The 115,343-nt window shown below is 36.1% G+C and carries 104 protein-coding genes, 1 tRNA gene, 1 pseudogene and 1 riboswitch (2 of these 107 cut by a window edge); of the genes and pseudogenes, 48 read left to right on the top strand and 58 right to left on the bottom strand.

All coding sequences use genetic code 11. From position 1 onward, the window contains the following. Both LB452_RS06795 and LB452_RS06790 read right to left on the bottom strand, forming a co-directional pair. Nucleotides 1-81, bottom strand: partial view of a glutamine--tRNA ligase/YqeY domain fusion protein gene (locus LB452_RS06795; protein WP_224460976.1) — the start only. The gene continues 1,593 nt to the left of window position 1, outside the view; the window shows 81 of its 1,674 coding nt (coding positions 1-81); its start codon is at nt 79-81; the stop codon falls past the left edge of the window. 275 nt (nt 82-356) lie between these two features. Next, the gene (locus LB452_RS06790) at nt 357-1,073 is read right to left on the bottom strand and encodes a sulfite exporter TauE/SafE family protein (RefSeq protein WP_224460975.1); all 717 of its coding nucleotides are present in this window, start codon (nt 1,071-1,073) and stop codon (nt 357-359) included. Between the two features lie 123 nt (nt 1,074-1,196). Between LB452_RS06790 and LB452_RS06785 the strand changes: the two genes are divergently transcribed. Further along, the gene (locus LB452_RS06785; protein ID WP_224460974.1) at nt 1,197-1,643 is read left to right on the top strand and encodes an Lrp/AsnC family transcriptional regulator; all 447 of its coding nucleotides are present in this window, start codon (nt 1,197-1,199) and stop codon (nt 1,641-1,643) included. On the opposite strand, the gene LB452_RS06780 is transcribed toward LB452_RS06785, so the two are convergent. After that, on the bottom strand, nt 1,640-2,392 hold the full coding sequence (locus LB452_RS06780) for a DeoR/GlpR family DNA-binding transcription regulator (RefSeq protein WP_224460973.1): 753 nt from the start codon (nt 2,390-2,392) through the stop codon (nt 1,640-1,642). The two genes, LB452_RS06785 and LB452_RS06780, sit on opposite strands and share 4 nt — an antisense overlap. Nucleotides 2,393-2,561: 169 nt before the next feature. Between LB452_RS06780 and LB452_RS06775 the strand changes: the two genes are divergently transcribed. From LB452_RS06775 to LB452_RS06760, 4 genes are read left to right on the top strand one after another with little or no spacing between them, the layout of a single operon-like run. After that, a complete protein-coding gene (locus LB452_RS06775; RefSeq protein ID WP_224460972.1) occupies nt 2,562-4,139 on the top strand; it encodes a glycerol-3-phosphate dehydrogenase/oxidase in 1,578 nt (525 codons plus the stop codon). A gap of 52 nt (nt 4,140-4,191) precedes the next feature. Beyond that, nucleotides 4,192-5,694, top strand: coding sequence for a glycerol kinase GlpK (gene glpK / locus LB452_RS06770; RefSeq protein WP_224460971.1), 1,503 nt, complete (start codon nt 4,192-4,194; stop codon nt 5,692-5,694). A gap of 2 nt (nt 5,695-5,696) precedes the next feature. Next, the gene (locus LB452_RS06765) at nt 5,697-6,428 is read left to right on the top strand and encodes an MIP/aquaporin family protein (RefSeq protein WP_224460970.1); all 732 of its coding nucleotides are present in this window, start codon (nt 5,697-5,699) and stop codon (nt 6,426-6,428) included. 11 nt (nt 6,429-6,439) lie between these two features. After that, the gene (locus LB452_RS06760) at nt 6,440-7,231 is read left to right on the top strand and encodes a hypothetical protein (RefSeq protein ID WP_224460969.1); all 792 of its coding nucleotides are present in this window, start codon (nt 6,440-6,442) and stop codon (nt 7,229-7,231) included. A 25-nt stretch (nt 7,232-7,256) separates the two neighbouring features. On the opposite strand, the gene LB452_RS06755 is transcribed toward LB452_RS06760, so the two are convergent. From LB452_RS06755 to LB452_RS06720, 8 genes are all read right to left on the bottom strand, one after another. Further along, complete coding sequence (locus LB452_RS06755) at nt 7,257-9,191, bottom strand: trehalase family glycosidase (RefSeq protein WP_224460968.1); 1,935 nt, start codon at nt 9,189-9,191, stop codon at nt 7,257-7,259. 2 nt (nt 9,192-9,193) lie between these two features. Continuing rightward, nucleotides 9,194-10,099, bottom strand: coding sequence for a GyrI-like domain-containing protein (locus LB452_RS06750; protein WP_224460967.1), 906 nt, complete (start codon nt 10,097-10,099; stop codon nt 9,194-9,196). Then, nucleotides 10,092-11,432 (bottom strand): vanadium-dependent haloperoxidase, encoded by a 1,341-nt coding sequence (locus LB452_RS06745; protein ID WP_224460996.1) that lies wholly within the window; start codon nt 11,430-11,432, stop codon nt 10,092-10,094. The genes LB452_RS06750 and LB452_RS06745 overlap by 8 nt, the downstream gene beginning before the upstream one ends. 8 nt (nt 11,433-11,440) lie before the next feature. Next, nucleotides 11,441-14,686 (bottom strand): VCBS repeat-containing protein, encoded by a 3,246-nt coding sequence (locus LB452_RS06740; RefSeq protein ID WP_224460966.1) that lies wholly within the window; start codon nt 14,684-14,686, stop codon nt 11,441-11,443. After that, nucleotides 14,670-18,014: a VCBS repeat-containing protein gene (locus tag LB452_RS06735; protein ID WP_224460965.1), complete on the bottom strand. Its 3,345-nt coding sequence runs from the start codon at nt 18,012-18,014 to the stop codon at nt 14,670-14,672. Before LB452_RS06735 ends, LB452_RS06740 begins: the two co-directional genes overlap by 17 nt. A 124-nt stretch (nt 18,015-18,138) precedes the next feature. Continuing rightward, a complete protein-coding gene (locus LB452_RS06730) occupies nt 18,139-19,773 on the bottom strand; it encodes a RagB/SusD family nutrient uptake outer membrane protein (RefSeq protein WP_224460964.1) in 1,635 nt (544 codons plus the stop codon). Nucleotides 19,774-19,785: 12 nt separating this feature from the next. Next, nucleotides 19,786-22,851: a SusC/RagA family TonB-linked outer membrane protein gene (locus LB452_RS06725; protein ID WP_224460963.1), complete on the bottom strand. Its 3,066-nt coding sequence runs from the start codon at nt 22,849-22,851 to the stop codon at nt 19,786-19,788. A 23-nt stretch (nt 22,852-22,874) separates the two neighbouring features. Next, nucleotides 22,875-24,584: an alpha-glucosidase gene (locus LB452_RS06720; protein WP_224460962.1), complete on the bottom strand. Its 1,710-nt coding sequence runs from the start codon at nt 24,582-24,584 to the stop codon at nt 22,875-22,877. A 124-nt stretch (nt 24,585-24,708) separates the two neighbouring features. On the opposite strand from LB452_RS06720, the gene LB452_RS06715 reads away from it, so the two are divergent. Then, entirely contained in the window at nt 24,709-25,752 is a 1,044-nt protein-coding gene (locus tag LB452_RS06715) for a LacI family DNA-binding transcriptional regulator (protein ID WP_224460961.1), read from the top strand. 38 nt (nt 25,753-25,790) lie between these two features. Here the strand turns inward: LB452_RS06715 and LB452_RS06710 are convergent, their stop codons facing one another. The 3 genes from LB452_RS06710 to LB452_RS06700 all read right to left on the bottom strand — a co-directional run bounded on the left by LB452_RS06710 (nt 25,791) and on the right by LB452_RS06700 (nt 29,864). Then, nucleotides 25,791-27,443, bottom strand: a complete 1,653-nt coding sequence (locus LB452_RS06710) for a solute:sodium symporter family transporter (protein ID WP_224460960.1) — start codon at nt 27,441-27,443, stop codon at nt 25,791-25,793. 243 nt (nt 27,444-27,686) lie between these two features. Then, the gene (locus LB452_RS06705; RefSeq protein ID WP_224460959.1) at nt 27,687-28,826 is read right to left on the bottom strand and encodes a Gfo/Idh/MocA family protein; all 1,140 of its coding nucleotides are present in this window, start codon (nt 28,824-28,826) and stop codon (nt 27,687-27,689) included. Between the two features lie 60 nt (nt 28,827-28,886). Further along, nucleotides 28,887-29,864 (bottom strand): sugar phosphate isomerase/epimerase family protein, encoded by a 978-nt coding sequence (locus tag LB452_RS06700; protein WP_224460958.1) that lies wholly within the window; start codon nt 29,862-29,864, stop codon nt 28,887-28,889. A gap of 215 nt (nt 29,865-30,079) precedes the next feature. On the opposite strand from LB452_RS06700, the gene LB452_RS06695 reads away from it, so the two are divergent. From LB452_RS06695 to LB452_RS13530, 3 genes are all read left to right on the top strand, one after another. Beyond that, nucleotides 30,080-31,804 carry a GMC oxidoreductase gene (locus LB452_RS06695; RefSeq protein ID WP_224460957.1) on the top strand — a complete coding sequence of 575 codons (1,725 nt, stop codon included), beginning with the start codon at nt 30,080-30,082 and terminating at the stop codon, nt 31,802-31,804. Between the two features lie 10 nt (nt 31,805-31,814). Beyond that, nucleotides 31,815-32,417, top strand: a complete 603-nt coding sequence (locus LB452_RS06690) for a gluconate 2-dehydrogenase subunit 3 family protein (protein WP_224460956.1) — start codon at nt 31,815-31,817, stop codon at nt 32,415-32,417. A gap of 67 nt (nt 32,418-32,484) precedes the next feature. Further along, the gene (locus LB452_RS13530; RefSeq protein ID WP_262902979.1) at nt 32,485-32,613 is read left to right on the top strand and encodes a hypothetical protein; all 129 of its coding nucleotides are present in this window, start codon (nt 32,485-32,487) and stop codon (nt 32,611-32,613) included. 53 nt (nt 32,614-32,666) lie between these two features. Here LB452_RS13530 and LB452_RS06685 read toward each other — a convergent pair whose 3' ends face one another. Further along, nucleotides 32,667-36,119 carry a pyruvate carboxylase gene (locus tag LB452_RS06685; protein ID WP_224460955.1) on the bottom strand — a complete coding sequence of 1,151 codons (3,453 nt, stop codon included), beginning with the start codon at nt 36,117-36,119 and terminating at the stop codon, nt 32,667-32,669. A 170-nt stretch (nt 36,120-36,289) separates the two neighbouring features. On the opposite strand from LB452_RS06685, the gene LB452_RS06680 reads away from it, so the two are divergent. The 4 genes from LB452_RS06680 to LB452_RS06665 all read left to right on the top strand — a co-directional run bounded on the left by LB452_RS06680 (nt 36,290) and on the right by LB452_RS06665 (nt 41,863). Then, nucleotides 36,290-36,658, top strand: a complete 369-nt coding sequence (locus tag LB452_RS06680) for a TlpA family protein disulfide reductase (RefSeq protein ID WP_224460954.1) — start codon at nt 36,290-36,292, stop codon at nt 36,656-36,658. A gap of 417 nt (nt 36,659-37,075) precedes the next feature. After that, entirely contained in the window at nt 37,076-40,180 is a 3,105-nt protein-coding gene (locus LB452_RS06675) for a VCBS repeat-containing protein (RefSeq protein WP_224460953.1), read from the top strand. 12 nt (nt 40,181-40,192) lie between these two features. Next, nucleotides 40,193-41,533, top strand: coding sequence for a vanadium-dependent haloperoxidase (locus LB452_RS06670; protein WP_224460952.1), 1,341 nt, complete (start codon nt 40,193-40,195; stop codon nt 41,531-41,533). A gap of 69 nt (nt 41,534-41,602) precedes the next feature. After that, nucleotides 41,603-41,863: a hypothetical protein gene (locus LB452_RS06665; protein WP_224460951.1), complete on the top strand. Its 261-nt coding sequence runs from the start codon at nt 41,603-41,605 to the stop codon at nt 41,861-41,863. Between the two features lie 251 nt (nt 41,864-42,114). On the opposite strand, the gene LB452_RS13550 is transcribed toward LB452_RS06665, so the two are convergent. Continuing rightward, on the bottom strand, nt 42,115-42,462 hold the full coding sequence (locus LB452_RS13550; protein ID WP_322966116.1) for a DUF2914 domain-containing protein: 348 nt from the start codon (nt 42,460-42,462) through the stop codon (nt 42,115-42,117). A gap of 18 nt (nt 42,463-42,480) precedes the next feature. Continuing rightward, nucleotides 42,481-43,221, bottom strand: coding sequence for a hypothetical protein (locus tag LB452_RS06660; protein ID WP_322966114.1), 741 nt, complete (start codon nt 43,219-43,221; stop codon nt 42,481-42,483). Between the two features lie 55 nt (nt 43,222-43,276). Here LB452_RS06660 and LB452_RS06655 point away from each other — a divergent pair, with 55 nt between their 5' ends. Further along, nucleotides 43,277-43,651, top strand: a complete 375-nt coding sequence (locus tag LB452_RS06655) for a DUF3784 domain-containing protein (protein ID WP_224460950.1) — start codon at nt 43,277-43,279, stop codon at nt 43,649-43,651. Nucleotides 43,652-43,664: 13 nt separating this feature from the next. Next, on the top strand, nt 43,665-44,576 hold the full coding sequence (locus tag LB452_RS06650; RefSeq protein WP_224460949.1) for a hypothetical protein: 912 nt from the start codon (nt 43,665-43,667) through the stop codon (nt 44,574-44,576). A gap of 48 nt (nt 44,577-44,624) precedes the next feature. Here LB452_RS06650 and LB452_RS06645 read toward each other — a convergent pair. Further along, nucleotides 44,625-44,698, bottom strand: a tRNA-Ala gene (locus LB452_RS06645). Nucleotides 44,699-44,829: 131 nt separating this feature from the next. Between LB452_RS06645 and LB452_RS06640 the strand changes: the two genes are divergently transcribed. The 4 genes from LB452_RS06640 (at nt 44,830) to LB452_RS06625 (ending at nt 49,144) form a co-directional block, all read left to right on the top strand. Beyond that, nucleotides 44,830-45,414 carry a HupE/UreJ family protein gene (locus LB452_RS06640; RefSeq protein WP_224460948.1) on the top strand — a complete coding sequence of 195 codons (585 nt, stop codon included), beginning with the start codon at nt 44,830-44,832 and terminating at the stop codon, nt 45,412-45,414. A 98-nt stretch (nt 45,415-45,512) separates the two neighbouring features. After that, a complete protein-coding gene (locus LB452_RS06635; RefSeq protein WP_224460947.1) occupies nt 45,513-45,944 on the top strand; it encodes a deoxycytidylate deaminase in 432 nt (143 codons plus the stop codon). After that, a complete protein-coding gene (locus LB452_RS06630) occupies nt 45,941-47,542 on the top strand; it encodes a S41 family peptidase (RefSeq protein ID WP_224460946.1) in 1,602 nt (533 codons plus the stop codon). Before LB452_RS06635 ends, LB452_RS06630 begins: the two co-directional genes overlap by 4 nt. A gap of 6 nt (nt 47,543-47,548) precedes the next feature. Then, nucleotides 47,549-49,144 carry an ATP-dependent DNA ligase gene (locus LB452_RS06625; RefSeq protein ID WP_224460945.1) on the top strand — a complete coding sequence of 532 codons (1,596 nt, stop codon included), beginning with the start codon at nt 47,549-47,551 and terminating at the stop codon, nt 49,142-49,144. 167 nt (nt 49,145-49,311) lie between these two features. On the opposite strand, the gene LB452_RS06620 is transcribed toward LB452_RS06625, so the two are convergent. Further along, entirely contained in the window at nt 49,312-49,584 is a 273-nt protein-coding gene (locus LB452_RS06620) for a hypothetical protein (RefSeq protein WP_224460944.1), read from the bottom strand. A 6-nt stretch (nt 49,585-49,590) separates the two neighbouring features. Then, on the bottom strand, nt 49,591-50,127 hold the full coding sequence (locus LB452_RS06615) for a CIA30 family protein (protein WP_224460943.1): 537 nt from the start codon (nt 50,125-50,127) through the stop codon (nt 49,591-49,593). 55 nt (nt 50,128-50,182) lie between these two features. Here LB452_RS06615 and LB452_RS06610 point away from each other — a divergent pair, with 55 nt between their 5' ends. Next, on the top strand, nt 50,183-50,779 hold the full coding sequence (locus LB452_RS06610) for a DNA-3-methyladenine glycosylase (protein ID WP_224460942.1): 597 nt from the start codon (nt 50,183-50,185) through the stop codon (nt 50,777-50,779). A gap of 6 nt (nt 50,780-50,785) precedes the next feature. Beyond that, on the top strand, nt 50,786-51,448 hold the full coding sequence (locus tag LB452_RS06605) for a hypothetical protein (protein WP_224460941.1): 663 nt from the start codon (nt 50,786-50,788) through the stop codon (nt 51,446-51,448). A gap of 84 nt (nt 51,449-51,532) precedes the next feature. On the opposite strand, the gene LB452_RS06600 is transcribed toward LB452_RS06605, so the two are convergent. Further along, entirely contained in the window at nt 51,533-52,417 is an 885-nt protein-coding gene (locus tag LB452_RS06600) for an AraC family transcriptional regulator (RefSeq protein WP_224460940.1), read from the bottom strand. Between the two features lie 202 nt (nt 52,418-52,619). Here LB452_RS06600 and hemA point away from each other — a divergent pair, with 202 nt between their 5' ends. Genes hemA through LB452_RS06585 form a run of 3 tightly spaced genes read left to right on the top strand, consistent with a single transcriptional unit; the run spans nt 52,620 to nt 55,465 of the window. After that, nucleotides 52,620-53,876: a glutamyl-tRNA reductase gene (gene hemA / locus LB452_RS06595; protein WP_224460939.1), complete on the top strand. Its 1,257-nt coding sequence runs from the start codon at nt 52,620-52,622 to the stop codon at nt 53,874-53,876. A gap of 31 nt (nt 53,877-53,907) precedes the next feature. Continuing rightward, nucleotides 53,908-54,816 (top strand): hydroxymethylbilane synthase, encoded by a 909-nt coding sequence (hemC, locus tag LB452_RS06590; protein ID WP_224460938.1) that lies wholly within the window; start codon nt 53,908-53,910, stop codon nt 54,814-54,816. Between the two features lies 1 nt (nt 54,817). After that, nucleotides 54,818-55,465 carry a uroporphyrinogen-III synthase gene (locus LB452_RS06585; protein WP_224460937.1) on the top strand — a complete coding sequence of 216 codons (648 nt, stop codon included), beginning with the start codon at nt 54,818-54,820 and terminating at the stop codon, nt 55,463-55,465. Between the two features lie 47 nt (nt 55,466-55,512). Here LB452_RS06585 and LB452_RS06580 read toward each other — a convergent pair whose 3' ends face one another. Further along, entirely contained in the window at nt 55,513-57,579 is a 2,067-nt protein-coding gene (locus tag LB452_RS06580) for a M16 family metallopeptidase (protein WP_224460936.1), read from the bottom strand. Nucleotide 57,580: 1 nt separating this feature from the next. Continuing rightward, entirely contained in the window at nt 57,581-58,894 is a 1,314-nt protein-coding gene (locus tag LB452_RS06575; RefSeq protein ID WP_224460935.1) for a M16 family metallopeptidase, read from the bottom strand. Between the two features lie 162 nt (nt 58,895-59,056). On the opposite strand from LB452_RS06575, the gene LB452_RS06570 reads away from it, so the two are divergent. From LB452_RS06570 to rpmA, 3 genes are all read left to right on the top strand, one after another. After that, nucleotides 59,057-59,497, top strand: coding sequence for a DUF4199 domain-containing protein (locus tag LB452_RS06570; protein WP_224460934.1), 441 nt, complete (start codon nt 59,057-59,059; stop codon nt 59,495-59,497). Nucleotides 59,498-59,582: 85 nt separating this feature from the next. Further along, a complete protein-coding gene (gene rplU, locus LB452_RS06565; protein ID WP_224460933.1) occupies nt 59,583-60,095 on the top strand; it encodes a 50S ribosomal protein L21 in 513 nt (170 codons plus the stop codon). A gap of 22 nt (nt 60,096-60,117) precedes the next feature. Further along, the gene (gene rpmA / locus LB452_RS06560; protein WP_224460932.1) at nt 60,118-60,378 is read left to right on the top strand and encodes a 50S ribosomal protein L27; all 261 of its coding nucleotides are present in this window, start codon (nt 60,118-60,120) and stop codon (nt 60,376-60,378) included. A gap of 129 nt (nt 60,379-60,507) precedes the next feature. Here the strand turns inward: rpmA and LB452_RS06555 are convergent, their stop codons facing one another. From LB452_RS06555 to recA, 7 genes are all read right to left on the bottom strand, one after another. Beyond that, nucleotides 60,508-60,945 (bottom strand): hypothetical protein, encoded by a 438-nt coding sequence (locus LB452_RS06555; RefSeq protein ID WP_224460931.1) that lies wholly within the window; start codon nt 60,943-60,945, stop codon nt 60,508-60,510. Nucleotides 60,946-60,956: 11 nt separating this feature from the next. Then, on the bottom strand, nt 60,957-61,472 hold the full coding sequence (locus tag LB452_RS06550) for an acyl-CoA thioesterase (RefSeq protein ID WP_224460930.1): 516 nt from the start codon (nt 61,470-61,472) through the stop codon (nt 60,957-60,959). Between the two features lie 44 nt (nt 61,473-61,516). Then, nucleotides 61,517-62,464 carry an HU domain-containing protein gene (locus LB452_RS06545; RefSeq protein WP_224460929.1) on the bottom strand — a complete coding sequence of 316 codons (948 nt, stop codon included), beginning with the start codon at nt 62,462-62,464 and terminating at the stop codon, nt 61,517-61,519. Between the two features lie 64 nt (nt 62,465-62,528). Further along, entirely contained in the window at nt 62,529-63,920 is a 1,392-nt protein-coding gene (locus LB452_RS06540) for a hypothetical protein (RefSeq protein ID WP_224460928.1), read from the bottom strand. Continuing rightward, entirely contained in the window at nt 63,921-64,475 is a 555-nt protein-coding gene (locus LB452_RS06535) for an RNA polymerase sigma factor (RefSeq protein ID WP_224460927.1), read from the bottom strand. Next, nucleotides 64,476-64,904: a hypothetical protein gene (locus LB452_RS06530; RefSeq protein WP_224460926.1), complete on the bottom strand. Its 429-nt coding sequence runs from the start codon at nt 64,902-64,904 to the stop codon at nt 64,476-64,478. A gap of 119 nt (nt 64,905-65,023) precedes the next feature. Beyond that, on the bottom strand, nt 65,024-66,046 hold the full coding sequence (recA, locus tag LB452_RS06525) for a recombinase RecA (RefSeq protein WP_224460925.1): 1,023 nt from the start codon (nt 66,044-66,046) through the stop codon (nt 65,024-65,026). Nucleotides 66,047-66,477: 431 nt separating this feature from the next. Next, nucleotides 66,478-66,578, top strand: a riboswitch (SAM riboswitch). Between the two features lie 234 nt (nt 66,579-66,812). Between recA and LB452_RS06520 the strand changes: the two genes are divergently transcribed. The 11 genes and pseudogenes from LB452_RS06520 to LB452_RS06470 all read left to right on the top strand — a co-directional run bounded on the left by LB452_RS06520 (nt 66,813) and on the right by LB452_RS06470 (nt 78,052). Beyond that, a complete protein-coding gene (locus tag LB452_RS06520) occupies nt 66,813-68,117 on the top strand; it encodes an O-acetylhomoserine aminocarboxypropyltransferase/cysteine synthase family protein (protein ID WP_224460924.1) in 1,305 nt (434 codons plus the stop codon). A 13-nt stretch (nt 68,118-68,130) separates the two neighbouring features. Next, nucleotides 68,131-68,595, top strand: coding sequence for an OsmC family protein (locus LB452_RS06515; protein WP_224460923.1), 465 nt, complete (start codon nt 68,131-68,133; stop codon nt 68,593-68,595). Continuing rightward, nucleotides 68,588-69,598, top strand: coding sequence for a homoserine O-acetyltransferase MetX (gene metX, locus LB452_RS06510; protein ID WP_224460922.1), 1,011 nt, complete (start codon nt 68,588-68,590; stop codon nt 69,596-69,598). Before LB452_RS06515 ends, metX begins: the two co-directional genes overlap by 8 nt. Before the next feature lie 3 nt (nt 69,599-69,601). Then, nucleotides 69,602-70,780, top strand: a complete 1,179-nt coding sequence (locus tag LB452_RS06505) for a homoserine dehydrogenase (RefSeq protein ID WP_224460921.1) — start codon at nt 69,602-69,604, stop codon at nt 70,778-70,780. 130 nt (nt 70,781-70,910) lie between these two features. Next, entirely contained in the window at nt 70,911-71,939 is a 1,029-nt protein-coding gene (trhO, locus tag LB452_RS06500; RefSeq protein ID WP_224460920.1) for an oxygen-dependent tRNA uridine(34) hydroxylase TrhO, read from the top strand. 491 nt (nt 71,940-72,430) lie between these two features. Next, nucleotides 72,431-73,876, top strand: coding sequence for a hypothetical protein (locus LB452_RS06495; protein WP_224460919.1), 1,446 nt, complete (start codon nt 72,431-72,433; stop codon nt 73,874-73,876). Further along, complete coding sequence (locus LB452_RS06490; RefSeq protein WP_224460918.1) at nt 73,843-74,802, top strand: hypothetical protein; 960 nt, start codon at nt 73,843-73,845, stop codon at nt 74,800-74,802. The genes LB452_RS06495 and LB452_RS06490 overlap by 34 nt, the downstream gene beginning before the upstream one ends. Nucleotides 74,803-75,341: 539 nt before the next feature. Next, complete coding sequence (locus LB452_RS06485; RefSeq protein WP_224460917.1) at nt 75,342-75,620, top strand: cation-transporting P-type ATPase; 279 nt, start codon at nt 75,342-75,344, stop codon at nt 75,618-75,620. A gap of 20 nt (nt 75,621-75,640) precedes the next feature. Continuing rightward, nucleotides 75,641-76,630 carry an HAD-IC family P-type ATPase gene (locus LB452_RS06480; protein ID WP_262902978.1) on the top strand — a complete coding sequence of 330 codons (990 nt, stop codon included), beginning with the start codon at nt 75,641-75,643 and terminating at the stop codon, nt 76,628-76,630. 6 nt (nt 76,631-76,636) lie between these two features. After that, nucleotides 76,637-76,711 (top strand): annotated as a pseudogene (locus LB452_RS13625) (hypothetical protein); the annotation flags it as partial. Between the two features lie 63 nt (nt 76,712-76,774). After that, on the top strand, nt 76,775-78,052 hold the full coding sequence (locus LB452_RS06470) for a cation-translocating P-type ATPase (RefSeq protein WP_224460916.1): 1,278 nt from the start codon (nt 76,775-76,777) through the stop codon (nt 78,050-78,052). A gap of 126 nt (nt 78,053-78,178) precedes the next feature. On the opposite strand, the gene LB452_RS06465 is transcribed toward LB452_RS06470, so the two are convergent. The 8 genes from LB452_RS06465 to mutY form a co-directional block, all read right to left on the bottom strand. Next, nucleotides 78,179-79,090 (bottom strand): DMT family transporter, encoded by a 912-nt coding sequence (locus tag LB452_RS06465; protein ID WP_224460915.1) that lies wholly within the window; start codon nt 79,088-79,090, stop codon nt 78,179-78,181. Between the two features lie 120 nt (nt 79,091-79,210). Next, nucleotides 79,211-80,002: an MBL fold metallo-hydrolase gene (locus tag LB452_RS06460; protein ID WP_224460914.1), complete on the bottom strand. Its 792-nt coding sequence runs from the start codon at nt 80,000-80,002 to the stop codon at nt 79,211-79,213. 376 nt (nt 80,003-80,378) lie between these two features. Next, nucleotides 80,379-81,233, bottom strand: a complete 855-nt coding sequence (locus tag LB452_RS06455; protein ID WP_224460913.1) for a hypothetical protein — start codon at nt 81,231-81,233, stop codon at nt 80,379-80,381. A gap of 138 nt (nt 81,234-81,371) precedes the next feature. After that, entirely contained in the window at nt 81,372-81,917 is a 546-nt protein-coding gene (locus LB452_RS13680; RefSeq protein ID WP_407692604.1) for a carboxypeptidase-like regulatory domain-containing protein, read from the bottom strand. Between the two features lie 641 nt (nt 81,918-82,558). After that, complete coding sequence (gene gldD / locus LB452_RS06445) at nt 82,559-83,116, bottom strand: gliding motility lipoprotein GldD (RefSeq protein ID WP_224460912.1); 558 nt, start codon at nt 83,114-83,116, stop codon at nt 82,559-82,561. Beyond that, nucleotides 83,109-84,452, bottom strand: coding sequence for a gliding motility-associated protein GldE (locus LB452_RS06440; protein ID WP_224460911.1), 1,344 nt, complete (start codon nt 84,450-84,452; stop codon nt 83,109-83,111). Before LB452_RS06440 ends, gldD begins: the two co-directional genes overlap by 8 nt. A gap of 19 nt (nt 84,453-84,471) precedes the next feature. Then, a complete protein-coding gene (locus LB452_RS06435; RefSeq protein ID WP_224460910.1) occupies nt 84,472-84,924 on the bottom strand; it encodes a single-stranded DNA-binding protein in 453 nt (150 codons plus the stop codon). Between the two features lie 33 nt (nt 84,925-84,957). After that, nucleotides 84,958-86,028 carry an A/G-specific adenine glycosylase gene (gene mutY / locus LB452_RS06430; RefSeq protein WP_224460993.1) on the bottom strand — a complete coding sequence of 357 codons (1,071 nt, stop codon included), beginning with the start codon at nt 86,026-86,028 and terminating at the stop codon, nt 84,958-84,960. Nucleotides 86,029-86,162: 134 nt separating this feature from the next. On the opposite strand from mutY, the gene LB452_RS06425 reads away from it, so the two are divergent. The 3 genes from LB452_RS06425 (at nt 86,163) to LB452_RS06415 (ending at nt 88,860) form a co-directional block, all read left to right on the top strand. Beyond that, the gene (locus LB452_RS06425; RefSeq protein WP_224460909.1) at nt 86,163-86,453 is read left to right on the top strand and encodes an HU family DNA-binding protein; all 291 of its coding nucleotides are present in this window, start codon (nt 86,163-86,165) and stop codon (nt 86,451-86,453) included. A gap of 285 nt (nt 86,454-86,738) precedes the next feature. Beyond that, nucleotides 86,739-88,280, top strand: coding sequence for an Rne/Rng family ribonuclease (locus LB452_RS06420; protein WP_224460908.1), 1,542 nt, complete (start codon nt 86,739-86,741; stop codon nt 88,278-88,280). Nucleotides 88,281-88,368: 88 nt separating this feature from the next. After that, the gene (locus tag LB452_RS06415) at nt 88,369-88,860 is read left to right on the top strand and encodes a regulatory protein RecX (RefSeq protein WP_224460907.1); all 492 of its coding nucleotides are present in this window, start codon (nt 88,369-88,371) and stop codon (nt 88,858-88,860) included. On the opposite strand, the gene LB452_RS06410 is transcribed toward LB452_RS06415, so the two are convergent. From LB452_RS06410 to LB452_RS06400, 3 genes are all read right to left on the bottom strand, one after another. Beyond that, the gene (locus tag LB452_RS06410; RefSeq protein ID WP_224460906.1) at nt 88,861-89,739 is read right to left on the bottom strand and encodes a cupin-like domain-containing protein; all 879 of its coding nucleotides are present in this window, start codon (nt 89,737-89,739) and stop codon (nt 88,861-88,863) included. Nucleotides 89,740-89,816: 77 nt separating this feature from the next. Then, nucleotides 89,817-90,905 carry a biotin synthase BioB gene (gene bioB, locus LB452_RS06405; protein ID WP_224460905.1) on the bottom strand — a complete coding sequence of 363 codons (1,089 nt, stop codon included), beginning with the start codon at nt 90,903-90,905 and terminating at the stop codon, nt 89,817-89,819. A gap of 80 nt (nt 90,906-90,985) precedes the next feature. Next, the gene (locus LB452_RS06400; RefSeq protein ID WP_224460904.1) at nt 90,986-92,140 is read right to left on the bottom strand and encodes a beta-ketoacyl synthase N-terminal-like domain-containing protein; all 1,155 of its coding nucleotides are present in this window, start codon (nt 92,138-92,140) and stop codon (nt 90,986-90,988) included. Between the two features lie 179 nt (nt 92,141-92,319). Between LB452_RS06400 and LB452_RS06395 the strand changes: the two genes are divergently transcribed. The 3 genes from LB452_RS06395 to LB452_RS06385 are packed head-to-tail and all read left to right on the top strand — an operon-like array spanning nt 92,320 to nt 96,309. Further along, nucleotides 92,320-93,483: a PSP1 domain-containing protein gene (locus tag LB452_RS06395; protein WP_224460903.1), complete on the top strand. Its 1,164-nt coding sequence runs from the start codon at nt 92,320-92,322 to the stop codon at nt 93,481-93,483. Continuing rightward, the gene (locus LB452_RS06390; protein WP_224460902.1) at nt 93,470-93,967 is read left to right on the top strand and encodes a gliding motility lipoprotein GldH; all 498 of its coding nucleotides are present in this window, start codon (nt 93,470-93,472) and stop codon (nt 93,965-93,967) included. The genes LB452_RS06395 and LB452_RS06390 overlap by 14 nt, the downstream gene beginning before the upstream one ends. Before the next feature lie 17 nt (nt 93,968-93,984). Then, entirely contained in the window at nt 93,985-96,309 is a 2,325-nt protein-coding gene (locus LB452_RS06385) for a penicillin-binding protein 1A (RefSeq protein WP_224460901.1), read from the top strand. Here LB452_RS06385 and LB452_RS06380 read toward each other — a convergent pair. Next, nucleotides 96,306-96,758, bottom strand: coding sequence for a 6-pyruvoyl trahydropterin synthase family protein (locus tag LB452_RS06380; RefSeq protein WP_224460900.1), 453 nt, complete (start codon nt 96,756-96,758; stop codon nt 96,306-96,308). The two genes, LB452_RS06385 and LB452_RS06380, sit on opposite strands and share 4 nt — an antisense overlap. Nucleotides 96,759-97,133: 375 nt before the next feature. Between LB452_RS06380 and LB452_RS06375 the strand changes: the two genes are divergently transcribed. Then, the gene (locus LB452_RS06375; RefSeq protein ID WP_224460899.1) at nt 97,134-97,775 is read left to right on the top strand and encodes a 2OG-Fe(II) oxygenase; all 642 of its coding nucleotides are present in this window, start codon (nt 97,134-97,136) and stop codon (nt 97,773-97,775) included. A 23-nt stretch (nt 97,776-97,798) separates the two neighbouring features. Here LB452_RS06375 and serA read toward each other — a convergent pair whose 3' ends face one another. Continuing rightward, nucleotides 97,799-99,034 (bottom strand): phosphoglycerate dehydrogenase, encoded by a 1,236-nt coding sequence (gene serA, locus LB452_RS06370; RefSeq protein ID WP_224460898.1) that lies wholly within the window; start codon nt 99,032-99,034, stop codon nt 97,799-97,801. 141 nt (nt 99,035-99,175) lie between these two features. Next, nucleotides 99,176-100,954, bottom strand: coding sequence for an ABC transporter ATP-binding protein (locus tag LB452_RS06365; RefSeq protein WP_224460897.1), 1,779 nt, complete (start codon nt 100,952-100,954; stop codon nt 99,176-99,178). Between the two features lie 252 nt (nt 100,955-101,206). On the opposite strand from LB452_RS06365, the gene LB452_RS06360 reads away from it, so the two are divergent. Further along, the gene (locus tag LB452_RS06360) at nt 101,207-102,787 is read left to right on the top strand and encodes an amidohydrolase family protein (protein ID WP_224460896.1); all 1,581 of its coding nucleotides are present in this window, start codon (nt 101,207-101,209) and stop codon (nt 102,785-102,787) included. A gap of 153 nt (nt 102,788-102,940) precedes the next feature. Beyond that, nucleotides 102,941-103,411, top strand: coding sequence for a CBS domain-containing protein (locus LB452_RS06355; protein WP_224460895.1), 471 nt, complete (start codon nt 102,941-102,943; stop codon nt 103,409-103,411). A 107-nt stretch (nt 103,412-103,518) separates the two neighbouring features. Here LB452_RS06355 and LB452_RS06350 read toward each other — a convergent pair whose 3' ends face one another. The 10 genes from LB452_RS06350 to LB452_RS06305 all read right to left on the bottom strand — a co-directional run bounded on the left by LB452_RS06350 (nt 103,519) and on the right by LB452_RS06305 (nt 111,433). Next, nucleotides 103,519-104,427: a histone deacetylase family protein gene (locus tag LB452_RS06350; protein ID WP_224460894.1), complete on the bottom strand. Its 909-nt coding sequence runs from the start codon at nt 104,425-104,427 to the stop codon at nt 103,519-103,521. 267 nt (nt 104,428-104,694) lie between these two features. Next, nucleotides 104,695-105,873, bottom strand: coding sequence for an MFS transporter (locus LB452_RS06345; RefSeq protein ID WP_224460893.1), 1,179 nt, complete (start codon nt 105,871-105,873; stop codon nt 104,695-104,697). Nucleotides 105,874-105,903: 30 nt separating this feature from the next. Continuing rightward, nucleotides 105,904-106,071: a hypothetical protein gene (locus tag LB452_RS06340; RefSeq protein ID WP_224460892.1), complete on the bottom strand. Its 168-nt coding sequence runs from the start codon at nt 106,069-106,071 to the stop codon at nt 105,904-105,906. 121 nt (nt 106,072-106,192) lie between these two features. Then, nucleotides 106,193-106,606 (bottom strand): hypothetical protein, encoded by a 414-nt coding sequence (locus LB452_RS06335; protein WP_224460891.1) that lies wholly within the window; start codon nt 106,604-106,606, stop codon nt 106,193-106,195. Nucleotides 106,607-106,968: 362 nt separating this feature from the next. After that, complete coding sequence (locus LB452_RS06330) at nt 106,969-107,349, bottom strand: PH domain-containing protein (RefSeq protein WP_224460890.1); 381 nt, start codon at nt 107,347-107,349, stop codon at nt 106,969-106,971. A gap of 33 nt (nt 107,350-107,382) precedes the next feature. Then, entirely contained in the window at nt 107,383-107,811 is a 429-nt protein-coding gene (locus LB452_RS06325; protein WP_224460889.1) for a hypothetical protein, read from the bottom strand. 61 nt (nt 107,812-107,872) lie between these two features. Then, nucleotides 107,873-108,043, bottom strand: coding sequence for a hypothetical protein (locus LB452_RS06320; RefSeq protein WP_224460888.1), 171 nt, complete (start codon nt 108,041-108,043; stop codon nt 107,873-107,875). Between the two features lie 49 nt (nt 108,044-108,092). Further along, nucleotides 108,093-109,598 (bottom strand): S41 family peptidase, encoded by a 1,506-nt coding sequence (locus tag LB452_RS06315; protein ID WP_224460887.1) that lies wholly within the window; start codon nt 109,596-109,598, stop codon nt 108,093-108,095. Nucleotides 109,599-109,640: 42 nt separating this feature from the next. Next, a complete protein-coding gene (locus LB452_RS06310) occupies nt 109,641-110,210 on the bottom strand; it encodes a helix-turn-helix domain-containing protein (RefSeq protein ID WP_224460886.1) in 570 nt (189 codons plus the stop codon). A gap of 731 nt (nt 110,211-110,941) precedes the next feature. Then, the gene (locus tag LB452_RS06305) at nt 110,942-111,433 is read right to left on the bottom strand and encodes a hypothetical protein (RefSeq protein WP_224460885.1); all 492 of its coding nucleotides are present in this window, start codon (nt 111,431-111,433) and stop codon (nt 110,942-110,944) included. A 243-nt stretch (nt 111,434-111,676) separates the two neighbouring features. Between LB452_RS06305 and LB452_RS06300 the strand changes: the two genes are divergently transcribed. Next, nucleotides 111,677-112,126: a GreA/GreB family elongation factor gene (locus tag LB452_RS06300; RefSeq protein ID WP_224460884.1), complete on the top strand. Its 450-nt coding sequence runs from the start codon at nt 111,677-111,679 to the stop codon at nt 112,124-112,126. A gap of 121 nt (nt 112,127-112,247) precedes the next feature. On the opposite strand, the gene LB452_RS06295 is transcribed toward LB452_RS06300, so the two are convergent. The 4 genes from LB452_RS06295 to LB452_RS06280 form a co-directional block, all read right to left on the bottom strand. Beyond that, complete coding sequence (locus LB452_RS06295) at nt 112,248-112,424, bottom strand: hypothetical protein (RefSeq protein WP_224460883.1); 177 nt, start codon at nt 112,422-112,424, stop codon at nt 112,248-112,250. A 261-nt stretch (nt 112,425-112,685) separates the two neighbouring features. Then, a complete protein-coding gene (locus LB452_RS06290) occupies nt 112,686-113,810 on the bottom strand; it encodes a porin (RefSeq protein ID WP_224460882.1) in 1,125 nt (374 codons plus the stop codon). A gap of 135 nt (nt 113,811-113,945) precedes the next feature. Further along, nucleotides 113,946-114,449: a GNAT family N-acetyltransferase gene (locus LB452_RS06285; protein WP_224460881.1), complete on the bottom strand. Its 504-nt coding sequence runs from the start codon at nt 114,447-114,449 to the stop codon at nt 113,946-113,948. A 778-nt stretch (nt 114,450-115,227) separates the two neighbouring features. Continuing rightward, nucleotides 115,228-115,343, bottom strand: the end of a protein-coding gene (locus LB452_RS06280; RefSeq protein WP_224460880.1) for an ATP-binding protein. 1,807 nt of this gene lie beyond the right edge of the window; 116 of the gene's 1,923 nt are visible here — the last part of the coding sequence; its start codon lies off the right edge, out of view; the stop codon is at nt 115,228-115,230.

Genomic DNA, 115,343 nt, shown 5'->3' with positions numbered 1-115,343 from the left:
ATTGCTCACATTATAATCGGTCTTCAAGTCCTCTTCAATGATTTGCTCAATGAAATTCAGAGATTTTTTATCTTCAGACATAATTCAAATTTAAGTTGCAAATTTACTCAAATTCACCACTCTATAAAGAGTAGCGGGAATAAGATTTTTAAGGTTTCTTCTGATTTTGGATTTCGATAGATTATACGAATAGAACAAGTTAATTTTCAACTAGATTATCACTTAAATCCCCGTCTCGGTATTTAGTTTCAACTAAAGGTCTTGCGAAAAGATTTTGAGGTAATTAATGAAATAAAATTCATTTTATAAGACTTCACAAGTTTTTGAAACCTTTGAGGTCTATACCTTGAAACCTTTTAAAAAATCAATGCCAGCCCCGAAAGGGATAGAATTACCAATAAAATTCTTTTGAACTGAACTTCATTGATTTTAGGGAAAAATTTGATGCCTAAGAATTGAGCTAAAAAGAAAACAGGCAGAACAATTAAGCACATTTGTACATGCTGAAAGTTAAGAGCACCGCTGATGCTTAAAGCAGGAATCCTAATGAGGGTGATTAGAGCCAGCACGCCAATCATGGTAGCTCTAAAGGTTTTAGCTTCTTTCACGGTATTCTTGACGCTAATGACGTACAAAGGACCTCCAGTAGAAAACACTCCTGAAAAAAATCCACCCATCACTCCAAAAGTCCAGTTAGCTTTTTTACCTAAGGCCAATTCCTTCTTGCCTAGCAAGACATACCCTACGTACAATAGTATAAAAACACCAAGTCCGGTTTGTAAAATAACAGGCTTAGAATAGGTCAGCACTACAATTCCTAAAACGACTCCTATCAAGGAGGCCACTGTAAGTCTTACAATCGTGTTTTTATCTATGTTTCGCCATTCTTTATAAACCATATAGCTGCTAGAAAATAAATAAAAAATTGAGACATAAGCGATGGCATCCGGCAATTTGACGGCAAAAAGAAGAATTGGTAGAGCCACCAAAGATCCAGCAAAACCAACTAAAGATTGAACAAAAAAGCCACAAAAAATAGCAATAGCCAAAATGCTTAAAACGTATAATTCCACTCCTTCTCTTTTAAAACGAATGCGAATTTAAGTTTCAGGACCTTTTCTCTGAAATTGAATTAATGGCTTATTGTCATATTTTCAATAATAAAGAGTATATTTAATCATAAAACCCTCTTTTTAATGGTAGATGCTATTGATCACAAAATTATCGATATTCTAAAACTGAATTCACGTCAATCTTATGCTGAAATCGGCAAACAAGTTTTTCTCTCCCCATCCTCTGTAAGAGAACGAGTCAAGAAACTGGAAGATACAGGAGTCATTAAAGGTTATTCTATCAGATTAAACCAGAGTTTGCTGGGAAATAGCCTGGAAGTCTTTATCATGCTGAAGATGTTCAGTGGCAAACTAAAACCTGCCCTGGCGGAAATTGAAACCTATTCGGAAGTCAAAGAAGCTTATAGGATCACAGGACAACATAATTTATTTATTCGTGTGGCTTTGAAAGATCAGCTTCACTTGCAGCAGTTTATAGATAAGCTGGTGAATTTTGGAGAGCCAACAACGCATCTGATTCTTTCCAGAGTGGGAAAAGAAATGAATCAGGCAACTTTATTTAAGTTTTAAACCACCGTCAATTGTATTCCAATACTTTTAATTTCTTTAGCAACCGTATTGCTGATTCCAGAATCAGTAATGATATGGTGGATGTCTGAAATGGCACAAATTTTACCAAATCCTTTTCGATTAAACTTAGACGAGTCTGCCAAAACAATAATTTTTTGAGCTGACTCTATCATTTTTTTATTCAGCATAGCTTCTTCAAGGCTTGTAGTTGTACATCCGTGATCGACATCGATGCCGTCTACACCCAGAAACAGTAGATTACATGTAATATTCTTCAACAATGATTGTGAAAAATGCCCAGTTACCGAGGATGAGCTATGCCTTACGCTTCCTCCAAGTTGTAAAATATCATAATATGGTGATTTCGTTAATTCCAGAGCAACATTCAAAGACGAAGTTGTGATGTTAAGATGATCTTCTATTTGGATAGCTTTAGCAAGCATTTGCATCGTCGTTCCAGAAGCAATCATGATAGAATCGTTGGGTTTTATCAATTGGATTGCTGCTTCAGCAATTGCTTCTTTTTCTTTCACATTTAGCTTTTCCTTTTCGCTAACGTGTCTATCGTTGATATACGGATTTTGAATTGTAGCCCCACCATGTGTTCGAAATAGCAAACCTTTATCTTCAAGAAGTTTCAAATCCTTTCTTATAGTTACCGCGGAAACTTCAAACAAATCGCATAAGTGTGCAACACTGACGTAGCTTTCTTTTTCTAACAGTTCTAAAATGGCTTGATGGCGTTTCACTCTCCTTTGATTTTATTACAAATATAACGTATAAGTAACAAAGTACTAACCGTGGTTTAATAACAATCAATACTAGTTGACAAAACTTTCGTTTTATTATTATTTTAATCTTTTATCTTCGTTTTAATAATATTTTAATACATTTAAATTATATTCGAAATTAAACGTAATGAATTCAGAACAATTATTTAATAGAGATCATCTTATAATTAAAGCAGAGCAAGTTGAAGAATGGGACACCATCGTCATTGGCGGAGGCTCCACTGGTCTTGGTATTGCCGTTGACAGTGCTACCAGAGGTTATAAAACTCTTCTACTTGAACAATTGGATTATGCCAAAGGAACTTCAAGCCGAAGTACTAAGCTTGTGCACGGAGGCGTAAGGTATCTCGCTCAAGCTAATATATCACTGGTAAGGGAAGCTTTAAAAGAGCGCGGCTTATTAGAACAAAATGCGCCGCATCTGGTCAAAAATCAGACGTTTTTAATTCCAAACTATACCTGGTGGGAAGGTCCCTATTATACATTAGGTTTGAAAGCTTATGATTTTCTTGCTGGCAAATTAAGTTTAGGAAGTTCAAATCACGTCAGCAAAAACGAAACCATTCGTAAGCTACCAACAATCAAAAAAGATAAGCTAAGAGGTAGTGTCAGTTATCAGGATGGACAATTTGACGATTCTAGACTTGCAGTAAACATTGCACAAACCGCCATCGAGAAAGGAGGTACTTTACTGAATTACTTTAAAGTCAAAAATCTGACAAAAGATGCTGAAGACAAAGTTTCTGGAGTTATAGCTACCGACCAGGAAACGGGTAAGCAATTCACTTTTAAAAGTAAAGCAGTTATCAATGCAACTGGGGTATTTGCAGATGATATTCTACAGATGGACAAGCCTGGCGCCAAGAAAAGAATTCAGCCAAGTCAAGGGGTTCATTTGGTTTTTGATAAAGAATTTCTTCCAAGTGAAGATGCTATCATGATCCCAAAAACAGATGACGGCAGAGTGCTCTTTGCAGTGCCATGGCACGATAAAGTTATTGTAGGGACTACCGATGTTATGGTAGACAACCATACCGCTGAACCGAATGCGACCGAAAAGGAAGTGGATTTCATTTTAGAAACTTTTAATCGCTTCATAGAGAAAAAAGCAACCCGAGATGACATCAAAAGTATTTATGCCGGCTTAAGACCTCTAGCCGCTCCTGAAGATGAAACTGGAAAAACCAAAGAAATTTCCCGAGGCCATAAAATATTAGTGTCAGATAGCGGGTTGATCTCCATCACAGGTGGTAAGTGGACGACTTACCGAAAAATGGCAGAGGACACCTTAAATAAAGTTATAAAACTGAATAAGCTCCCCAAAAAAGAATGTGTGACAGAACATCTTTCCATACATGGTGCCATGAAAACTGAAGAAAGAGACAACCATCTTTATGTCTATGGCAGCGATCAACAATACCTTCAAAAATTAATAGAGGAAGATCCAAGTTTAGGCAAAAAAATACACCCAGATTTAGACTACCTCAAGGTCGAGGTTCTTTGGGCAGCACGTCATGAAATGGCAAGGACTGTAGAAGATGTTTTGGCAAGACGAGTTCGGGTGCTCTTTCTAGATGCAATGCGGTCTATCGAAATGGCTCCTAAAGTTGCCGAAATTTTAGCTAAAGAATTAAACAAAGACCAGAAGTGGATTGATAAACAAATTCAAGATTATACAACTTTAGCAAAAGGTTATATCATATAAATATCAGAAAATTCTCAGCCAACCTCAATCAATAATTTAAAATTTTAAGCCAATGGAAAAGTACATTTTGGCCTTAGATCAAGGCACAACAAGTTCAAGAGCTATTTTATTCAATCAGAAAGGAGAAATACACTCCATTGCTCAGCAAGAATTTGCACAGCATTATCCAAAACCAGGCTGGGTAGAACACGATCCTGCCGAGATCTGGTCTAAGCAAGCAGGTGTAGCCGCTGAAGCCACGACCAAAAAAGGGCTTAACGGTAAAAATATTGCCGCCATTGGTATCACCAACCAAAGAGAAACCGTTGTAGTTTGGGATAGACATACTGGTCAACCTGTTTACAATGCTATCGTATGGCAGGATAAAAGAACCTCAGATTACTGTGATCAATTGAAAGCCGAAGGAAAAGAAAAAATGATTCAGGAGAAAACAGGACTTGTCATCGATTCTTATTTTTCGGGCACCAAAGTCAAATGGATTTTGGACAATGTAGAAGGCGCGAGAGAAAAAGCTGAAGCGGGAGACCTTGTATTAGGAACCATCGACTCCTGGCTGATTTGGAATTTCACTAAAGGTGAGCTTCATGTCACCGACGTCTCCAATGCTTCACGAACCATGCTCTTCAACATCCATACTTTAGAATGGGATGAAGACTTGCTTGAATTATTTGGCATACCGAAAAGCATGTTGCCAGAAGTAAAAGATTCGAGCGAGGTTTACGGGCATACCAAAACCACCATATTTGCCTCCAAAGTGCCTATTGCAGGAATTGGCGGGGACCAGATGGCGGCTTTGTTTGGTCAAATGTGTACTAAAAAAGGAATGGTAAAAAGCACGTATGGCACGGGATGCTTTATGTTGATGAACATTGGCGAAAAGCCCATAATTTCCAACAATAAACTTTTAACAACTGTAGCCTGGCGCATCAATGGTAAAACCAATTACGCTTTGGAAGGCAGCATCTTTATAGGCGGAGCCGTGGTACAATGGCTAAGAGATGGTATTGGACTGATAAGGCGATCTAGCGATGTTGAATATGTGGCCAATTCTGTAGAATCTTCAGAAGGGGTCTATTTTATCCCTGCTTTTGCCGGACTTGGAGCACCCTACTGGGATCAAAACGCAAGAGGTAGCATATTTGGAATTACCCGAGGCACAACCGATGCGCATATTGCAAGAGCATCTTTAGATGCCATTGCCTACCAAACTATGGATATTTTGAAAGCTATGCAGACCGATTCCGAAATCGATATCGAAGAACTTCGAGTGGATGGTGGCGCTAGTGTTAACGATATGTTGATGCAGTTTCAATCGGACGTTCTAAATACAACAACTGTAAGACCGAAAACGATTGAGACGACTGCACTTGGCGCAGCTTATTTGGCAGGTTTAGCCGTTGGCTTTTGGAAAGATATTGAAGAGATTCAAGACATTTGGGAAGAAGATGTCAAATTTCATCCTACCGAAGATCAGGATAGTATAAAAGAAGGTATTGAAGGATGGTACCGGGCTATTGATGCTTTACAGTACTGGAGTAAATCCAAAAACCAATAACTATGAGTCCATTTGTAGCAGAAATTTTAGGGACTGCCTTGCTCATTCTTCTTGGAGGAGGAGTGGTGGCAAGCAGCGTTTTGAAGGACACCAAAAGCAGTGGTGCTGGCTGGATGGTCATCACTACGGGCTGGGCGATGGGAGTATTTATTGGAGTGTTTGTCGCTGCACCTTACAGCGGAGCACATATCAATCCCGCAGTCACTTTAGCTTTAGCTATAGAAGGAAGTTTTGCCTGGCAGGACGTACCAATGTATATAGTTGCTCAGGTCATTGGTGCCATGATTGGTTCTGGAACGGTTTACGTGTTGTTCAAAGACCACTTCGATGCGACAGACAATCCTGAAGGGAAACGGGCTATTTTTTGCACAGACCCTGCCATTCCGAATACTTTTAGGAATCTTATGAGCGAAATCGTAGGCACATTTGTGCTTATCATGGCGGTATTTTTTATCACAGGGGCAGAAATACAAGGTGAAGAAGGTGTTCCTGTAGGCCTTGGTGCCGTTGGTGCCATCCCAATTGCCTTTGTGGTTTGGAGCATTGGCTTGTCCTTGGGCGGACTTACTGGATACGCCATTAATCCTGCGCGGGACTTAGGCCCGCGTATTATGCACTTTCTTTTACCCATCAAAGGGAAAACACACAGTAATTGGTCGTACAGCTGGATTCCAATCCTCGGGCCATTAATAGGTGCAAGCCTTGCCACCTATCTCCATTTAATACTTAGCTAAAATTTATCTTTATGTTTAATAAAATCAGGATTTCGAGTCTGATTCTATTCCTATGCGCCTCGAATTTTATGTTTGGACAAGGAGATTATCAACCAATACCAGATCAATTACCAAAAGACAGTTTAGAAACTGAAAAATCTTACCGCCCTTTTGAATTCAACCTTACGATGAAAAATATGCACCTATGGCGTGGATACCGGGTCACCGACGAAGCAATGACCGCAGCAAATGTATATTACGTGACCAGCGATGGAAATTTTAAAGCTGGGCTTTGGGGTGGCGTTGGTTTTGCCGGCAATTATACAGAGTTTGACTATTATATAACATACGATTATAAAAACTGGAGTTTCGCCATTTGGGACATCAACAACTATACAGATTTCCCAGAGGCTGAAATCTTCAATTACGACAGGAGAGAAACCTCGCATTTTATTGATGTTTCCGCAACCTACAGAGTCGATGCTATCCCGCTACAACTGGGTTGGAGTACCATCGTTCAAGGTAGGGATACTTACATCACCTCCAGAGGAGATTTGAGGAATGCCTTTACCAATTATGTAGAAGCTTCTTATATTGTTGCGAGTGGAGGAGACTGGAATCTCGGAGTCTATGTTGGAGCTGCCTTTTCTTTCGAAAGTGAGACTCATTTTTATGGAGATAGACCTGGTTTTAATAATTATGGCGCTACTTACTCTAAAACAGTTAAGCTTTTTGACAGGCATACACTTCCTGTTTCTGCCACTGCTATGTGGAATAATCTGCAAGAGTATGGCGCCCTAGAGGTGGCAGTAAATTTATTTTAGGAAGATTTTTATTTTAATTGGTTTCCTAAAATAATTTATCGGGATCAACTAAGGCGTTTAAATTTTCTCGCAGTTCATCAGATAACAATGTTAAGCCGTATTGATAAGAAGCGTTCATCCAACCAAAACCTTCCGGAGTGATGTAATCAAACTCGGTTCCTACGTTGCCATACTCCGCATATACTTTGTGTGTTCGGTTCACTACATCGTACTTCTCTGGTATGGTTCCATTGTAATCTACAGCATTTTTGGTAATCATCCACATCCATCTGTAAGCTAGTTCTTCTGCTTCAGTGTTATAACCATAATTGAGTAATCCTTTCCAAATCAGCATTTGGTGAGGTGCCCAACCATTGGGATAATCCCATTGTCTTGATACCTCGCTTGAAGCAAATTGTTCTACCGAAGCTTTTGAAGACGATAAAATACCACCTTCTGCTTTCAAGGATTGAAGCAATTTATCTTTCATTTTATCAGCTTGTTCAGGAGAAGCTAAATTGGACCACAATGGATAAAAATTGGTTGCAGAATCGTAAATCAGTGGTTTTTGCGTTTTAAAATTATAATCATAATACGAGCCTTCTTCTTCATTCCATAAAAATTGATTGACGAGCAATTTACGTTCATCAGCGATTTGCATCCAGTAGTTTTCGTCAAGATTTTGGTCTTCAAACAAAAATGAATCGTCAAAATAGGTTTTGATAAGGTATGCAAAATCTGTTTCATATTTATAAAGCAAGGCATTGAGGGCAACAGAATTTAAGTCTGCACACCTGCCATCGAGTCGCCAGGTAGTGTCGTGGCCACTTTCGCGCAAGCTTCTGTCGTGTAAAAAGTATTCATCTACGGCTTCATCTTCAATAGCGCCCGTTTGATACCCTTCTATAAATTCATCTAAAGGCATTTGGTATTGTGAGGCTACCGTTTCTAAATACGTATCAAAATGTCCTTCTTCGGTTTCTGGCGGAATGCCAATTCCTTCAGCAAAATACCTATTCAAGCCCGTTGCAGTTAGTTTTTTTTCTTGCTTCATCCACACATTGAAGTATTCATCTAAGGCTGCATTAAGCATTTGGGTTAGCCATTCTTCATTTAGCCCTTCTTCACTTTCAAATGTTTCTCTTATAAATGAAGTCATAAATGGAGGTTGACTTCGCGTTAGGTAGTAGCTTCTATTGGCATTCAATATCTTCCCATAATGCTGTATTTGGTAAGCGAAATTTTCAATCATAGCGATGGATAAATCTTGTCTTCCGTCTACATTGAGTCCTACTCCTTCAAAATATGAATCCCATCCGTACATTTCATTGAACCTTCCGCCAGGCACTACAAATGGAGTACCCTCGCCATTTGTTATTTGTAAACTTAAAATACCAGGTTTATCGTTGATGGATTTCACATATTCAGGTGAAATATTTTCAGGTAAAACAACGACTTCAAAGTTTTTGAAATCACTTTCAATTGATTTAAAATAGCTTACACCTACAGAATCTGTAGATGGCACATACAGTCTTCTTATTAAACCATCTGAAGCTTTGGTATCGGTTAAGATGGTTTCTAGCCCAGATTGATCAACTCGGCGGGTAAGGTTATCCCAATACTTGGTTTTTATAAGTCGAGAAATTCGGTCGGCAGGTTGTTCTTTTATGCTTTTTAAAGAAATTTCCACATCAGTTTTACCTTCATTTTTCGCAGCAGCCAATTCTTGCAATAAATTTGATAAATGGTAGGTACCTTCAATAGTAACCTCACTTCCATCTTTTGCTTTCAGCACAAAAGATTTTTGGGCCGTATCATCTTCAGTTATTTTTTTGTCCTTATCCGTGTCTTGTTCTGCTTCTAGTCTCTGTAAAGTTTGATTTACATCTACCGCATAAAAATCTGCTGTTTCTTTATTATTTTGACATCCAATTGCAAATACTACAATTAGAACTAGGTAAATAATGTGGTTGTTTTTCATTATTATTTATCTTTTATAGGTAAGTAAACCTCAGTTTTCCACTTTGTATCATCGCCGCCTTGCATAGGGTTGTTGTGAAATACTTCTATGGGGGTATTTTCCAAGTCTATTGAATTATTTTCAGCATAACTCTGTAAGGCATACCATGCACGGTCTGAGGACATATAGTTACCATAATAGGTAGCTTTTAATGCGTTTTTGCTATCGATTTGTTTGTATTTTATGAGAGGATCTTCGGGTAGTGAATCTTTCATAATAATAGGAAAGCAAAAGTTATAATGAATGCTGTCCTTTTCCATTTCCCAATTATATACTTCTACCATGGGATTTCCATTTGTTTCAATACCATGCTTTAAAATAAAATCTGATATGAGGTTATAATGTAGCATCATGCCCTTGGCTTTTTGAGGTTGTATACCTTTTAATGGTACGTAAGCACAAAACACCGACGGGGAGGCAGTCTGTTCATCAATAACCACCTCATGGTCTTCTAAATGTTCATTTAATATTTCAAGTAAAGCTTTGACATTTTCTACGGAAGTTTTCTTTATTTTTTCCTTTTGAAAAACATTTGATAATCTAGCTAACAGATTATTTTGCGTACTATCGATAACCTCTACTCTCACTTTGGTTAAAGAATCACTTTTTTGAGTTAATTCCCAATTATAAAAATAAGTGGTGTTTTTTGTTTTTATACGTTGCTTAATTAAGTTGACCGAAGGACTTTCTTCTACATCAGAACCTTTTAAATTGATGGACCATACTTTTATAGTTTGGTTGATGACGCCAGGGAGTGTTTTAGATTGAAATTGAATAGCATAATGATAGGGTTTAAAAGCTACCCAAGCAAGGCTAGCTAAAAGTATTATGAAGACCCCCGCAAGCGTATATCTAATTTTCTTATTCATGGGTCATTTCTAGATTTTCAATAACAAATTTACCTACATTTTCTCCTTGCGTTTTACCTACTTCAATTGCAGAACGGTAGTGAATACCACCATATAGTCTACTGATGGTAGCTTCTGCTGCTGCCTCCTTAAACGAGGTATAGCTTCGTACAGGGAGCCCATATTTAATTTCGGTATCGTCATCATAAGCAAAGTCTTCTCCAAAAATTGCGGTTAAGCATTCCGCAGCAGCATTAGAAACTACCGAATGGCCGCTGGTGTATTCCGGAAAAGGCGGAGTTTGCAATATGGGTTTCCAATTATCATTGAAATACATATTGATTAAAGTTTCGGGTCTTACTAAATTACTACGGTATTTTTCATCCCAGCAGCTTATAAAAGCATCAAAGATAGTAATGGAAGTTTTTGTATAAACATAAACGCTTTTAGCAAAATCGAAATTGCTTTTTTTACTTGCTATTTTTGCAATGCCAATCCAATGCGCACCTGGCGTAATTTTTTTGGTAGCAAACATCAAGTGACCACGAGTTATGGATACGTAGGGGTTACAGTCCCAGAACTGAGCTATTTGGATTTCTTCTGAATCGTCTCCTTTTTCTGTTACCTCATTACTTATATCATAAACCTCTTTTAATTCTTTATAAAAATCGCTGTTTTCTTCCATCGAAAAATCTGGGGGAGCAACAGGTTTAAATTGACTTGGAGTATCTAAAACAAATGGGCGTATTTTGTCCCAATGCGGTTCTATTCCATCCATATAAGCTGGCGGTGTAGGTTGCCATTTTGAGAGGTCTTTACTATTGACAGAATACTTAGACATGGTACGTGTTTGTTTGTAGTTATCTTCATCCATCCATGCTTCAATATGATTAGACACCTCCAAGGCATAGGCTTTGGAGTTTTCAAATTCTTTTGCGTTTTGTTTCTCCCAGAGGGTGTAAAGGCTATCTCGGTAACTGGTAATGATTTCTTCTGTAAAAACCAATTTTCTATTCAAGTCTAAATGGGCAATCAAGGCTGCAAGCTCATAGTTAATGTCTTCAGGAGCTTTTGGTGCAGGGATTTTTGAAAAACCATTCAGTTGGCCATCTAAAGAGAGAAAATCGCTATCCTTTTGAGCCATTATCTCATAAGCTGCAATATTGGGATAGGCAAATACGCGACTTGCTACTGGAGGAGAAAAAATATCGTGCACCATAGCGTCCACGACTTTATCTACAGAATGATGAAAATGGTCTGCAGTAATCTCTATAGGTTGCTGTTCCTTACATGCTACTGTTGAAATGATAGCAGTAAGGCAAATCAATTTGAATAGTTGACTAAAATTTTTCATCATCTCTTTTAAAATTTATAAACTTCTACTTCATCGTTATTTATCGTTACCAATAAATAAGTTTCAGCATTGAAATGAATTATATCCAAACCTCTAATGTCTTTTTTGCTAAAATCAATTCCTAAGTCCGGACCTAAGCTAATGGTGTTTTCATCGGTTATCATGGCTCCAGAAAACGCATCTAACCTACCATGTAATGGAGAAAGTCCAAAAAAGTTCCCACCTGCCAACACTTGTTCTTTGGAGGTGTTGTTAAAACTATGCTTTAGAAATTTTGTTATTGGTGCTACTTGCATTTCATTGCCAAAGGGAACAAATTCAAATTTACCATTGTTGTTTTTCAGGTAACCTGATTTCAATTCGTTCACTTCCATAACTTCAGCAGACCTCAACATATCTCTTTCCAAAATACTTGTGATGGGCTCGCCAGCAAAAGAATCGTAGGTTGGAAACTTTTTCTTTAAAAACAACAACTGACTAGACAGCTGGTCCAGACCAAGTAATGGATAATAGTCTCCGCCTTTTTCAATACAAACTATAGTTTCTGTACTTCCATTTTTATCAAAATCTGAGTAGTACATTTTTAAAGGATACTTTTGGGAGGCTTTAAATTTGGTATTTGTTCCCCAATTTCCTAATAAATAATCCATATCACCATCATTATCAATATCAAAAGGCTGTATAGACTGCCAAAGCCCTTTTAAATTATTAGCAATATCTACCTCTTTAAAATTTTCACCCGTGTTTTTAAAGAATTTTGGCGACATCCATTCGCCTACCACGATTAAATCTGACTTACCATCGTTGTCAAAATCTTGCCAAACTGCATCGGTTATCATTCCTAAGTCTTCAAATGGGTTTGGTTCCAAAATTGAAAACTCCCCGCCATCATTAACGAGAAGGTGAGAGTGAGGTGCTTTTCCAAAATCATTTGTAATGGTATAATTACCTACAAAAATATCTAGATCGCCATCATTATCATAATCAAATGGTGTTACGACTGAAGCATTTTGAAAATACTCTGGCATATCTTTAGCTTCAAAACCATCAACTATTTGAGAGTAATAGCTATCTTGTAAAGCTTTAGACTTGCCGTAAAAATCTCCTCCAGCAACACCCACAAACAAGTCATTTTTTCCATTGGTATTGAAATCTCGAATAATTGCAGTCACTTCTTCTTTGATTGAATCTTTTGAAATACCAGGGAAATCTTGAAGTTGGAAAATGCTATCTTTTTGAAGATAAACTTGAGAAGGCTTAAACTTTGCCCCTCCAAAGAAGACATCCTCCTTCCCATCATTGTCTAAGTCTCCCACTGCTACAGCAGGACCTTTATTGGATACCCTGTAAGGAATGAGTTTTTGTCTAAGAAAATCTACATAATTGTCCTCTTCATGGGTGAAATTGATACCAAGATTGCCCTCTACTTTTCTAAATAGTTTTTCAACTTTTTTAGCTGAAATCTTTACAGGTTTTTCCAGGTTTGGTTCAATAGACAGAGTTTGGTTGGTTTTTACATTTTGAAGACTTTGCTGGGTATTGTTAGGCCATACAATCTTGAGGGAATCTACTGCCTCTACTTGACCAAATCCAAAATGAATGATAGGCTCCGATGATGATTGAAAACCTCTAGCGGTATAGTGTTCTTTATACTGAAACGCATTGTTATGGTAAGCATACACTTTAGCCCCAAGCGCATGAGAATTGGCTGTTTTGGAGCTCAACTCTATTTTAAGGTAATTGGCTTTAGCGTTGGTTTGGTTTTCAAGGATGCTCACCTCGTCATTGATGTTGTTGATTACCAAATCCAAATCGCCATCGTTATCTAAATCTACCATTGCCATTGCTGTAGAGGCGGTTGGTTTTACATCTTTAACCCAAGTTTTAGACGTGTTTTTGAACATTAAATTACCCTGTCCTTCAAAAATGGCGTTGGGCACCAAGCCATTGGGCATTTTGGACAATGCCTTTTGGTCTACCAAGTTGGTTTTATTAATTTTCTTTTGAATTTGATCACTAGACACAAAGTTGATGTAATCTAAATCATTGGGACGTCTCAAAATCCCGTTAGTAATGTAAATATCCTGCTTTCCATCTTGATTGTAATCTGCAATTAAGGCACTCCAGCTCCAGTCTGTAGCAGCTACACCACTTAAAAGTCCTACCTCTTTGAAGTTTCCATCTTCTTGATTAATCTGAAGCATATTTCTAGCATACTGATAGTAGTAACCGTAATTATCGACTCTTATTTTTTCTATTTGATAATCTTCATGATCTACAGATGATTTAAGGACATTTTCATCTTCTGGCAACATATCCAAAGTCAAAAGATCCACAAGGCCATCTTGGTTTATATCTGCAGCGTCTATACCCATGGTAAATCGAGAAGTATGCCCAAAATGTTCGGTTAGTCGATTAGTAAATGTGCCATCACAATTGTTCACATAATAATAATCGTCTTCATGAAAATCATTCCCCACATAAATATCTGGGTAGCCATCATTGTTGAAGTCGGATACCGATATTCCAAGGCCATAGCCATTCACGCCTCCAAATATGCCAGCTTCTTCGCTAACATCTACAAATTTTCCATTATCGTTTCTAAATAGTTTATCACCGGTTTGGTAATTTCGTTCGTTACGCACATTCACATTTCCAAAAGACTCTGATGTGTGCAAAGCATGATTGAGCAAATACATATCGAGGTCTCCGTCGAGGTCGTAGTCAAAAAAAACCGCAGAGGAGCTAAACGTGTCTAAGTCCAGACCATACTCTTTTGCAGACTCTGTAAAGCTGCCATCGCCATTGTTGATATACAATTCGTTATGACCTCTAAAACCATTTATACCCACAACCGCACACACATAGATATCTAGGAGTCCGTCACCATTCACGTCTGCCATAACAGCACCTGTATTCCAGGTGCTATTTCCTTCTACTTTTGCTTGTTCAGTTATATCCTCAAACTCAAGATTGCCTTTGTTGAGGTAAAGCTTATTTTTTACTTGATTTCCTGAAAGGAATATATCTGGCAAACCATCATTATTGATATCTCCAACTGCAACCCCACCACCATTGTAGAAATACATATAGTCTAGAATATTAGCGTCTTCAGTTTCTGTAATTTGATTTGAAAAAGAAACGCCTGTCTGCTCAGATGTAATAAGCTTAAATACTGCTTCATCTTCTTCTTTGCAAGCAGAGAAAATGAACAAACCGACTAGTATGAATAGTATATTAGTTTTTAACTTCAAAAATTTTGGGAGTATCGTCATTTCTTACAACAATTATATACGTCTTGCCGTCTTTGCTATTGGCGAGCTTAATATGTTTCACTTCGTTTCTTACAAAAAACCCTGATGTTGAATGCTCTTGCCACTCAAAATTAGTGTTTTCATCATTCAAAAGAACTTCTCCATAACTGGCATCTAGTCTAGAAAATTGTGGCTTGAATTCATGATTATTTCCACCCATTACGAGGTCTTTATAGCCATCTCCATTCAAATCTAAACACAGGATGCTATTCATAGAAGAAAATTGAACTCTGTTTGGTAATTTTTTAATGGTAAAGTCTCCATCACCATTATTTAAAGCAATTAAAGTTTCTGAGGTGTTGGCTTGTTTGAGTAAGGTGGTCTCTATAATATCTTCACTAAATAGCTCTTGAATAGTTTTTTTAGCATATTCAGAAGCTTTAATATTTTTCTTTTTTAAGGATACAATTTGACCCGTTAACTCTTTTTTCATGTGTAATGGGAAGTCTTTTCCATTGATATGTCTTGTAAAGATTTGCTCTATTGTGCCGTTATTATCAAAATCGTTTACCCACATTTTCATAGGCTCTTCTTGATTTGCTTTGTACAACGTATTCTTGCCTTGATTTCCTAAAATCAAATCCATTTTTCCATTGTTGTTGATATCTGCAACAGTTACAGTCTCCCACCAACCATGATAGTTATCTAGATTGGATTCTAATTTGGTAAGGTCTCTACCAGAGTTTCGATATATATTTGGCGTTCCCCAATCGGAAACGGTTATCAAGTCTTTCTTAGAATCGCCATCTATATCTTCCCAAACGGCATGGGTTATCATTCCTGCGTCTTTGAGGTCGTAGGCGTAGCGTTCGGTTGCATCTTTAAAGTCTCCATCTCCTGTATTTTCTAAAAATAAATGTTCAGGGTTTATACCGTAAGTACCCACTACACTTCTTGAGCCAATGAACACATCTACATCTCCATCTTCATCAAAATCGTAAGGAGCTATTACAGAGATATTATTGTTGGTGTAAGGAATTTTCTTTTCTGATAAAGAAAAATTGCCTTTTCCATCGTTGAGATATAGCCTTACAGCATACTTTTCTTTACGGTTGACTTCGTTACCACTATTGCCTACAATTAAGTCCAGGTTACCATCTCCGTTGGCATCAAAAAATGCTGCTGCTGTATCTTCTAGATGAGCTGTATTTTCAAACTGACCTGTGTTGTATACCTCCCAATTGCCATTACCTATGTTGATGTAAAGTTGACCTTCTTGATTTTTTCCACCACCAATAAAAATATCGTCTTGTCCATTATTATTAACATCTCCAACAGCAATGGCCGGACCTTCTTGAGATAATTTTTTTTGGATAAGACCTTCAAAATCAAAATCTGAGTAAGTGTTTTCTTGGTGAGCTACAAAATTATTTGGTACTTCCTTTAGTAAGGTATTGGTATTGAATTGTTTTTCGGGTTGGTATATATCACCAGCTTCAGCTTGCTTTAGGTCTAGAAGTTGATTGGTTTCTATATCTGTAAAAAGTTGTGTTTTGTTATTAGGCCAAATCACTTGTAAAGAATCGATGACATCTACTTCTCCAACGCCTATAGCCATAACATAATCCATAGAAGATTGGAATCCTCGAGATGGCATTTGGTCTTGAGTCAGCACCATGCCATCTATAAAAAGTTTCACTTTTGCTCCAATAGCAAATTTATTTTTTGGTCCTCCTTCAAGCTTAATTCTGATGTGGTTGTTATTAGTTTGAGTTTCTGAATTATTTCTGTAAATAAATGAAGGCATATTTACGTTGTTTACCACCAAGTCAAGATCACCATCATTATCTAAATCTGCATAAGCTGTCCCGTTAGAAAAGCTAGGTTTATATAAGCCCCATTCTTTGGTGCTATCTTCAAAAGTTAGGTCTTTACTATTGTGATACGCATAATTAGACTGTGGTCGTTGAGGCATCTTGTTAATGATAGAATCTATGGCTTGTTTCTTTCCGGTAAGTGCCATTTTTTGGATGATATCGTTTGCAAAAAAGTCTACAAAATCAAGGTCTGTCAAGTCATGATTAATACCATTGGTAACGTAGATATCTTTGTATCCGTCATTATCCATATCAAAAAGCAAACCTGCCCAGCTCCAATCTGTTTTGGAAACGCCGCTGAAATTTGCTATTTCTGAAAATGTATTATTACCATTATTTAGCTGTAAGGTGTTTTGTATATACTGTTGATGAAAGTCTTTGCTTTGCTTGAGTTTAAACACGTTATATCCTTCAAACTCCATAACAGATTTAATACGCTGGTCTCCATCTGGAAGCATGTCCGTAACGTACATATCTAGATGTCCGTCATTATTGATATCTGCAATATCTATTCCCATAGCAGACAAAGAAAGATGAGTCATTTGGTTATTAATATCTTCGGTAAACGTACCATCTCCATTGTTGATATATAAATAGTCACGCTCATAAAAATCGTTGGACACATAAATATCTGGATAAGTATCATTATTAATATCAGTAATCATTACCCCTAGACCAAAACCTATTAAACTACCGTAGATTCCAGCTTCCTCACTTACGTCAACAAATTTTCCATCATCATTTCTTAATAACATATCCCCTACGCCTCTAAAGATATGAGGAACATTTTCCCAATCTTGTGCACGTACATCTCTTTGGTGTGCATAACCTAAACTGCTTACAGGAATGTTACTGTTGTTAAGGATATATACATCCAGATCGCCGTCATTATCATAATCAAAGAAAGTAGCATGGGTAGAAAATCCTGTTTTTGCAAGGTTGTATTCTTCTGCCTTTTCTGTAAAGGTTCCATCGCCATTATTGATATACAAGTCGTTATCATGGTTATTTCCTTCCATGTTTCCAGCATTACTCACATAAATATCCAGCAAGCCATCATTGTTGATATCTACCATAGTCACCCCAGTAGACCAAGGCTTATCGCCCTCTACTCCTGCAGAAGTAGAAACATCTTCAAACTTCATATCGCCCTTATTGAGGTAAAGTTTGTTTGGCCCCATATTAGCAGTAAGATAAATGTCTGGTAAGCCGTCATTATTAATATCTCCAATAGCAACTCCGCCTCCATTATAGAAGTTTCTATACTTAAAAATATTGAAGTCTTTCTGGTTTGTAATCCTGTTGGTAAAATCTACCCCTGTACTGTCTGCATCTAGCAATGAAAACAGAGTAGGCTTAGCATTTTTATATGCAGATTTGTGTTCTTCATCCTTAGCGCATGAATACAACACTAAGTGAATAAGAAAGATAATTAAAGCTCTTTGAACCATTTGAAGTTAATGTAGATTTTGTTGACAATTACTAATATAACTTTCTAATGTTATTAAAAAAGAAAAAAGAGGGAATTAACATGCCCCCTTTTTCTTATAATAAATTTGTTTCGAATCTTGTTTCCTAGTATCCTGGATTTTGAACCAAATTAGGGTTTAAAATAACTTGAGTTGCTGGAATTGGAAATAGTTCTCGGTCTGGATTATTGACAGCGTTTGGATCTTTAAAGGGCCAGTCTCTAGTATATTGACCAAAACGAATTAAATCATTACGCCTCCAGAATTCAGTAAACAATTCTCTTCCTCTTTCATCCAATAAATCTTGTTCAGTAAGACCAGGTAAAGGTTGAGCTTTTCTCAACAGTCTAAGGTCATTTACCATACTTAAAGCTTGACCAGATTCACCGGACCTTAAAAGGGCTTCAGCCTTCATAAGGTAGGCATCAGAATATCTGAAGAAAATATGATGGTTTTTGAAACCTCCAAATCTAGGATTGTATTTGATAACCCGTATCCCAGTCACCTCATTATTATCAACTAAACTAGGTTGTCCTGTGGCAGAATTAAAAAAGTTTTTAGTGAATGAAAGCGGAGCACCACCTCTATCTTCTAGCGGTTCACCATTTGGAGCGTATTGCTGGCCAATTAAAAATCCACTACCAACATTAGATCCGTCTACAAAACCATCTTCGTTATCATCACCATTTAATAATGGATCATCAGCTTCAGCAATAGGAATACCCATTGGAGGAACACCACCTCTTCTTTCTTCTTGTCCATCTATCGGGTCACCATTTTCATCTAAACGGTTTTGTTCTGGGTCACCTTCAAACAGATCATAATATTCTGCAAGAGTGGAGAAACCGTTCCATCCACCGCCGCCAAGTTCTGTAGAATTATAGTGAAGAGTGTTGAAAATACGAGGTCCTACTTCTGTCGGTATATACCAAATAGTTTCAGAGTCTGTATCAGATTTGAAGATATCAAAATATCCTTCTTCTAAGCTGTATCCACTAGCAGAAATTTGATCTACTAGACTTACAACTTCATTCATATCCTGATTATCTACAGGAGATTTAGTAAAGACATGTTTATTAAGCATAAGCTTGGCTTTCAGGTATCTAGCAGCTGTTTTAGAAGCGCGATCATTATCACTTCCAGCAGGAGAATCGTCCATTTCTGAAATAGCAATATCTAGGTCACTTTCTATCAAATCTACTGCTTCAGCTCCTGTAAATACTTCAGGATCTAAAGTAGGCAAAGCTTCTGTGTCTCTAAAAGGAACCTGCCCATAGTTGTCTAGAATAACATACATAGATAGCGCTCTTAAAAAGTGGGCTTCAGCCTTTACTTGTGGGTCTGAGCTAGAACGAGGATCTATAATTTCACTTGCAGTAATTTGCAGTTGATTCCACTGGTTCCATGTGTTGGTAACAAATTGATGATCTGCTGTCCAAGAATGCTGATGTAGTTGTCTCCATAGACCATTATCTCCCCAGTCCGATCCCCTAGTAGGGATAAGCAAGGCATCTCCAGTCACCTCCGTCAATGAATATAAATTTTCTTGGGTTCCAACTGCACCTATTAAACTATTGTATGCATCATTTAAGGAACTAGCAGCTTCTTCACTCGACAAACCTTCAAAGTTTGACGTCAAGATAGAATCTGTTTCTTCTATTTCCAGGTCTGTACATGAAAATAGAACGGCACACATCATAGCTAAGTATGCTGATAATCTAATTTTGTGTTTAAAATTCATAATATTTTATTTTTAAAATGTTGCATTTAATCCTATCGTAATCGTTCTTGGTCTTGGGAAAGCGGTATAATCTATACCTGAACTTGGAATACCACTACCTAAATCTCCTGTATTTGAAGAAACTTCGGGATCTATACCACTATATCCTGTTAATAATAATAAATTTTGTCCGTTAAGAGAAACTCTTAATGATTTTAAGAAACTTTTATCTACTGACAAAGGCACATTATATCCTAAAGTTAAATTTTGCAATCTCACAAAATCACCTTTTTCAAGATATTGAGTAGAAACTTCTTGTGAAACTCTATCCAAAGCATCTGGGGTAACATTTCTAGAAGTTTGAAAAGTTTCTCTATTTAAGAAAGCATTTGCAGTATTGTTATAAACATAAAAACCAAATTGTCCTGTAAAGAAAGCTGAGGCGTCAAAATTCCCATAAGAATAATTAAAAGACAAACCCGAGGTAATGGTTGGTAGTGCAGATTTGCCTACAAAATCCTTATCGTCTGGAGAAAAGTTAGGCACGCCATTTTCATCTTCAGAATATTCTGCCATGTAATAAGAAAATAAGGGTCTACCTTCTCCTAATCTTTGTGCAAAGGCATTGGTCAAACCAGGTCCTCTTATGGCTCCAAAATCTGCTACAGTTCCTCTTAATCCTTCCACAGTGTTGTCGTTATAAGCAATGTTGAAATCTACAGAAAAGTTAGACTTAACCGTATTGATAAAATCATAACCAATATTGAATTCAACCCCTTGGTTAATCACTTTTCCATCTTGTAGATTTCTGAACACAAAAGGATCGAATGCTGGAGCCGCAGCTGCTTGTCTAAATAACAAGTCGCTAGTTTCTTTTCGGTAAAGGTCTACAGAACCTCTTATTCTATCTAAGTCAAATCCAAAATCCAACCCGACGTTAACATCTAAAGTAGACTCCCATCTTAAATCTTCGTTTTGCACAGCTACTGTAGCCAATCCTGGTCTATTAATGTTTCCAGAGTCTTCTATACCTGGGCCTCTAAATCGTTGTCTTTTTAAATAGTTGGCATAACCTAAACCATCTTGATTACCTGTAATACCAACACTAGTCCTTAGTTTTAAGGTTGAAAATGCATCTCCTGTAAAATCTTCTTCAGAAAGTTTCCATGCAAAAGCACCTGATGGAAATACACCGTATTTATTGTTTCCACCAAAACGAGAAGAACCATCTGCTCTTACTGTAGCAGTAAATAAGTATTTATCATTTAGAGAGTAATTTACTCTTGTGAAAAAGGATTGTAGCTCATCTGTATTATCAAATGTATCTAGCCATATGGATTCAAACGCATCGTCTGTAGTTCCTAATTCGTCGGACTCACTGAGAGGGAAAAGTCTGTTCACAAAACTACCTTGAGAACTGTATCCAAACTGTTGAAAACTTCCATCAATGTTAGACTGAATGTTGTTGATGCTTTGACTAAGGTTTGGATTTGCACCAAATCCCCAACCTTGAGAGTTGAAACCTTGTCGTCTGAAGTCTTGGAAAGAATAACCAGCAATGACGTCGATATTTGAATCTCCAAAGTCTTTTTTATAGTTTAAAGTAGCTTCCAAAAGTTTACTACTTGCTTCTAAATTATTAAAAGCAGCTTGACCATTTCCAGTAAGCCTACCATTATTTTCATAAGTAGGAAGAACAACAGAGTTGGCTTCTGCATCAGACTTATCGTATCCAAGATTCACTTTTGCAACCAGATTATCAGTAAGGTCATACTCCAAAGACCCATTTAAAAGAACTCTGTTAGTTTGGGTATTGGATTCGTAATTTGCTAGCATGTTAGCTGGGTTAAGTCTATTACCAGCGACAAAAAAATCTGGGTCATTTGGCCAAGTAGGAGGAGCAGAATAAGCAGCACCTATCAAGTTACCACTGGCTCCAGCTTGTCCACTTATAAGTGGAGCTTCATCATTTAACCTCGAGATAGAGGATTGAACTTTTAATCTTAATTTATCGTCTAAGAAACGATGTGTGAGATTAATTCTACCCACAATACGCTCTTGACTTGAGTTTTCTAGAATACCTTGTTGATCGGCATGAGAAAAACTTGCTCTTAAGTTACCATTATTATAGCTCCTAGAATAGGTTAAATTGTTATTGGTTGAAACAACTGTTCTGGTAATAACATCTTGCCAGTTGGTATCGGCTCCAGTATCATCAAATCCTGGTATCGCACCTCCAGTTACACTTAAGAAGTTATCCTTGTATTGCTGTGCATTGAACAAATCAAAATCGTTTTGAGGACTTGAAATACTCAAGTCTGAAGAAAATTGAAAGGTTCCTCCTTCGTTTCCTTTACCTGTTTTTGTAGTTACAATAACAACCCCATTAGCACCTCTAGAACCATAGATAGCTGTAGCTGATGCATCTTTTAAAACAGATATGCTTTCAATATCGTTAGGATTTATAAAACTTAGCGGGTTTCTAGATGAATCTGCCCCGTCTACAATACCACCTGCAGATGGAACTGTACTTTCATCAGACAACGGAATCCCATCGACAACAAATAAAGGGTTACTGTTGGATCTGATGGAATTGGCACCTCTAATCCTGATATTTGCACCTGCTCCAGGCTCACCACTTGATAAAGCAATTTGTACACCAGCAGTTTTACCTTGTATTAACTGTTCTGGGGATGAAATCACACCACCATTAAAATCTTTTGAACTCACAGAGGATACTGCACCCGTGGCATCTTTTACACTAGTCGTACCATAACCGATGACGACTACTTCATCCAGTCTAGCTGTATCCTCAATTAATGTTACATTGATTGTGCTCTGTCCATTTACAGCTACCTCTCTAGATTGAAATCCAACATACCTAAATACTAGTGTCGCTCCTTCAGACACTGTAATGGTATAATCACCATCAAATCCGGTTACAGTTCCATTGTTAGTTCCTTTTTCTACAATGTTTACACCAGGTATTGGTCCCATTTGTTCAGAGACTACACCAGACACGGTGATTTGTGCAAATATTGTTGAGCTAAACAGCATTACAATACCGAACAAAACATACTTAACAAGCATTTTTTTCATTATATTAATTTTAGATTAAACATTTAATTTGACATATAGACCAAGCTTTGAAATGGTTTTAATGTTATTTTATAGTTATCAATGTTAACAAAGTTATAATTATTTAGGAGTAATTTATAAGTTTTAAGTTTTTTTATTTTATAATCTATAACGATTTCGAGATTTGAAAAACTTAGTATGACAAGCATTTTTTGATCATTTAGCATTTTTTCATACATATAGATGTACTTATTTTGTTTTTCAAATTCTTCGTAGCTACCATAACTAAAAATGTCATAGTCTTTTTTAACAGAAAATAATTTTTTGTAATAATTTAATATAGAGTTCCGATCCTGTGATTGATTTAGAACATTTAAATCAGTAAAATTAGGGTTTAGCTGAAGCCAAGGCTTGATGATTGAAAAGCCTGCAAACTCTGAATTGTCCCACTGCATTGGAGTTCTTGCATTGTCTCTACCTTCATTATTTATCATTTGTAATGCAACTTCAGAAGTAAATTTTTTGGTTTCAAGATTTTCAACATAAAAATTTAAGGCCTGTATGTCATTTACTTTGTCAATATCGTCCAAATGAATGTTGGTCATGCCTATTTCGTCACCTTGATAAATATTGAGTGTCCCGTTTTGTGTAGCCATCATAGTAACTAGCATCTTTGCAGATTCAGTTCTATAGTTTTTATCGTTTCCAAAACGCGAAACCAAGCGAGCAAAATCGTGATTCCCTAATGCATTGGCTATCCACCCTTTATTTTCAAATACGGTTTGCCAATTCCTGAATACCTGCTTAAGCTGTAATAAGTCAAAACTTGTGACCTCTTCATACTTACCATCCAGGATATTATTTTCCAATATATCAAAGTGATAAATCATATCTAGCTCTTTTCTATCTGCACCAACATATAGGTGTGCATTTTCTGGAGTTATGCCTACACCTTCTCCCATAGAAAAAGCATCATAATGTTGCATAACCTGATCATTCATTTCTTTTAGATAATCATGAATTTTAGGGCCGTTGGCATAATGATCTTCAATAATTTTTCTAAATCCAATATTAAGGTCAACATCTTTAAAGCTTAAGTCTTTGGATAATAAGGTGACAACGTCCATTCTAAAACCATCCACTCCTTTGTCAAGCCAAAACCGCATTGCCTTGTATATTTCCTCTCTCACTTTTGGATTTTCCCAATTTAAATCGGGTTGGTATTTTGTAAAAAGGTGTAAATAATATTCACCTGAGGACTCATCTAAAGTCCATGCTGGACCTCCAAAAAAGGAAGGCCAGTTATTGGGCGGCCCGCCATCTGCTTTGGGTTTTTTCCAGATGTAATAATCTCTATACTTATTATCTACAGATGTTTTTGCATTTTTAAACCATTTATGTTCATTGGATGTATGGTTGGGCACCAAATCCAATACAATTTTCAAACCTTTACTGTGAGCTATATCTAATAATTCGTCAAAATCATCCATATTGCCAAACTCTGGCATGATAGCGCAGTAGTCGCTCACATCGTAGCCATTATCTTTATTTGGAGATTCAAAAATCGGACTTATCCAAATTATTTCAATATGCAATGATTTCAAATAATCAAGCTTTTCAATAATTCCCCGTAAATCTCCAATACCATTTCCTGAAGTATCCTTGAAGCTCCTAGGATAAATTTGATAAATTGTGTTTTTTTTATACCATTCTAAAACCATAAACGAGTCAGCTAAAACGATTGAGTTCTTCAAATTAATTATATTTATTTTTATTTTAACAAGTTTAATCAAATGTTTTTTGTTAAAATAACAATACAAACGTTTGTATTAATATATTATTAACATTATACTTGATCAATAATAACCTCATAATATTTTGAATAAAGAAAAACCGACCATTATAAAATTAGAAGACATTGCAAAAGCACTACGTGTTTCTATTTCTACTGTTTCAAGAAGTCTTTCTAACAGTTCACGCGTTAAAGAAGCTACAAGAAAGAAGGTTCGTGAAAAAGCGGATGAACTTGGTTACATCCCAAATCAAATTGCAAAAAGCTTGATTTCTGGAAAAACAGGTGTAATTGGGGTTATCATACCTAGATACGATGAAGCTTTCTTTATTGAAGTCTGCAGAGGAATAGATCACTATGCCAGAAAGCATAATTACCGTATACTAATCAGTTCTTCAAGGAACTCTTCTAGATTTGAAAAAGAAAATATAATGGTTTTTGAAAAGGGAATAGTAGATGGGTTGATTATAAGTTTAACTCATCAAACTAAATCTCAAACTCACTTGCAAAGCATGGCCAACAGAGGCACTCCTTTAGTAGTATTTGATAATATGAATGAAAAAATAGAAGGGGCTATGCATGTTCGCATTGATGATTATAGTGCTGCTTATGAAGCAGTGCAATTCCTTGCTCAAAAAAAATCTGTCCAGACCGTAGGGTTTATAGGAGGTACTATCCTAAAAAGTATTTTTAATAAACGCTACGAAGGCTATAAAGATTCGCTTCTAAGCTCGGACTTCAGTTTGAAAGAAGAGTTCGTGTTCAACTGCAAATCTATGCACCAAGTGCACGAATATCATGAAATCTACAACTTTCTATCAAAACTAAATCAATTCCCTAATGCGTTTTTCTGTTCAACAGATAGTTATGCTCTATTATGTATAAAAGCTTTGTCAAAGTTGGGTAAGAGAGTTCCAGAAGATATCCAAGTTGTTGGTTTTGGTAACTTACATTACAGCCGCCTATTCAATACTGAACTTACAAGTGTTTCTCAGCCTAGTTTTAAAATGGGTGAAAAAGCTGCGGAACTTTTACTTTCCAAAATCATCAAGGGAGCCTATTTGCCTTCAGAAAAGATTGACGAATTGATTCTTCCTACTAAATTAATAATAAGAAACACGACTTGCTAATTCTTCACACATTTAGCTTTAATTGGAAAAAAACACTTTCAATTAAAGATGATATAAGTAGACACAACTAGGACAACAATAGCTATTCCAACAACTGAAGCATACTTCCATTTTTGGATATCCACCGCACCACTCTCTCTCACTATATAAGCCTCCCTATTTGGATAAAGTTTACCTATAATAAGCATAAGTAACATATTTATGACAAACAAAATGGCCATCACATGTAGAAAATGTGGATAAGCTTCTGCCGCTATAACCGAGAGTTCTGCTCCAGAACTTATACCATTTAGTTTAGCTTGTTCAAGTGCATTCTCAGTTAAAATAGGTTTCATTACAAACTGGCTAATGCTATATAATACTACTCCAGAAATCAAGCCTACTTTTGCAGCTATGGCGGGTACTTTTTTGGTTGAGAACCCAATCACCACAATAGACAATATGGGAATTGTATAACAACCATTAGCTTCTTGTAACCAACTAAACAAACCATCGGGGGCGTATTGTATAAACGGAGCTATGCTCATACCCAATATGGCCAAAAACACACCAAATAGTTTTCCAGCCTTCACGGTCTGCTTTTCTGTAGCTTCTTTCTTGATATATTGCCTGTACAAGTCGAAACCGAAAAGTGTTGCAGCTGAGTTTAAGGCAGAATTGAATGAGCTTAAGATAGCTCCAAAAAGAACAGCAGCAAAAAAACCTACAAGGCTTGCCGGGAGGACTTTTTGAACCAAAGCAGGATAAGCCTCATCCGGCGAAGCTAAATTACCTTGAAAAAAATGAAAAGCTATAATGCCTGGAAGCACTACAATTAAGGGTCCTAGAATTTTTACAAAAGCAGCTAATAATAATCCCTTTTGGCCTTCCTTTAAATTTTTGGCGGCAAACACACGCTGAACAATTGCTTGATTGGTTCCCCAGTAAAAAAGTTGAACCAACATCATCCCTGTAAAAATTGTACCAAAAGGAATGCTGCTGTTTATATCTCCTTGAGCATCAAATTTTTCTGGATAGGAAGAGTATATAATCTTGATTCCTTCCAATACATCACTGTCTCCGATCATATACAATCCAAAGAAAGGAATCATAAGCCCACCGATAAATAAACCTATGGCGTTGATTAAGTCGGAAACGGCAACAGCCTTAAGACCTCCAAAAATGGCATAAATCATACCTATAATACCGATACTCCATATGGTAAGCCAGAGCGCGACGTTTTTAGTAATTCCAAGCATTTCCGGGATACCAAAAATGGTACTTAATGCTAAAGAACCAGAATACAAAATACTAGGGAGCAGAACAACTACATAGCCAGACAGGAATAAAATGGTTATGAGTGTTTTTGTGGTTTGGTCAAACCTATTTTCTATAAATTCAGTTATGGTAGTAAGTTCTTTTTTAAGGTACTTAGGCAGCAAAAAAAGAGCTGTGATCACCATCGCTATGGCCGCCAAGGTTTCCCAAGCCATAACCAAAATACCTTCAGTAAAAGCTTGACCGTTTAAGCCAACAATTTGTTCTGTAGATAAATTAGTGAGTAAAAGAGAGCCTGCAATTGTAATTGCAGTAAGGCTTCGCCCACCCAGATAAAAGCCATCTGCTGTGCTTTCATCTGTTTTTCTTGTGGCTAAATAGGCAATAACTGCAACAAGAGCAGTAAAGCCTATAAAAGACAAAAGATCAATCATAATCTTAGTAATAAAGCTAAAAAATGGTTTTATTTCTCAAATAAACATTATTTAATATAATTATTAGCAAAATAAAGAGATATTATTCATGAATACTTAAATTTCTAAATTAAGAAAGCTAATAACCCAACCTTGAACTAAGCTGCCTTTTTGCTTTATCAATATTGAAATTAAAAAAATTGAGATAAAAGTCAGGCTTTATTCTAAATTGACATTTAAGTTATAATTAAGGCTAATAAACAATCACTCGTCTAAGTCCACCCAAATGTTCCCTTTATGATGTGACTGTACGGCTTTTTCTATAAAACTCATTCCTCTTAAACCATCAGTCATACTTGGAAATTCTGATGCATTATAATCTTCTTTAAAAATAGCTTTGGCAACACCATTATAGATATTACCCATAGCGTCAAAAATTCCTTCGGGGTGACCTGGTGGTAACTTGGTACTGCTTAAAGAAAGTTTGCTGTTATAGTCATGGCCTGGCTTTAAAACCTGTAGAGGCTTACCTTCTTCCATAAAATAAAGGTAATTAGGATTTTCCTGTTCCCATTTCAGGCCAGCTTTATCACCATAGATTTTAACAATGAAGCTATTTTCTTCTCCTGTAGCAATTTGGCTTGTACAAACGACCCCCTTCACGCCCTCATTAAGCCGCAGTAAAATTGTAGCATCAACATCCATCTTATTATCATTATAAACAAAATTTAAATCAGACAAGACTGATTTAACTTGGTGACCAGAAACGTATTCCAGCATATTTAAGGCGTGAGTACCAATGTCTGCTACACAACAACTGATACCAGATTGATTGGGGTCCAGTCGCCAAACGGATGAACGTTGTTCTGAATCATGAATAACTGGATTGATCCATCCCTGATAATATTGAGCATCTACTTTTTGTATTTTACCTAACGCTCCACTTATTACCATTTCACGCATTTGCCTTACCATGGGGTACCCAGTGTAGGTGTATGTAACAGCAAATATACTTTTGGTTTTTTGAAGGCTACGGTTTAAGATTTTAGCCTCCTCATAGGTAGTAGTCATAGGCTTTTCGCAAATCACACTAAAACCACTATCTATAAGCAATTTAGCCATATGAAAATGTAAAAAATTGGGAGTTAAGACTGAAACTACCTGCATCCGCTCATTTTCAGGAAGTTTAAGCTCACTTATAATCAGGTCTTCTATGTTCTCATAGACACGCTGGCTAGACAAACCTATTGATTTTGCAAAACGAATACTATCTTCATGATTTGAGCTAAATACCCCACCTACTAGCTTGTATTGATCAAACATACTGGAAGCGATGCGATGAAGACCTCCTATTAAAGAGTTTTCACCACCTCCAAGAATACCAAATTTTATTTTATTGGACATGGATTTGAAATAATTTTCAGTTGATAGCTTTATTTAGATAATTACAAACTAAAGATTTTTCTATTTTAATTCTTCTGCAGATTTCAAAAGCAAGTTTTTAATCGCCTCTATTCCTTCTTTTTCAGATAACCTATCACCTTCATATTCAACTCCTATAAAGCTTGTATAACCAGATTCTTTTACCAATTTCATAATTCGAGGAAAATCTAATGTCGTTTCATTACCATCTTCATCAAAATCATAAGCTTTGGCACTTACAGCTTTAGCTTTTGTCAACATTAATTCCATGCCTTGGTATTTGTCTGGATACTCTTCAATACATTCTCCCCAAGTAGAGCCTTCCTTTCGTTTCACACACCAGTTGCCAAAATCTGGCAGCGTGCCACAGTTTTCCATATCTACCATATCTATAGCTTCCAACAGTAAAGGAGCATCAGAAGATAACCAACCATGATTTTCACAAAGCACATTGATGTTTTTGGTAGCAGCATATTCAGAAAGCTTACGTAATCCATCCACAACAGAAGGCAACCACTCATTTGGCTCATTGGAGCCGAAAGTATTTACACGTATGGAATGACAGCCTAACTTTTGTGCTGCATTTATCCATTTTTTATGATTTTCTACTGCGAGGTCCCGTTCTGCTTCGTCTGGGCTAGCAAGATCGCCTTCACCGTCCACCATGATGAGTACATTTTGCATATCATGCTTCTCACTTAAAGTTTTTAAAGAGTCTATGACGTTATCAAAGCCTAAATCTTCAATTTGTTGAGCATATATGTGGTTAACATATTCCAAACCTTCAAACCCCATATCTTTAGAAATTTGAGCAAACCTGAAGGGATCCTCCCCTTTATCATTAAAGGTTCTATGCAATGACCACTGTGCTAAAGATAATTTAAAAAAGGGGTCGCTTTCAATAACACCCTGAGTTGGTTCTGTATCGTTTTCAGCATTTTGCTTGGATTCTTTGCATGATATTAAACTAATGAAGAGAATCAATTGTAAAATGAATAAGGGTTTAAGTAATTTTTTCATTATTATTTATTTAAAAATAGTTAATTATTTAAATCTGAGTAATTGAATAATTCCAAAAATCGCAAATTATATTTATAAACTTACACTAATATCTAATTAATTAGAAGGAAGTCAAGAAATGCAGTATTTTGAGTAGTGTATTTAATTGAAAAGCGTAATTTTATTTCAAATTTTTAAAAAATTTATATCACATAAGATTTTTTACACGATGGTATATGCTTAACGAAAAAAACGATGTTTCAACTGAAAGTTACGATGCTATAGTTGTTGGAACTGGAATTTCTGGTGGATGGGCTGCTAAAGAGCTTTGCGAAAAAGGCTTAAGAACGTTGGTTCTTGAAAGAGGTCGAGATGTTAAACATGTAGTGGATTACCCTACAGCTCATATGGACGATTGGGATTTCCCAAACGGAATAGAGGCAACTCAACACACCAAAACGAGAAAATTTAAACAGCACCGCACTGGTTATACTACCAAAGAACCGCACCAACATTTTTTTGTAGATGACATCAAGCATCCTTATAACGAAAAGAGACGTTTCGATTGGATACGTGGATACCATGTAGGGGGGAGGTCTCTAATGTGGGGACGCCAAAGCTATAGGTTGAGCGATATCGACTTCGAGGCCAACTATAAAGAAGGTATAGGTGTAGACTGGCCTGTACGGTATAAAGATATTGCACCTTGGTACGATAAAGTAGAAGAGTTTATTGGAGTGAGTGGAGAGAATCTGGGTTTACCTCAACTGCCAGATCAAAAACTACTCAAACCGATGAATCTCAATTGTGTTGAAGAGCATTTGAAATTAAAACTGCAAGAACAATTTGATGATGGTCGCTTACTCACGATAGGAAGAACAGCTCATATTACTGAAGGGACTAAGCCGGGTTTGGGTCGTGTAGAATGCCAATACAGAGATAGATGTATGCGTGGTTGTCCTTATGGAGCTTATTTCAGCAGCAATTCATCTACACTTCCAACGGCTAGTGCTACAGGTCTTATGACGCTAAGACCACATTCAATTGTGTACGAAATTATTTATGATGAAGCTTTAGAAAAAGCCACAGGGGTTAGAATTATAGATGCGGAAACTAAAGAAAAGATTGAGTACAAAGCAAAGGTCATCTTCCTATGTGCTTCTGCCATGGCTTCAAACTCGATTTTACTTCAATCCAAATCCAAGCGTTTTCCTAATGGTCTTGGTAATGACTATGACCAAGTGGGCCGTCAATTGATGGATCACCACTTTTGGGTTGGGGCTACTGCGATTGCAGAAGGTTTTGAAGATAAGTACTACAAAGGTAGACGTGCCAACGGTTTATACATACCAAGATTTAGAAATTTAGGTGGAAATACAAATACTAAAGACTTTGTAAGAGGTTATGGTTACCAAGGTGGCGCTACTCGATCAAGCATTTCTGAAATGGTTGCAGAATTAAAGTATGGCCCAAAATTAAAAGAAGCTATTTTATCCCCTGGACAGTGGAACATAAATTTATTGGCATTTGGTGAAACCCTGCCTAATAGCAATAACCGTATGTATTTAAACTATGAGAAAACAGACGAATGGGGCTTACCTACGATTACCTTTGACGCCGACTTTGGAGAAAACGAACTAGCTATGAGGAAGGACATGAAACTACAGGCCATGAAGATGCTTAAAGCTGCTGGGTTTAAAAATGTAAAGGGCTACGACATAAAAGACAGAAGAGCTATGGGCTTAGGAATTCATGAGATGGGTGGTGCCAGAATGGGAAAAGACCCAAAAACATCTGTTTTAAATAAACATAATCAAGTACATGCTTGTAAAAACGTTTATGTAACAGATGGAGCTTTCATGGCTTCTTCTGGCTGCCAAAACCCTTCCTTAACTTATATGGCTTTTACAGCAAGAGCAGCTCATAATGCAGCAAAACAACTCGATAAAAAACTGATTTAAGAATTAAGCTATGAAACGAAGAACCGCTCTTAGGCAGATTGCTTACGCTACAGGATTTGTGGTAGCTACGCCTACAGTTTTGAGTCTACTAAATAGCTGTACAGCTTCTGAAAAACAATGGTTACCAAAGATATTATCTTCTCAAGAAAGTAAGCTGCTCAATAAATTAGTAGACGTCTATTTACCCAAAACAGAACAACTCCCATCAGCTATAGAGTTGAATGTGCCCCAGTTTATAGATAGTTATGTTGATAAAATCTACAACCCTGACGATCAAAAGCATTTCAAAAGTGCTTTTGCTACCATGCAAGAGCAACTTAAAGTGTACGCTGACCTGCAAGTGAATCAAATACATGAAAAACACATAGAAAAGTTTTTGGACCAATACCTCAAATTAAAAGGCGAAAAAGATCAAGAGCGCTTGGAAAACCCAGATTTTGAAGGCTTGACTACTTCTGAACTTTTGAATACATTAAAGTCGCTATCTATTAAAGCGTACTTGACTACTGAAAAAATAGGAGAGGAAGTTCTAGCTTATGATCCTATACCAGGGGCTTATTATTGCGGGGATTTAAACGAAATGACTGGCGGTAGATCATGGTCTTTGAGCTAAAGCTACTCGAATTGAAACATTTTAAAGCAGATTTTTGATATTATCTGATGATTAAAAAAATATCTCTATGATTTCGCTACTATACCCTAAAACAGTAAAGCTTTTTTACAGGTATACACTTCCTGTTTCTGCCACGGCTATGTGGAATAACCTTCAGGAATACGGAGCACTTCAAGTTGCTGTAAAGCTTTTTTAAAAGCAAAAAACCCTTTTAAATAAAAGGGCTTTTTGTGTCTATTGCTTTAAGGATTATTTCAGTTTAACCACTAAATCATCAGCATAAACCATGATTCCTGGTTTTAATACAACTTCACTTACTTCACCTTCTACATTAGCAGTAACGGTAGTTTCCATTTTCATAGCTTCAATGATAAATAAAGGTTGATTTTTCTTCACCTTATCGCCTTTTTTGACCAAAATATCTGTAAGAGAACCTTGTAGTGGAGCTCCTATTTGCTTATCTTCAGATTTGTCTGCTTTTACATGAGAAACTTTATCCACTTTTACACTTTCATTTCTCACCTGTATATTTCGCGTTTGACCATTTACCTTAAAGAAAACTGTAGCCATACCACTATCATCTGTTCTTCCTACAGACACTAGTGTAATGAGCAATGTCTTTCCTCTATCAAGTTCTACAACAATTTCCTCTCCAGGATCCATTCCGTAGAAAAAATTCTTAGTTGGAATGTTAAAAACACTTCCATATTTAAGGTGATGGTTATAGGCCTCTGTAAATACCTTGGGATAAAGTTTGTAAGACAAGAAATCTGTGAATTCCAATTCTCTATCCATATCATCAGAAAACATTGTTTGAAATTCCTTGAATTCCTTTTCAAAATCAACCGGCTCCAAGTGAGCGTTTGGTCTATCTGTATAAGGTTTTTCTCCTTTTAAAATGATCTTTTGAATCTTCTCTGGAAAACCTCCAACTGGCTGACCCAGATCGCCTTTGAAGAAGCTTACAACAGACTGTGGAAAAGATAAGTTTTCTCCATCTTCCAAAACATCTTCTATCGTTAGATTATTACTTACCAGATATTGGGCCATATCGCCAACCACTTTAGAACTTGGCGTTACCTTTATGATATCTCCAAAAAGTTGATTCACTTTGGCATACATGTCTGTGATTTCATGAAATCTATCGGCAAGACCCAAAGACTCCGCCTGTGGTTTCAGGTTGGAATACTGTCCGCCAGGTATTTCATGAGTATACACTTCCCCCGTTCCAGATTTCAATCCAGATTCAAATGGGTAATAGTATGTTCTCACCTGCTCCCAATAGATAGAGTATTCGTTTAATCTTTCATTATTAAGCTTGTTTTCCCTTGGATGGTATTTTAATACTTCTACCAGGGAATTGAAGTTGGGTTGAGAGGTCAATCCCGATAATCCCCCGAGGGCAACATCTACCACATCTACTCCAGCTTCAATAGCATTTAAGTAAGTCGAAGCCTGCATAGAAGAGGTATCGTGTGTGTGTAAATGAATAGGTAGTTTCACTTCAGATTTCAAGGCTGAAACCAGTTCTGTAGCTGCATTGGGTTTCAAAAGACCTGCCATGTCTTTAATAGCAATGATATGCGCTCCTGCGTTTTCAAGATCTTTGGCTAACTGAAGGTAGTACTTTAAAGTGTATTTGGTGCGATTGGGATCCATGATATCGCCAGTATAGCACATTGAAGCCTCAGCCAAACCACTGGTATTCTTTCTTACATATTCTATACAGGGTGCAATAGATTTCATCCAGTTTTGAGAATCAAAAATTCTGAATATATCAATACCGCTGTTCCAGGATTCAGTCACAAAACGTTCGATCAAATTATCTGGGTAAGCGGTGTACCCAACTCCATTGGAACCTCGAAGCAGCATTTGCAATAAAATATTAGGCATGGCTTTCCTCAACAGCTTGAGTCGTTCCCATGGGTTTTCTTTCAGAAATCGCATACAAACGTCGAAAGTCGCTCCTCCCCAAACTTCCATACTAAAAACTTCTGGATGAGATTTCGCAAAATTTTCTGCGACTTTCTGCATATCATACGTCCTCATTCTTGTAGCTAGAAGACTCTGGTGCCCATCACGCATCGTCGTATCGGTAAAATGAATTTTCTTCTCATTCGTCAACCACTTCGAAAATTCTTCTGGTCCCAATTCTGTCAGCAGGTCTTTCGTTCCTTTTTGATAAGGCGTTTGAGATGAAACTTTAGGAACTTCAGGCTTTAAAAAGTTTGGATTCTTGATAGTATTTTTTACATCTGGATTTCCGTTTACGGTCACATCCCCAAGGAAGTTAACCATTTTTGTCGCACGGTTTCTTGGTTCTTTGATATCGAAAAGCTCAGGTGTATTCTTAATATAATTTACAGTAACCCGGCCTTCACGGAAGGTCGCATCCTTTAGAATATTATCTAGAAAGGCCATGTTGGTTTTCACGCCACGCACTCTAAATTCTGCCAAAGCACGACGCATTTTCTTACAAGCATCATCCAAAGTTCTGCTGCTGGCAGACACCTTCACAAGCATGGAATCAAAAAACGGAGAAATCTTCACTCCCTGGTAAACACTACCCGCATCGAGGCGAATTCCAAATCCTGATGCGCTTCTGTAAGTTGTTATGATTCCGTAATCGGGTTTAAAGTCATTTTTAGGATCTTCAGTAGTAATTCTACATTGTACAGCATATCCATTTACTGAAACCGATTCCTGGTTAGGAAGTTTTATTTCTTCATCTGATAGCTTAAAATTATCCGCAATGTAAAGTTGGGTTTTTATCAGATCTATCCCCGTCACAACTTCAGTCACGGTGTGCTCTACCTGCACTCGAGGGTTTACTTCAATAAAATAAATACTGCCATCATCGTCCACAAGAAATTCTACAGTACCTATGTTATTGTAGTTTACTGCCTTACATATTTTGACAGCATACTTATAAAGATTGTTTTTTACCGTTTCATCCAAATCTTTAGACGGTGCAAATTCAATTACTTTTTGATAGCGGCGTTGCACCGAGCAATCCCTTTCAAAAAGATGAAGAATATTTCCATGATTGTCGGCGACAATTTGGATTTCAATATGCTTGGGGTTTTCTATGAATTTTTCAAGAAAAACAGTTTCATCACCAAAGGCATTTTTGGCTTCCCGCCTGGATTCACTGTAAGCATTCTCCAACTCGTCCATGCTTCTAAGCACTCGCATTCCACGACCACCTCCACCTGAAGCTGCTTTTAGCATCAGTGGAAAACCAATTCTCTCTGCTTCTTTTGTTGCAATCTCCAAAGAGGTCAGGTCCTCTTTATTACTTTCTATAATGGGAACATCATTGGCAATAGCGACTTTTTTCGCAGTCACTTTATCTCCCAGTGATTTTAAAACATCGACTTTAGGACCTACAAAAACAATATCATTGTCCTCACACGCTTGAGCGAATTTTGCATTTTCAGAAAGAAAACCATACCCAGGATGGATGGCATCCACACCGTTTTCTTTGGCTACACGGATGATTTCATCGATGTCCAAATAAGGTTTTAAAGGTTCTTTATCGTCTCCTACCTGGTAAGATTCGTCTGCTTTATATCTGTGTAAAGAATATCGGTCTTCGTAAGTGTAAACACCAACAGTCCTTATACCTATTTCTGTACAAGCCCGGAAAATCCTGATAGCGATTTCTCCTCTATTGGCAACTAAAACTTTTTTGATGTTCATTATAATTGAGTTTATATTGAATTAAATATGGTCGGCCTTAAAGTTATTAAATAATTTAGTCAATTCGTAAATTTGATATGATTTAAAGCTTACTGAAAATAGATCTTAAAACAAATATGGACATACTGCTGAAAAGCCTAAAAGGCGAAAACCTGACTTTAAAAAATTTAATGAAAAAGAAAAAAGTGAATCTCCTCCTTTTTTATAATACTTATTGTTTGGGCTGTACAGGGAGGGCTATTCCGTTTGCGTATGAGTTGACCAGGGATTTCCCTGAACTAAATTTAATTGTCATACACACCAATTTTGGTAATCAAACTTTTACTGAAAACGAAATTCTTGATATTTTCACTACTAAAACTTCTCCTTTCGATATTTATATAGATCCTGATGCAGAAGCTTACAATCATTTTAAATGTGAGGGCACTCCCCATTGGATTGTTTTGGATCAAAACCTAGATCTCTACAGAAGTATTTTTGGCTCTCAGGATCAATCTCAAAACAGACTCTTTTACGCTTTAGAATCTTTAAAAAATTAGGATATATTTTAGTTTTAAACATAGGTTCAAAATATTGCATTCCAAAACTTTAAAAACCACTCAACTGTATTTTTCTTATCATAAAACTCTAAAACTTCGGCATCATATCATTTAAATAGAAGTAATTAACAATTATAAAATATGAAAAATCAAACTTTTAGTTTCATTTTTAAATTTATAATCAGACAAGAGATTTTAATTTCTATAGAATTGATTAACATAAAATTAGTCCCAGCCACTTGCTTTAAAGATATTTATTCATAATTTTGTCTTAAAAATTGAAATATCATTAAGACAAGAATTAACTCAATATTATTATTCTCCATTATCGCTTTTTGGAGTTGTACAAATACATCCAATGATGACTTTTTATTTCAAGAAGTTCCGCTAGAGAGAAGCCATGTCGACTTCAGTAATATGGTTGCTGAAGATGCTGAGCACAGTATTATCAACTATATTTATTATTACAACGGAGGCGGAGTCGCTGCTGGTGATGTAAATGGCAATGGCTTACCAGACTTGTTTTTTGTGGCCAACACAGGAGAAAACAAGTTATATCTCAACAAGGGGAATTTAGAATTTGAAGATGTCTCCGAAAAGGCAAAAATTGAAAGTAAATCAAGCTGGAATACAGGCGTAACCATGGTAGACATCAACAATGATGGCTTACTTGACATTTATGTTTGTGCAGTTTCAGGATTACTTGACTTCACTGGACACAATGAGCTATTCATCAATAATGGTGATGGCACTTTTACAGAAGACTCCAAATCCTATGGGTTGGATTTTAAAGGTTATTCAACACAAGCTTATTTTTTCGATTACGACAAGGATGGAGATTTGGATGCTTATATCGTGAATCATGCTGTTCACACCAATTTGTCACATGGCAGAGCAGAATTAAGAAATGAGAGAGTGCCGAATGTTGGTGATGTTTTACTCAGAAACGACAATGGTAAATTTGTTGACGTAAGCGAATCTGCCAATATTTTTGGAGGCGTGAATGGCTATGGCCTAAGTGCTAGCATAGCGGATTTCAATAATGATGGCTGGGATGATATCTATGTATGTAACGATTTTCATGAAGACGATTATTACTATATCAATAACCAAGATGGGACATTCACTGAAAGTCTCAGTAAAGCTTTTACAACCATTAGTAGATTTTCTATGGGAAGTGATGCTGCCGATATTAACGGTAATGGTTATCAGGATTTGATGACTTTGGACATGCTTCCAAAAGAAGAACGACTATTAAAGGAAACCGAAGGTGATGATGCTATGTTCAACATGCAGGCACATCTCAAAAAATTAGGCTACAAAGATCAGTTTTCAAGAAATATGCTTCAGTTTAATCAAAAAGGAGAATATTTCATAGAGACTGCTCTACTTCATGAAGTTGCTGATACGGATTGGAGCTGGGCGCCTTTGTTTGCAGATTTTAATAATGATACACATCAGGATTTATTTATTTCAAACGGCATTTTGCGCAGGCCAAATAGTTTGGATTTTAAAAAATATGTTTCAAGCGCTTTCAAAGGAAGGAATGAAAACGAAGGCTTGAAGTGGCTCTACAATTCTATTGATAAAATGCCGAGCGGTATTGTAGCCAATGAGATTTTTGAAGGTAATTCTGAAACTTTCAATAATCAGACTGGAAACTGGATCAAAAATGAACCCCTTCTGTCCAATGGTGCTATTTATGTTGACCTAGACTTGGATGGCGACTTGGATTTGGTGACAAATAATTTTAACCAGAGAGCCTCTATTTTTGAAAACACGACTGATAAAAATGCAAATTACCTCAACATAAAACTGAATTATACATCAGGAAATAAAGAAGGAATTGGTGCAAAAGCCATGGTTTATAGCAATGACAAAACTCAACTCAAGCAGTTATTTAAATCGAGAGGATTTTTATCCTCAATTGAAGCTAAGTTACATTTTGGACTTGGCAAAGCTATGGAAGTTGACTCTATTAAAGTCATCTGGCCTAATAATGAAATTCAGACAATTGTAAAACCTGAATTTAATGCAACCCTAGTTGTTGATTACAACGAAAGTGGAAAATTTTATGATTATTCTAAAGGAGAAGAAAAGAGTGACATTTTCAAAAAAGTAGATCTTATCAATTTTACTCATAAAGAGGATAATTATAATGATTTTGCCGAGGAGAAACTCATTCCTTACAAAGTATCTACACTGGGTCCTGCTATTGCCATAGGTGATGTCAATAATAATGGCTTTGAGGATGTTTTTATTGGAAATGCATCAGGAAGATCTGCGCAACTCTTTCAAAATACCGGCATGAATTTTGAAATCTCAGATCAGCCGGTATTTAATGATGATGCAAGCTTTGAAGACAATTCAGCCATATTTATTGACGTAGATAATGACGGAGATTTAGACTTGTATGTAGCATCTGGCGCTAATAAGGGCTCCAAGTTTAAAGAAGATCGTTTATACTTAAATGATAACGGCAGCTTTACAAAGTCGTCGGGCCGTATCCCTAAAGATTCTTCTATTACTTCAACAGTAATTGCTTACGATTATGACGGCGATGGTGATCAAGATTTATTTGTTGGTAATTATTCTGAGTTAGGGAATTTCGGGTTAATGGTAGATTCTTACATTTTAATTAATGATGGAACTGGACATTTTTTCAAAGATGAAAATTTTCATCTAAAATCTAAAGTCACAGATGCAAAATGGCATGATGTAAATGATGACCGAGTAAAAGACCTGGTTATCACCACTGAATGGGATCGTCCTTACATCTTCATAAATAACGGAGGTGAGCTAAAAGAAATGGAACTTCCTAATAAGCTAAACGGCTTATGGCAAACGGTAGCATTTTATGATATCAATAACGACGGGAATGAAGATATTTTGTTTGGAAACTGGGGATTAAACACAAAATTCAATCTCAATTTTGATGGTCCTTTAATGATGTATCATTCAGATTTCGACAAGAATGGAGTTGATGAAGTAATTTTAGCCTACAATAGTGATGGTGAATACTATCCTTTAAATACAAAAGATGAGCTTGCTTCTCAAATGAATGTGATGAGCAAGAGGTTTCTAGATCATAAAAGTATGGCTGGGAAAAACATTGAAGAAGTTATGACTAGTGGCTCATTAAAAGAAGCAGAAAAATATAAAGTTGAAACCCTTGCTTCTGGTTATCTATTAAATAAAAATGGGAAGTATAATGAATTTATTCCATTTTCAAATGACTTTCAATTAGCCCCTATAACAAGCTTTTCTATTTTAGAGCTTAATAATGAAGATCGATTATTGATTGGAGGCAACTCTTTAAGAGTAAATACTTATCACGGTGCTTATACCGCATTAAAAGGCCTTTTGGTGAAAGATATAAACGACTATAAATTTGTTTCTGATCTAGGCATGAAACCATTCAACGAACAAATAAAAGAAATTAAAAATCTAAAAATGAAGAATTCTAAATTGCTACTTGTAGTGCCAAATGATAGCAATATAGAGTGTTATTCATTTAAATAAGAAATATAAAAAATGAGGATAAAACTCTTGAGCCTTTTTTTGATAATAACTTGCTGTCTTACTTCTTGTAAGCAAGAGAGCAAAGCTATCGAGATTCAAAGAAAGGATTATCACGATGCAATTGATAAGCTTACAGAAATAATGGTGCACGATATCTTTTCACCACCTGTAGCTAGTAGGCTATATGTATACCCAAATATTGCAGCTTATGAAACTCTCAATCAAAATAGTAAAGATTACCTATCACTTGTTTCACAACTAAATGGCTTAGAAACTCTTACTCAATCGGCTGAAACAAACAAGGTAAATCTAAAACTTGCAGCTTTGATTGCTCATTTAAACGTTTCTAAAGAATTAGTTTTTTCCAAAGAAATGATCACTACCTACAGAGATAGTCTTTACAAGACCTGGGAAAAAAGAAATTCAAAAGAGTTTGAAATTGCGAAAGACTATGGTTTAGAAATTTCAGATCAGATCATCGAATGGATGAATAAAGATGGATATAGTGAAACGCGAACAATGTCAGATTATAATATTTATTCAGATGATCCTTCCGTATGGCAACCTACTCCGCCTGCTTACATGAAAGGAATTGAACCGCATTGGGATAAATTAAGGCCTTTTGTATTAGACTCCGCTTCTCAATTTAAACCTAACAAGCACCCAGAGTTTTCATTGAAACCGAATAGTCAATTTCATAATGAACTCATGGCTGTTTATAAAGTGAATAATGAAATCAGAGAAAAAGGAAATGATAGCGAGGAAATTGCTATTGCTCGTTTTTGGGATTGCAACCCCTTCGTTTCCGTTAATAAAGGTCACTTCATGTTTGCCGAAAAAAAGATAACACCTGGAGCGCATTGGATTGGCATTTGTAAAATTGCGAATGAAATTACCGAAGCAGATTTTGAAAAAACAGTCTTTGCTCAAACCAAAACTTCTATCGCAATTGCTGATGCATTTATAAGCTGTTGGGATGAAAAATACAGGAGTAATCTTGTAAGACCAGAAACGCTTATCAATAAATATATCGATCCCGAGTGGCTACCAATATTACAAACACCTCCGTTTCCAGAATATACAAGTGGGCATTCTGTAGTTTCTAATGCTTCTGCAGAAATTCTCACCTCAATTTATGGCGATGATTTTGAATTTTTAGACTCCACTGAATTGCCTTATGGTCTACCGTCCAGATCATTTAAGTCTTTCCAAGCTGCTGCAGATGAGGCTGTCGTTAGTAGATTTTATGGAGGAATCCATTATGAATCTGCCATTTATGAAGGAAAAAAGCAAGGAGAATTAATAGGTGAATTTGTAGATAAAAACATTCAGTTCTTAAAGCCTAGAGAATAAGAAGGCTAGCATTTTTGGCTTTCAAGACCAATCTCAAAACAAACTCTTTTACGCTTTAAAAATTAATTCATGAAGTATTTTATATTTTCAATAGTTATGGTTTTTACCGTTTCAACTCAAGCCCAAAACCTGGCAGGAGCTCAAGTTTCTTTCGACTCAGATAGAGATAATACTGGAATTGGTTTCAAAGGCGTGTTTGGACTTTCCAATTCATTATCGTTTTCGCCAGATATCAACTACTTTTTTGGAAGTGGAAATTTTGCTACAGTCAATATACTGACTTACAACTGGGCCTGGCTCAAGGGAATAATCTTAAATTCTATGGGTTAGGCGGTTTGCACTTCGGAGCTTTTAGAAGTCGAATAAGTACAAGTAGTTTCATTGCTTTTAATAGAAACGCAGAAGTGAATTTGGGGGTAAATCTTGGACTTGGAGCTCAACTGTTTACCAAAAACAATTTTAGATTGTTTGCTGAAGGAAAATATATTGTATCAGATCTACACAGGTTTGTACTTTCTATTGGAATGCTATTCAATTTGTAATTGATAAAGTGATAGAGAAGTTAGTCGTGCTCTTTAGTTTCAAAATGATTTTTCAATGATTTTAAAAGGATGAGAATCTGAAACATTTACAACTTCAAAATCCACAATCCCAATGACCAATTCTTCTTCCGTGATTACCTTTACTTTCCACTGTCCTTCCATCAGATTGCTTTTGTAAGTGTAACCGCGGAAACCCCGTCCTCGTCCACCAGTAATCTCAAAATTTATATCCTCTGTGACTTCCCAGCTTTCAGTTTTGGGATTGTACCATTGCCAGCGGTGGGAAACTGATTTTGTTAGGTGAGTGGGGGCAAAAATTGAGGTGAAGACGTAAACAGGTTCTTCTGCTACTCGATGAAAGTTGATGTGGTGTGGACGCCAGAACACATACCATTCATCCTTTTCTTAAGTAACCGTATAATCACCGTTTCTTTTTTCGACATGGTGAGCTACCAGTCCCGTTTCCATAGCAAGCGGCACAGGCGGGATGAGGCTAAAATAATAAAACACATTGAACCCTACGTAAATACTTAGAATCATACCGATCAATTTTTTCAAATTGACCTCTGCTTTAGTGCTTGGACTTGAGTTGTAAATAAAAATCATAAGCGACAGCGTACTCACCAATCCAGAAACGAAGAAGATAAAAGTGTTCATCTCCTTTATCAACATGGGAATCATAAAGGCAAAAAAAGTGAAGCTTATAAAGAAATAGACGCCAAACAGAAGGTACTTGTTTGAGATGCGCTTCTTCAATAGTTCATTGGCGAATAAAAGTAGAACCAATAAAATAAAGAAGGAAATGGTTTTTAACATGGACACACTTCTAAAGAAATAAATCACAAAAGCACTGGAAAGCCCTCCAAAAGAAAATTGTATTGCCAAAGGAATGTAAGCTGCATATTTTCCTAAATATCGACTTATCCCATTTTCATCTTCTGCTACATTAAATAAATAAAGCATAATGGATAAAGATGACATGTGGAGACAAAGCACCAACGTATCGTAAGTGCGATCAATTCTTCCAAGCGTTAATGTATCAAATATAAATCCCCCGATAAAAAACAGTATAGGAGCGTACCTTTGATGACGTACCAAAACCTTATTAAATGCAGAGTTTTTATATCTGTATAAAACTTTATTCATAATATATTAAGAAATGTCAAATGTAAAGGAATATAATTTGAGAAAATGACTTGCAATGCTGTGGTTTATTGGAATTGTTTATAAATTTAGAGTACCAAAACTTTATTTAGTAAAAACTCAGCTTATGATGATAGTTCCTATTCTATTTATCACACTTGGCATATTAATAAAATACAAGAAAATGTATTCCTTAATTGCCGGTTATAACACAATGACTGAAGAAGAAAAGCAAACTTATGATGTAGAAGGCATCGCTACGCTTATGAAAAACGTGATGTTTGGAATGGCTTTTATTGTAATTACCGGGTTGGTAGTGGCCTATTGGACGAGTAATTCAGATTATGAATTTTACGCTTTAGGTTTAGCTTTGATTCTAGGCATACCCTATTTGCTGATTAAATCAAATTCAAAAACCTATAAAAATCGATAACCATCTATATAAAATGACAAACATCACCCTTAAAAAAGTCATCACATTCGCTAAATATCTGGCTATTATTTTGCTGTCCATAGATATGATAGTGCTTGCTATACCAAAGCTGCTTCAGATGCAATTTAGAATGCCTCACTACAGAGCTTTTGTCCCCTTAGCAGAACTACCTAAACCAGAACTTATGATGTCCTTCTTTGGAAGGTCGTATGCTTATAATATTTTTATAGGGCTCACAGAATTGGCCATAGGCATTCTCATCATATTTAAAAGAACCAGGTTGATTGGTTTGTTGATTTCTTTAGGAGTGTGTTTAAATATTTTTATCATAAATATTGAATTTGATCTCATGTTTGAAGTTGTTCGACACATTACTATGACCTTATCATTGACCCTACTCTTACTCATTGAATATCGTAAAGATTTATATAGGTTCTTTATAGAATTAGGAGGTAAACTCAATGGTGAAGTTATCAAAGCAAAAAGTGGAGTTTGGCAAAAACTTCGCATTGGGTATGTAATCCTTTTTCCAATTACTTATTTCATATTTTCCTTCGTGGTTATATCTATGTTTGACTACAACCTTATTGGCAGTTATGAAATTAAGAGCACAGAAATTAAAAACGAAACTATAGCTTTCAAAAAAGGAAGACTCGGTTCAACGCCCATGCTCTTTTTTGAAAAAAATGATAGAGTAAAATTATCTGTCAACGATAGTTTGCATCATGGGAGTTATAAAATTGATGGAGAACATCTTCTTATGAATTTTTGGTCGACAACAAATCATCCTTTTGAATATATAGATGCTCAGATTGAAGACTATACATTCATCACTGGAACCCTGAACGATAGCATTCCTTTACAAATGGGAATAGAAAGATTACCTGTAGAAAAAGATTACTTAAATGGAATGTACATAGACTGAAAATTATAGTCTTAAAATAAAAAACCACTTCTTTCGAAGTGGTTTTTGTGGAGAATATCGGATTCGAACCGATGGCCTCCACGCTGCCAGCGTGGCGCTCTAGCCAACTGAGCTAATCCCCCATTGTTGACAAAAATAAACAAAAATAAGATGTACTGTAATCATACCTCAACTATTTTCAGGTTTAAGCCCTAGGAATCTTCTTTGGAGGCAATTTTTATTTAATTTTACCAACTAAACTTAACTACTTATCATGGATGATTTTTGGCTATATCTTAAACTGGGTTTCGATCATGTTTTAGACTGGAATGCATACGATCACGTGCTTTTCCTTACTGTTTTGGTGGCCTCATACTCTTTTAAGCAGAGCAAAAAAGTCATTTGGCTGGTTACCCTTTTCACCATTGGCCATATCTTGTCTCTGGCACTTTCAGCTTATGATATTTTAAGGATTAATAGTAGTATTATTGAATTTTTGATCCCTGTGAGTATTATTTTTACGGGAATCTACAATATTTTTACTGCTGGAAAATCTACAGGAAAGAGCAAATTCAACCTTCTCTATGTCGTGACTTTCTTTTTTGGTTTGGTACACGGTTTTGGATTTTCTACTTACTTCAATATGCTGGCAAAAAGCTCTGATAATTTATTCCTTATGCTGGTAGAGTTTGCATTAGGAATTGAACTCGCTCAAATTCTGGTAGTTTTTGTAGTTCTGCTTTTAAGTTTCGTTGTTCAAAGTATTTTTAGATTTTCAAAGAGGGACTGGATACTTGTTATTTCATCCCTTGTTTTAGGGTTAACTCTACCAATACTTGTTGATAATTGGATTTTCTAAACACTTTCAAAATCAATATCTTAGAGTTTAAGTAAATTTAAGCAGGTTCTTAACGCTTGTAAAGAAGCATAAGTTTTAGATTTGTAATTATTTTCCAAATGACTACAAAAAAGCAACTCAAATTTGATAAAGCCTACTTGAGAATAGCTCGAGAATGGGGAAAGTTATCTCATTGTAAGCGAAAGCAAGTTGGGGCTATTATAGTGAAAGACCGAATGATCATCTCTGATGGCTTTAACGGTACGCCTACTGGCTTTGACAATGCTTGCGAGGATGAGGAAGACATCACCAAATGGTATGTATTGCACGCAGAAGCTAACGCTATTTTAAAAGTTTCAGCTTCTACACAATCTTCCAAAAACTCAACTCTGTATATCACGCTATCGCCATGCAAAGAATGCAGCAAGCTGATTCATCAAGCTGGTATAATCCGGGTGGTCTATCAACGAGCTTATAAAGATAATTCTGGGTTGGATTTTTTGGAAAAGGCTGGAGTACAACTCGAACATATACAAGATCTTGAAGAATGAATAGAGGAATGAAAATAATGCTACCCATACTTATATGTGTAGTATTTGTAGCGGGGATATTACTTGGAGATGTATTAAATTTCCAGGACAATTCCCTTGTAAGTTCTTCATCAAAGCGACAAAAAATAAACCGGCTTATCAATTTCATCGACAAAGAATATGTGGATGAAGTCAATACAGACAGTATTGTAGATATCACGGTCAATTCTATATTAGAAAACCTGGACCCACATTCTGCTTATATTTCTAATCAGGAATATGACTATGTCCAGGACAACATGCGTGGAGATTTTGTGGGAATCGGTATTAGTTTTTATACTATCAAAGACACCATTGCCGTTATAAGAACTTTGGAAAAAGGTCCTGGAGAAAAGGCAGGCCTGGAGGCTGGCGACAGAATATTATATGCAGATGCAGTGCCTTTGTTTGGTAACGAGGTAAGTAATGATTCCCTCACAAAAATATTGAAAGGTCCTGAAAACTCTAAGGTCAATTTAAAAGTAAAACGCCTTGGTGAAAACGACCTGCTCGATTTTGAAATCAACAGAGGTGTGGTTCCTTTGACGAGCGTTGATGCTGGATACATGGTAAATGACACATTAGGTTATATAAAAATTAATCGTTTTGCTGAATCTACCTATTCTGAATTTAAAACCAAAATGAAACAGTTTTCCACTCCGGAAATGAAGAGCGTCATTCTTGACCTTAGAAGTAATGGCGGTGGATTTCTAAAGCAGGCAACGCTCATTCTAGATGAATTTATCGCCGATGGAAAATTGCTTTTATTTACCAAAAACAAAAACGGTGACTTGAAAGAAACATTTTCTACTGGGCGTGGAGACTATGAGAACCAAAACCTGATTGTTTTTATCGATGAAAAGTCGGCTTCGGCCAGTGAAATAGTTGCAGGTGCTATACAAGATAATGACAGGGGCACCATTGTAGGTCGACGCTCGTTTGGTAAAGGCCTTGTGCAAAGGGAAATGAATCTTGGAGATGGCAGCGCTGTAAGGTTAACCGTCGCAAGATATTACACGCCTACAGGGCGATCCATACAGAGACCTTACGAAAATGGAAATAGCGATGCCTATTATTCTAAATACATGGAACGCTACTCCAATGGGGAACTCATGAGTAAAGATAGTATCACCACAGATGACTCATTGAGGTATGAAACTCCAGAAGGCAAAGTTGTTTATGGTGGTGGTGGAATTATCCCAGATATTTTCGTGGCTAGAGATTCATCTCAAGCTGTACAGGACATAAAATTCATGTACAATGGTGGAGTTATGGACAGATTCATTTTCGATTTACTAGATGAAAACAGAAAGTTTTATAATTCACTTTCTAAAAATGACTTTTTAAAAAGAAAGCTTATTACTGAAGAGGTTTTAGATGAATACACCCGATATCTGGGAGATTACAATATGAATTACAATTTTGGGAGCACTAGTCATGTGTTAGAAAAGTATCTGAAAGCTACCATGGCGAGACAGTTGTTTGGAAGTGATCTCGCTGAAAAAATTTCTAACGAAAATGACTCCTACATCAATAGACTTCTAAAATCAAAATCAGAAGAAACCCAAACGACAGACTAAAGGTGTATGAAGGATTTTGCTCAATTGGTAAAAACTATAGATAGTACAAACAAAACCAATAGAAAGGTGGAAGCCTTGAGTGAATACTTTCTGAAAGCTTCAGACTCTGATAAAGTCTGGACCATCGCGATTTTATCTCACAGACGACCTCCAAGACCTGTGAACAGCACTTTGATAAGAGATTACGCTTCAGAATTGGCAGACATTCCTTTGTGGCTTTTTGAAGAATCCTATCACATTGTCGGCGACCTTGCAGAAACCATTGCATTAGTAGTTCCGGAAAAAGTCAAAACCACCGAAAAAAGTTTAAGCCAATATCTCCAGGAAATACTTCAACTCAAACCAAAATCAGAAGAAGAGAAAAAGGAATACCTCATCGAGAATTGGAGTCAGCTCAATTATTACGAACGTTTTGTTTTCACAAAACTGATCACTGGAGGATTTAGAATTGGTGTGAGTCAGAAGTTGATGACGCGCGCACTGTCCAAAGCAACTGAAATCGATGAAGATATTTTGGCCTTCAAGCTGATGGGCAATTGGGATCCGAATAAAATTTCCTATTCTGAATTAATTCTAGAAGAAAATGAAGCTGATTTTCTTTCCAAGCCATATCCATTTTATCTAGCTTACCCCATCGAAGACGATGCTTCCGAACTTGGGAATCCAGCGGAGTGGATCGCAGAACACAAATGGGACGGTATCCGCTCACAACTCATCGTCAGGAAAGGTCAGCTTTTTGTGTGGAGCCGTGGTGAGGAATTGGTAACAGACAAGTATCCAGAATTTGAAGCATTCACTGAAGTTTTGCCCAGTGGTACTGTTCTCGATGGAGAGATTCTACCTTATCCCGGAGACGATATTGGGGATTTCAAGGATTTGCAAACCAGGATAGGGCGTAAAAATGTGAGTAAAGCGCTTCTGAAAAAGCTACCTGTGATCTTAAAGGCTTACGACATTCTGGAATATAATGGGGAAGACATTCGCTCTAAACCTTTCGAAAAGCGTCGGGAAATCCTAGATCAGCTTTTTGCTGAATATTCCTCACAAGTAAAACCCTTTCACCTGTCTGAAACCATGCGATTTTCATCCTGGGAAGAAATGGCAAAGGAAAGAGAGAAAGCTAGAGAAATTAGGTCTGAAGGGCTTATGATAAAGCGAGCAGATTCCAGCTATGGCGTTGGTCGTAAAAAAGGAGATTGGTGGAAATGGAAGTCAGATCCCTTTAGTATTGATGCTGTGCTTACATATGCCATGCGCGGACACGGAAGAAGAAGTAATCTGTTTACTGATTATACCTTCGCCTTGTGGAATGATGATAAAACAGAGTTAGTCACTTTTGCTAAAGCCTATTCTGGACTCACCGATAAAGAATTTAAGAAAGTGGATGCGTGGATCAAGAAAAACACGATTGAACGTTTTGGCCCTGTGAGAAGCGTGGAACACGAGCATGTTTTTGAGATCGCTTTTGAGGGTATCGCCGAATCCAAACGCCATAAAAGTGGTATCGCCACAAGATTCCCCAGAATTTTACGCTGGCGTCAAGATAAAAAAATTGAAGACGCTAATACTCTAGAAGACCTGAAGGCGATGATTCCTGAGTGAATTAAGATTTGAGTTTGACTTACTATAACAACTTTCAGAATTTAGAAATGAAACGCATTTTAAGTATAAAGTTGATATGAGGTCTCGACTGCGCTCGACCCAACAAAAACATCTATACTAATAGTGTGTACCTTCGAGCGTCATCGAGAGGCAAAATATTTAAAACATTAATTATCTCTAATCTTCTTGCGATAGATATAATCGTTCAGGTGCCAGGAAAAGAAACCATAAATCCCGCCTCCTACTACTATGGAAATCATCAATTGAACAAAAAAATCAGTATTGCTAAGTTGTCCCCACTTATCCCAGTAGTTAATCACCAGGTTAACAGCAAATATCAGAATCCCAAATCCAACTCCGTGTTTGATTATATATTTTGCTTTTCCCTGACTTTTGATTTTATCCCAATTGTCAACAAATTTTTTATCGGCTTCGTTCATAAATTTTTATTTGGATAAATATATTTTATCAATTTCTAGTTTAAATTCCTCTTTCTTTCCATTTCCGATTAGTATGGCTACTTCACGGATGACATCAGCTTCAAAGTCGGACAAATTTAAACTTCTCCCTCTAAATCTTGGGTAAAAGGATGAAAGTTTTAGCTGGATAGTTTGCCATTCTGAAGTCACCTTGAATTCCTGAATGTAAGAATGAGAATCGTTCTGACTTTTCTTAATTCTAAACTGGTAGGTAGAGGGTTTACCTTTTACTCTTAGGTTGACATGGGAATAGTTTTGAACGTTGGATATATTAGTTTCATGTCTTACAGAAGCAAAACCTCCGTTGTTTTCCAAAGATACATTACCTGCAAAAACAGCATTTCCTTCTTCACCAAGGCTTATTGAGCTTTGAGACAATCCGCCCATGACCCCATCGTTAACAATTTGCCAGTCTTTAAGGTCTTGACTTGTGGTGAAGTCGTAAATCGTAAAATCTTGCGCCATAGCTATAGTTATTATAAAACAGAACATTAAAGTTTTCATAGTAATCAATTCTTTCATCTCTAAATTTACTTATTTTATATTGAAATTTAGATTTATGCCTCAACCACTTTCTAAAACTTATTTTGAGAATGACGATGTTGTTTTTCTCGCCAAAGATTTGATCGGTAAACAATTAACCACCCATATTAATGGCGTCATCACTTCTGGAATTATAACCGAAACCGAAGCTTACGCAGGTCAAGGAGATAAAGCGTGCCACGCTCATCTTGGCAGATTTACCAAACGCACAAAAGTGATGTACGAGTCTGGAGGAATTGCTTATATTTACTTATGTTATGGCATTCACCACCTCTTCAATATTGTTACAAATACTAAGGGAAATGCGGATGCAATTCTGGTAAGAGCTATAGAACCTACTCTCGGTATAGACATCATGCAAGAACGTCGTGGAAAATCTAAAGTGGATAAAACATTGACCTCCGGTCCTGGAAATATCTCTAAAGCCTTGGGGATTTCAAAATCACATAATACCCAAAGTGTAACAAGTGACAATATATGGATAGATGATATTGGGTATAAGCCATCAAATATTAAAGAAACAACGCGAATTGGCATAGACTATTCGGGTGAAGATGCTGAATTGCCCTGGAGATTTTACGATAAAGATTCTAAATTTGTTTCAGTCAAATAATTTCTCATGAAAATAAAACTCATCCTTGTAACTATTCTTATGCTTCTGCTAAGCCATAAGATGAACAGTCAAGACAAATTATTTTTCAATAGAATACATTACTTTGAACATCAAGAATGTGAACATCCCATTGGTACAATAATTTATGACAAAGTTTTTTTTAGTAACAACACAGATAACAGCTCATTTTTAAATTTTAATAATTCGGAAAGCGAAGTTGTTTACGTAGACTTAACCAACTATGGAAGTTACACAGCATTCAATCAATTTGTGAAAGATAATTTTTTGGGAGCAAATAATATTTTGATGGGATTTAGAAGAGGTGTTCCTAATGTTTCGGAATCCATAAAACAAGCGAGAAGTGGTTTCAAGCTGGATAAAGTAAAGGATACAACAGTAAATGATAAGAAGTTAAAACATATTCGGATTAAGCCAAAAGATACTCTAGCTCATCGATATGAATCTTACAATATTCTTATCAATATCAATACATCAACTGAAAAGCCATTGTATACTTCCCCAACAGTCCATTTTTTATTATTAGGGAGTTTAAAAGATTTAAAGGGAACTGTCGTAGAAACCTATTTTATTGATCTGGAAGGTTACAGATTTTGCCGTGACGTCCTTTCTGGTTTTGAAATCACCAACAGAAGAGTGATTGTTAAATGAATCATGCGCCTTTAAGAGGTTTGGGCAGAAATAATTATTATATCACATCTCAAATGACCTTAAATTTAAACCCTTAACGAGGGGCTATCCCTGGATATATTTTTTGGGAGTGGTCCCAAATTTTTTTTTGAAAGCAGATATAAAATGACTTGCAGTACTGTAACCAATACTTAGCCCGACTTCGTTGACATTGTGCTGTCCTTTTTCCAGTAACTTTCTAGCGTAATCCATTTTATAATCAAAGAGAAAAGAGAATACGGTATCGCCGTAAATTTCCTTAAAGCCTTCTTTCAGTTTTTTAAGACTTAAACCTACCTCATCGGCAAGTTCCTTCAAAGTTGGAGGCTCTGTCATACGCTGAAGGATAATGGTTTTTGCCAGTTTTATTTTCTTCACATTATCTTCATCATCCAAAAATGGGCATTGTTCAATATCCGCTTCTGCAGGTCGGTTAAAGTAAAGTCCTATCAATTCATAAGCTTTACCCTTTAGGTATATTTTCCTAACCGAAGGATGTAAATTAAAATTCAGTATTTGAGATAAAATGACTGCCATCGCTGGAGTAACGGCTACTTCTTTATAAAACTTCTTATCTCGATTATCTTCAGTTAAGAAATCAATATAGTTGGCTTCAGCTGAAAATAAAGTGTGAAGCTTTTTGATAGAAATCAAAATAGACACCGACCAGGATTGTGAAGATGCTTCAAGATTAATCGGTAAATCTCTTTCAGGATTGTAAAGCAATAATGAGCTGTCCTCTTTTATATTCAAAGCATAACTTCCTTCATTAAAATTAAATTTGATCTCACCCTTTACGCAGAAATGAAACTGAATAAAATCTGCACTTATATTATGAGTGATGCATTCTTCATGTTCAGAATCATTTTTTACAGACAAGATGGATATCCCTTCTTCAATTTCAATAAATTGTTCCGAACCTCTAGCGATATTTTTTTCTGATGGTAGCATTGTATATTGTTATATTTTATTTAGAACGGTTCTAATTAATAATCCTTCAATTGGTGATTATTGTTACAAAAATACCTAATTGTACTGATATTTATCATGTTTAAGATAAAAATACGTCAAACGACAAAAAAGGAACTTTGAGCGTTATTTTTAATTATGCTTATGCTCTAGTTTTGTACTCCATATTTTTTGGAATCAAAGAATGCAAAAATACAACGTCTCAAAACATAAGAACTTCTATGTCATAGGTATCAGTTATCAAAAAGCCGATGCTCATACAAGAGGTAAATTCAATTTAAACATTGACCAAAGAAAAGCTTTACTGGATAAGGCCAAGTACATTGGTCTTACTTCTGTAGTGACTTCTTCTACTTGTAATCGAACAGAGATTTACGCTTTTGCAGATGACCATAATATTCTTATAGATCTGCTATGCGAATTTAGCATTGGTGATCAGAAGACTTTTTCAAAAAGTGGTTATGTTTTAGAAAATGAAACAGCTATTAATCACATGTTTAGAGTTGGGGGCGGTCTTGACAGTCAGATTCTAGGTGATTTTGAGATTATAAGTCAGATCAAATCTGCTTTCTCCTTATCAAAGAAAAAAGGCATGATCAATCATTTCATGGAAAGATTGGTCAATTCAGTAATTCAAGCGAGCCGTAGGATTAAGAATGAAACCAGAATTTCATCGGGTGCTACTTCCGTTTCTTTCGCTTCAGTTCAATATATCTTAGACCACATAGAGCAGGTATCGGATAGAAAAATCTTGCTGTTTGGTACTGGAAAAATAGGTAGAAATACCTGTGAAAATTTGGTGAAGCATACCAGCAATAAAAACATTACATTAATCAACAGAACAAAGGATAAAGCTGAGGAAATCGCTGGAAAGTTCAATTTAATCGTAAAAGATTTTTCAGAACTACAATCAGAAATTCGTTCTACAGATATACTTATTGTTGCTACTGGAGCGCAGTCTCCAACTATTACTAAAGAATTGATTTATCCAAAAAAAGAACTCCTGATTCTTGACCTCTCTATCCCTAAAAATGTTGCTGAAGATGTTGAAGGCATGAACAATGTGAAGCTGCTTCACTTAGATTATTTGTCTAAACTTACTGATGAAACTTTAGCTAAAAGAAAAGCTTTTATTCCTGATGCTGAAGCTATTATTGAGGACGTTAAAACTGAATTCAATGAGTGGTTGGACACTAGAAAATTTGCACCAACCATAAAAGCTTTGAAAGAAAAATTCAAAATCTTCCAAGATGAAGAATTAGATTACCAAAGCAAAAAAAACAATCAGTTTGATAAAGAACAAGCCGAAATTATCAGTGACCGTGTTATACATAAAATCACTCGGAGTTTCGCTAGTCACTTAAGAAGCGCCAACGGCTCTACAGAAGACAGTATTGCTTTACTCAAAAAGGTGTTTGAGTTAGAAACTGAATCTGAATAGTTAAATCACCCCCTTCCTAAATTAATTTTATATGTCAAAAACTATACGAATAGGAACTCGTGATAGTGAATTAGCCTTGTGGCAGGCTCATAAAGTAAAATCACTTCTTGAGCGTGAAGGTTATAATCCTGTTTTGAAACCTGTAAAATCGACTGGAGATCTCAATTTGGACCAACCGCTTTACGAAATGGGAATCACTGGGATTTTTACTAAAACACTAGATGTTGCTCTTATCAAAGGCGATATTGATATTGCAGTGCATTCCATGAAAGACGTACCAACGGCACTACCCAAAGGTGTTGTAGAAGCAGCAGTGCTTCCACGTGCTAATACCAGTGATATTCTTATTCATAAAGGCCTAGATGATTTTTCTTCGGTAAAAACTATTGCTACGGGAAGTTTGCGACGAAAGGCACAGTGGTTAAGCAAGTATCCAAATCATGAAGTCGTCAATCTTAGAGGAAATGTAAATACACGTTTGCAAAAGCTTGAAGATCATGATTGGGCGGGTGCTATTTTTGCTGCGGCTGGTCTCGAAAGAATAAATTTGAAGCCAGAAAATCACGTCGAATTAGATTGGATGATTCCAGCGCCGGCTCAAGGAGCAATGCTGGTGGTCACCATGGAGTCAAACTCCACTTGTAAAACTGCTTTAAAACCTATAAATCATCTGGAGACGGCTTTAGCCGTGAAAGTTGAACGTGAGTTCCTAAAAGCATTAGAAGGAGGCTGCACAGCTCCTATTGGCGCTTTAGCAACCATCAAGAATGATGTTTTAAACCTAAAAGCTGGATTATTTAGTTTGGAAGGAAAAGAAAGTTATGTCATTGAAGAATCTACAGCTTTAAACCAAGTCGAAGGTTTTGGAAGACGCTGTGCAGAACTTGTATTAAATCAAGGTGGTGACCGATTGATGAAAGAACTTCGCAAAGTGTTGTAGTATGCCTTCTGTACTCTCTACAAAACTACTTAATCCCTCTCAAAAAAATTTGCTTCTCAACGCAGACATAAGTCTTACTGAATACAATGCGATACAAATTAAAGCATTGAAATTTACAGCTTCTATTTCAGAAGAGAGATATCAGAATGCAATCATTACAAGCCAAACGACTGTAGACATCATTAAAGATTTTAAAATTGACACTTGCTTTTGTGTGGGTGAGAAGACAGCTTTGAAATTGAAATCCTTAGGATTTAAAGTGGAGGTCATTGCTGAAAGTGGAATAGAATTAGGAAAAAAAATTATTAAGAGCTATTCTGAATTGACTTTTACTTTTTTCGGAAGCAAAAAGCGTAGACCAGAACTTTCTAAAGCACTTAAAAAAGCAAACGTTTCTCTGGCAGAGATTTTCGTTTACAATACCACTAAAATGCCAAAAACATTCCATAGAGATTTTGATGCAGTCTTATGTTTTAGCCCGTCTGGAGTAGATAGCTTTTTTGAAGGAAATCGAAACTCAAGAGCTAAAATTATTTGTATTGGATCTACGACTGCTCAACAGGCAAAACTCTATTCTAAATCTGTTTTTGTCTCGACTAAAACTAGCGTAGAAAGCGTTATTGTAAAGACTGTAAAACTTTTAAAATAAAAAATCCCGCTGAATAGCGGGATTTAATTTGGTTTATAAAAAGAAGTTTATTGGAAATCAGCTTCGCTAACACCTTTATTAAACATCACTTCTTCCATATTGAAATCTACTGTTTGTGGTCCTAAGTTTTGACTAAAAGTCATTGGAACCATCACGCCGTTTTTCTCAGCATAATCTAAATAAGAAACAGTTGAAGTCATTTTTTGACCCATTTGTTCTGCTGTAGTTTCAGTTGCCAGCTTAAGTCCTGTTTCAACGCTGTAGAATTCTCTTACATTATCAGTCAATTGAATAACATAAGCCTCCTCATCATTCACAGTTTCAATAGCCACAAGTTCTGCACCTTCATTGATGTTTAGCTCCGGAAACAATCCTGAAGTGACTTTGGTATCCTTGATTTGTTGCTCATTAAGGTCTATTTTTTGACCTCTCATCATTAAGTATCCACTATCTCCGTTGAAAACTTGTTTACTAAGTGTGTTGCCATTCATAGCAACTTCTTCGGATTGTTTTCCTTCGGTGGTTGATTTTCTTGTTAAAGAAAGTGACATTCCCTGGAAACTTGCATTACCTTTCATAACCATAGAATTTAGCTTAGAAACTGCTTCTTTACCTCCTATAGCTTGAATGTAATCATTGTAGACTGTTTCGACAGACACCCCCTCTGGCAGAGGTTTTTTAAATTCAGGTTTGTCAATTGGATTCGCATATTTATCGAAATAATTAATAGGATACTCTAACCTGTCTAAGTTTTCCACAACTTCACTTCCTTTCCCTACAATAACAATTCTAGCATTATCAACCTTGAAGTATTTATTAGCAACACTTTGAACATCCTCAGCTGTTACGTTGTTTATGTTTTCCAAGTAAGTAGCGTAAAAATCGTCTGGTAAATTGTTGCGTTTAATGTTAAGCGCATAGTTTGCTATAGTTTGGGGACGTTCCAAGGCCATAACAAAATTTCCCACATACTTTGCCTTTGCATTTTCCAATGTTTCAGGGTCTACTGGCTCAGTTCGGATACGGTCTATTTCTTTTATAAATTCAACCACAGCGCTATCTGCTACTGCATTACGAACTTTCGCACTTGCATTAAATCTAGAAACACCATAGCGGCTAGCACCTAAGCTAGAGTATGCACCATAAGTATAACCTTTGTCTTCCCGAAGGTTTTTAAACAAATAACCTTCTCCACCTCCACCAAGAATATTATTGGCCATCAATGCAGCAAAATAATCTTCATCACTTTGTTTTAAACTCACAGTATTTGTAACTGAAATTTCAGATTGTGATGCGTTCGGTAAATCAATAAAATTGATTTCCGTTGTTGGAGTGTTTTCAGTTAACTGAGGTTCTGGAATTTCAGGTAAATCTTGTTTTTTCCAATCTCCAAAATACGTTTTGATTTGCTTTCTTGCTTCTTTTGGCTTGATGTCACCAACAACAACAATATAAGCATCGTTTGGAGCAAAGCGAACTCGATAGAGATCCTTTACGTCTTCGAAGGTCACATTGTTAACTGTTTCTTCAGTCAGGAACTCACCATATACATGGTCTTTCCCATAAGCTAAAGCACTAACAACTCTACTGGAAACTGAACTTAAATCTTTTTCCTGAGTCTTTAAATTTTCAATAAGCTTGTCTTTTTCCTTTTGAAATTCTTCTTCAGTCAATAATGGATTTATAGTTGCATCTGCCATCAATTCGACGATACGGTCGGAATACCTTTTTAATCCACTACCAAAGCCTCCACTAGAACCAAAATTGATATTTGCCCCTAAAAAGTCAACTTCTTCATTGAATTCATCTTTTGGAATTGTTGTAGTTCCATTACCAAGCATAGCGGATAAAAGACTAGCTACCCCAGCTTTATCTCCTTCTTTATAAGGTTTATTATCTATACTCAATTGGTATGATACACGTGGTAGTTTATTATTTTCAACCACCATTATAGTAATACCATTTTTCAATTTGTATTCCTTTGGATCTTCTAAGTTGATGGTTGGCTCAGGTCCTGCCTCGGGCATCTGAGACCTGTCTATTTGGGCACTTGCTCCAAAAGTAATCAAAGCAACACCTATAAAAGCGACTAATTTTTGTTGTAATGTTTTCATCTTAATTATCATCTTTTTTGGGTAAGTACTCGATTTCAACTCTTTGGTTAGGGCTCAAGTATTTTTTTGCCACATCTCTAATTTCTTCTCTTGTAATAGACTGATATAAATCTAGTTGATTGTTTATCAGATTTACATCATCATATAACATATAATATGTTGCTAAAGAGCTAGCAATACCAGCAACGCTTGAATTTGAGCTTACAAATTGATTCTCAAATTGATTCAAAAGTTTTTGATAATCACGTTCTGAAATTAATTCGTTTTGAATTTTTGCAATCTCTTCATCCATTTCTTCTAGAAGAGTATCTAAAGCGACATCACCTTGTGGAAGAGCAAAAAGTGCGAAAATACTGTAGTCAACCTGACCTAGATTTACAGCTTGAACCTGTAAGGCTTGCTTCTGCTCATCAACTAATTTTTTATAAAGTACTGAGCTTTTGCCACCGCTTAAGTAAGCAGAAATCATGTCTAGTACAAATGCATCTCTAGTAGCCTGACCTGGAAGTCTGTAAGCTGCGATAACAGCAGGAATCTGGATATTTGCATCATAAGCAGTGACTTTTTTAGTCTCTGTTATAGGTTCTTCTTCAGGAAAGTCTCTAACTACCTCTGGACGTGATTTCACTTCTCCAAAGTAATCTTTCACCATTTTAATAGTTTCATCCTTGTCGATATCACCAGCAACAACAAGTACAGCGTTATTAGGACCATAATATTTGTCGAAATAAGCAGTAAACTCTTCTAATGTGGCGGCATCTAGATGCTCCATTTCACCAATGTTGGTGTCTTTGTACGGATGAGCTTCAAAAACGTTTTCACCTATAACTTCTAATAATTTTCCATAAGGTGCATCATATCTTTGGCGCTTCTCTTCTTTAACAACTTCATTTTGAGTTTCAACTCCTTTTTCATCGATCACCGGATGAAGCATACGCTCAGATTCTAACCATAAACCTAATTCAAGTTTGTTAGAAGGGAAAATGTCGTAATAATAAGTACGATCCTGAGAAGTGTTGGCATTAAAAGTACCACCGTTTGCAGGTATGATTTTCATAAACTCTCCACGAGCGATGTTTTCTGTACCTTCAAATAATAAGTGTTCAAAAAAGTGAGCAAATCCTGTTCGATCGCGAGGACCATCTTTTCCTCCCACATCGTACATAACAGACGTAATTACAACGGGAGCCGTGTTATCTTGATGCAAGATCACGTGCAAACCATTGTCCAAATCGTACTCTGTAAATTCTACCTTCTGGGCATTAGCCAGCGTGATAAAAAAAACAAAAACGGATAACATAATAGTTTTAGTCATTTTTAATTGTTTTAGTTATAATTTATTAGTCTAAAATTAATTTATTTGTTACGATATTTATTAACCGAATTTATATTTTTGCATTCCTTAAGACATTATTAATGTTGATGGAAAATTCTTATCCGTCCTTAAATTTAATATATTAGCAAATAAAATTATCTCATGAGTAGATTTGTACTTTCTGTAAGATTTGGCATTGCCCTGGCTTCTTCTTTAATAGCATACTTTTTGGTCTTATCCTTATTTGGATTTCACACTAATCCTTTTTTCAGTTTATTTAATGGAGTCATCACTGGTTTTGCCATTTTTGAAGCTATTAGATACAAGAGAATTGAATTAAAATCAAATTACAACTACACTGAAGGATTCCAGGCTGGAATAGTTACTGGGTTTTTGGCTACAATTATATTTACCGTTTTCATGTCGGTATACGTTACTGAGGTGGACCCAGATTTCATAAGCAAAATTGCTGAGAACTTTTCAAAATCTTATGATATAGGTGTTGGTGTGTTTGGTTTCACTGTATTGCTTTCCGGATTGGCTACAACTGTAGTACTCACTCTTTCCTTTATGCAACTCTTTAAACATAAATTGAAAGAATAATCATTTCAAAAAATATTTTATTGACAGTTATTTTTAAAATAGTATATTTGCAAACTATTTAGTAAAAATTAAATAACTAAACACTATGTATGCAATTGTAGAGATAGCAGGGCAGCAATTTAAAGTTGCGAAAGACCAGAAAGTGTTTGTTCACCGTCTAAAAGAAGATGAGGGTACTGATGTATCTTTTGACAGAGTTCTTTTACATGCAGACGGAGACAACATTACTCTAGGCGCCCCAGCTATAGATGGTGCATCTGTTAGCGCAAAAGTCGTTAAGCACCTGAAAGGAGACAAAGTAATTGTCTTCAAAAAGAAAAGAAGAAAAGGATACCGTAAGAAAAATGGTCATCGCCAGTATCTTACACAAATCCATATTGAAGATATCTCTGTTTCTGGAGGATCTTCAAAGCCTGCTTCAGCTTCTAAGAAAAAAGAGGAAGCAAAAGTAGACAAAAAAGTAGAGTCTAAAGAAACAGAAACTACAGACTTGAGCAAGCATACAGTTGCAGAGCTTAAGGAAATGGCTAAAGATAGAGGCCTAGAAGGATATTCTGCTTTGAAAAAAGCTGAACTCATCGAATTATTAAGTAAGTAACATAATATAAAAACTAAACATCATGGCACATAAGAAAGGTGTTGGAAGTTCAAAAAACGGAAGAGAATCAGAATCGAAACGTCTTGGCGTGAAGATTTTTGGTGGTCAGGCTGCTGTTGCTGGAAATATCATTGTAAGACAACGTGGAACAGCTCACAAACCTGGTGATAATGTATACGCTGGAAAAGACCACACTTTACATGCTAAGGTAGATGGAACAGTACATTTTAAAAGAACTAAAGATGATAAATCTTTTGTCTATGTCACTCCAACTGAAGCTTAAGTAACAAACTTCTATAGATTAAAAAAGCCCTTTGAAATTAATTTCAAAGGGCTTTTTTGTGTTTTTTAAATTTTGAAAGTGATTATTTTAATTCACATAATTAAGAATAAAATTTATCCAACCTACATTCTAAAACCAAGCATTCCAGGGAATTCTTGAAAGCATAAGTAATAATGCTAAGGCATAAAAAATAGCGATGGTTCTAAATTTCTTATTAGAAGCCAGTTTCTTTTTATGTTTACTATAACCTACCGTTATCAATACAATACTTATAATCATCGTAAGTGGATGCTCGATAACATACAATCTAACTGTGTCATTTTTCATTACGCCTCCCATTCCTTTTTCTAGTAATACATTGAAATAAGGACTTACAAAGTAAAGGACAATCCCTATAAGTAATTGTATGTGAGAAACGATAAGTGTAAAAAGCGATATTCTAAAATCTTGAGGACCAAATGACTTTTTTCCAAGTGTTTTGATAATGGCGTTGAAAGTTGCTAATGTCAATATTAGCAAAACTAAATAAGCCCAATAAGAGTGAACAATCTGTATAACTTCGTACATAGTCTTTTAATTTATTTGTTTACAAATAGAGCTTTAAGCTCTGTGGCGTCTTCCGGTTTCATTTTACCTGCCAAGACTAAGCTCAACTGCTTACGTCTCAATGCAGCTTCATATCTATCTACTTCTAGCTTGGTTTGAGGCTCCAGTTTTGGAACAGGAACAGGATTACCCATATCATCAACAGCTACAAAGGTGTAGATAGCTTCGTTAGCTTTGGATCTCCTTCCGCTTTCTCTATCTTCTATCCAAACATCTATAAAGATTTCCATTGAAGTTTTAAAGTTTCTGGACACTTTGGCCTCCACAGTAACTACACTTCCTAAAGGGATGGCTTTATTAAAGGCCACATGATTTACAGATGCTGTTACGACAATACGCCTGGAATGCCTTCTAGCCGCGATACTTGCAGCTCGATCCATTCTAGCCAAAAGCTCCCCACCAAAAAGATTATTTAAAGGGTTAGTTTCACTCGGTAAAACTAGATCTGTGAGCGTGGTTTTGGAATCTTCAGGATACTTTACTTCCATGTAATATTTTTTGCAAATATAGGGTTTGTAGTGTTAACCCAAGCTTAAAGTTGCTTGACGAAAAGCCAGGCTTCTGGGTTTTCTAAAGCTTTTATTTTTCTCAATTGAGCCAGTGCTCTATTTCTGTCAACAAAGCTAGCAAAGGCAACTTGATGTAAACCGTATGAGTTTTTACCAATCAATGAAGCATCATATCCTTTCTGTTTAAGAAGTTCTATTTTTTTGTAGGCATTGCTCTTAACTCTAAAAGCGCCAGCTACAACATGATACTTTGGTCTTACCTCCTCTATTTGAGTAGCATTCAAAGGAAGCTCAGTCAAAGTGTAATTGAATTCTGCACTTTGAATGCGCTCCTGCAATAGTGATTCGGCTTTTTGAGATTCAGAATCATTATAGGAAATAACATAATTATTGTATTGATATAGACCCGCAAAGCCGGCTATGCCAATTGCAATAATTCCTACAGCAGCATATTTGAGATAAGGCTTGCGTTTTACTTGGTCGGAAGCTTCCTTTTCAGGACTTAAGGTCTTGACTTTTTCATCAACAATAGTCTCTTCTATAATTTTTTCCTCAGCAATTCTATCGATTGTAAACTCACCTAAACCAAATGAATCCACGAAGAAGTTGACTTGATTATTTGGCTCAAAAGATAATTTATTCTCTTTATCAAGATTGAATCTTCCAAGTGCAGGTATTTCTATTGCTTTGTCTGCTTTTATAGCTGATTCAAAATCGTCTACGAATAGTTGGATTTTTTGCTTAGCACTTTCAAAATCCATAGATTCACCTTTTGCGATCGATTCAGCTAATAAACCGTCATGGTTTCGAATAGCTTTATTGAAGGTGATTTTTCTTGTTGGAGGTGTGAATTTATGTAAATGAGAATAGTATTGGACATTGTTTTTTTGGATAATAAAGGCTCCAAAGTCAGGCACAATAACGCAATCGTATCTGTATAATAACTGTTCTATATACTCTTCTACTCTCATAAAAACAAAGTTAATTTTTTTACTTACATAAGCAACAAGCCAACTCTATTTTGAATAATTATTTCTAAAATTTGAATCTTATACCGGAATATATTCCGAAGAAATAAGGCTGAAAGCTAGAATTGGTGTCTTGAAAAGTATTTATTTGATACAAGAATTTGGGTTCTAAATTTAAAGATAAAGTTTCAGAAAAATTATAATCCAGACCTAAACCCAAATTGGCGCTAAAACTGAAGGAATTAAGGTTTTCTGCTTCACCAATACTGGAAGAACGCCCTCCTTCCTCAAAGAATATTTCGTTATTATTCAGCAAATAAGTACTCGCTCCTCCAAGCACATGCAAGCCGATTTTTTTGTCGATAATTGCGTATTCAATTTCAATAGGAACCTCTACAAACCCCAATTCATGATTTATTGAACCAATAGAATTAAATTCTGATGTTGGACTCAAAAAGGATAAATTTATGGGATCATTCATTGTAGCATTTCGGGCTCCAACTCTTCTGTTTGCAGCAGAAACCAAAGTCACTTCTGTAAGAATATCATTTTTGATATTGGGATTATTAGAATTATCGGAACTAAAAGAAGACGAAGTTGTTGATAAAATAACATCCTGAGTATTATAACCCATCGCTACCTGATTAACTCCTGTTCTTATTTTGATCTTTTTGTTGATAGCATAGGCTACATTAATTCCAAATGAAACATTAGGATTGCTGGTTGTCTTTCCTTGAAGACTGGGTTCTATAGGATTACCGCCACTAAAGGAATTCATGAAAACCGGAGCTACATTTGGTGTTAGCTCCCAAGGCTTATAAATTTGTTTATTGTCTTCGACTGCTAAAAGATGCTCTTCTTCTATAGCATCGAATAAAGATTTTTTCTCCACATTATCGCCTAAGATCAAATCTTCTTTCAATTCGTTGCTCAGAAGATTTGAAGCAATTCTTAAATTGGGTAGGAACTTCAACTCTGCCTTAGCCAACTGATTTACGTATGACGATGAAATTTCAGTAACCTGAGAGTTTTCGGCATTATTTCCTTCAGCATCAGCAAGCTTTGAGGATTGAATGGTAGATTTGGTAACTTCAAGCTGAAAAGCCAAACTATTTTCTACATTATTTTCAAATGATGAAAGTGCGGTGTTTACGGAAGTAAATCTATACTGAGCCGGAATTACTTCTATTGAATTTGGATTCTTTTTGACTTCTGAATTTTCTTTTGAAAAAACAGATGATTTAGTTTCTGCATTCCGAAAATAGAAAGCCCCAATAGAACTAAAAATTAATAAAATAGCAGCAACAGATGCAACCTGCCACCAAAAGGGTGCAAATCTTTTTTTCTTTCTCCCTGACAATTTCCCTTCGATGCCTTTCCAAACCTTTGAAGAAGGCGAAGCCTGAAGGTCATTTAAACCTTCTTGAAATAATCGCTCTATGGGTTTGGAAGACTTCATTTAATTATGGTCAATTTTTCGGGAATAAGCTTCATCAATATTGGACTCAGTAATTTTACGGCGTAAAATATCTTTTGCTCTAGAAAGATTTGATTTTGAAGTCCCTTCAGTAATCTGAAGTTTTAATGCGATTTCTTTGTGAGAAAATCCGTCGAGCGTGTAGAGGTTAAATACCATTCTATATCTATCCGGAAGGCTTTGGATACAATCTAGAAGAAATTGTAAAGAATAGCTGTTATCTTCTACGTAGACATCTTCAGCTTTTAGAGCTTCTTCGTTTACCAGCTCAAATACCTTTTGCTTTCTGTAGCGCTGTAAACAGATATTAATAGTGATTCGCTTCAGCCAACCTTCAAAAGACCCTTTATGCTTAAACTGATGGATTTTTTCAAAAATTTGAATAAAAGCATCCTGCAAGTTGTCTTCAGCTTCAGAATAATTTCTTGAATATTTTAAAGAAATACTAAAAAGCACATCAGCAAAAATATCGTACAAAAGTTTCTGAGAAGCTATGTCGTTCTTTTTGCAGCGCTTTATTAGATTCTTTAATTCCATCTAGTCTTTTATCACTATTACATCTTTATCAAGATAAGTAAAATCTCCTAAGCTGTCTCTTGCATTCAAAAACTTGAAAGTAAAATCAGACTCAAAGTTGTTGGTGAAATCAACTTCTTTTTGATCCCCTGAAGAATCTTGATTGCAATTAGCAGCCTGAGTAAATATAGTTATTGCTCGGACATAATACAAACTATCCCCTTGATTCACAGCATCAAAATTGGAAAATCTATGACAGTCTGAATCTTTTTGATATGTGATTCCAAGAGTGTAGGTTTCTCCCATAACCATTGTATCAGGAACATTTGCATCTAAGATAGGGGATACTTGGGACGTTTGAAATAAATTCTCATCATCATCTACACTGCAACTGACAGAAACAATTGAACCTATAAAAAAGACAATGAATAATTTACTGATATATTTCATTAAGAAGTGTTTATTAGGAGACGATTGAATTGTAGAAAGGTTGCGCCGCAGTTTAAAAAATTAAAGCATAAAAAAACCGATGATGAATCATCGGTTTTGGAAATCGTATTTAAATGAGCTTAATCTTCAGATTTAGCCAACTTTATAGCGTCAACTATTTTTACTTCCAGCTCTTCCATCAATTCAGGATTATCAAGAAGTAGAGTTTTAACAGCATCCCTACCTTGCCCTAGTTTGGTGTCTTCGTAACTAAACCAAGACCCCGCTTTTTTGATGATCTCATAATCAACACCAATATCGATGATTTCACCTATTTTGGAGATTCCTGTTCCATACATGATATCAAACTCTGCCATTTTGAATGGAGGTGCTACTTTGTTTTTTACCACTTTCACACGGGTTTTATTACCCATGACGTCACTATTGGAGTTTTTGATCTGCGTAGAACGTCTGATATCCAACCTTACAGAAGCATAAAATTTAAGAGCATTACCACCAGTCGTAGTTTCTGGATTTCCAAACATCACTCCAATCTTCTCCCTTAACTGGTTAATGAAAATCACAGTACAGTTTGTTTTACTGATGGTAGAGGTCATTTTTCTCAATGCCTGAGACATCAATCTGGCGTGGAGACCCATTTTGGAATCTCCCATTTCGCCTTCAATCTCGCTTTTAGGAGTAAGAGCCGCAACGGAGTCAATCACAATAATATCAATCGCTCCAGAACGAATCAAATTTTCAGTAATTTCTAAAGCTTGCTCACCATGATCTGGTTGTGATATAATGAGATTATCTATGTCTATATTTAGGTTTTTAGCATAAGCTCTATCAAAGGCATGTTCAGCATCGATAAAAGCGGCAATCCCGCCAGCTTTTTGTGCTTCTGCAATTGCATGAAGCGTCAATGTTGTTTTACCTGAAGATTCTGGTCCGTATATTTCTATAACTCTTCCTCTTGGGTAACCACCAACTCCTAAGGCTAAATCCAATCCTAAAGACCCAGAAGAAATCGCCTCCACATCCTGTACTGCCTGGTCGCTCATTTTCATTACGGTTCCCTTTCCATAAGTCTTGTCTAGCTTATCCAAAGTCAATTGAAGCGCTTTTAACTTTGCATCTTTCTCGCTATTTTCTTTTGCCATGTTTTATTGAATTCTTTTTTGTAAAAATAGTATTTCTTTTTAATATTGAAATTAAGTTACGCAACCATTCCAAGTATTTGGTATCTATTCATAAAGACTATTATTTGAAATTTCTTAAAAAGACATCTATAACCAATACACATGGGATTTCAGTCTCATTTATGACTGTTTCCAGCTGTAAAATCGACGGGGGCTGACGTTGTTAAATTTTTGATTTAATACAAAGGATTAAAAATGTATAACAACGAATTAGCCAAACCTTGTTGTTTTTTACAACATTTTTGAAAAAGCCCTGAAAAACAGGGCTTTTTTCATTTAAAAAATTGAAATGTCTTGAATTAACTTTTTTTAACAAAAAAACCTTTTCCTTGTCTTTGTAAATTAAAATCCTATTCTATATTTGCATCATCATCTGCCATTTTTCGGTGTATGATTTATAAAGAAGAGGCGAGAGACAGGCTCCGCGACCCTCGGCAACCTCAACAAAGTGTTGAAAGGTGCTAATTCCTGCCCAAGAAGGGAAATATAAATTATAAGACTATGAATTTCTATCTTTTAATTACTACCGTACTCTTTCAATTCTTAAATGAATTGAAATCAATTTTACTTTCTTATTTATCTACGATGCGAATGCACACGCCTATGTCGTGCTGTTGCTATATGTGCGCATAGGCTTACTTCCCAAAAATTTCCATCTTAACTCTATCCTTCAGTATTGAAGGTAATTCGAGTATATCAATTTTATAACCTTAATAAAACTATTTATATGTCAACTCCATTAAAATTTGAAAGTTTACAACTTCACGCTGGCCAAGAAGCAGATCCAACAACAGGTTCAATTGCAGTGCCAATTCACCAAACTTCTTCGTATCAATTTCAAAATTCTAAACACGCCGCAAAACTTTTTGGCCTTGAGGAATTTGGGAACATCTACACCAGAATAATGAATCCTACTACGGATGTATTCGAGAAACGAGTAGCAGCGCTGGAAGGCGGTGTCTCTGCTGTAGCGACTTCCTCTGGAATTGCCGCACAATTTCTCGCTCTCACCACTATTTTACAAACCGGAGATAATTTCGTTTCTACGTCCTATGTATATGGAGGAACTTTCAATCAATTCAATGTCACATTTAAAAAACTAGGGATTGATGCGCGCTTCGCCAATGGTGACGAACCCAGCTCTTTTGAGGCTTTAATCGATGATAAAACCAAAGCTATCTACCTGGAAACTATAGGTAATCCAGAATTTAATATCCCAGATTTTGAAGCTATCGCTAAAATTGCTCAAAAGCATCACATCCCACTTATTGTAGATAATACATTTGGTGCTGGCGGAGCGATTGCTCAGCCTATAAAACACGGCGCCAATATTGTCACGAGTTCGGCAACCAAGTGGATTGGCGGCCATGGTAACAGCATTGGAGGGATTCTCGTAGATGCAGGAAACTTTAATTGGGGTAACGGCAAATTCCCTGGATTCACTGAGCCTTCTGAAGGTTATCACGGACTTAAATTCTGGGAGGTGTTTGGTGAAGGCAACGAACTAGGGCTGCCTAATGTCGCTTTTGCCATTAAAGCCAGAGTGGAAGGTCTAAGAGATTTTGGCCAAGCTTTAAGTCCGTTCAATTCATTTTTATTACTTCAAGGTTTAGAAACTTTATCCTTAAGATGTGAACGCCATTCTGAAAATGCCTTAAAACTGGCTAAATATCTTGATAAGCATCCAAAAGTGGAATATGTGAATTATCCTGGTTTGGAAAGTTCCCCATATCATGAAAATGCCAAAAAGTACTTGCAGCGCGGTTTTGGAGCTGTATTGTCTTTTAAGCTAAAGGCTACACTCGAAGAAGCAGACCAACTGGTGGATTCACTAAAGTTAATTATACACACGGCCAACGTGGGTGACGCTAAAACTTTGATAATTCATCCTTCTTCAACCACACACCAACAGCTCGATGAAGTCGAACAAAAAGCGGCTGGAGTATTTCCAGGATTGCTCAGAATTTCAGTAGGCATCGAACATATAGACGATATTATCGCTGACTTGGATCAGGCATTTTCACAACTTTAAAAAATTCAGAATTATGAGTATTTCAAACTTTTCAATAAACGGATCGAGTATTAATTCAACCTTATATCGAGGAACATCAAGACAATTCAATTTCTTGGTAGATGAGCCCAACGAACTTGGCGGAAAAGATTTAGCTGCCAACCCTGTTGAGTATTTATTGGCAGGCTATGCAGGGTGTCTTAATGTAGTCATCAATCTGGCAGCTAAAGACCTAGGGATCAAAATTTACGATATGAAAATCAATATCAATGGTAATATAGACGCTTCCAAGTTTTTAGGACTTTCGGAAGAAGGTAGGGCTGGGTTTCAGTCTTTGGATGTTGATATTGATTTTGTCACGAATGCCACTCAGGAAAGTGTTGATTTTCTGCTGAAAAATGTAAAACAACGCTGCCCTATTAATGATAATTTGAGTAACGAAACTCCCATCAATTATCACATTAAAAAATCATCCTACAAGGAGGAAGCTTATGCCTAAGGTATTTTCATATCAACATCCTTTCGAACTAGAAAACGGTCAGACTCTACCAGAGTTTGAGTTAGCTTATAATACTCTAGGCAAACTCAATGCTGAAGGCTCCAACGTTATTTGGATTTGCCATGCTCTTACGGCAAATGCACATCCAGAAGAATGGTGGCCTGGTATTTTCGACAAAAAGAATGGAATTGATCTGGATAAGTATTTTGTAGTGTGTGCAAATATACTAGGCTCTTGTTATGGCAGCACTTCTCCTCAAAGCATTAATCCTGAAACGAATGAAGTTTATGGATTGGATTTCCCAAAATTCAGTATTCGGGACATTGCCAAAACCTTAGACATCTTAAGTGAAGATCTGGGAATTTCAGAAATCCAATATTTGATGGGCGGATCAATGGGAGGCATGCAAGCTATGGAATGGGCTATTCAAAAACCAGATAAAATAAAAAAGCTGGTTTTACTGGCTACCAGCCCCAAGCATTCTTCATGGGGAATTGCTTTAAATGAAACACAACGCATGGCGATTGAGTCGGATCCTACTTTCTATAACAACGATAAAATTGCTGGAAAAAAAGGACTAGAAGCTGCAAGAGCTATTGCTTTGCTGAGTTATAGAAACTACAACACCTATCAATCCACTCAAATAGATGAAGAAAATGCGGTAGATGATTTTAGAGCATCCTCTTATCAAAAATACCAGGGAGAAAAGCTTTCCAAGAGATTTTATGCAAAATCCTATTGGTACTTATCCAAAGCTATGGATAGCCATAATGTAGGTAGAAATAGAAACAGCTGTGAAAAAGCACTTGCAAAAATCAAAGCCAAAACTTTGGTCATTGGGATTCAAAGCGATTTGCTTTTCCCTGTTGAAGAACAAAAATTTTTAGCTGAACATATAAGTGATTCAGCTCTAGAGATCATCGATTCATCCTATGGACACGACGGATTTTTAATTGAAGTTGAAACCATAAAATTAGTATTACGAAAACATTTTAAATTATAACTAATGCCACAACAACTTACTATTGGATTATTTGGATTTGGAAGTGTAGGTTCTGGAATTTATCATTTACTCAAGAAAAAAACAATTCCAAACATAAAGCTTAAGACTATTGTTGTCAAAAATCCTGATAAACCAAGATCTAAAAACGCAGAGCACTTCAGCTATCAACCCAAGGATATTTTGGAAGATGAGGACATCAACCTTGTTTTGGAATTGATTGATGACGCCGATGCTGCTTATTCAATTGTGAAAAAAGCTTTAGAAAAAAGAAAGCATGTCATTACTGCCAACAAAAAGATGCTCGCTGAACATTTTCAGGAACTTACTTCTTTAGCCCAAAAACAGAATGTGAGTTTACTTTACGAAGCATCGGTTTGCGGAAGCATTCCTGTGATAAGGACACTGGAAGAATCTTTTGGTCAGGACTCCATAAAATCGCTGAGGGCTATCAGTAATGGAACCTGTAATTATGTATTGACACGTTTGTTTCAAAACCCACAGCCTTTTGATAGAATCATCACCGATGCTCAAAAACACGGTTTTGCAGAATCGGATCCAACTTTGGACATCGATGGCTGGGATTCCAAATTCAAACTCATCATTAGCAATTATCACGCTTTTGGAGTTTTGAATACACCTGAAGATATTTTGAATTTAGGCATACGACACGTCAAACCAGAGGATATTGAATTTGCAAAAGAAAAAAACTTCAGTATAAAAGTTTTGGGACATTCTGAACTCAATGACGATGGACTGAACGCTTTTGTGGCTCCTCAATTTATCAAAAATAATAATTTACTAACCTCAATTGAATTCGAAAATAATGCCGTGCAAATCGATGCTGAATTTGCTCAGCAACAACTTCTACAAGGCAAAGGAGCAGGGAGCATTCCGACTGCAAGCGCAGTGCTTTCGGATGTGGTTTCACTATTGAGGGATTATACTTATTCATACTCAAAAGCTGAGACTAGTAGTTCTGAATTTAATCCAGCCCAACAGATCAAAGTTTATATATCCTCCTACGATAAAGAAGATCTAGTGCCATTTAAATTTAAAACTGAGATCCTTTGTGGAACCCGGAAGCACCTTCAGTATAAAATTGGAAAATTATCAATCAAAGATTTAAAAGAGCAATTTGAAGCCCAATCAGCTAAAGTCTTTGTCGCTGTGTTTCCAGACTAATTTTTTGTATCTCTTTGCCATAGATATATGTGTTGAAAAAGCTCTGAATTTTCAGGGCTTTTTTGTTAAATGAAAAACCTAACTTTGCATTTTCAATTTTTTTCTTTTAACCTTAAAATATTAGTATAGCATGCAACTGTACAATAAACTAAGTTCAAAGGAAAGGGAGCAGCTTATAGAACAAGCTGGTGAAGAGCGCTTTACCCTTTCTTTTTACAAGTACCACCAACTCAAAGATCCCAAAGCTTTTAGAGACTTTCTGTTCCTGAACTGGAACAAACTGGATGTTCTTGGCCGTATCAACGTAGCTCATGAAGGCATTAATGCTCAGCTTTCTGTACCCGCCAAAAAGTTTGAAGACTTCAAAACATTTTTGGATAGCATCGATTTCTTAAAGGACGTTCGCCTCAATATCGCCATCGAGCACTACGATAAATCTTTCCTGAAACTCAAGATAAAAGTTAGGCCCAAAATTGTACACGACGGGCTTAACGACGCCACCTTCGATGTCACAAATAAAGGCGTGCATGTGGATGCGATAAAGTTCAACGAACTGATTGAAGACCCCAATACGGTTTTGGTGGACATGCGTAACCACTACGAAAGTGAAATTGGCCATTTCAAAAACGCCGTCACTCCAGATGTGGATACCTTTCGCCAGTCGCTGGACATCATCGAAGCCGACCTTAAAGACCACAAAGAAGACAAAAATTTGGTGATGTACTGCACCGGGGGCATTCGCTGCGAAAAAGCCAGTGCCTACTACAAACACAAGGGGTTCAAAAAAGTCTATCAGCTGGAGGGTGGCATCATCGAGTACGCCAGGCAGGTAAAAGACAAGAATCTCGAAAACAAATTCTTCGGCAAAAACTTCGTGTTTGATGATCGCCGTAGCGAGAAAATATCCGACGATGTTATTGCCAAATGTCACCAGTGTGGAAAAGCCTGCGATACTCACGTGAACTGCGCCAACGACGGCTGCCATTTACTGTTTATCCAATGTGAGGACTGCGCGAAGAAAATGGACGGCTGCTGCTCTATCCAATGCCAGGACATTGTGCACTTGCCCTATGAAGAGCAAAAACGCCTCAGATCTGGCAGACCCGATGGCAACAGAAAATTCAAAAAAGGCCGCTCGCCGGTCTTGAAGTTTAAATAAATATTTAAACTCATACATATACTGATAAGTCCCCTTAAGCTTTTTAATGTTTAAGGGGGGTTTTTGTTTTGGGCTAACTTGAAGAGTTGCGATACATTGCTTAAAGCTCTCTGCTAACTTTAAGATCCTGTGTATTAAATATGACAGCTAAAGACCGAGCAATAAGAGATGAAAATACGAAGTAGAAAATCTCTTTGCCCTTCATTAATTTTTGATTTTCCTAACTGAAATGGAAAGCTAGCGTGCTTCAATCACAGTTTCAAACTATTAATTTCATTAGTGAAACTTTTATAAATCTGGTGACTCATATTAGGCTGAGACTAAATTAATAAACCATCTGTAACCTCACTAACTATCTGTAAATTAAATCTTTCAAAGGGTTTTTTATTTTAAAAGCTTATTTATATCCTAGAATGTTATATATATTTATGTGTATATGATCTTAATAGGTCAATTTGTTTCACTTTGTCTTTCTAATTAATCTTTAAGCCATGAAAAAACTAGTATTCATCACGATTTTTTTAATTAGTAACCTGCTAATTAGCCAAGAACAAAAAATAGATAAGATTATATCATCGTTCGACGATTATAGTTCTCTTTACAGAGAGGTCACTTATTGTCATTTAAATAAAAGCACTTATATAAAAGGAGAAATGATCGGGTTTAGTGGCTATGTTCTCGATAAGGACTTAAAAGTTCCGTCAGAATCTACTAAAAACCTTTATTGTGTCATTACTGATGCCAGTAATAATATCATTAAAAGCAAGCTGGTAAAGGTAGATAATGGCTTCACAAGCAATGTCTTTACCATAGATAGCTTATTCAGTTCTGGTCAGTATACGTTTAAGGCGTACACCAATTGGATGAGGAATTTTGATGAACCCAGTGCTTTTGTAGAATCTTTTAGAGTCATTGATCCTGAAGAAGAAAGCAGCATCCAAAAAACTGTAACCACACAAAAACTAGATGCGCAGTTTTTACCTGAAGGCGGGTTCTTTGTTAATTCCGTTAAAACCAGTGTAGGAGTTATCATTAAAAGCCATGAAGGTTATGGAGTTCAGAATGTGGAGGGAAAAATCTATGATTCTAATAATCAGCTTTTGGTATCATTTCAAACTAATGCCTTAGGCATTGGTAAATTTCAGCTGACTCCTAGCTTAGATCAAACCTATAAAGTAGAGATTAATCACCTTGGTAAAATCTATAATTATAAAATCGACGACATCAAGCCTAAAGGCATTTCAGTTCATGTCAATAATTCTCCAAAGCTTCTAGCCATTGAACTTAGAACCAATCAAAGCACTTTAAAAGATATCAAAGGCAAGGCTTACAAGCTCACCGTTCATAATGGCAAAGGATCAAAAGGCACACCTGTCACGTTTAAAGAAAAAAGTCTCTTGAAAATAGTCGATCATGAGGAATTGTTTCCCGGAGTAAATATCCTTACCCTATTTGATGAAAACAATACTCCTGTTTTAGAACGAATGGTTTTTAATTACAAGGGAGTCAACCTTATTAATACCGGTACTCCCATTACTACAAGATATAAGGATTCAACACGAATTAGTATACCTTTAATGGATCTGGCAAATTCATCAACTGAAAAATCCAACATAAGTATTTCAATACTGCCGGAAACGACTAAATCATATCAAAGACACCACAATATTATTTCCTATACCTACCTGCAGCCTTACCTAAGAAGCTATATTGAAAATGCTCACTACTATTTTACAAATATAGATACTAGAAAAAGGTACGATTTAGACAATTTATTGCTGACCCAGGGTTGGAGTAGTTACAATTGGGGTTATATCTTTAATAATAATGTGACTGATAAATATGCCTTTGAAGATGGTATTGTCTTAAAAGCAAATCAAAATAAAAAAGACAAAAGGAGTATGTGGTATACCCTCTTGAACAGAATAGTGGAGTGAATGTAAGTTTATCTGAAGATCAAGATAGTTTTGTAGTCTCAAATCTTTACCCCACGGAAAGCGAAATGCTGGGCATTGGAACGATGAATAGAAGAGGGAAAGTGTGGAAGTCCGATTTGGATACAGAATTTTATCCTTCAGGAATTCCTGATTTTGAGAATCCATTAAAAGTATTGCAAACCAATCAGTCTGCCATTCCTTTAAATATATCTAAATCAGAATTTAGCCTGATTGATATCAATAAAACCCAAAAGCTTGATGAAGTCTTCATAAAAGCTAAAAAGAGGGAAACTAAAATTGAAAGTCTTAAGAAGGATATTTTCACAAAGGTCTATGCTTTTGATGATACAAAGAGAAATAGTAATCTGACCTTTGCAAATTACGTCAATGCGTATTTACCGGATTATTCTGCTAGGGAAACCTCAGGATCCTTTGAAATAGTTCCTAGGGTTGCAAGGTCCTTTGTAAATGACCCAAGTCCATTAATTTACCTGGACGATCAACTGATTGTAGATCAAAATTATTTTTACGCTTATAATATGAATATTGTCGATTATATAGTTGTGAATGAGAATGGCTATGGAGAAGGCTTTTTAGGAGCTGGAGGGGTTATAAAAATTTATACTTCTCTGGATTTTGTCAACAAGAATAAAAGAGGGCCTTTCAAACAGTTTGAATTTCCGTTAGCTTTTGCTGAGAATAAAAATTTTTACGTTCCAAAATACAATGTGTATAACGGAGATTTTTTTAAGGACTATGGCGTTATAGACTGGATTCCAAATTGTGAAATAGATAATGATGGGAATTTAAACTTCACCATTTATAATCCGGCCAATACTCCTCTTAAGCTTTTTATTGAGGGAATTACAGACACTGGTGTTTTAGTATCTGAGATTCTTGTTTTAGATGAAAATAGCCCTTATTAATCATAAAAATGATTTACAGAGATTATCATCAACATATAAATTTTACTTGTGTAATAATTAAAAGAGGATTTGTAGAAATGTAGATCCTCTATGCTTTCTCCAAAACCTGAGTCTTTTTCTCCTTCTTCTTTCTGTTAGAAATATACACTCCAAAAATGCCTAAGATCCGGCAGACCCGAAGGCAACCGAAAATTCAAAAAAGGCCGCTCACTGGTCTTGAAGTTTAAGTAAACACCATGACTAATAATTAACTTATAAATCTTCTCCAACTTTAAGAGAGTTAAAGGGGATTTTGTTTTAAACCTACATGATGCTTTTAGATATATTTCTTTATGCTTCTAAGTTAACCTGAGCATACAGTCTGGTTTCAGGTTACTACTGAAGACTGATTAGTAGTTTAAATCTTCTACTCTATTGCCATTTAAGCTAAAGCTCAACCAAATCTATTTCAGATAAAGTCGTATTTTCATTACGATGAAAACCATTGGTTGTAATCATGAAAAAAGTAAGGGCTTGTCAATGAAATAAAAAGAATGAACATGAACCTCCAAAACACCCTAGATAAAAAACATTGGCATGCCTACGACAAAGAAGAAATTTACGGCGAGTTAAAAACTTCAGACATAGGATTGAACCAGGAAGAAGTCAATAAACGAATTCAATTTTACGGAGAAAATAAACTTCCTCAAGGCCGAAGAATAACACTCTTGCAGATCATTTTGCATCAGTTATTAAATCCACTGATCTTTATACTTATTGCAGCAGCTGTGGCATCGGTTGCCATTGGAGAGGAAAAGATGCCTTATTTATTTTTCTAGTAATTTTCATCAATAGTGCTTTGGGAGCTTACCAAGAATATAATGCGGAGAAAAGCGCCAGCAGCCTTCGGAAACTAATGAAAGTTAAGGCACGAGTAAGAAGAGCGGGGAAAGAAACAGAAATACCTTCAGAAGAGATTGTACCAGGCGATATTATACTTATTGAATCAGGAATGAAAGTTCCTGCCGATATAAGGTTAGTTGAAGTATCTGAGTTGGAAATAGACGAAAGTTTTCTTACCGGTGAATCCATAGCAGCAAAAAAACAAACCAGCATATTACAAGAAAATCTTGGCGTTGCCGAAAGAACGAATATGGCTTTTGCTGGGGCTACAGTACTAAAAGGAAGAGGTATTGGCGTTGTGGTAAGCACTGGCACAAACACGCAGGTGGGTAAAATTTCGAAGGATGTGACGGAATCAGCTTCTGCTAAGCCACCTTTGGTGCAGCGTATGGAGAAATTCATCAAGCAGATCAGCATTTTTATTATCGTACTGAGTATTGTTTTAGCTGTTATACTCCGACTGCAAGGTATGGATATGACTGCGATCTTCTTTTTTGTGGTCGCCCTGGCAGTAGCAGCAATACCAGAAGGTTTACCTGTAGCCTTAACGGTGGCCTTATCCATCGCGACGAAACGAATGGCCAAGCGAAATGTAATTGTTCGCAAGTTGACGGCAGTTGAAAGTTTGGGCAGTTGTACTGTGATTGCGAGTGATAAAACGGGGACGCTAACTGTAAATGAGCAAACGGCTAAACTTATTGCACTAGCGAATGGAAAAAGATTCACTATTGAAGGCGAGGGTTATAACGGAGTGGGATCAGTAATCAATAATGAAAACGAGCAAATTGAATTTTCTGGAAATCATGAATTATCAAAACTTACCCAAATTGCTGTTTTTGCAAACGAAACTTCTTTAATTAATGAAAATAATAAGTGGACGTATTATGGAGATGCCATGGACGTTGCCCTTCTTGGCATGAGTTACAAGCTTGGAATCGATCCCTAGGAATGGATAAGAAAAGAACAACCCATAGCAAAGATCCCTTATGAATCCGAACGAAAATTCGCTGCATCATTTTACAATATCAACAACTCGGTAATTGTAGGACTAAAAGGCGCTGTAGAAACCGTTCTCGACTTTTGTTCTTTGATGTCCGTGAATGGTAAAATCGAAGCTATTGACAAAAACAAGATACTTGCTGATGCAGAACAAGTTGCTAAAGATGGTTATCGTGTATTAGCCTTTGCCAGTGGTGAATACCCTAATTTTCAGAAAAAGGAAATTTATGACAATAAAGATATCCCTGAACTCACATTTTACGGACTTGTAGGCTTTATTGACCCGCTAAGACCGGAGGCAAAAACATCTGTAGAGCAATGCAATAAAGCTGGCATTAGAGTAATCATGATCACCGGAGATCACCCAGCAACAGCTGGTGCCATAGCACGTGAGTTGGGAATAGCCGACACAACAACTCCAGTTGTAACTGGACAAATGCTAACTGAAGCAGGAGCAGTAGATCATCCTGCATTTGAAAAATTGGTAGCATCAACCTCTGTTTTTGCCAGAGTTTCTCCAACCCAAAAACTTGAAATTGTAGAGGTGTTGATTCATAAAGATGAATTTGTTGCCGTGACAGGTGACGGCGTGAATGATGCTCCTGCTCTTAAACGCGCCAATATTGGCATAGCTATGGGTTCGGGTACTGATGTAGCAAAAGAAGTGGGGTCAATGATTGTCGTAGACGATAACTTTTCATCGATTGTTGCAGGCGTAGAAGAAGGCCGGTTTGCCTTCGATAATGTGCGAAAAGTAATTTATCTATTGATTTCAACGGGAGCTGCAGAAATCATCCCTTTTCTCGCATCGATTGCTGCTGGATTGCCACTGCCGCTACTTGCAGTTCAGTTACTTTGGCTCAACCTAGTTACTAACGGCATACAAGATGTTTCCCTTGCATTTGAAGGCGGAGAACCAGATGCCATGGAGCGAAAACCAAGAAAACCATCAGAAAAAATATTCAACCCGCTTATGATTAGTCAAACCGTAGTTTCAGGTGGAGCTATGGGATTAATTGCTTTTGGGCTCTGGTATTATTTAAACACGTTCACCCAAATGAATGAAGTACATGCACGCAATATTATTCTGCTGCTAATGGTTTTTATGCAAAACTTTCATGTATTTAACTGTCGTTCCGAGCGAGTTTCAACTTTCAGAGTACCACTAAAAAGAAATGTCGTACTTGTTTTTGGAGTTTTGTTAGCTCAGGGAATTCACATCTTGAGCATGCAAATTCCCATTATGCAAGATATCTTAAGAACTGAGCCAATTAGTTTTAACGAGTGGTTGTATGTATTGGCGCTAGCTGTACCAATGATTTTTGTGATGGAAATATTTAAGTTTTTTCGAAGAAAAAAGCACGAGTAGAATCAACTTTTCTATTTGTGCTATTAGGTCAGTCCGTTAATTTAAGTTGACAATTAAAATCGTATTTATTTCTAAGCTCTATTAGAATTAAGAAAATTCGTCTTGTTTAAACTTAACTCAAAACTCTTAAGACTTTAATGACTCAACATTTTCCTTTTTCTGTTTTTTCTTTCGGTTAGAAATATAAACCCCAAGAAGAATCACGCCACCAGAAGCAAGCTGAAGTAGATTAAATTGCTCTCCATCCAGAAATCCCCAAAATAAAGCCACTACTGGTATCAAATAAGTTACCGAAGTGGAAAATACAGCATTGGATAATTGAATAAGTCTGTTGAATATGATTTTGGCCAAAGCAGTCCCAAAAAGGGCCAGAATCGTAACGTAAAGCAATGAAGTTTGTACCTCATCTTGAGCTAAAAATTCAGCATTAAAAAAACCTGTAAATACTAAAATGCCTAAAGCAAACGGAATTAAAATCAGAAATGAACCTGTTGCAATACCAAGTGCAGAAATTTTTTCTAAATAAGATTTCAAAATATTAGCATTGAAAGCGTACATAAGCGAGGCAATAACAGGTAAAGCTGCAAACCAATAATTCTGGTTGGGATTGAGAGAAGCACCAGCTAAAATCAAAAGCACTGAACCCACCAACCCGATAACGACTCCAATAAATTGTTTTTTGATAAACTGATTACTAAAAAATATAATACCAGTTACAAGCGCTAGTAAAGGCACTGTTGAATTCAGAATAGAAGCGATAGCACTATCAATTTCAGTTTCAGCATAAGAGAATAACAAGGTGGGAAACATAGTGCCGATAAAGCCAGAAATAGCAATCCATTTCCACTGCCATTTTTGAATTTGCCTTACTTTTTTAAAACCAATAATACCTAAAAAAACACCTGTAATTAAGACTCGTAAGGCGGTAAGTTGTAATGGCGAAAACCCGACTAAACCTTTTTTGATGAGAATGAAAGAACTTCCCCAAAGCAAAGCCAGAGAAAAAAGAAAGATCCACTTTAAGGAATGTGCATTCAAATCAATTTATTTTTTGCAAAAGTGAGTTTTATTCTTAGAGACTTTTAATAAAGTAGGGTTAAAACTTTTCAGGCTTTGATTCACATCAAAGCCTGAAAATAGAATTATATTAATTAAGTTTTATTCTTGGGTTGGATACCAATTCAAAAGATTGACTTGTATGTTTTCATTGCTTTGGTTCACCAGAGACTTGAACTTATCTACATCAGATAAACCTCCTTGTCCTCGATAATGATAAGGATAAACTTCTTTGGGTTGAAATGCAAGGACACCTTCGGCTGCAGTTTCTACATTCATGGTGTACGGAAGGTTCATACAGACAAAAGCTTTGTCTATATTTTTTAAAGCTCTCATTTCTGGAACATCTTCAGTATCGCCAGAAAAATAAATCCTCATATCTCCTTTTTCAATTACATAACCGTTTCCTCTTCCTTTGGTATGATAAACTTTATCTTCATCTCCTTGGTTATACATAGCGATTCCTTCTATGTTGAAGCCGCTTAAGGTTTTGGTTTCTTCATTTTTTAAAATCACTAACTGACTGGTAAGTGAACCTTCAATTTTATCTGCAACTGCTTGTGGCACAATAATTTTGGTTTCTGATGTTGCCACCGCTTCCAAAGTTTCCATATTGAAGTGATCTCCGTGAATATCGGTAACTAAAATCATGTCTGGGCTAGGCTGACCTTCAAATGCTTCTGCTCCACCAACAGGGTCGATATAGAAAATGGTGTTGTCTATTTCAAAAACTGCTGTGGCATGGGAAATAGGTGTAATATCAAATTTGCTACTTACCTTTTCTGAATTTTCAGCGACTTCTTCGCTTTGAGCTTCTTCTTGACTAGAATTTGAATTTTTACAGCCTATCAGTGTAATTACACTAATGGCTAAATAAACTAATGGTGTTTTCATGAGATATAAATTTTGCATAAATCTAGCTTTATCTCGAATAACAGCAGAGACTTTATAAATAGTTTATAATTAGAACACTCAGTCTTATGAAATCTTCAAAATCAGAATTCTTCTTTATGTTCAATTCTACTAGCTGATAAAGGGAAATAATTTCTAAACGTCCACTGTTGTGGTCTCGTTAATTAGGATTAATTAATTCCTCAGACACCGAAAAACTGTTATGCTGAAGGATTTCGAGTTCTCCCCAACGTTTTCTATGGCTTTTAATATGTAATTTGTGTTGTCGAAAAGAGTTGAAATAAAAACGTATTTACTGTTACAATTTAAGAACTAAATCGCTGTAAATGAAATGAGTTTGTTATCTCATATAATTAGCTTATAATTCAACTGTTTTTTTTACATTTTCAAAAATTTTCTCTTTCTTGAGTCGAGTTTTAAGCCAATAATCTTCAGTATTCTCAAAAGGAGCTATAGGTTGATTATTGAATATTGATTTATTTTTTTGCATGTATAAATCATCTGCTGGGATGTTTGAATTGACCTTTAGTTCTTGAACAAAAAACTCTCTGAATTGATAATAATCTTTGTATTTCTGTTCATTTATCAAATTACCATAAGTGTCCTTTATTTTTTTGATTTTTACGCTTACATAATCCTCTATAGATGAATTTCTTAACTTCCATGAAGGCACCTTTAATTCTTCATCTAGGTATAGTACAACCATATCCTTATTTAACTCTACATTGACAATTTTCAATTTCTCACCTTCATACCGTACTTGGTAATTTCTTTTTCTTAGAACATTTTTTATATCTGGGGTATTATTAAATTCAAGCTCCATTTTATTGAAATTCAGATTGGTATAGTTGGAAACAACTTCTTTCTTATAATGGATTTTCGCATCTATAGGAAAAAATGCTGGTGGTTGAAGGACTTCAAATGCATTATTAAAAGAGATGTAATTTAGATACATTTTACCTTTATACGGTTTGTATTCTACTTTTATCTCATAAACTAACTTCCCAATTTTGGTCTCTTTTGCTTTTGATAGATCAAAAACGGCATAATCCATTTTATAAATTTTAAAATCGCCTTTACTTATAAATATTTCACCAAGTACTTCTATACTATCTTGTTTTCTATAAATGCTTATTGAATAAAGCGGAATACCGTCAATGGAAGTAGATTGTAAATGTTTGAACTCATGATTTTTTATAAAGTCTTTGTTCAACTGGTTTACAAAGTCGTAGCTATCTATATTGTAATTGCGTACAGCATCATGTATACGAAGTATTGTATACTCATTTCCGCCTCTATTATTAATACTGCCAGATGTAATAAATTTACTTTTGTTATCGTAATCATATGGTTATGATGCAATTGTGTCAGTTTGGAAGTTATTATTATTTTTATTTTGATATATCCGTGTTTGAGTTCCTTTTAAATCAGCAACTCCAAAGCCAGGGTCAAAAACTTCCAATAAGGCTTCATTCAAATTCAGATATTCTTTTTCTTTTATTTGATAATCTCTATAATAACCTATATAAGAATATGGAGAAAATGAATAATTATTAGTAATATTTTTAATAGCTAAATTGACAATATTCTTAGCATTTCTTTTTCTCTTTTTCCTGGGAGCATCTACAAGTAATACTTCATCTAATTGTTCTATTTGTTCTAATAAAACAATGAGATTTATTTTACTCTTATCAAGACTACTTATTGCTATTTCTTTTGAAGCATACCCTATAGAAGAAATAAGTAGAGTGTCTTTCTTATAAAGTTCAAAAGGTATTTTAAACCCTCCGTCACTATTAGATATTACACCTTTTGACTTATTCTTAATGAGTAAGGTAGCAAATGGGATAGGTGATTTATCTTTAGAGTTAATAAGCCTTCCCTTTACAAATTCAATATCCTGAGCATTTACCCCGCTGAATTGAGAAAAAAATTAATAAATAAAGAATTGAAATTTTTATTACAGAGTTCATTTATAAGTATTAATTAGCATGTTAATTTTTCATCGTCAATTAACATTAATTCAGTAATATATGATTTTCTACAAAATTCACTGTTATGAATATAAAAATAACTTTTATTTGAGTGAAAAAATCTCTCTTTTTAGAGCTAGATATTGAGCTCACTTGTTTGAAATGTATTGACATTAAAATTAGACTTTAATTTGCCTTAGTTAACATGTCTTCATAAAAAATGAAGGTTGTGTAATTCTTATTTGCTATTCTACACGCTGTTTCTGTTATAATAGTAAGCCTCGTTTATCAAACAAGAAGTATTCTTTATTTATCTCAATGAGTCCTTTAATAGTTTAACTACCAACACTTTGCTTTTTTTTAGATACTTAAGGTTATCAAAAAAATCAGCTTTATGTTTTGAGTAGTTAGCTTTTATCTCAAAAAACAAATCTTAATGGATTAAATTCATCAAAACTATCTTAATATTTTTCGGTTGCATTAATTCTTTTAATTGCGGTAACGAATAAGTATATAAAATAAGTAGAGGAATTAAAAAACTCTTAGGATCAATACAGCTCGAAACTTACTCCCACTCCAAAGTTTCCATCAAATGTCTCATGTCATTTTTGAGATAATTGGCCGCGGGAAGTATAGAGTCGTAATTGGGCTTTACTTCAAAGTATAAAGATCCGGTCAAAAAATGGGAAGTGCTATCGGTGATATAGAATTGAGCTGGTGAAGCAGCGTCGCCTTCCACATTATAAAAATTTCCAAAGGTCTGATTTGTTTTATTTTCATAAATGCTGGCTTCAATAAGATCCGCTTTGATAGTGTGCTTTTCGGGAAGCTTTTGAGCATCAATAAGCAACTCCCTTAAATTATTCTCTACAGGTGAATAGCTTAGGTATATCTTGGCGTTCATCCCAGGGTAGTTGAGGTTGAGCCAACAAGGCTGATTTGGATTGTCTTTTTCTAAATCTGAAAAATCATTTTTTTCAAAAGAAAAGGGACAATCTGGATCCACTCTACTATATTGAGCTTGCTTGTACTCTAAAGCTAAAAAGCCAGAGGGTTTGGGCTGTGTAGAGTCGGTGCACGAGCAAATAATTACCAATGTGAGAATTAAAAAAATCCTATGCATTATCTAAAATTTTGTCCTTGTTGATCTTCACTTTTAGCTGAACTATCCTTTTACTATCAAGTGCTTCAACGGTAAAATCAAAGTTGCTAAAGGCAATAACTTGGCCTTTCTTAGGAAAACCTTTTGAAGACTCTAGTACAAAACCTGCAAGAGTTTCTGCTTCCCCTTTATTGGATTCAAAATCTTCAATTTTAGGTTCCTCTAGCTTTAGTATTTTGTAAAAGTCCTTCAATGGTGTTTTACCTTCAAACACATATGTGGATTCATTAATTTTAGAATAGATGACATCTTCATCATCAAACTCATCGCTTATATCCCCAACTATTTCTTCAATAATATCTTCCAGGGATATCAAACCGCTTGTTCCACCATATTCATCTACTACAATAGCTAGGTGGTTTTTTTGTTCCTGAAAATCGGCAAGAAGATCATCAAGTTTTTTGTTTTCTGGCACAAAATAAGGTTCTCTAACAAGAGGTTGCCATTCAAAATTTTCCTTCTGAAGGTGTGGCAGTAAGTCTTTAATGTATAATATGCCTGTAATGTTGTCTACATTGTCCTCGTAAACGGGAATTCTGGAATAACCATTTTCCATGATTTCTTCTATGACTTCATAAAAAGGTTGCTCAACATTAAGCGCAAAAATATCGAGTCTAGGTCTCATCACTTGCTTGGTATCTGTATTACCAAAGGAAACAATACCTTGAAGGATTTTCTTTTCATCTTTGGAGGTGTCTTCCTCGCTGGTAAGCTCTAAAGCCTGAGATAATTGATCGACACTTAGATTACTTTTTTGCTTCCCGAATTTGGTTTGTATCAAGTTAGTCACCGACCTCATAGGCAAACTTAAAGGAGTAAATAATCTATCCAAAATACTAAGAGGCACTGCCATAAAATGTGCAAATACAACATTATTTCTGTTGGCATAGACTTTTGGTAAAATTTCACCAAACATCAGGATAAGAAAAGTAACCAAGCCTACATCAATCAAAAACTTCAGACTAATACCAAAAAATAAGGTAGTGCTATCCCCATAAAAAGTCTCACTTATAGAGGCATACAAAAGAACAATAGCGATGTTTATAAAATTATTGGCTATCAAAATTGTAGCTAATAACTTTTTGGGTTTATCTAGTAGGTTAATAATGATTTGCTCCTGCTTGGACACATTTCCTTCTTTCACATCAAAGTCTGATGGTTTAAGAGAAAACAAAGCTACTTCAGAGCCTGAAATAAGTGCAGAACTTATAAGCAGAATAAAGAAAAAGATAATTTTTAATACATCTGAAAATTCTAATACAGAAAAAAAGATGTAACTCGAGGGACCGGGTTCCAAAATTTAAAGAATTTTTGTTTTAAAAAGGTAAATCATCTTCCTCCTCTTCCTCCATTTTTGGAGCTGGGGAAGGTTTAGAATTAGGCTTAGATTGAGGAGCTTGGGAGTTTCCCGCACTTTCAGAAGTTGTTCCATCTTTGGGAGTCAGGAAGGTAAATTCCAGGCATTGTATTTCTGTAGAATATCTATCCATACCTTTATCGTCCTGCCACTTACGGGTTTTGATACGGCCTTCAATATATACTTTATCCCCTTTTTTAAGGTATTTTTCGCAAACTTCAGCAGCTTTGTTTCTCACAACAATATTGTGCCATTCGGTATTGCTTACTTTTTCGTTGGTCGCTTTATTGATATACTCTTCATTTGTGGCCAAAGGAAAGCGCCCAATGCAATTTCCGCCTTCAAAATAATGCATCTTTACTTCATCGCCAGTATGACCAATAAGCATGACTTTGTTGAGTGTTCCTGCCATAATTTTTAATTTATGTAAATGTAAGAAAAAGAATTATGCCATGGGAAATTCAGATTCTATAAAATTTTGAATAAGCACAGGCACAGCAAGTTGACTCAAATCTTTTATTTTATGAATTTCATAGGTTTTGGAAAATTTCATGTCAGACAATAGCCCATTTATCTTCACTTCAATAAACGTTGCCATAATTTTTCTATGAGATAAAAGATGGATGACAGGATCGTCATTATAAATTTTCACTCCTTCAATGCTTTTAGAAGGCAGCCCAGTCAGTTCGTTTATATCACTAGAAATGGGTTCGTCTTGTTCTTTTTCAGACTCAATAAGAGGAAATTCGTAGAGACCTTGCCAGATTCCAGATCCACTCCTTTTTTGAACGATTGTGTTTTCTTCTGAATCTGTAAGTACTAAATAACTGAAGTATCGTTTTTTTACTTTGGTTTTCTTCAGTTTGACCGGCAGTTCTTCTTGAAGTCCTTGTTGAAAAGCAACACAATCTTGCTGAAAAACACAAAACATGCACTTCGGAGATTTAGGCCTGCAGTGCAACGCCCCAAACTCCATGATCGCCTGATTGTAAATTGAAGGGTTTGAAGAATCCAGTAATTCCTGAGCTTTAGTTTTAAACTCTTTAATTCCTTCTGTTGAATTGATGGGTGTGTCTATGCCTAGATATCTGGAAAGCACACGTTGTACGTTGCCATCAACTACTGCCACAAGTTCATCGTAAGCAAAAGAAGCAATGGCAGCAGCTGTATAATCTCCAACTCCTTTTAAAGTCTTAAGCGCTTTGAAATTAACTGGAAATTCTCCATTTAAGGTTTTACTAACAAATTGGGCCGTATGGTGAAGATTTCTTGCTCTTGAATAATACCCTAGTCCTTGCCACAATTTCAAAACCTCATCTTCGCTGGCATTTGCAAGATCATGGACGGTTGGAAATTTTGAAACAAACTTCTCGAAGTACGGTAAGCCCTGCTTGACCTGAGTTTGTTGTAATATGATTTCACTTAACCAGATGACATAAGGATCTTTGGTATGTCTCCAGGGTAAATCTCTATGTTCTATCTTGTACCAATCTAGCAGACGCTTAGAGAAATTCATTTCAAGTTTTTTGCAAGTATAATTCATATCCGCCTACTATTTAGAGCATTGTGTTTATTTATTGCGGATTAATTACTTATATTTGCAAACTCAAAAAAAATCTAAGATTAATCCTGAACAAACATTTTTGAATTATGACGAAAGCAGATATTGTAGCTAACATTTCAGACAAACTCGGTTTAGAGAAAAATGAAGTCCAAGCTACTGTAGAAACCTTTATGGATGAGGTAAAGAATTCTTTAGAAGGTGGAGATAATGTATATCTAAGAGGTTTTGGTAGCTTTATCGTAAAAACTAGAGCAGAAAAAACGGGTAGAAATATCTCAAAGAATACTACAATAAAGATTCCGGCTCACAATATTCCAGCATTTAAACCTGCAAAAATATTTGTGGAAGGAGTAAAACACAACGTTGAAGTAAAATAAATTTAATAATCTATAAAAAACAAGCCTATGCCAAGCGGTAAAAAAAGAAAAAGACATAAGGTAGCTACTCACAAAAGAAAAAAGAGAAGTAGAGCTAACCGTCACAAGAAAAAGTAGTTTCATAACTACTTTTTCCTATTCAATACGTTCTTTGACATTGAAGTTCAGAACATTGAATTTCTATATTAATTTTAATTGTAATCCTTTTCTGAAAAAGAATTATCAGGATTACTTATGTATAATTCTAGTTTGTAAATTATTACAGACTAACTAAATCTAAAAAGCGTGACTAAGGAATTAATAGTACGTTCTAGTTCCGACGCTGTAGATTTTGCCTTATTAAAAAATGGAAGACTCATAGAGCTCCATAAAGAAACAGAAGGTTTCGATTTCTCTGTTGGTGACATATTCTTAGCTAAAATAAGAAAAGCTTTGCCAGGCCTTAACGCTGCATTTGTCAATGTAGGTTATGAAAAAGATGGTTTTTTGCATTACCATGACTTGGGTCCAAACGTCAAAACAATGTTGAAGTTTGTGAAAAAAGCGACCTCCAATCAATTGAAAAATTTCTCATTGAGAGATTTTCCTTTTGAAGAAGAAATCGATAAAAATGGATCGATAGCAGATACGCTACACTCCAACCAATCTGTTCTTGTACAAGTAGTAAAAGAACCTATCTCCACAAAAGGCCCTAGATTAAGCAGCGAGCTTTCTCTTGCAGGGCGCTATATTGTTTTGGTTCCTTTTTCGGATAGAGTTTCAGTTTCACAAAAAATTGAAAGCAAAGAAGAAAAAAATCGACTCAAACGATTAGTAAAAAGTATTAAACCCAAAGGTTTTAGTGTCATTATCAGAACTGTTGCAGAAGGCAAAAAAGTAGCTGATATAGATAGAGACCTTCAAAATTTGATGAAACGATGGGAGAATATGTGTAAAAAGCTAAGCAAAGCACATCAACCCTCGAAAGTTTTGGGTGAGCTTAATAAAGCTTCATCAATATTAAGAGACATGTTCAACGATTCATTTACATCGATAAGCGTAGATGATGATGTTACATTTACACAAATAAAAGATTATGTCGGAAAAATATCTCCAGACAGTGAATCTATTGTTTCTCACTATAACTCAAAAGTTCCCATATTCGAAAAGTATGGAATTGAAAGACAAATCAAAACGTCTTTTGGAAAAACCGTAACCATGAAGAAAGGAGCTTACCTAGTCATAGAGCATACAGAAGCTATGCACGTGATCGATGTCAATAGTGGAAATAGAAGTAATAAGGCCAAAAATCAAGAAGATACAGCACTCGAAGTCAACATGATAAGTGCCACAGAAATTGCACGTCAGTTGAGATTAAGAGACATGGGAGGAATCATAGTCGTGGATTTCATCGACATGAACAACCCAGACAACCGAAGAAAACTTTATGAACATCTTAAAGATGAGATGAGTGATGATAGAGCAAAACATAAAATTTTGCCCCCTAGTAAATTTGGTTTAATCCAGATCACAAGACAGCGTGTTCGTCCAGAGATGAACATTAAGACTAGTGAAAAGGATCCAAATTCTGATGGTGAAATTGAAGCTCCAATCGTAATTGTAAACAAAATCAATGCGGATCTGCAAAAGATCTTAAAGAAAGGAAATAAAAAGATAACGCTTACAGCACATCCTTTTATAGCTGCCTATCTTATGAAAGGCTTTCCTTCTCCGAGAAGCAAATGGTTTTTTGATTTCAAAAAGTGGGTTAAAATCCAACCGAGAGATGCTTACAATTACTTAGAATATCATTTCTACGATCAAGATGGATCAGTTATCAAAGTATAAGTTGTTGAAATAAAATTTAAAGCCCCATATTCCATTGAGAGTATGGGGCTTTTTGTTTTTGTATTTTTGCAATTCTATTTTACTGAAAATGCCGAAAGAAAATTTTAAACCCAAGAAATCATTAACCGTAGACGAAGCTCTTCTAAAGGTGATGAATTACTGCGTTTATCAGGATAGATGTCATCAGGAGGTGGAACAGAAACTATATGACCTCGAGATGTATGAAGATGCTAAAGCCTACATTATTACCAAACTTATTGAAGAAGATTTTCTTAATGAAGAACGCTTTGCCAGAAGTTATGCACGTGGCAAATTCAGAATAAAGAAATACGGGCGTTTAAGAATAACCCGAGAATTGAAAGCTAAAGACATATCTGCATATAATCTTAAAGCTGGTCTGTCTGAAATTGATGAGGATGATTATCTCAACACACTCAGAGACTTATCTGAACAAAAACTGAAAACCATAAAAGAGCCAAATGACTATAAAAAGAGGCAAAAGTTGTATCAGCATCTGGCTTACAAAGGCTACGAAACGGAGTTGATTTATGATGTAATCAATGAGTTACTCCCCATGTAATTACTTTTCTAATCGCTCATTTTGTCGACGATATGCCCTCTTATTTTTGTAGTCAATCCAATCCTCTCCTTTAAATTTTCGCATAACATTCTCAAAACCTCTCATAATGGTTAAGTTGTAGAGCGCTTTACCTAAATTTTTAGCACTTTTTGGTAAAGTTCTCAAACTCATGGAAAATCCTGGGGTTAAGTAAGTCATGTTATGCCAATAACCTTCTGGCATATACAAGGCTTCTCCATGTTCTAGATAAGCTTCGTAACCTTTAGCTAGTTTTAAAGCGGGGAACTTTTCTAAGTCAGGATTATTGAAATCTATTTCGTTTAAACTAATCAGCGCATTGGGGACTTTATAAAGAAATTTAGTTTCTGAAGGCGGGTAAATAATACAACGCTTTTTACCCTCAAAATGAATATGAAGAATATTAGCAAAGTCGATGTCATAATGCATAAACACTGAAGAATTCTCAGCTCCAAAAAACAGAAATGGGAGTTTTTCTAAAAACTTAATTCCAAGGTTTGGCATTTTAAAATGTTCCTGAAGCTCAGGAACTTCCTTCATTAAATTAAAGAGAAAGATTCTATATTGGGTAGGTCCTTTTTTCAAAAGATCTACATAGTCCTTGAGTTTCATTTTTGCATGAGGCTCATTGAATTTGTCTTTTGCAGAAACTGGACGGTTATCGTACAAAGGTACCTCTACCTCACCAGCAATGTCTTTTAGATAGGCAAGGGACCACTTTTCATAAGCTGGCCAGTCATGTGTGAGTTGTTCAATGACGACAGGCTTTTGAGGCTTCACATACTTCTCAACAAAATCTTGCGGAGAAATTGTTGCTACCCTATCTACAGGTTGTAGGTTGAGTTTTTTGTTAGGATTCATAACATACAAAAATAAGCTTCATTTCGGGATCTGCCAAAATGAAGCTTATTGTAACTTTTAGGTAAGTTTATAAGGTGCTAAGCTTTAGTCTTAGCTTTTTGTTTTGCCTCAACATTACGTTCTATCGTATGTCCAGGTCTTGACCATTTTGGCTTTTCACCAAGTGGTTTGTATTGAGATTCTTCGGCTGAAACCGATTGTGGCTGAGATTTTTTCTCGAAAGGTTTTTGTGGTTCAAGACCTAAAAGCTTAAACATTTCCATGTCTTCATTCACATCAGGGTTTGGCGTGGTCAACAATTTATCTCCTGCAAAAATAGAATTCGCACCGGCAAAGAAACACATCGCCTGGCCTTCCCTACTCATGTCCGTTCTACCTGCAGAAAGTCTTACTTGAGTTTCTGGCATGACGATTCTGGTGGTGGCTACCATACGCAGCATTTCCCAGATGGATACTTTTTGTTGCTCTTCCAGCGGTGTTCCTTCAACAGGAACCAAAGCGTTAATCGGTGTAGATTCTGGTTGTGGATTTAAAGTAGCCAGCGCCACCAACATGCCTGCTCTATCTTCCAAAGATTCACCCATACCAATGATTCCTCCACTACAAACGGTCACATTGCTTTTTCTTACATTACCGATTGTATCCAATCTATCTTGATAACCTCTGGTGGAAATGACTTCTTTATAATATTCTTCTGAAGAATCTAAGTTGTGGTTGTAGGCGTAAAGTCCAGCTTCTGCCAAACGTTGTGCCTGATTTTCTGTCACCATACCCAAGGTACAGCAGACTTCCATATTCAATTTATTGATGGTTCTCACCATTTCCAAAACGTTATCAAACTCCTCTCCGTCCTTTACATTTCTCCATGCAGCACCCATACACACTCTTGAACTTCCAGAAGCTTTTGCTCTCAAAGCTTGCGCTTTCACCTGCGAAACGCTCATCAAGTCATTGCCTTCAATATCGGTGTGGTAGCGGGCCGCTTGCGGGCAATAGCCGCAGTCTTCCGGGCAACCTCCTGTTTTTATAGACAGCAAAGTAGACACTTGTACTTTGTTGGGGTCGTGGTGTATTCTATGAACAGTAGCCGCTTCGTAAAGCAACTCCATTAAAGGCTTATTATAAATTTCTAAAATCTCTTCCTTGGTCCAGTCGTTTCTTGTCATTGTATTTTATTTAATAACCCAAAAATAGAAAAAACAAGTTGTATTATCTATTCTGAAAAATATTTGAGTCAAATTAATTTCTATTGTATAGGTTTCTCTAGCAAAATGCTCACCGCATTTCCTCCAAAACCCACAGCATTCACCAAAACAGATTCTACGGGTTTTGAAGATTTTGTTTGCTTATAAAATGGATTTTCGAAAAACTCACCAGTCTTCAGCATCAACAAAGCCATCTCGACATTCAACATGCCTGAAGCCCCAAACGTATGACCCAACTTCCATTTGTTAGTGGTGAGGAAAGGTGAAGTTTCAAATGTTTTTTGAATGGCGCTCACTTCCGCTTGATCTCCCTTTTTTGTTCCTGGGGCATGCAAAACTATGGCATCTAAAGAACTTCTTCCTGCTTCTTCCAATGCCATTGTCATGGATTTTTGAAAGCATTTGGCATCCGAAGAAATGGAAATGTTGTGAGTGATTTGCTCCGTCGCATAACCAAATCCTGTGATTTGCGCTAAAGCATTTTCTGATGATTTTGACATCACTGCCGTAGCAGAGCCCTCTCCAAGAATAAGAGTATTTTGAAGTTTGTTGAGTTTTAAACTTTCACAAGGAAATTCAGTGTTTAGTTTTGAATAAAGCTTCAGAGCTTGCATTTGAGCAATGGTAAATTCTGTCAAGGGCGCTTCTGAGCCTCCAACTAAAAACAGATCGCACATATCCGCCTGAAGCCAGGCTTTGGCGTTCAACATGGCATGTAAGGCTGTAGAGCAAGTAATAGAATGACTTATGTTTGGCCCTTCAACGCCAATATCCTGAGCTACCCAAGACGAAATATTTCCCAAAGTGGTGGTTGGAGAGGTTAAAGGTGATAATTTCTTGCCTTCCAAAAAATCTTTGTGATGATGTTCAAATAAAGCTGTAGCTCCACGCGAAGAACCGATATTAATCCCTGTGGATTCTGGTCTAAAGTCAAGCTTTGAAATTGCTTTTCTAGCCGTAAAAATGGCCATAAGCACAGACTTGTCCAGATCTTTATATCTGGTATTTTCTTTAGAAAGTTTATCAATTTCTTTTGAAGAGGATATAGGAAGACTAGCGCCGAGAACAGAAGTATTTTCCCATTCCAACTTTGAAAAATGAACAGTGTCATTTTGGTAATTGTTCAATATAGTTTCCTGATTATGCCCTAAAGCAGAAATAGATCCGAAACTGTTGATGTATATAGGGTGTTTCAATCTAACTTAATTTTTGAAGCAAAGATCGAAAAAACTTAATCTACACGCTATCAAATTCAGAATAAGTCCAAAAAAGCAATATAAGGTCTCTAGTAATTATTTGGTATCTTTGAAGTTCTAAATAAGAATAATTAATCTTCAGCGTTTTAAACTAAGAAACGCTTCAATATATATAATTTATGGGATGTAGCACTTGCTCGACCGGAAAGGATGGTCAACCTAAAGGCTGTAAAAATAACGGGACATGCGGAACAGATGGATGTAATAAGCTAACGGTTTTTGACTGGTTGTCTGATGTTGAGCTACCAGGAAATCAAAAGGCTTTTGACTGTGTCGAGGTTAGATTTAAGAATAGTAGAAAGGAATTTTTTAGAAATACCGAAAATTTGACGCTTTCTATTGGAGACATTGTAGCCACTGAGGCTTCTCCAGGTCATGATATTGGCATCGTCACACTTACCGGGGAATTGGTAAGGGTACAGATGAAAAAGAAAAATACAGACCCAACTTCAAAAGAAGTGGGCAAAGTTTATAGAAAAGCCTCTCAAAAGGATATAGACGTTTGGCAAGCTGCGAGAGAACGCGAGGACAAGATGAAGGTCAAAGCTAGGCAAATAGCTATACGCCTGGACTTGAGAATGAAAATAAGCGATATCGAATTTCAAGGGGATGGTTCTAAAGCTATCTTTTATTATACGGCTGAAGAACGCGTTGATTTTAGACAACTGATAAAAGAATTTGCCTACGAGTTTAAAACTCGGATTGAAATGCGCCAAATAGGCTTTAGACAAGAAGCAGCAAGACTTGGCGGAATTGGTTCCTGTGGTCGTGAGCTGTGTTGTTCTACCTGGTTGACCGATTTTAGAACGGTAAAAACTTCGGCGGCGAGATATCAACAATTGTCCTTGAACCCTCTAAAACTTGCTGGACAATGTGGAAAATTGAAATGTTGTCTCAATTACGAATTGGACACTTATCTTGAAGCCCTGAAAGACTTTCCAAGACAAGATCAAAAACTGACGACCCAAAAAGGTGATGCCGTTTGTCAAAAAATCGACATTTTCAAAGGCAAACTATGGTATGCTTATGAAAAAGAATACAACAACTGGATTGAACTGGATACAGATGCTGTAAAAGTGATTTTGAAAGCTCAACGGGAGAAAAAACCTGTGGCAAGTCTTGAGGAATTTACTACTGAAGTTACTCCTGAAAAGACAGAATTTTCCAACTCGTTTGGTCAGGATAGCCTAACTCGTTTTGACAAACCAAAACGAAATAAGCCTAAAAATAAGAGAAAGTCAAATAAAAATAAGAAGTCGAAAAGAAACAATGCAAACTCATAAACTCTGCTTTCTGGTTGGCTTTTGTGTGTTTTTAGTCAGCTGTCAGGATAATGTCATGTATTCTGATTATAAAAGTTTTGATTATGGCTGGTTCAAAAGTGATACTTTGATGTTTGATATTCAAGCACCAGACACCATCAAACCATACGATTTATTTTTTGTGACAAGAGTGAACCAGGATTATGAATTCAACAATCTATACCTCATCGCCAACATTTCATTTCCCAATGGGAAACAAATTGGAGATACTTTGGAATATGAAATGGCTGAATCTGACGGAGAGTTAATGGGCAAAGGTTTCGGAAGTGTAAAAGAGAGTAAATTGTGGTATAAATCAAATGTAATTTTTACTGAAAAAGGAGATTATACTTTAGAAGTAAAGCACGCCATGCGTAAGTTTGAAAAAGTAGAAGCGCTGGATACATTGCACGGAATAATGGACTTTGGTGTACATTTGGAAACCATCAAACCGACTGAAAATTAATGTTTTTTTAAATTATTATGAGTAAAACATCAACACCAAAAAAGGGATTCAAGAAATATATACTTGGCTTTTGGATAGTATTCTTTGTAGGAATCCTAAGTGTTATCTTTATTTTCCTTCTGGCTAGTTGGGGTGCGTTAGGACCTATGCCTACTTTTGAAGAACTTGAAAATCCAGAAACAAATCTTGCTACAGAAGTAATTTCTGCGGACGGGCAAACTCTTGGAAAGTACTTTAAAGAGAACAGAACTCCCATCAATTACGAAGATCTTCCAGATCATCTCATCAACGCTCTTGTTGCAACCGAAGACGAAAGATTTTACAGCCATTCCGGTATAGACGCCAGAGGTACCTTGAGAGCTGCTATTTATCTTGGTAAAAGAGGTGGTGCAAGTACAATTACACAACAACTTTCCAAACTTTTGTTTACAGACCCCAACAAGAGTGGAACTTTCAATAGGATAATTCAAAAAGTAAAAGAATGGGTGATTGCAATTCGACTAGAAGAACAATACACCAAAAATGAAATTATCACGATGTACCTAAACAAGTTTGATTTTTTGTATCAGGCTGTTGGGATACGTTCTGCTTCAAGAATTTATTTTTCAAAAGAACCTAAAGATCTTACGGTAGAAGAATCTGCTACACTGGTAGCTATGTTGAAAAATCCTATTCTTTATAATCCTGTAAAAGACCAGTTCAAAGAGAATTCTGAACAAAGAAGAAATCAGGTCTTAAAACAAATGGAGAAAAATGGATTTATTAATCAAAAAGTGAAAGATTCTCTACAGGATTTACCGCTTGTAACTTACTTTTCTCCAGAAGAGCACGACGATGGTATTGCGACCTACTTTCGAGCTTACGTCCAGGAATTTATGAAAGACTGGATTGAGGATAATCCGAAACCAGATGGGAGTTCTTACAGTATGTATAGAGATGGATTAAAAATCTACACCTCGGTAGATTATAAAATGCAAGCCTATGCTGAAACAGCAGTTGAGAAACATCTCAAAAATCTGCAGAAAGAATTTGATCGTCAAAATCAAAATAACAAAACAGCTCCCTTCAGAAGTATTGATGCTTCAGAAATAGAAAGCATTCTTAAAAAGGGAATGAGAAATTCTGACCGCTACAAAAGAATGAAGCGAAGAGGAATTGAAGAAGATTCTATCATGGCTACCTTTAACAGAAAACGCGAAATGCGCTTATTTTCTTGGAATGGCCCAATTGATACCTTAATGACTCCAAAGGATTCTATCAGATATTACAAATCATTTTTGAATACTGGAATGATGTCCATGACTCCACAAACCGGAGAGATAAAAGCCTGGGTAGGTGGTGTAAATTATAAGTTTTTTAAATACGAGCATGTTAAACAGGCAAAACGTCAAGTGGGGTCTACCTTCAAACCATTTGTGTATGCTACTGCAATAGATCAATTGCATTATTCGCCGTGTAAGGAATTTCCTAATACACCTTATACCATACCTAAAGGAAAACATGGTGTTACCGAAGACTGGACGCCCTCCAACGCTGGCGGTGATGATGATTATGGAGGTATAAAGACTTTGAAACAAGCTTTGGCCGAATCTATCAATACTATCACAGCCAGAGTAATTGACAGGACTGGTCCCGAAAGTGTCATCAATTTAATTGACAAGTTAGGCATTGATACATCACGAATACAACCTGTTGCTGCTATAGCTTTGGGTACTGCAGATATAAGTGTTTACGACATGGTTTCGGCTTATAGTGCATTTGCCAACAAAGGCGTTTACGTAAAGCCTTATGCCATACAGCGTATAGAAGATAAAAACGGAACTATTCTTTACCAACATCAGCCGCAAAGTCGTGATGTCTTAAGTGAAGAAGCAGCTTATGTTACTATACAGTTATTAGAAGGGGTTACTCAATCTGGTTCTGGTAGACGACTAAAATCAAATTCTGATTATGCTAAAAATAGCGAACCTTATAAAAGAGCTGTGACCGGATATCCTTATGCTTTTGAGAATGATATCGCAGGAAAAACAGGAACCACACAAAACCAAAGTGATGGTTGGTTTATTGGAATGGTGCCCAACCTTGCTACAGGCGTTTGGGTAGGCGGTGAAGACAGAAGTGTAAGATTTGAAACTATCGCTTACGGTCAGGGAGCAACCTTAGCTTTACCTATCTGGGGGATGTACATGAAGGATATTTATGCGGATGAAAGCTTGGATGTTTCAAAAGAAAAGTTTGAAAGACCCGATAATCTTAGTATTCAAGTTGATTGTGACGAATTTTCTGAAGATGAAACAGGCGAAGAAAAAGAAGAGACCACAGAATTTGAAATAGACTTTTAACTATTATCACTGGCGTACCATTCTGCGAAAGCAGTTCCGGTTTCTCTAAGTTTGAGGGAATGTAACTTGATGTCTTTAGCTAACTTTTTAGAAATCTTTTCAGCAAAATCAGCTATCATATTTTCACTTGTGGGTTGATAATCTACAAGAACAACATTATGTCCGGAAGATTTTAAATACTCTGCGAGTTCAATATGCGGCGTGTTTTTATTGAGTAGAATAGCGTGATCCATAACGTCTACAACCTCGGTTTTCACAATTCGTTTGAGGTCGCCAAAGTCAATCACCATTCCACATTTGACATTGCTTATATCGGTTATAGGATTTCCTATAACAGTCACATCCAGACTGTAACTATGCCCGTGAACATTTTTACATTTCCCGTCGTAACCGTAAAGAGCGTGAGCAGTTTCGAACGTAAATTGTTTGGTAATTCTAATTTTTGCCATAATCTCAAATATTGCTGCAAAGATACTGGAATTATAAAATTATAAGGTTACGGGATTACATTCATTTTTGATTCTCAAGTCTTCAAAAAGTCTCTCAATACTTCTAAGTGAAAAAAATAATTGATGGTTTTCTCTGACCAATAGTCTAGTGCTAGAGGGCAAACAAAAAAAGAATACGAATATCAAGTGAGCTTTTAGAGGTTCTGTTAGGCAAAATCATTTCCCAAGAAACAAGTAAGGTTATTTAGCAATGAAAATAGCATTGAATTTTGAGTTTGAAAATCAAGAAAAAAATCCTCAGCGAAGAATCAAAAAATTAGAACAGCCTAAAGTATTAAAAAACTAAATTTGAAAATTATATTTTAACGATCTCAGATGACTAAAACACTTTTGACAGAGGCTATTTCTTCAGTTGAAAACCCTCTTTATGAGCTCATTATTTCTGATATTTTAGAACAAGGCTATTCCATATGTGATACTTTTCTTGAAGAATCTCTGGTAGACCTTTTAAGAATTGAACTTAAAACTTTATACAATCAAAGCAATCTTAAAAAGGCTGCTATTGGAAATAGGGTAAATGAATCAATCGAAAAAAGCATCCGTGGAGATTATATCCAATGGATAGACGAACTCAAAGCAAATTCAGTAGAAAAGCGTTTTTTTCAACAGATTCATCATTTTAAAGACTATTTGAACAGAACTTGTTTTATGGGACTTTTACATCAAGAGTTTCATTATGCAGTCTATCCCAAAGGAACTTTTTATCAAAAGCATATAGATACCTTTCAAAATGATGATAGACGTAAGCTTTCTATGGTGTGCTACCTCAACGATAATTCTTGGAAAACGACCAATGGAGGAGAACTCATCTTATATCCAAAAGGAAAAGAAGAAATCACAATATATCCGTTACCAGGAAGAGTTGTCATTTTTGAAAGCCAGGTTCTTGAACATGAAGTAAAAGAAGTCCTCAACGAGGAAAGACTAAGTATTACTGGCTGGTTAAAGACCAGATAAGTACTCAGTTAAATATTTTTTTACTAATAAAGTATCCTTACTTTTATGGTATGTTCTATTTGCCTCAGCTCTTTTAAGGTGTCTAGAGAGTCGTTTTTAGCAATGTCCAGTACAACATAACCTACATCAATATTAGTGCTCAGATACTGTCCCAGGATGTTTACATCCAGCTTTGAGATCTTGGAGTTAATTTCAGAAAGGACTCCGGAAACATTTTTATGAATATGGAGTATTCTATGTGTGTCTTCCATTTTTGGTAAGGACAGTTCTGGAATGGAATGACTACCAATGCTTGAACCACTTTCAATGTATTTTATCAATTTTGCTGACACATCCAGACCGATATTCCATTGGGCTTCTTCTGTCGAACCACCAATGTGCGGCGTCAGAATAACATTAGAAATATTCTGAAGTGGTGAAGAAAACTTTTCAGCTTTGTTCTTTGGCTCTTCAGGAAAAACATCAACGGCTGCTCCACCAATTCGTCCATCTTCCAAAGCTGTTTTCAAAGCTTCAATGTCTACTACATTACCACGGCTCATGTTGATCAACATCTGCCCCTTGTTAAACCAGCTCAAAACTTGTTTATCAAAAAGATTTTTGGTTCCATTGGTTCCTGGCACATGAAGCGTGATCAAATCACAATCTTCAATTAGAGTTTTAAGATCGGTGACTTCTTCGGCATTTCCCAGTGGTAATTTATTTTCCACGTCATAATAAAACACCTTCAATCCCATGGCTTCGGCCAAAATCGAGACCTGAGAACCAATATGACCATAGCCTACAACGCCAAGTTTCTTGCCTCGAATTTCATGGGCATTGGTAGAATCTTTATCCCATTCTCCGGCGTGAGCCGCTTTATCTTTGTCTGGGATACGTCTTATCAACATAATAGCAGAGGCAATCACCAACTCTGCCACAGACCTCGTGTTGCTAAACGGCGCATTGAAAACGCAGACACCAGCTTTATTAGCAGCATCCAGATCAACCTGATTGGTACCAATACAGAAACAACCAATGGCGACTAACTTTTTGGCTTTTTGAATAACCTCCTCCGTCAGTTGCGTTTTGGACCTCACACAAACCACTTTTGCATCTTTCAAAACTTCATCCAATTCTTCACCAGATAAAGCACCAGGATACTGTTCGATTTGAGTATACCCAGCCTTTTTAAAAGATTCTACAGCCGATTGACTTATACTTTCCAAAATAACAATTTTCATTTTACCTTTTGGAAAAGACGTTTTTAATGGTGACATAGTGATTGTGTATTGAGAATTAAAAGACTCTAAATTATAAAATTACATTAAGGCAATACTTTGTTGAAATGATTTTTTTCTGAATTTAATCCAGTTAGAATTTTGGTTTGAATTTCAATTAATGACTTAGTACATTTAAAGCTAGTTGAGCTCCATTTGCAACTGAATCAATTTGTGATACAATCCATTTTCTTTTTCTAAAAGATCAGCGTGAGTTCCTCTTTCAATTATCTCTCCGTCTTCTAAAACTAATATCTGTTCTGCATTTTTGATCGTGGATAAGCGGTGAGCAATTACAAAAGACGTTCTGCCTTGCATCAACTTATCTAACGCATCTTGTACCAGCTTTTCAGATTCTGAATCCAGCGAGCTTGTCGCTTCATCCAGAATTAAAATCACCGGATTTTTCAAAACGGCCCTGGCAATTGCCACTCGTTGACGCTGACCTCCAGAAAGCTGAACGCCACGTTCACCTACAATGGTTTCATATTGCTCTGGAAACGACATGATAAATTCGTGAGCATTGGCTTTTTTGGCGGCTTCCAATATCTCTTCATTACTTGCTTCAGGCTTTCCGTAAGCAATATTTTCTTTTATGGTTCCTCCAAAAAGTAAAATATCCTGCGGGACAATAGCCATCTGGCTTCTTAAATCGTGCAAGGTAAATTCTGAAGCTGGCACATCATCCAATAACATCTGTCCATCCTGAGGCTCATAAAATCTTAAAATCAAAGAGGCTATCGTAGATTTTCCAGCTCCACTAGGACCAACTATAGCAACAGTTTCGCCTTCTTTGGCCTCAAAGCTTATGTTTTTTAGAACAGTGAGTTCTGGTCGGGTAGGATAGGCAAATTTTAGATTCTTAAAACTCAGTTTACCGTGAATAGGCTGAGGTGTGGAGTTTTCTATAATCACTTCCGGCTCTTCATCTATCAAATCAAAAACCCGTTCTGTGGCGCCAATTGCTTTTTGAATTTGCGCGTATTGGATCGGTAATCCTCCAATGGAGGCGCCAACGAATATCGTATAAAGAATAAAGGTGATCAATTCGGATTGAGTCAGTTCTCCAACATTCTGAAGTTTGACAGCGTACCATACTAAAAGCACGATAGCCCCAAAAATACAGAAGATGATAAATGATGAAAAAGCGCCACGTGCCAAGCCTCCTTTGATGGCTATTTTCTTGATATCGTTAACGGCAAATTTGTACCTCAGCATTTCAAAAGCTTCGTTCGTAAAAGCTTTTACATTGGCAATGCCTTGCAAACTTTCTCCTACAATGGTATTGGAATCGGCTACTTTATCCTGAGTTTCCTTAGATAATTTTTTGATGAATTTACCAAAAAACACAGCAACTATAGCAAATATGGGAATGGTTGCCAACATCAACAGAGACAGTTTAACTGAAGTAAAGAATAGGGCCGTTATTCCGCCAATCACAATGATCATTTGCCTTAAAAACTCGGCAATGCCTGTGGTAAAAGTATCTTGAATTTGAGAAATATCTGCGGCTACGCGACTATTTAATTCGCTAACGCGTCGAGAGGAAAAGAACTGCATTGGCATTTTTACCAAGGTATTGTAAGTATCTTGTCTTATAGCAGAAAGCATATTTTCGGTCACATTCACAAATAGAACGACCCGGAAAAAGGAAAACACAGCTTGAGCTGTAAAGAGTCCTAGCAGAATAAGTCCCATTCTATTGATCTCATCGGCATTAAAATCTGCAGTCTCGATGAGATCCCCCATCAATTTTGGAAAAAGCAAAGCTGTAAGACCTGTGAATCCCAGGAAAATCATCCCGATGATCAGCTTCCATTTGTGGGGTCCGATGTAGGAAAAGAGGCGTAAAGATTTCTTAAGGTTTTCTTTGTTCAGTTTTACTTTGGGAAGGTCAGATTCCTTTTTTCTTTTAGCCATTCTAAAATTTTCTTCTTGTCTTGAGGTGCAAAGTTAACTTCAAGCTGATTACTAATCTATTAACTTAACTTAAATGTCTTAAAAATTATCGCAAAACCTTTAAGTCAGTAGTATTAAAATCAAAAGAAATAATAATGCATAATGAATTCAATCTTCGATTTATTATAAATTTTCAAGAACAGTTACTAGTGGAGGGATTGGTTTTCATGCTCATAAACTTTCTTACCTTTATTTTTTGAAAAAAATTAAATTATGAAAAAGCTATTACTATCGCTATGTGTTTTGTTAATTCAAGTTACGGCTTGGTCACAAATCGAAAGTGCTCCAGAGAGAGCTGAAGGAGAGGGCCCTTGGTCACAACTGATTATACGCGGAGTTACGCTAATCAATGGAAATGGTGCACCACCCACAGGACCTGTTGATATTGTCGTGGAGCAAAATAAAATTACTGAAGTTAAAACCGTGGGATATCCCGGGGTAGAGATTAAAGAAGATAATAGACCTCAGCTCAAATCTGGGGGTAAGGAACTCGATGCTTCCGGCATGTATTTGATGCCAGGCTTTGTAGATATGCACGGGCATATTGGCGGGGAAGCTCAAGGCACTCCTGCGGAGTATGTTTTTAAACTTTGGATGGGGCACGGGATAACAACCATCCGTGATCCTTCAGCGGGCAATGGACTGGACTGGGTGCTGGAACACAAGAAAAAATCTGCTAAAAACGAAATCACAGCCCCAAGAATTTTGGCTTACACAGCCTTCGGACAAGGGAGTGAAAAAGAAATAAGTTCGCCTAAAATGGCTAAAGAATGGGTGAATGAAAATGCTAAAAAAGGAGCAGATGGCATTAAATTTTTCGGCGCCAGACCAGAAATTATGCAAACTGCACTTGAAGAAAATAAAAGATTGGGATTGCGTTCTGCTATGCACCACGCTCAAATGAACGTTGCCCGATGGAATGTACTGAATTCTGCAAGAGCTGGTCTTACCAGCATGGAGCACTGGTATGGCTTACCAGAAGCTTTGTTTACAGACAGAACTGTTCAGCATTATAAACTAGATTACAATTATAACAACGAACAAGACCGATTTGCAGGTGCAGGCGAATTGTGGGAACAAGCAGCTCCGCCATATTCCGACAAATGGAACGAAGTCATGAATGAATTGCTGGAGCTGGATTTTACCATAGATCCTACTTTTAATATTTATGAGGCTAACCGAGATTTGATGAGAACCAGCCGAGCAGAATGGCATGAGGAATACACATTGCCTTCGCTTTGGGAATTCTACCAGCCTAGTAAAATTTCACACGGCTCACATTGGCATTATTGGGGAACCGAAGAAGAAACGACCTGGAGAAAAAACTATCAACTGTGGATGACCTTTGTCAACGAATACAAAAACAGAGGTGGCCGAGTGACCACGGGGTCTGATTCTGGATTTATATTTCAACTCTATGGTTTTGCATATGTTCGTGAATTGGAACTACTAAGAGAAGCTGGATTTCATCCTTTGGAAATTATGATGTCAGCCACACTCAACGGAGCGGAGGCGCTAGGCATGGAAGATAAAATTGGAACCGTTGAAGTAGGGAAACTAGCTGATTTTGTAATCGTCGAAGAAAACCCATTAGAAAATTTGAAAGTGCTTTACGGCACTGGCGCCATCAAATTAACTGAAGACAATGAAGTGACTCGAGTTGGCGGTGTGAAATACACCATCAAAGACGGAATCATTTACGATGCTCAACAATTGCTGGAAGATGTAAAGCAAATGGTGAAAGAAGACAAAACTAAATCTGGTTATGAAATCAAGCAGCCGGGGAGGAAATAAACAATTTTCCACATTAAAACAGGGTTATTAGCTGCGATGTAAATGACTTTAATTTAAAATTTTATCAGTTTAATTTGATTATATTCTATTTTTTAACCTTTAAAATTGATATATCAACATTTTAATGATTAATTTAATGTCAAATTAAAAATTATGGGCATTAAAAGTTTTCAAGGTAATCAAGTGGGTGAAGCCAATGTACAAGCAGAAAAAATTACCGTTAGGGATTGCATGTCTCAAAGCATGATTCTTTTTAATAAGAATCAAAGTATCATTGAAGTTGTGGATATGCTTATCAAATTCAGAATATCTGGTGGTCCAGTGGTCGATGATCAAAAACGGGTTATTGGAATCATTTCTGAAGGAGACTGCGTCAAACAAATTTCTGAAAGTCGGTATTACAACATGCCCATGGAGGACACAAGTGTAGAGAAATACATGTCCAGAGAAGTCGATGTAATGTCACCCGATGTAAATCTTTTTGACGCTGCGCAATTGTTTTTAAAATCCAAAAGACGTCGCTTTCCCGTCTTAGAAGATGGAAAAATTATTGGTATAGTGAGTCAAAAGGATATTTTGAGAACGGCTTTGATGCTGAAGGGTTTTAGTTGGAAACACAAATAATTTCAAAATTATTGTCATCGGTTACTAACTCAGCTAATTATCATTTTAAATTAAAAATTATTAATTAATCATTTTTTGACTACCGACTTGAAACTAGTGACTACAGACTAAAAGTACATGTTTTGCGCTGTCCTGTAAGTATTGGCATGCGCGTCGATGATAGTTTTGATATCTTTGGAGTAGCCTCCACCCATACTCACTTCAACAGGAATTTCATAATTGAGGCATTGCTCAAAGACAAATTCATCTCTTTTTTTGCAGCCTTCCACTGAACAACCTAGTTTTCCCAATTTATCCGTACTCAAAATGTCAACGCCTGACAAGAAGAAAATAAAATCAGGTTTTATTCGGTCGATGAGGTTTGGCAAAGTGTTTTTTAAGGTTTTGAGATAGACCTTATCACCGCAGTCGTTTTCCATGGGGATATCCAAATCGGACACTTCTTTTTTGAACGGGTAATTGCTTTTGCCATGCATGGAAAAGGTAAACACCCGATCGTCGTTTTGAAAAATCTCTGCCGTCCCATTTCCTTGGTGCACATCGAGATCGACTACCAAAATCTGTTTTGCAAATTTATTCTGGAGTAAATACTGCGCGCCAATCGCCTGATCGTTGAGCATACAAAAAGCTTCGCCATGATCTGAGTAAGCATGGTGAGTACCACCGGCAATGTTCATCGCAACTCCATGCTCCAAGGCATAATTGCAAGCTTTGATCGTACCATCGGTGATGATGCGTTCGCGTTCTACCAATACTTCCGAAAGTGGAAATCCTATTTTTCTGGCTTTTCTAGGCTCAATGCTAATGCTGTATAATTCCTTCAAATACTCTGGCGTATGTACCAACTGAATGTACTTTTCATTTTCTTCTCGAATCTCTGGCTGGAAAAAATTATCTTGTTTACAAGTCCCCTCGTGAAGCAATTGCTTGGGTAACAAATCGTATTTTTCCATCGGAAAGCGATGGCCCTCAGGCAAGGGGTGTTTGTAAATGGGATGAAATGCAATTTTGAGCATAGCCAATTTTAAAGAAATTCAAAATAAATGCTTTTGAGTTTCTTCTTGCCTCTAATGGCTTTTAAATATTTGGTAAAATTCTGGTTAATCTCCTCACGGCTGTAGTCTTTACCTCAGAGGCACAAAGGTCACAAGGTTAGCGGTTTTTAACTTTCAGCTGCAACCTCTATGGCTTTGGATCTTAAAAGCCAGTACAAAGCCTTAAGAAATGTATCGTGATTTAGTAAGCTAACGGGAACGAATTCAGAATAAAAAGGGATTAATGACCTAACTGGATACTTTACTTGTTTTCCTCAAAGCAATCAATCCCAAAACAGGTCCTATAGCCAGAAGAATATAAATGAAATTACTACTTGTCCATACACTCAAAATATTGAGGAGCTGGATGCTCACAATGGTAATGGCAAAACCTATGCTGTTGACAATTGTGAGCGCTGTGCCTTTGATTTCGGCTGGTGCATTTTGAGCAACTAGTGTGGATAAAAGTGGTGAATCTGCTATGACAACCATGCCCCACAGCAGTAAAAATCCTATAAATAGAATTTCACTTTCGGTGCCCAACATCCATGGAGAAACCAAACAGCATACGCAGGATAAAAGCAAGGCTAAGAATGCTATCCGTTTTGTACCGAAACCTTGAGACAAATAGCCGCCTAAAACACAGGATAATCCTCCAATAGCTATGACGAGAAATGATACTAATGAAACATTGAAGGTGATCTCTAGATGCGACGACTTATAGATTTGTAATAGAATAGGCACAAAAGCCCAAAAGGCATATAACTCCCACATGTGTCCAAAGTAGCCAAAAGCTGCAGCCCTGAAATTGCGATTATGGAAGACTTTAAAAAAAGCGGAAAATTTTAAGTTACGACCTGATTGCCTGTAAGGACCGTCTGGTACTAAAAGCAAAATCAACACACCTCCCAAAACGGCTAATAGAGAAGTCACGATCATAACTGATTTCCAAAGAAATCCTTCCGTCATGTCTTTGAGCAAATGCGGAAAAGCTGTGCCTAGGACTAAAGCCCCTACTAAAAAACTAAGGGATTTACCCAAGCCTTTTTCGTAATAATCGGCTGCTATTTTCATTCCAACTGGATAGATTCCAGCTAGAAAAAAACCTGTCAGAAACCTAAAGGCTAGTAAGCTCAACATGGTATTGCCTTCCCAAACAATAGCCAAATTAAATCCTGCGCCAAGGAGTGCAGAAAAGAAGAAGACCCGGGAAGGGGAAAACCGGTCTGCTATACTCAACACTGCAAAAATTAAGGTCCCCAGAATAAATCCTAACTGAACCGCAGAGGTTAAATGCCCAAGAGCGCTGGGCGGCAAATTGAAGTTAGCAACCAGCTCGTTCATCACCGCATTACCAGCAAACCAAAGCGATGTACAACAAAACTGATCAAAAACTATAATAGGAAGAATGCGTTTGGAAACTTTCACGAAGTGAAGATATCAAATGAAATAGAAGGCTTAGTGCTTCTTAGTTCCAATTTTAATAAAGAATATTAATGATACACCTATGCCCATCAGTGCCCCTGCGATAAACCCTGAGCCCGTAAATTTTACATCGGTTAAAGTCATGATTAAGCCAATTATGAAAAGAACTATTCCTATTATTCTATTTTGTGCAGTGGTCATAGGAATGGTTTTTATGGATTTTATAAATCCGAATTAGTTGAATCTTGAATATATATAAAAAAGGCGAGTAAATTTTTACTCGCCTATAAATAGAACTAATTCTTATTAAGTTGTTAAGAAATTAATTATCTGTAGTAATTTCTTCTGTGTTAGAATTGTAAGTGAGTTGATTTTCCTTTAACCACTCTTGAAATCCAGCATCACCAAGTTTATTTCTCATGGCCCTAGAGCTAATCGCGGTTCCTTCGACAGAAATTGTTAATACAAATGGATAGTCTGTATATTTTACAACTCCATCTACTAGTAAATCGTACTCTGGACCTGCACTCTCTAATGCTCTATCCATCGCATCTTTTATATTCCAACCCAATCCTAAAAAATAAGATTTTTTTCCTTCAACCTGCTTTCCTTCAGATTTATCAAAATCTAAACTTACATTTTTTGAGCTAATAACTGTAAAATCTACAAGTCTGTAAGAACAGCTTGAAAGAGAGAATACAATAACGGTTAATAATAATAGTTGTTTAATTTTCATATTTAATTAGTTAGAAATTTTTTGCCTACTCTTGTGGTTTTTCAGCTTCACCCCGTTTAAATAGTTTCTGGACTCTATGTAAAAAAGTGTCTTGGACTAGTTCTATTTTGGGATAAAAATGCGAAATGATTTTAATTTATGAAAATGAAAATTTAAGAATGTTTAGTCTTTTATTCCTGTCTTTTATAAGAATCTCATTTTAAAATCATTACAAACGTTTAAAGATTGGATGAGTTGAAATCGGAATAAATTCATCAAAAAATTGCATTTCTATAATCCATTTTATAAGCATTATATAAATAACAAGGCTTTTACTTAACCTAATTAAACTGGGGGCTTTTATTAAAATGCTTCAATTCAAACTAGCCTAAAATATGTTGCGCCAGTACTTTTTGTACATCGTAAACATTGACGCTTTTATTGAATTTTTTAGAAATACTTGGATGTTGCTCGCTAGAGATCCATATTTTCAATTCTGCTTCCAAATCAAAAGATCCGGCAGTTTCTACACTAAATCTACTTATACTTTTATAACCTACCGAAAGGTATTCTACTTTACGCCCTGTCAGGCCTTGTTTATCAACCAGAATTAAGCGTTTGCTGGTAAAAATAAAAGTATCCCTTACCAGCTTAAAACCGATTTCAATACTTTCATTTTCGGTCAATAACTGACCGTAGTCTTTTTCTAAATCTTGTTTACTTACTGCTCCCGCATTACCGAGCAATGATGAAAATAATCCCATATTATAGTTTTTTAATTTTCACTTTAAATCCTTCTAAAGCGGTTCAAATTTAGACTTCACTTTTTTCAAGTCTTCATCTTTTAGAGTGTTAAGATCAAGTGTTCGCTTTTCATCTTTAAAATAAAGTTCAATTTCAAAAAGCCTGATGTTAATGGAGTCAATGTCAGCAAAATTTATCGTTTCAGGTTGTTTAGTACCCGGAAGGAATAACTTCAATTGTTGGTCATCCCATTCAATGTAGTATTTTTCATTTCTAAGGTTATAAGCGCCTAAGCCTATAAAAAATAAACCTTGAAATCCCTGCAAGAATCCGGTCCAATCAACCGAAGAGGATTCAGTACCGGAATCACCTATAAATAGTTTTACAATTGCAAAAATTCCGACTAATAGGAACAAAATCCCGAAGCCTATCATCAATTTAGAAAGTATAGTTTGGGATTTAAAAGCTTTTACTCGCGTCATAATTTGGATGAAGTTTTTATTCTCTCTAAAAATACTAAAAAAATCACATTTTAGAAATCCATCATTTTTTCTTCTGAAAAAGAAAATTTGATAATAGGATAGTACTAATTCCTAAACCCATTAAAACACCTGTCCAAAAGCCAGGAATTCCTAACTCTGTTTTATAGCTACTTACGACAAGTCCTAAGATCAAGACCACTGCTCCTAAAATTCTGTTGTGTGTTGGGGTCATAGATTGATGTTTTTTTAGTCTAAAATCTCATTATTAATTGCTTTATATCTCAATTCTTTTCAATCAATTCTAAAGTAAACCTCATCTGTGTGTCTTCATTGTTGAGGAAATCTTCAAGAGATTGAGACACCTGATAATCGGGGATAATTCCTCTACCGCGAATTTGATTGGACTTTACAGGAACATCTTGTTTTAAATTCACTATTGAAAAAGAAGTGGTGAATTTGGACTTAGGTAATATATATGTAAAGGGAGTATGACCGTTATGGCCATAATAGCCGCCAGATGTTTCTTCTCCGATTGTTATGGTGTTTTCATTACCGGCCAGCATAGCAGCAAACAAACTACCAGCCGAAGCAACTGCAGGACTCGTAAGTAAATAAATTTGTCCTGTAAATGCGTTTTCCTCAGGTTGCCATACTTGGTGATCTTTACTGGTGTCATCCTGATAATAAGCACCCTTTTTTTCTAAGGGAAAAATCTCCTGAAGTTGTTTGTTATATCCGCCTACAACGAAGGGTCTTATGAATCTTGGAATCCAAATATCATAATACCTAATTAGCGGTATTTTCCTAAAGCTAATCCAGGCTTCTGTGTTTTCCTGAAAATTTCGTTGTGTTAAATAAGAATAGGATAGAAGATCATTGGGGTCATCGCCACCATTATTTAAACGCACATCCACAATTAAATTTTGAAGCTTATCATTTTTGATTTTACTAAAAATACTATCCAGAAAAGCAGCATAGGTTTTATGCTCTTCGGTAGTTTCATTTCCCATTGAAAACGAGCGAAGCGTTAAAACTCCTGTTGAATCATTGACTTCTTTAAATCCATATTTCTGATCTTCTTTTAGGTCCACATAATAAACTTGGTCATAAGGAAGAGAATGTCTTGCTCTAAAGTTTTTATAGTAGTCTGAATAGCTAACGCTTTCAAGTTTTTTGGTCTCCAAACTGTTAGAATCGATTGCTTTGAAAGTGACATCAAATTCATTTGTTTGACCATAATGCCATCTGTAATATCTTGAAAAATGTGTTCTTAACCCAATTCTTTTGGCAGTAATATTATAACCGTCTGTGGTGTAGTATTTATGAAGGTTTTTGACTATTTCTGCCATTGGCTCACCGTTGATTTTAACAACTTCTGCGCCCAGAGGAAGCTCGCCGTCTTTAAAATTGATTCGCCAGTGGCCATCAATCCATTTCACCGGATAGGGGAAATAACCTGAGGTTTCTGCTCTTAAACTTTTCCAGTATTTATCTGGCAAGCCAGTATCATTGTGCAAACTGCCTTCAAAGTCGGTGAGTTGGCAAATAATATTATAAAAATCCAGATAAGTGGAGGACTGTTCAATTTCGGCTTCTGCCCATTGGTAAATGCTATCAATTTGAGCTTCGGAATGGTATTTATAAAGTCCTGAATTGGCCTTCAACCGAATTTCTTTAAACACCTCAAAATCCTTTTTCATCTTTTTGGTAGACAAGGGATCATCAACATGTTGAGCAAAACTTAAAAAGAAGGATAAGATGAAAAGGAGTGTAGAAAAGGTTTTCATGATTTAGATTTGGGAACAGTCAAAGTTTAAAAATAAATCTATTCAATCAGTTTGTTGCGGAATTTTAATAAATTCTGAACCAAAATATAAAATCGACAAGCTTATCAATAAACAGGGAAATAAACCTGTTGAAAAGCCTGTTGGGAATCCGTGAAAGATGGTAACTAAGAGTAAATAACTAATATACCCAAAACCAAATTTGAGGACACGTTCTGCTCCAGGCATTTCGCGAGTAAAAACAACAATAAAAAACGGGATAAATAAGCTTAGCAAAACTCCTCCAAAAACACTGTTAGTGTTAGCATTAGAGTCAATAGTCAGAAAACCTATAATTGCTACAAGTATCAAATTTAGGATTAAAAGAAAAAGTCCATTTATGATCTTAGTTGTTATGCTATTTTCTTTTAATGCTGGATCTATGCTTATTAATTCTTCCAGGTCTATTTGAAGTGTATTACAGATGAGCTGTAAGGTTTTTCCTCTTGGTTCGCTCTCGCTATTCTCAATCCGCTGAATGGTTCTTAGATTGATGTTGGATTGTTCGGCTAATTCTTCTTGAGTAAGCCCTTTTAGTTTTCGGGTTTCACTAATTTTTTTTCCAATTAAATTCATTTTAAAAGCTTTAAAGTTAACTCTAAATGTAATCAGCTAGCTTAAAATTGATAACGCCTTTTGATCGACTTTTATACGGCATTTAGTTTGTCACTGTTTGTCGTTTTTTGATTAATCAATTTTATCATAATGTGTACTTTAATTATGAACTTAAGCTAAGATTCGAATTTTCTTAAACTTGTTGCAATTTTTTAGGCTTATTGAATCTTCAGTAAAATGGTCTCCCAAAATTTTCTTTAGTTTCTTAATAGGTTATGGTTTAGATTTTGGTTAGTGATGAGTTTTATTTAGAAATTAAAAATAATAGCTAAATAATGCGTCAAAATTTTAGGGTTAAGTTTCTATAAAACTACAATAATTCTTATTTAAACAGAGAATTCAAATTATTTATTAATCATTTAAAATCGATGCTCTCAATAATTTGGTAGAGTCTTTAAATATAATTTTAGTTAGCTATTTAATTGATTAAAAGCTATACCATAAACTTTTGAATAGAAAGAGTTCAAAATATTATTCAAATTCTTTTAAACTGCTCATCACAGCTTTATTCTACTTCTACCTATGTATCTCTATCGTTTTGGTGGTTCAGGCCAACTATAAAGCTTTAAGCAATGTATCGAGGAGGTTTAAATTGAGCAGTGGCAAATTCAGAATAAATAATTTTTAAAATCCTGTAAACTAAAAAAGGCATGCGTCAACATGCCTTTTTATAAATCGATTCTAAGGAGTATTTACATTTCTTCCATAGCTGAAGAATGCATCTCCATCATCTGGTCATGTTCATTTCGTAACATTTCATGTTCTTCTTTCATTTTTTCTTGGTCCTTATTCATTTGTTCATGTTCTTTTTTCATGGTCTCAACTTCAAATTCTAAGGTTTCGCTATCCACATCTCCACTGGCATGTTTCTCTATCATTTCTTCATGCTTCTGAAGCAGACCTTCATGAGTTTGGATGATCTGATAATGCTCCTCCTGGATATTTATATGTTTTTCACGCATGGCTGAATGGAGGCTATCCATCTCTGGCCTATCTGATAATTGGTCGGACTCCTCTTTCATTTCTTCACGCAAGTCATCCATTTTTTCATAGGTTTCCTTCATGAACTCATGCGTTCCCTTCATTTCCTCATGTTCTGTCACCATTGCCTTATACTCTTCGCTGTCTACGGGATTGCTGTTACAGGCGATAACAAGAAAAGCCATTAGACTCCAGGAGAACATAAATACGTTTTTAGTTAGTAATTTTTCATGGTTTTTTGTGTTTTAATGAGTCTTTAATTTAATTATAAATTTTTAAAAAATGAAATAATGTTAAAAAGCCCCAACTACATCCGTTTAAAATTTGAAGCATGACTCACTTTAACTGCAATGAAGATTTATATTATTTCTTCTTACAACTTAATTCCAATGTTCTAAAGACTAGCTTATATTTATACTCTTCTTGCATAAAGCTAAAACCTAATCATGAGCCTCAAAAAAGACTTACATCAGCAGTGTGTAAAACTTGTAGATAAACGGTGGTCGAGTATTCAGAATCATATCGCCGATATCCAGAACAGTCTGCTTTCGGAGACCAAAAGCAGTGCTGGCGATAAGCATGAAACCGGCAGGGCGATGCTTCAGCTGGAACGGGAAAAAGCCGGACACCAACTGGCTGAAATCAATAAATTACGAACAACGCTATCTCAACTCAATGTCGACAAAACGCCTTCGCATGTGAGTTTGGGAAGTGTGGTCTTTACTTCCAAAGCCAATTATTTTATTGCCGTAAGTCTGGGTGCAATAGAAGTGGAAAATGAAACCTTTTACACTATTTCGCCAAGCACACCGATTGGTCAATTGCTGATGGGGAAAATCATAAAAGATGAGGTCACGTTTAATGGGAATTCTTTTGTGATTGAGGAGATTGTTTAGGTTAGGACGCTACGCTTTTAGAAGGTAGAGCGCTTCGGTTTTAGAAAAGAGAACATAAAGAATAAATCGCTCCGCTCATAGAGCTAAGACAACTCAATTAAAAAAAAGTGTTTTAAAATACTCATTCCTCTTCCTGATGGGTGATTTGCTGTTTGATGAGCAGTTTGACGTAATGGCGGTTGCGGCGTTCTTTCTTTTCTCCGGCGCGCTTGTGCTTGCGTTTGTCTTTGACGATTTTATCCAGATTGTCTAAATCTTCGATTTCTTTGACATCGTTAACTGAAGTGCGTTTAGCCATAATCCTATTTTTTCTTAGATCGAAAATAAGAGATTACTGTATTGAGAATTGAAAACTGATCTATTATTAAGTAAAAATTAAAACCTATATAAGTTTAAGCTGATCGTCTCAACATCAAATCTACTTCAATATAATCATCTCTGTCGCTTCGAAAATTTAAAGGCAGTACACAGCCTTAAGAAATGTATCACAAAGCTTCTAAGTTAACGAAGGCTAATTCAGAATAAACCATTTTATAAATTGTGTTGCTTTTCTTTTGATTTACAATAAATTTAGTGGAGCAATGATGCCAATTTTTATTTCATTTTTATTGTAACTACTCACGTTAAAATTGGTTTTGGCATAATTTGAATAATCGTAATATCGACCGACATAGGCTATAAAAAATTGAAGGTCCAAGTCCTTAAATGGACTGTAAGCTATCGTAGGAATTGCGCCAAAACTGGTTCTTACGTGATCTCTGCTAGTTGTGTAATTGTTGTATGCTGTGCTGGTCATAAGCGTTAATAAGCCTTTAAATTTTGGACTTAGCTGGTATTCTGCTCTAAGCCAATTTTCTATGTACAACACATTTTCTGCTATCTCATTTTCGGCAAGTAAGTTATTGATGATGCGCTTAGTATCTATTTCTTCATAACTGTACTGGAAATCGTACATCAGCTTGAAGTTGTTATTCTGGTATTTATGACCAAGTGTGAAAAAATAGGTTCCCTGATTTTTGACTTCATTACTTCGACTTGCGCTGTAGTGAGTTTCAAGTTTGCCATCAAAAAAACTTCCACGCCAGTTTGCTACAACATTGACAGGCCAAATGGGTTCTTCAATGTCTTCTGCTATCACATCTCCGTACAGATCTTCGTAAAGTAGGGTCCGGGAGTTCAAGACCTGAAACCGAAATTGATGATTTTCAAAAGCTTGGTAAGATAGTCCAGCACCCGTTACAAATGCCAGAGCATTACTATAGATATCATTATATTCAAGAATGTATAACGGACTATACTCGAACTCGTAGCCTCCATAAAACGCAAACATTTTTCCAACATAAAAATTAAGTTTTTCTGAAGCCTCCACTTTGATGTAGGCGAGCTGAATATCATTGCTTAGACGGTCCAAAGATTGAACTTCGGAGCTGCTATTGAATCGATTTCTGAAATTGAAATCTACTTTTTCATGCAATTTCCCGGAAATGTTGAGGGCTGTGAATCCATTTTCAAACTGAACACCGTTAGGAAATTGATCTCCTCCGCTAAACCTGTAAGCCTGGAACTCGGTACGTATATCGAAACCAATGTTGATGCTTTCGAATATCTTAGAATCTTTGACTGAAATAAGAGGTGAGTTAAGGCTATCCTTTTCTTGTGATAGACCAAATAAATGAACTAACAAAAAGAGGATTATTAGATAAATTGTTTTCAAAAAAATTTTAATTAAGATTTAAAATTTCAATGTACTAAAAAAATCAGCAACACCCTGTTAGTGCTAATATTATCGTTTTTACAGATTGTGACCAGGTAAGTTTAATCAGATCAATTCCTTCTGGTAAAGGTTATACACTGAAATAGGTAATTCTTTTGTTCCTACTTTTTGAAAGCCTTGCTTTTCATAGTAAGAGCAAAGCTTAGGGTTTTTGGAATCTGCGTCCAAGCGCAGGTATTTGCAGTCTTCTGCTTTAGCCTGTTGGGCAATCTGCTGAAGGATTTCCTTTCCAAGTCCTTGACCATTGAATTCTTCTTTGACGACCAATGAATGAACGTATTTTGCCTTTTCAACTTGTTCACCCCAATACATCAGATCTTCTTCTAAAATCCTCACCATGCCTATCACTTGCTGGTCGGCATTTTCGATAAAATAATATTCTTTATTGTCGATACCGTCTTTTACCCATTTCAGTTTTGCTGAAGGTGGATTTTTCCAATACTGCCAGTGATCAATATTCAACTTATTAATTTTCCTTGCTGCGGCTTGAAACATGGAAATGACTTCTTCCTGGTCTTTTTTTGTTATGGGTGTGAAGGTGAGGTGCATTGTTTATATTTTTATCCCAGGGTTGAAACCGTGGGTTATGTGTTTTAAAATTAATAATATCCTTTTTCATAGCCCACGATTTAAATCGTGGGCTATGAAATGAATTAAAAAATTAAAATGGTTTTAAGCATTTTATATATCCTTGTTTTTTGAATCCTTGGCCTGTCTAAAGCCTAACGTGCCAATAAGCAAACACGTAATTGTTAAAAAAAGTTTTACTCTAATGTGCATAGGCTTACTTTAATGTTGACCGGTTTCAGCTAACTTAAGTTTGCAGAGTAGAAAACTAACTTTATCAGATTACTATATTAGCTCATCTTTGCTTTATTTTTTTAAGTCACTTATAAAATCAAATTGAAGTAACGAATGAATTTCACTATCCAAATACGCTCCGTTATAAAAATAGTTCTCTCGAAAATAAACTCTTAAGACTGTTGAAGGCTTTGATGTCTTTCCTGATTCATATAAACCATCACACGTTCATCAGAACGAATAACCTGGACCTATTCAGCGTCTGACAAGTTTAATTGCCTTAGAACTAATCTCTGACTTTCTAATTCTGGGAAGTCCTGAACCTATAGGTCATTGAGCATAGGCGTTGTGGTTGATTAAATGATGCTGCAACATACATAATGCTTAGGCTTATCAAAAAATATGGGAGTAGAGAAGAAAACTTCCCAACTTAACCATTGTCTTTCCTGATTTCTAAAATTATATTTTTTTGATAAAACCCTTTTATTTGTGATGAATCGTTATTGTAAGTGCAACTTTTTTTAAATTATATACTATCAAGTTTAAGACTCTTATTGTTTGGAGTATAGGATTGTCCAACAGTGTATTCAGGAATATCTAATTTTTCTGAAATCTTCGATGTAGTAAAAATTATTTGGTAGT

The organism is Psychroflexus longus, assembly GCF_020164595.1.
GTDB classification, from domain to species: domain Bacteria; phylum Bacteroidota; class Bacteroidia; order Flavobacteriales; family Flavobacteriaceae; genus Psychroflexus; species Psychroflexus longus.
This window is presented reverse-complemented; position numbering and strand designations above follow the sequence as displayed.

Coding starts and splice junctions, on each gene's coding strand:
- LB452_RS06380 (WP_224460900.1), bottom strand. CDS start 96,758: ATGGCAAAAATTAGAATTACCAAACAATTTACGTTCGAAACTGCTCAC.
- LB452_RS06700 (WP_224460958.1), bottom strand. CDS start 29,864: ATGAAAAAATTACTTAAACCCTTATTCATTTTACAATTGATTCTCTTC.
- LB452_RS06515 (WP_224460923.1), top strand. CDS start 68,131: ATGAGTATTTCAAACTTTTCAATAAACGGATCGAGTATTAATTCAACC.
- LB452_RS06655 (WP_224460950.1), top strand. CDS start 43,277: ATGCTGTGGTTTATTGGAATTGTTTATAAATTTAGAGTACCAAAACTT.
- recA (WP_224460925.1), bottom strand. CDS start 66,046: ATGGCAAAAGAAAATAGCGAGAAAGATGCAAAGTTAAAAGCGCTTCAA.
- LB452_RS06550 (WP_224460930.1), bottom strand. CDS start 61,472: ATGGAAGTAAAGTATCCTGAAGATTCCAAAACCACGCTCACAGATCTA.
- LB452_RS06460 (WP_224460914.1), bottom strand. CDS start 80,002: ATGAAAACACCATTAGTTTATTTAGCCATTAGTGTAATTACACTGATA.
- LB452_RS06615 (WP_224460943.1), bottom strand. CDS start 50,127: ATGAAAACTTTAATGTTCTGTTTTATAATAACTATAGCTATGGCGCAA.
- LB452_RS06535 (WP_224460927.1), bottom strand. CDS start 64,475: ATGGAATTAAAGAATCTAATAAAGCGCTGCAAAAAGAACGACATAGCT.
- LB452_RS06520 (WP_224460924.1), top strand. CDS start 66,813: ATGTCAACTCCATTAAAATTTGAAAGTTTACAACTTCACGCTGGCCAA.
- hemA (WP_224460939.1), top strand. CDS start 52,620: ATGCAAAAATACAACGTCTCAAAACATAAGAACTTCTATGTCATAGGT.
- LB452_RS06365 (WP_224460897.1), bottom strand. CDS start 100,954: ATGGCTAAAAGAAAAAAGGAATCTGACCTTCCCAAAGTAAAACTGAAC.
- LB452_RS06620 (WP_224460944.1), bottom strand. CDS start 49,584: ATGAACGAAGCCGATAAAAAATTTGTTGACAATTGGGATAAAATCAAA.
- LB452_RS06435 (WP_224460910.1), bottom strand. CDS start 84,924: ATGGCAGGAACACTCAACAAAGTCATGCTTATTGGTCATACTGGCGAT.
- LB452_RS06325 (WP_224460889.1), bottom strand. CDS start 107,811: ATGACGCGAGTAAAAGCTTTTAAATCCCAAACTATACTTTCTAAATTG.
- LB452_RS06725 (WP_224460963.1), bottom strand. CDS start 22,851: ATGAAAAAAATGCTTGTTAAGTATGTTTTGTTCGGTATTGTAATGCTG.
- LB452_RS06675 (WP_224460953.1), top strand. CDS start 37,076: ATGGTTGCTGAAGATGCTGAGCACAGTATTATCAACTATATTTATTAT.
- LB452_RS06585 (WP_224460937.1), top strand. CDS start 54,818: ATGCCTTCTGTACTCTCTACAAAACTACTTAATCCCTCTCAAAAAAAT.
- LB452_RS06580 (WP_224460936.1), bottom strand. CDS start 57,579: ATGAAAACATTACAACAAAAATTAGTCGCTTTTATAGGTGTTGCTTTG.
- LB452_RS13530 (WP_262902979.1), top strand. CDS start 32,485: ATGATTTCGCTACTATACCCTAAAACAGTAAAGCTTTTTTACAGGTAT.
- LB452_RS06340 (WP_224460892.1), bottom strand. CDS start 106,071: ATGACCACTGCACAAAATAGAATAATAGGAATAGTTCTTTTCATAATT.
- LB452_RS06375 (WP_224460899.1), top strand. CDS start 97,134: ATGACTAAAACACTTTTGACAGAGGCTATTTCTTCAGTTGAAAACCCT.
- rpmA (WP_224460932.1), top strand. CDS start 60,118: ATGGCACATAAGAAAGGTGTTGGAAGTTCAAAAAACGGAAGAGAATCA.
- LB452_RS06425 (WP_224460909.1), top strand. CDS start 86,163: ATGACGAAAGCAGATATTGTAGCTAACATTTCAGACAAACTCGGTTTA.
- LB452_RS06735 (WP_224460965.1), bottom strand. CDS start 18,014: ATGGTTCAAAGAGCTTTAATTATCTTTCTTATTCACTTAGTGTTGTAT.
- hemC (WP_224460938.1), top strand. CDS start 53,908: ATGTCAAAAACTATACGAATAGGAACTCGTGATAGTGAATTAGCCTTG.
- LB452_RS06610 (WP_224460942.1), top strand. CDS start 50,183: ATGCCTCAACCACTTTCTAAAACTTATTTTGAGAATGACGATGTTGTT.
- LB452_RS06295 (WP_224460883.1), bottom strand. CDS start 112,424: ATGGCTAAACGCACTTCAGTTAACGATGTCAAAGAAATCGAAGATTTA.
- LB452_RS06300 (WP_224460884.1), top strand. CDS start 111,677: ATGAGCCTCAAAAAAGACTTACATCAGCAGTGTGTAAAACTTGTAGAT.
- LB452_RS06630 (WP_224460946.1), top strand. CDS start 45,941: ATGAATAGAGGAATGAAAATAATGCTACCCATACTTATATGTGTAGTA.
- LB452_RS06540 (WP_224460928.1), bottom strand. CDS start 63,920: ATGAAGTCTTCCAAACCCATAGAGCGATTATTTCAAGAAGGTTTAAAT.
- LB452_RS06315 (WP_224460887.1), bottom strand. CDS start 109,598: ATGAAAACCTTTTCTACACTCCTTTTCATCTTATCCTTCTTTTTAAGT.
- LB452_RS06305 (WP_224460885.1), bottom strand. CDS start 111,433: ATGTTCTCCTGGAGTCTAATGGCTTTTCTTGTTATCGCCTGTAACAGC.
- LB452_RS06775 (WP_224460972.1), top strand. CDS start 2,562: ATGAATTCAGAACAATTATTTAATAGAGATCATCTTATAATTAAAGCA.
- LB452_RS06335 (WP_224460891.1), bottom strand. CDS start 106,606: ATGAAAATTAAACAACTATTATTATTAACCGTTATTGTATTCTCTCTT.
- LB452_RS06470 (WP_224460916.1), top strand. CDS start 76,775: ATGTCCGTGAATGGTAAAATCGAAGCTATTGACAAAAACAAGATACTT.
- LB452_RS06505 (WP_224460921.1), top strand. CDS start 69,602: ATGCCACAACAACTTACTATTGGATTATTTGGATTTGGAAGTGTAGGT.
- gldD (WP_224460912.1), bottom strand. CDS start 83,116: ATGCATAGGATTTTTTTAATTCTCACATTGGTAATTATTTGCTCGTGC.
- LB452_RS06670 (WP_224460952.1), top strand. CDS start 40,193: ATGAGGATAAAACTCTTGAGCCTTTTTTTGATAATAACTTGCTGTCTT.
- LB452_RS06785 (WP_224460974.1), top strand. CDS start 1,197: ATGGTAGATGCTATTGATCACAAAATTATCGATATTCTAAAACTGAAT.
- LB452_RS06330 (WP_224460890.1), bottom strand. CDS start 107,349: ATGGGATTATTTTCATCATTGCTCGGTAATGCGGGAGCAGTAAGTAAA.
- LB452_RS06530 (WP_224460926.1), bottom strand. CDS start 64,904: ATGAAATATATCAGTAAATTATTCATTGTCTTTTTTATAGGTTCAATT.
- LB452_RS06695 (WP_224460957.1), top strand. CDS start 30,080: ATGCTTAACGAAAAAAACGATGTTTCAACTGAAAGTTACGATGCTATA.
- LB452_RS06635 (WP_224460947.1), top strand. CDS start 45,513: ATGACTACAAAAAAGCAACTCAAATTTGATAAAGCCTACTTGAGAATA.
- LB452_RS06605 (WP_224460941.1), top strand. CDS start 50,786: ATGAAAATAAAACTCATCCTTGTAACTATTCTTATGCTTCTGCTAAGC.
- LB452_RS06395 (WP_224460903.1), top strand. CDS start 92,320: ATGGGATGTAGCACTTGCTCGACCGGAAAGGATGGTCAACCTAAAGGC.
- LB452_RS06485 (WP_224460917.1), top strand. CDS start 75,342: ATGAACCTCCAAAACACCCTAGATAAAAAACATTGGCATGCCTACGAC.
- bioB (WP_224460905.1), bottom strand. CDS start 90,905: ATGACAAGAAACGACTGGACCAAGGAAGAGATTTTAGAAATTTATAAT.
- LB452_RS06415 (WP_224460907.1), top strand. CDS start 88,369: ATGCCGAAAGAAAATTTTAAACCCAAGAAATCATTAACCGTAGACGAA.
- serA (WP_224460898.1), bottom strand. CDS start 99,034: ATGTCACCATTAAAAACGTCTTTTCCAAAAGGTAAAATGAAAATTGTT.
- LB452_RS06745 (WP_224460996.1), bottom strand. CDS start 11,432: ATGAAAAATTTTAGTCAACTATTCAAATTGATTTGCCTTACTGCTATC.
- LB452_RS06765 (WP_224460970.1), top strand. CDS start 5,697: ATGAGTCCATTTGTAGCAGAAATTTTAGGGACTGCCTTGCTCATTCTT.
- LB452_RS06730 (WP_224460964.1), bottom strand. CDS start 19,773: ATGAATTTTAAACACAAAATTAGATTATCAGCATACTTAGCTATGATG.
- LB452_RS06350 (WP_224460894.1), bottom strand. CDS start 104,427: ATGCTCAAAATTGCATTTCATCCCATTTACAAACACCCCTTGCCTGAG.
- LB452_RS06390 (WP_224460902.1), top strand. CDS start 93,470: ATGCAAACTCATAAACTCTGCTTTCTGGTTGGCTTTTGTGTGTTTTTA.
- LB452_RS06640 (WP_224460948.1), top strand. CDS start 44,830: ATGGATGATTTTTGGCTATATCTTAAACTGGGTTTCGATCATGTTTTA.
- LB452_RS06545 (WP_224460929.1), bottom strand. CDS start 62,464: ATGAGAGTAGAAGAGTATATAGAACAGTTATTATACAGATACGATTGC.
- LB452_RS06355 (WP_224460895.1), top strand. CDS start 102,941: ATGGGCATTAAAAGTTTTCAAGGTAATCAAGTGGGTGAAGCCAATGTA.
- LB452_RS06750 (WP_224460967.1), bottom strand. CDS start 10,099: ATGAATAAGAAAATTAGATATACGCTTGCGGGGGTCTTCATAATACTT.
- LB452_RS06570 (WP_224460934.1), top strand. CDS start 59,057: ATGAGTAGATTTGTACTTTCTGTAAGATTTGGCATTGCCCTGGCTTCT.
- LB452_RS06685 (WP_224460955.1), bottom strand. CDS start 36,119: ATGAACATCAAAAAAGTTTTAGTTGCCAATAGAGGAGAAATCGCTATC.
- LB452_RS06665 (WP_224460951.1), top strand. CDS start 41,603: ATGAAGTATTTTATATTTTCAATAGTTATGGTTTTTACCGTTTCAACT.
- LB452_RS06285 (WP_224460881.1), bottom strand. CDS start 114,449: ATGCACCTCACCTTCACACCCATAACAAAAAAAGACCAGGAAGAAGTC.
- LB452_RS06310 (WP_224460886.1), bottom strand. CDS start 110,210: ATGAATTTAATTGGAAAAAAAATTAGTGAAACCCGAAAACTAAAAGGG.
- trhO (WP_224460920.1), top strand. CDS start 70,911: ATGCAACTGTACAATAAACTAAGTTCAAAGGAAAGGGAGCAGCTTATA.
- LB452_RS06625 (WP_224460945.1), top strand. CDS start 47,549: ATGAAGGATTTTGCTCAATTGGTAAAAACTATAGATAGTACAAACAAA.
- LB452_RS06410 (WP_224460906.1), bottom strand. CDS start 89,739: ATGAATCCTAACAAAAAACTCAACCTACAACCTGTAGATAGGGTAGCA.
- LB452_RS06320 (WP_224460888.1), bottom strand. CDS start 108,043: ATGACCCCAACACACAACAGAATTTTAGGAGCAGTGGTCTTGATCTTA.
- LB452_RS06385 (WP_224460901.1), top strand. CDS start 93,985: ATGAGTAAAACATCAACACCAAAAAAGGGATTCAAGAAATATATACTT.
- rplU (WP_224460933.1), top strand. CDS start 59,583: ATGTATGCAATTGTAGAGATAGCAGGGCAGCAATTTAAAGTTGCGAAA.
- LB452_RS06760 (WP_224460969.1), top strand. CDS start 6,440: ATGTTTAATAAAATCAGGATTTCGAGTCTGATTCTATTCCTATGCGCC.
- LB452_RS06600 (WP_224460940.1), bottom strand. CDS start 52,417: ATGCTACCATCAGAAAAAAATATCGCTAGAGGTTCGGAACAATTTATT.
- LB452_RS06495 (WP_224460919.1), top strand. CDS start 72,431: ATGAAAAAACTAGTATTCATCACGATTTTTTTAATTAGTAACCTGCTA.
- LB452_RS06690 (WP_224460956.1), top strand. CDS start 31,815: ATGAAACGAAGAACCGCTCTTAGGCAGATTGCTTACGCTACAGGATTT.
- LB452_RS06650 (WP_224460949.1), top strand. CDS start 43,665: ATGACAAACATCACCCTTAAAAAAGTCATCACATTCGCTAAATATCTG.
- LB452_RS06755 (WP_224460968.1), bottom strand. CDS start 9,191: ATGAAAAACAACCACATTATTTACCTAGTTCTAATTGTAGTATTTGCA.
- LB452_RS06555 (WP_224460931.1), bottom strand. CDS start 60,945: ATGTACGAAGTTATACAGATTGTTCACTCTTATTGGGCTTATTTAGTT.
- LB452_RS06705 (WP_224460959.1), bottom strand. CDS start 28,826: ATGTCCAATAAAATAAAATTTGGTATTCTTGGAGGTGGTGAAAACTCT.
- glpK (WP_224460971.1), top strand. CDS start 4,192: ATGGAAAAGTACATTTTGGCCTTAGATCAAGGCACAACAAGTTCAAGA.
- LB452_RS06680 (WP_224460954.1), top strand. CDS start 36,290: ATGAAAAAGAAAAAAGTGAATCTCCTCCTTTTTTATAATACTTATTGT.
- LB452_RS06360 (WP_224460896.1), top strand. CDS start 101,207: ATGAAAAAGCTATTACTATCGCTATGTGTTTTGTTAATTCAAGTTACG.
- LB452_RS06575 (WP_224460935.1), bottom strand. CDS start 58,894: ATGACTAAAACTATTATGTTATCCGTTTTTGTTTTTTTTATCACGCTG.
- metX (WP_224460922.1), top strand. CDS start 68,588: ATGCCTAAGGTATTTTCATATCAACATCCTTTCGAACTAGAAAACGGT.
- LB452_RS06660 (WP_322966114.1), bottom strand. CDS start 43,221: ATGAATAAAGTTTTATACAGATATAAAAACTCTGCATTTAATAAGGTT.
- LB452_RS06710 (WP_224460960.1), bottom strand. CDS start 27,443: ATGATTGATCTTTTGTCTTTTATAGGCTTTACTGCTCTTGTTGCAGTT.
- mutY (WP_224460993.1), bottom strand. CDS start 86,028: ATGAATTTCTCTAAGCGTCTGCTAGATTGGTACAAGATAGAACATAGA.